General features: G+C 74.0%; 116 protein-coding genes, 1 tRNA gene, 1 pseudogene and 2 riboswitches (2 of these 120 running past the window's edge). Of the genes and pseudogenes, 57 read left to right on the forward strand and 61 right to left on the reverse strand.

The features are described 5' to 3' along the window. The 11 genes from H7X46_RS18880 to H7X46_RS18930 form a co-directional block, all read left to right on the forward strand. Window positions 1–620, forward strand: partial view of a methane monooxygenase gene (locus H7X46_RS18880; protein ID WP_186362760.1) — the 3' end only. The gene continues 1,018 nt to the left of window position 1, outside the view; only the last 620 of its 1,638 coding nucleotides appear in the window; the start codon falls outside the window, past its left edge; it ends in the stop codon at window positions 618–620. An 88-nt stretch (window positions 621–708) separates the two neighbouring features. Next, a complete protein-coding gene (locus tag H7X46_RS18885) occupies window positions 709–1,758 on the forward strand; it encodes an FAD-binding oxidoreductase (RefSeq protein WP_186360665.1) in 1,050 nt (349 codons plus the stop codon). Further along, window positions 1,755–2,945: a toluene hydroxylase gene (locus H7X46_RS18890; RefSeq protein WP_186360666.1), complete on the forward strand. Its 1,191-nt coding sequence runs from the start codon at window positions 1,755–1,757 to the stop codon at window positions 2,943–2,945. The genes H7X46_RS18885 and H7X46_RS18890 overlap by 4 nt, the downstream gene beginning before the upstream one ends. Further along, on the forward strand, window positions 2,942–3,313 hold the full coding sequence (gene mimD, locus H7X46_RS18895; protein ID WP_370588850.1) for a propane 2-monooxygenase effector subunit MimD: 372 nt from the start codon (window positions 2,942–2,944) through the stop codon (window positions 3,311–3,313). Before H7X46_RS18890 ends, mimD begins: the two co-directional genes overlap by 4 nt. Before the next feature lie 112 nt (window positions 3,314–3,425). Further along, window positions 3,426–5,114, forward strand: coding sequence for a chaperonin GroEL (gene groL / locus H7X46_RS18900; RefSeq protein WP_186360667.1), 1,689 nt, complete (start codon window positions 3,426–3,428; stop codon window positions 5,112–5,114). A 30-nt stretch (window positions 5,115–5,144) separates the two neighbouring features. After that, window positions 5,145–6,173 (forward strand): NAD(P)-dependent alcohol dehydrogenase, encoded by a 1,029-nt coding sequence (locus H7X46_RS18905; protein WP_186360668.1) that lies wholly within the window; start codon window positions 5,145–5,147, stop codon window positions 6,171–6,173. A gap of 31 nt (window positions 6,174–6,204) precedes the next feature. After that, entirely contained in the window at window positions 6,205–7,254 is a 1,050-nt protein-coding gene (locus H7X46_RS18910) for an amidohydrolase family protein (protein ID WP_186360669.1), read from the forward strand. Next, entirely contained in the window at window positions 7,251–7,964 is a 714-nt protein-coding gene (locus H7X46_RS18915) for an iron-sulfur cluster assembly protein (protein ID WP_370588851.1), read from the forward strand. Before H7X46_RS18910 ends, H7X46_RS18915 begins: the two co-directional genes overlap by 4 nt. Continuing rightward, window positions 7,961–8,200 (forward strand): iron dependent repressor, metal binding and dimerization domain protein, encoded by a 240-nt coding sequence (locus H7X46_RS18920; protein ID WP_186360670.1) that lies wholly within the window; start codon window positions 7,961–7,963, stop codon window positions 8,198–8,200. Before H7X46_RS18915 ends, H7X46_RS18920 begins: the two co-directional genes overlap by 4 nt. Beyond that, window positions 8,197–8,433 (forward strand): hypothetical protein, encoded by a 237-nt coding sequence (locus H7X46_RS18925; RefSeq protein ID WP_186360671.1) that lies wholly within the window; start codon window positions 8,197–8,199, stop codon window positions 8,431–8,433. Before H7X46_RS18920 ends, H7X46_RS18925 begins: the two co-directional genes overlap by 4 nt. A gap of 4 nt (window positions 8,434–8,437) precedes the next feature. Next, window positions 8,438–9,076: a hypothetical protein gene (locus tag H7X46_RS18930; protein WP_370588852.1), complete on the forward strand. Its 639-nt coding sequence runs from the start codon at window positions 8,438–8,440 to the stop codon at window positions 9,074–9,076. Between the two features lie 69 nt (window positions 9,077–9,145). Here the strand turns inward: H7X46_RS18930 and H7X46_RS18935 are convergent, their stop codons facing one another. Genes H7X46_RS18935 through H7X46_RS18950 form a run of 4 tightly spaced genes read right to left on the reverse strand, consistent with a single transcriptional unit; the run spans window position 9,146 to window position 12,388 of the window. Next, window positions 9,146–9,580, reverse strand: coding sequence for an SRPBCC family protein (locus tag H7X46_RS18935; RefSeq protein ID WP_186360672.1), 435 nt, complete (start codon window positions 9,578–9,580; stop codon window positions 9,146–9,148). Between the two features lie 20 nt (window positions 9,581–9,600). Continuing rightward, on the reverse strand, window positions 9,601–10,365 hold the full coding sequence (locus tag H7X46_RS18940) for a hypothetical protein (protein WP_186360673.1): 765 nt from the start codon (window positions 10,363–10,365) through the stop codon (window positions 9,601–9,603). After that, on the reverse strand, window positions 10,362–11,195 hold the full coding sequence (locus H7X46_RS18945) for a phosphoenolpyruvate hydrolase family protein (RefSeq protein WP_186360674.1): 834 nt from the start codon (window positions 11,193–11,195) through the stop codon (window positions 10,362–10,364). Before H7X46_RS18945 ends, H7X46_RS18940 begins: the two co-directional genes overlap by 4 nt. Beyond that, window positions 11,192–12,388, reverse strand: coding sequence for a Tm-1-like ATP-binding domain-containing protein (locus tag H7X46_RS18950; protein ID WP_186360675.1), 1,197 nt, complete (start codon window positions 12,386–12,388; stop codon window positions 11,192–11,194). The genes H7X46_RS18945 and H7X46_RS18950 overlap by 4 nt, the downstream gene beginning before the upstream one ends. A gap of 126 nt (window positions 12,389–12,514) precedes the next feature. Between H7X46_RS18950 and H7X46_RS18955 the strand changes: the two genes are divergently transcribed. After that, the gene (locus H7X46_RS18955) at window positions 12,515–13,693 is read left to right on the forward strand and encodes a hypothetical protein (protein WP_186360676.1); all 1,179 of its coding nucleotides are present in this window, start codon (window positions 12,515–12,517) and stop codon (window positions 13,691–13,693) included. Window positions 13,694–13,832: 139 nt separating this feature from the next. Here H7X46_RS18955 and H7X46_RS18960 read toward each other — a convergent pair whose 3' ends face one another. Beyond that, complete coding sequence (locus H7X46_RS18960; RefSeq protein WP_186360677.1) at window positions 13,833–14,933, reverse strand: DoxX family protein; 1,101 nt, start codon at window positions 14,931–14,933, stop codon at window positions 13,833–13,835. A 111-nt stretch (window positions 14,934–15,044) separates the two neighbouring features. Between H7X46_RS18960 and H7X46_RS18965 the strand changes: the two genes are divergently transcribed. Next, entirely contained in the window at window positions 15,045–16,013 is a 969-nt protein-coding gene (locus tag H7X46_RS18965; RefSeq protein WP_186360678.1) for an ROK family protein, read from the forward strand. A gap of 910 nt (window positions 16,014–16,923) precedes the next feature. After that, window positions 16,924–18,630 (forward strand): alkaline phosphatase D family protein, encoded by a 1,707-nt coding sequence (locus H7X46_RS18970; protein WP_186360679.1) that lies wholly within the window; start codon window positions 16,924–16,926, stop codon window positions 18,628–18,630. A gap of 17 nt (window positions 18,631–18,647) precedes the next feature. Here the strand turns inward: H7X46_RS18970 and H7X46_RS18975 are convergent, their stop codons facing one another. Further along, entirely contained in the window at window positions 18,648–19,430 is a 783-nt protein-coding gene (locus H7X46_RS18975) for a maleylpyruvate isomerase family mycothiol-dependent enzyme (RefSeq protein WP_186360680.1), read from the reverse strand. 131 nt (window positions 19,431–19,561) lie between these two features. On the opposite strand from H7X46_RS18975, the gene H7X46_RS18980 reads away from it, so the two are divergent. Then, a complete protein-coding gene (locus H7X46_RS18980; protein WP_186360681.1) occupies window positions 19,562–19,882 on the forward strand; it encodes a hypothetical protein in 321 nt (106 codons plus the stop codon). Window positions 19,883–20,017: 135 nt separating this feature from the next. Further along, window positions 20,018–23,296, forward strand: a complete 3,279-nt coding sequence (gene icmF, locus H7X46_RS18985; RefSeq protein ID WP_186360682.1) for a fused isobutyryl-CoA mutase/GTPase IcmF — start codon at window positions 20,018–20,020, stop codon at window positions 23,294–23,296. Window positions 23,297–23,572: 276 nt separating this feature from the next. On the opposite strand, the gene H7X46_RS18990 is transcribed toward icmF, so the two are convergent. Both H7X46_RS18990 and H7X46_RS18995 read right to left on the reverse strand, forming a co-directional pair. After that, a complete protein-coding gene (locus H7X46_RS18990) occupies window positions 23,573–24,922 on the reverse strand; it encodes an alpha/beta fold hydrolase (protein ID WP_370588853.1) in 1,350 nt (449 codons plus the stop codon). Between the two features lie 86 nt (window positions 24,923–25,008). Further along, window positions 25,009–26,241, reverse strand: a complete 1,233-nt coding sequence (locus H7X46_RS18995; protein WP_186360683.1) for an MFS transporter — start codon at window positions 26,239–26,241, stop codon at window positions 25,009–25,011. Window positions 26,242–26,308: 67 nt separating this feature from the next. Between H7X46_RS18995 and H7X46_RS19000 the strand changes: the two genes are divergently transcribed. Next, window positions 26,309–27,229 (forward strand): LysR family transcriptional regulator, encoded by a 921-nt coding sequence (locus H7X46_RS19000; protein ID WP_186360684.1) that lies wholly within the window; start codon window positions 26,309–26,311, stop codon window positions 27,227–27,229. Further along, window positions 27,226–27,978, forward strand: a complete 753-nt coding sequence (locus H7X46_RS19005; RefSeq protein WP_186362765.1) for a helical backbone metal receptor — start codon at window positions 27,226–27,228, stop codon at window positions 27,976–27,978. Before H7X46_RS19000 ends, H7X46_RS19005 begins: the two co-directional genes overlap by 4 nt. Window positions 27,979–28,091: 113 nt before the next feature. Here the strand turns inward: H7X46_RS19005 and H7X46_RS19010 are convergent, their stop codons facing one another. Together H7X46_RS19010 and H7X46_RS19015 are read right to left on the reverse strand one after the other, a co-directional pair. Beyond that, on the reverse strand, window positions 28,092–29,651 hold the full coding sequence (locus tag H7X46_RS19010) for a GMC family oxidoreductase (protein ID WP_186360685.1): 1,560 nt from the start codon (window positions 29,649–29,651) through the stop codon (window positions 28,092–28,094). Continuing rightward, window positions 29,648–31,135, reverse strand: a complete 1,488-nt coding sequence (locus H7X46_RS19015) for an aldehyde dehydrogenase family protein (protein WP_186360686.1) — start codon at window positions 31,133–31,135, stop codon at window positions 29,648–29,650. The genes H7X46_RS19010 and H7X46_RS19015 overlap by 4 nt, the downstream gene beginning before the upstream one ends. Before the next feature lie 122 nt (window positions 31,136–31,257). On the opposite strand from H7X46_RS19015, the gene H7X46_RS19020 reads away from it, so the two are divergent. Next, on the forward strand, window positions 31,258–32,016 hold the full coding sequence (locus tag H7X46_RS19020) for an IclR family transcriptional regulator (protein ID WP_186360687.1): 759 nt from the start codon (window positions 31,258–31,260) through the stop codon (window positions 32,014–32,016). Here the strand turns inward: H7X46_RS19020 and H7X46_RS19025 are convergent. Next, window positions 32,013–32,453, reverse strand: coding sequence for an SRPBCC family protein (locus tag H7X46_RS19025; protein ID WP_186360688.1), 441 nt, complete (start codon window positions 32,451–32,453; stop codon window positions 32,013–32,015). The two genes, H7X46_RS19020 and H7X46_RS19025, sit on opposite strands and share 4 nt — an antisense overlap. 238 nt (window positions 32,454–32,691) lie before the next feature. On the opposite strand from H7X46_RS19025, the gene H7X46_RS19030 reads away from it, so the two are divergent. The 3 genes from H7X46_RS19030 to H7X46_RS19040 all read left to right on the forward strand — a co-directional run bounded on the left by H7X46_RS19030 (window position 32,692) and on the right by H7X46_RS19040 (window position 35,426). Then, a complete protein-coding gene (locus H7X46_RS19030) occupies window positions 32,692–33,012 on the forward strand; it encodes a hypothetical protein (protein ID WP_186360689.1) in 321 nt (106 codons plus the stop codon). 7 nt (window positions 33,013–33,019) lie between these two features. Then, the gene (locus H7X46_RS30800) at window positions 33,020–34,630 is read left to right on the forward strand and encodes an alpha/beta hydrolase (RefSeq protein ID WP_186360690.1); all 1,611 of its coding nucleotides are present in this window, start codon (window positions 33,020–33,022) and stop codon (window positions 34,628–34,630) included. A gap of 151 nt (window positions 34,631–34,781) precedes the next feature. After that, a complete protein-coding gene (locus H7X46_RS19040; RefSeq protein ID WP_186360691.1) occupies window positions 34,782–35,426 on the forward strand; it encodes a TetR/AcrR family transcriptional regulator in 645 nt (214 codons plus the stop codon). A gap of 75 nt (window positions 35,427–35,501) precedes the next feature. Here H7X46_RS19040 and H7X46_RS19045 read toward each other — a convergent pair whose 3' ends face one another. From H7X46_RS19045 to H7X46_RS19070, 6 genes are all read right to left on the reverse strand, one after another. Then, the gene (locus tag H7X46_RS19045) at window positions 35,502–35,705 is read right to left on the reverse strand and encodes a cold-shock protein (RefSeq protein ID WP_186360692.1); all 204 of its coding nucleotides are present in this window, start codon (window positions 35,703–35,705) and stop codon (window positions 35,502–35,504) included. Between the two features lie 137 nt (window positions 35,706–35,842). Beyond that, a complete protein-coding gene (locus tag H7X46_RS19050; RefSeq protein ID WP_186360693.1) occupies window positions 35,843–37,501 on the reverse strand; it encodes a sigma-54-dependent Fis family transcriptional regulator in 1,659 nt (552 codons plus the stop codon). Between the two features lie 92 nt (window positions 37,502–37,593). After that, window positions 37,594–38,763 (reverse strand): LLM class flavin-dependent oxidoreductase, encoded by a 1,170-nt coding sequence (locus H7X46_RS19055; protein WP_186360694.1) that lies wholly within the window; start codon window positions 38,761–38,763, stop codon window positions 37,594–37,596. Window positions 38,764–38,856: 93 nt separating this feature from the next. Beyond that, a complete protein-coding gene (locus H7X46_RS19060) occupies window positions 38,857–40,110 on the reverse strand; it encodes an alpha-hydroxy-acid oxidizing protein (RefSeq protein ID WP_186362766.1) in 1,254 nt (417 codons plus the stop codon). Window positions 40,111–40,233: 123 nt separating this feature from the next. Further along, window positions 40,234–40,944 carry a TetR/AcrR family transcriptional regulator gene (locus H7X46_RS19065; RefSeq protein WP_186360695.1) on the reverse strand — a complete coding sequence of 237 codons (711 nt, stop codon included), beginning with the start codon at window positions 40,942–40,944 and terminating at the stop codon, window positions 40,234–40,236. A gap of 43 nt (window positions 40,945–40,987) precedes the next feature. Beyond that, window positions 40,988–41,743: an SDR family oxidoreductase gene (locus H7X46_RS19070; RefSeq protein ID WP_186360696.1), complete on the reverse strand. Its 756-nt coding sequence runs from the start codon at window positions 41,741–41,743 to the stop codon at window positions 40,988–40,990. A gap of 264 nt (window positions 41,744–42,007) precedes the next feature. Between H7X46_RS19070 and hutH the strand changes: the two genes are divergently transcribed. Beyond that, complete coding sequence (gene hutH / locus H7X46_RS19075; RefSeq protein ID WP_186360697.1) at window positions 42,008–43,558, forward strand: histidine ammonia-lyase; 1,551 nt, start codon at window positions 42,008–42,010, stop codon at window positions 43,556–43,558. A 41-nt stretch (window positions 43,559–43,599) separates the two neighbouring features. Then, entirely contained in the window at window positions 43,600–43,947 is a 348-nt protein-coding gene (locus tag H7X46_RS19080) for a TfoX/Sxy family protein (RefSeq protein ID WP_186360698.1), read from the forward strand. 1 nt (window position 43,948) lies between these two features. Here H7X46_RS19080 and H7X46_RS19085 read toward each other — a convergent pair whose 3' ends face one another. From H7X46_RS19085 to H7X46_RS19095, 3 genes are all read right to left on the reverse strand, one after another. Continuing rightward, entirely contained in the window at window positions 43,949–45,016 is a 1,068-nt protein-coding gene (locus H7X46_RS19085) for an isopenicillin N synthase family dioxygenase (RefSeq protein WP_370588854.1), read from the reverse strand. A gap of 141 nt (window positions 45,017–45,157) precedes the next feature. Beyond that, the gene (locus H7X46_RS19090; RefSeq protein WP_186360699.1) at window positions 45,158–45,781 is read right to left on the reverse strand and encodes a DUF305 domain-containing protein; all 624 of its coding nucleotides are present in this window, start codon (window positions 45,779–45,781) and stop codon (window positions 45,158–45,160) included. Window positions 45,782–45,847: 66 nt separating this feature from the next. Then, window positions 45,848–46,291: a DUF6153 family protein gene (locus tag H7X46_RS19095; protein WP_186360700.1), complete on the reverse strand. Its 444-nt coding sequence runs from the start codon at window positions 46,289–46,291 to the stop codon at window positions 45,848–45,850. Between the two features lie 351 nt (window positions 46,292–46,642). Here H7X46_RS19095 and H7X46_RS19100 point away from each other — a divergent pair, with 351 nt between their 5' ends. Then, window positions 46,643–47,158 (forward strand): DinB family protein, encoded by a 516-nt coding sequence (locus tag H7X46_RS19100; RefSeq protein ID WP_186360701.1) that lies wholly within the window; start codon window positions 46,643–46,645, stop codon window positions 47,156–47,158. 61 nt (window positions 47,159–47,219) lie between these two features. Here the strand turns inward: H7X46_RS19100 and H7X46_RS19105 are convergent, their stop codons facing one another. Beyond that, window positions 47,220–47,837: a helix-turn-helix transcriptional regulator gene (locus H7X46_RS19105; protein WP_186360702.1), complete on the reverse strand. Its 618-nt coding sequence runs from the start codon at window positions 47,835–47,837 to the stop codon at window positions 47,220–47,222. Window positions 47,838–47,901: 64 nt separating this feature from the next. Here H7X46_RS19105 and H7X46_RS19110 point away from each other — a divergent pair, with 64 nt between their 5' ends. Then, entirely contained in the window at window positions 47,902–48,312 is a 411-nt protein-coding gene (locus H7X46_RS19110) for a VOC family protein (protein ID WP_186360703.1), read from the forward strand. A gap of 12 nt (window positions 48,313–48,324) precedes the next feature. Next, a complete protein-coding gene (locus tag H7X46_RS19115; RefSeq protein ID WP_186360704.1) occupies window positions 48,325–48,534 on the forward strand; it encodes a hypothetical protein in 210 nt (69 codons plus the stop codon). A gap of 35 nt (window positions 48,535–48,569) precedes the next feature. Here the strand turns inward: H7X46_RS19115 and H7X46_RS30805 are convergent, their stop codons facing one another. Together H7X46_RS30805 and H7X46_RS19125 are read right to left on the reverse strand one after the other, a co-directional pair. Continuing rightward, window positions 48,570–49,520 (reverse strand): DMT family transporter, encoded by a 951-nt coding sequence (locus H7X46_RS30805; protein ID WP_186360705.1) that lies wholly within the window; start codon window positions 49,518–49,520, stop codon window positions 48,570–48,572. Continuing rightward, complete coding sequence (locus H7X46_RS19125) at window positions 49,517–50,083, reverse strand: TetR/AcrR family transcriptional regulator (RefSeq protein WP_186360706.1); 567 nt, start codon at window positions 50,081–50,083, stop codon at window positions 49,517–49,519. Before H7X46_RS19125 ends, H7X46_RS30805 begins: the two co-directional genes overlap by 4 nt. A gap of 383 nt (window positions 50,084–50,466) precedes the next feature. Between H7X46_RS19125 and H7X46_RS19130 the strand changes: the two genes are divergently transcribed. Together H7X46_RS19130 and H7X46_RS19135 are read left to right on the forward strand one after the other, a co-directional pair. Next, the gene (locus H7X46_RS19130; RefSeq protein ID WP_186360707.1) at window positions 50,467–51,285 is read left to right on the forward strand and encodes a hypothetical protein; all 819 of its coding nucleotides are present in this window, start codon (window positions 50,467–50,469) and stop codon (window positions 51,283–51,285) included. A 4-nt stretch (window positions 51,286–51,289) separates the two neighbouring features. Beyond that, window positions 51,290–51,733, forward strand: coding sequence for a hypothetical protein (locus H7X46_RS19135; protein ID WP_186360708.1), 444 nt, complete (start codon window positions 51,290–51,292; stop codon window positions 51,731–51,733). Window positions 51,734–52,053: 320 nt separating this feature from the next. Here H7X46_RS19135 and H7X46_RS19140 read toward each other — a convergent pair. Beyond that, a tRNA-Asn gene (locus tag H7X46_RS19140) sits at window positions 52,054–52,125 on the reverse strand. Window positions 52,126–52,292: 167 nt separating this feature from the next. On the opposite strand from H7X46_RS19140, the gene H7X46_RS19145 reads away from it, so the two are divergent. Next, window positions 52,293–52,493, forward strand: coding sequence for a hypothetical protein (locus H7X46_RS19145; RefSeq protein ID WP_186360709.1), 201 nt, complete (start codon window positions 52,293–52,295; stop codon window positions 52,491–52,493). Between the two features lie 29 nt (window positions 52,494–52,522). Here the strand turns inward: H7X46_RS19145 and H7X46_RS19150 are convergent, their stop codons facing one another. The 5 genes from H7X46_RS19150 to H7X46_RS19170 all read right to left on the reverse strand — a co-directional run bounded on the left by H7X46_RS19150 (window position 52,523) and on the right by H7X46_RS19170 (window position 56,964). Then, window positions 52,523–53,290, reverse strand: coding sequence for a trans-aconitate 2-methyltransferase (locus tag H7X46_RS19150; RefSeq protein ID WP_186360710.1), 768 nt, complete (start codon window positions 53,288–53,290; stop codon window positions 52,523–52,525). Window positions 53,291–53,296: 6 nt separating this feature from the next. Then, window positions 53,297–53,815 carry a hypothetical protein gene (locus tag H7X46_RS19155; RefSeq protein ID WP_186360711.1) on the reverse strand — a complete coding sequence of 173 codons (519 nt, stop codon included), beginning with the start codon at window positions 53,813–53,815 and terminating at the stop codon, window positions 53,297–53,299. Further along, window positions 53,812–55,677: a DNA primase gene (dnaG, locus tag H7X46_RS19160; RefSeq protein ID WP_186360712.1), complete on the reverse strand. Its 1,866-nt coding sequence runs from the start codon at window positions 55,675–55,677 to the stop codon at window positions 53,812–53,814. The genes H7X46_RS19155 and dnaG overlap by 4 nt, the downstream gene beginning before the upstream one ends. A gap of 24 nt (window positions 55,678–55,701) precedes the next feature. After that, entirely contained in the window at window positions 55,702–56,631 is a 930-nt protein-coding gene (locus H7X46_RS19165; protein ID WP_186360713.1) for a DMT family transporter, read from the reverse strand. 87 nt (window positions 56,632–56,718) lie between these two features. After that, window positions 56,719–56,964 carry a hypothetical protein gene (locus H7X46_RS19170; RefSeq protein WP_186360714.1) on the reverse strand — a complete coding sequence of 82 codons (246 nt, stop codon included), beginning with the start codon at window positions 56,962–56,964 and terminating at the stop codon, window positions 56,719–56,721. Window positions 56,965–57,186: 222 nt separating this feature from the next. Here H7X46_RS19170 and H7X46_RS19175 point away from each other — a divergent pair, with 222 nt between their 5' ends. From H7X46_RS19175 to sigJ, 5 genes are all read left to right on the forward strand, one after another. After that, a complete protein-coding gene (locus H7X46_RS19175) occupies window positions 57,187–57,582 on the forward strand; it encodes a helix-turn-helix domain-containing protein (RefSeq protein WP_370588855.1) in 396 nt (131 codons plus the stop codon). Window positions 57,583–57,625: 43 nt separating this feature from the next. Then, window positions 57,626–57,940: a hypothetical protein gene (locus tag H7X46_RS19180; protein WP_186360715.1), complete on the forward strand. Its 315-nt coding sequence runs from the start codon at window positions 57,626–57,628 to the stop codon at window positions 57,938–57,940. A gap of 105 nt (window positions 57,941–58,045) precedes the next feature. Continuing rightward, a complete protein-coding gene (locus H7X46_RS19185; protein WP_186360716.1) occupies window positions 58,046–58,486 on the forward strand; it encodes an Hsp20/alpha crystallin family protein in 441 nt (146 codons plus the stop codon). 102 nt (window positions 58,487–58,588) lie between these two features. Continuing rightward, a complete protein-coding gene (locus H7X46_RS19190; RefSeq protein WP_186360717.1) occupies window positions 58,589–58,930 on the forward strand; it encodes a hypothetical protein in 342 nt (113 codons plus the stop codon). Between the two features lie 123 nt (window positions 58,931–59,053). After that, a complete protein-coding gene (sigJ, locus tag H7X46_RS19195; protein ID WP_186360718.1) occupies window positions 59,054–59,923 on the forward strand; it encodes an RNA polymerase sigma factor SigJ in 870 nt (289 codons plus the stop codon). Here sigJ and H7X46_RS19200 read toward each other — a convergent pair. Then, window positions 59,887–60,474, reverse strand: coding sequence for a carboxymuconolactone decarboxylase family protein (locus H7X46_RS19200; protein ID WP_186360719.1), 588 nt, complete (start codon window positions 60,472–60,474; stop codon window positions 59,887–59,889). The genes sigJ and H7X46_RS19200 overlap by 37 nt on opposite strands. 157 nt (window positions 60,475–60,631) lie before the next feature. Here H7X46_RS19200 and H7X46_RS19205 point away from each other — a divergent pair, with 157 nt between their 5' ends. Next, a complete protein-coding gene (locus tag H7X46_RS19205) occupies window positions 60,632–61,402 on the forward strand; it encodes an HNH endonuclease family protein (RefSeq protein ID WP_370588856.1) in 771 nt (256 codons plus the stop codon). On the opposite strand, the gene H7X46_RS19210 is transcribed toward H7X46_RS19205, so the two are convergent. The 3 genes from H7X46_RS19210 to H7X46_RS19220 form a co-directional block, all read right to left on the reverse strand. Continuing rightward, window positions 61,389–62,699, reverse strand: coding sequence for a deoxyguanosinetriphosphate triphosphohydrolase (locus H7X46_RS19210; protein ID WP_186360721.1), 1,311 nt, complete (start codon window positions 62,697–62,699; stop codon window positions 61,389–61,391). The two genes, H7X46_RS19205 and H7X46_RS19210, sit on opposite strands and share 14 nt — an antisense overlap. 5 nt (window positions 62,700–62,704) lie before the next feature. Then, window positions 62,705–63,289, reverse strand: a complete 585-nt coding sequence (locus tag H7X46_RS19215) for a YdcF family protein (RefSeq protein WP_255426706.1) — start codon at window positions 63,287–63,289, stop codon at window positions 62,705–62,707. Window positions 63,290–63,414: 125 nt separating this feature from the next. After that, window positions 63,415–64,443 carry an XdhC family protein gene (locus tag H7X46_RS19220; RefSeq protein ID WP_370588857.1) on the reverse strand — a complete coding sequence of 343 codons (1,029 nt, stop codon included), beginning with the start codon at window positions 64,441–64,443 and terminating at the stop codon, window positions 63,415–63,417. A gap of 260 nt (window positions 64,444–64,703) precedes the next feature. On the opposite strand from H7X46_RS19220, the gene H7X46_RS30810 reads away from it, so the two are divergent. The 3 genes from H7X46_RS30810 to H7X46_RS19235 all read left to right on the forward strand — a co-directional run bounded on the left by H7X46_RS30810 (window position 64,704) and on the right by H7X46_RS19235 (window position 67,365). Continuing rightward, window positions 64,704–66,089: a hemolysin family protein gene (locus H7X46_RS30810; protein ID WP_186360723.1), complete on the forward strand. Its 1,386-nt coding sequence runs from the start codon at window positions 64,704–64,706 to the stop codon at window positions 66,087–66,089. After that, window positions 66,086–67,075: a CNNM domain-containing protein gene (locus H7X46_RS19230; RefSeq protein ID WP_186360724.1), complete on the forward strand. Its 990-nt coding sequence runs from the start codon at window positions 66,086–66,088 to the stop codon at window positions 67,073–67,075. Before H7X46_RS30810 ends, H7X46_RS19230 begins: the two co-directional genes overlap by 4 nt. 89 nt (window positions 67,076–67,164) lie before the next feature. Next, the gene (locus H7X46_RS19235; protein WP_186360725.1) at window positions 67,165–67,365 is read left to right on the forward strand and encodes a hypothetical protein; all 201 of its coding nucleotides are present in this window, start codon (window positions 67,165–67,167) and stop codon (window positions 67,363–67,365) included. A gap of 13 nt (window positions 67,366–67,378) precedes the next feature. Here H7X46_RS19235 and H7X46_RS19240 read toward each other — a convergent pair whose 3' ends face one another. After that, entirely contained in the window at window positions 67,379–68,785 is a 1,407-nt protein-coding gene (locus H7X46_RS19240; RefSeq protein ID WP_186360726.1) for a glycine--tRNA ligase, read from the reverse strand. A gap of 712 nt (window positions 68,786–69,497) precedes the next feature. Continuing rightward, complete coding sequence (locus H7X46_RS19245) at window positions 69,498–69,830, reverse strand: antibiotic biosynthesis monooxygenase (protein ID WP_186360727.1); 333 nt, start codon at window positions 69,828–69,830, stop codon at window positions 69,498–69,500. A gap of 104 nt (window positions 69,831–69,934) precedes the next feature. Here H7X46_RS19245 and H7X46_RS19250 point away from each other — a divergent pair, with 104 nt between their 5' ends. Together H7X46_RS19250 and H7X46_RS19255 are read left to right on the forward strand one after the other, a co-directional pair. Then, window positions 69,935–70,300 (forward strand): helix-turn-helix transcriptional regulator, encoded by a 366-nt coding sequence (locus H7X46_RS19250; RefSeq protein ID WP_186360728.1) that lies wholly within the window; start codon window positions 69,935–69,937, stop codon window positions 70,298–70,300. Beyond that, window positions 70,297–70,746 carry a Fur family transcriptional regulator gene (locus tag H7X46_RS19255; RefSeq protein ID WP_370588858.1) on the forward strand — a complete coding sequence of 150 codons (450 nt, stop codon included), beginning with the start codon at window positions 70,297–70,299 and terminating at the stop codon, window positions 70,744–70,746. Before H7X46_RS19250 ends, H7X46_RS19255 begins: the two co-directional genes overlap by 4 nt. Window position 70,747: 1 nt before the next feature. Here H7X46_RS19255 and H7X46_RS19260 read toward each other — a convergent pair whose 3' ends face one another. The 14 genes from H7X46_RS19260 to hemW all read right to left on the reverse strand — a co-directional run bounded on the left by H7X46_RS19260 (window position 70,748) and on the right by hemW (window position 84,858). Next, window positions 70,748–72,127: an aminotransferase class V-fold PLP-dependent enzyme gene (locus H7X46_RS19260; protein ID WP_186360729.1), complete on the reverse strand. Its 1,380-nt coding sequence runs from the start codon at window positions 72,125–72,127 to the stop codon at window positions 70,748–70,750. 47 nt (window positions 72,128–72,174) lie between these two features. Next, a riboswitch (SAM riboswitch) is annotated at window positions 72,175–72,289 on the reverse strand. Window positions 72,290–72,405: 116 nt separating this feature from the next. Next, window positions 72,406–72,822: a hypothetical protein gene (locus H7X46_RS19265; RefSeq protein WP_370588859.1), complete on the reverse strand. Its 417-nt coding sequence runs from the start codon at window positions 72,820–72,822 to the stop codon at window positions 72,406–72,408. After that, window positions 72,819–73,724 carry an isoprenyl transferase gene (locus H7X46_RS19270; protein WP_370588860.1) on the reverse strand — a complete coding sequence of 302 codons (906 nt, stop codon included), beginning with the start codon at window positions 73,722–73,724 and terminating at the stop codon, window positions 72,819–72,821. The genes H7X46_RS19265 and H7X46_RS19270 overlap by 4 nt, the downstream gene beginning before the upstream one ends. Before the next feature lie 51 nt (window positions 73,725–73,775). Further along, window positions 73,776–74,153, reverse strand: coding sequence for a hypothetical protein (locus H7X46_RS19275; protein ID WP_186360730.1), 378 nt, complete (start codon window positions 74,151–74,153; stop codon window positions 73,776–73,778). Window positions 74,154–74,155: 2 nt separating this feature from the next. Continuing rightward, a complete protein-coding gene (recO, locus tag H7X46_RS19280; RefSeq protein WP_186360731.1) occupies window positions 74,156–74,965 on the reverse strand; it encodes a DNA repair protein RecO in 810 nt (269 codons plus the stop codon). A gap of 20 nt (window positions 74,966–74,985) precedes the next feature. Next, window positions 74,986–75,903 (reverse strand): GTPase Era, encoded by a 918-nt coding sequence (era, locus tag H7X46_RS19285; protein ID WP_370588861.1) that lies wholly within the window; start codon window positions 75,901–75,903, stop codon window positions 74,986–74,988. Further along, a complete protein-coding gene (gene lhgO / locus H7X46_RS19290) occupies window positions 75,900–77,153 on the reverse strand; it encodes an L-2-hydroxyglutarate oxidase (protein WP_186360732.1) in 1,254 nt (417 codons plus the stop codon). Before lhgO ends, era begins: the two co-directional genes overlap by 4 nt. A gap of 71 nt (window positions 77,154–77,224) precedes the next feature. After that, window positions 77,225–78,631: a hemolysin family protein gene (locus tag H7X46_RS19295; RefSeq protein ID WP_186360733.1), complete on the reverse strand. Its 1,407-nt coding sequence runs from the start codon at window positions 78,629–78,631 to the stop codon at window positions 77,225–77,227. A 28-nt stretch (window positions 78,632–78,659) separates the two neighbouring features. Further along, window positions 78,660–79,205: an rRNA maturation RNase YbeY gene (gene ybeY, locus H7X46_RS19300; protein ID WP_186360734.1), complete on the reverse strand. Its 546-nt coding sequence runs from the start codon at window positions 79,203–79,205 to the stop codon at window positions 78,660–78,662. A 67-nt stretch (window positions 79,206–79,272) separates the two neighbouring features. Beyond that, entirely contained in the window at window positions 79,273–80,349 is a 1,077-nt protein-coding gene (locus H7X46_RS19305; protein WP_255426709.1) for a PhoH family protein, read from the reverse strand. Between the two features lie 107 nt (window positions 80,350–80,456). After that, the gene (locus H7X46_RS19310; protein WP_186360736.1) at window positions 80,457–81,230 is read right to left on the reverse strand and encodes a 16S rRNA (uracil(1498)-N(3))-methyltransferase; all 774 of its coding nucleotides are present in this window, start codon (window positions 81,228–81,230) and stop codon (window positions 80,457–80,459) included. A gap of 37 nt (window positions 81,231–81,267) precedes the next feature. Next, entirely contained in the window at window positions 81,268–82,437 is a 1,170-nt protein-coding gene (dnaJ, locus tag H7X46_RS19315) for a molecular chaperone DnaJ (RefSeq protein ID WP_186360737.1), read from the reverse strand. Window positions 82,438–82,529: 92 nt separating this feature from the next. Then, window positions 82,530–83,549 (reverse strand): heat-inducible transcriptional repressor HrcA, encoded by a 1,020-nt coding sequence (gene hrcA, locus H7X46_RS19320; RefSeq protein ID WP_186360738.1) that lies wholly within the window; start codon window positions 83,547–83,549, stop codon window positions 82,530–82,532. Window positions 83,550–83,661: 112 nt separating this feature from the next. Continuing rightward, window positions 83,662–84,858 (reverse strand): radical SAM family heme chaperone HemW, encoded by a 1,197-nt coding sequence (gene hemW, locus H7X46_RS19325; protein ID WP_186362773.1) that lies wholly within the window; start codon window positions 84,856–84,858, stop codon window positions 83,662–83,664. Window positions 84,859–85,153: 295 nt separating this feature from the next. Here hemW and H7X46_RS19330 point away from each other — a divergent pair, with 295 nt between their 5' ends. From H7X46_RS19330 to H7X46_RS19380, 11 genes are all read left to right on the forward strand, one after another. Further along, window positions 85,154–86,821: a nitrite/sulfite reductase gene (locus tag H7X46_RS19330; RefSeq protein ID WP_186360739.1), complete on the forward strand. Its 1,668-nt coding sequence runs from the start codon at window positions 85,154–85,156 to the stop codon at window positions 86,819–86,821. Then, window positions 86,818–86,994, forward strand: a complete 177-nt coding sequence (locus H7X46_RS19335) for an Insertion element protein (RefSeq protein ID WP_186360740.1) — start codon at window positions 86,818–86,820, stop codon at window positions 86,992–86,994. Before H7X46_RS19330 ends, H7X46_RS19335 begins: the two co-directional genes overlap by 4 nt. Further along, complete coding sequence (locus tag H7X46_RS19340; RefSeq protein ID WP_186360741.1) at window positions 86,991–87,695, forward strand: phosphoadenylyl-sulfate reductase; 705 nt, start codon at window positions 86,991–86,993, stop codon at window positions 87,693–87,695. Before H7X46_RS19335 ends, H7X46_RS19340 begins: the two co-directional genes overlap by 4 nt. 28 nt (window positions 87,696–87,723) lie before the next feature. After that, on the forward strand, window positions 87,724–88,638 hold the full coding sequence (gene cysD, locus H7X46_RS19345) for a sulfate adenylyltransferase subunit CysD (RefSeq protein WP_186360742.1): 915 nt from the start codon (window positions 87,724–87,726) through the stop codon (window positions 88,636–88,638). Next, window positions 88,638–89,954 carry a sulfate adenylyltransferase subunit 1 gene (locus tag H7X46_RS19350; RefSeq protein WP_186360743.1) on the forward strand — a complete coding sequence of 439 codons (1,317 nt, stop codon included), beginning with the start codon at window positions 88,638–88,640 and terminating at the stop codon, window positions 89,952–89,954. Before cysD ends, H7X46_RS19350 begins: the two co-directional genes overlap by 1 nt. 1,301 nt (window positions 89,955–91,255) lie before the next feature. Continuing rightward, window positions 91,256–91,408: a hypothetical protein gene (locus tag H7X46_RS19355; RefSeq protein WP_186363005.1), complete on the forward strand. Its 153-nt coding sequence runs from the start codon at window positions 91,256–91,258 to the stop codon at window positions 91,406–91,408. Window positions 91,409–91,540: 132 nt separating this feature from the next. Continuing rightward, on the forward strand, window positions 91,541–92,443 hold the full coding sequence (locus H7X46_RS19360) for a sulfite exporter TauE/SafE family protein (RefSeq protein ID WP_186360744.1): 903 nt from the start codon (window positions 91,541–91,543) through the stop codon (window positions 92,441–92,443). Window positions 92,444–92,607: 164 nt separating this feature from the next. After that, complete coding sequence (locus H7X46_RS19365; RefSeq protein WP_186360745.1) at window positions 92,608–93,516, forward strand: sulfite exporter TauE/SafE family protein; 909 nt, start codon at window positions 92,608–92,610, stop codon at window positions 93,514–93,516. A gap of 266 nt (window positions 93,517–93,782) precedes the next feature. Continuing rightward, on the forward strand, window positions 93,783–94,043 hold the full coding sequence (locus tag H7X46_RS19370) for a hypothetical protein (RefSeq protein ID WP_186360746.1): 261 nt from the start codon (window positions 93,783–93,785) through the stop codon (window positions 94,041–94,043). Between the two features lie 19 nt (window positions 94,044–94,062). Further along, window positions 94,063–94,857: an enoyl-CoA hydratase family protein gene (locus H7X46_RS19375; RefSeq protein ID WP_186360747.1), complete on the forward strand. Its 795-nt coding sequence runs from the start codon at window positions 94,063–94,065 to the stop codon at window positions 94,855–94,857. Window positions 94,858–94,881: 24 nt separating this feature from the next. Further along, the gene (locus tag H7X46_RS19380) at window positions 94,882–95,733 is read left to right on the forward strand and encodes an NAD-dependent protein deacetylase (RefSeq protein ID WP_186360748.1); all 852 of its coding nucleotides are present in this window, start codon (window positions 94,882–94,884) and stop codon (window positions 95,731–95,733) included. A 1-nt stretch (window position 95,734) separates the two neighbouring features. On the opposite strand, the gene H7X46_RS19385 is transcribed toward H7X46_RS19380, so the two are convergent. Beyond that, window positions 95,735–95,911, reverse strand: a complete 177-nt coding sequence (locus tag H7X46_RS19385; protein WP_186360749.1) for a hypothetical protein — start codon at window positions 95,909–95,911, stop codon at window positions 95,735–95,737. 44 nt (window positions 95,912–95,955) lie between these two features. On the opposite strand from H7X46_RS19385, the gene H7X46_RS19390 reads away from it, so the two are divergent. Both H7X46_RS19390 and H7X46_RS19395 read left to right on the forward strand, forming a co-directional pair. Continuing rightward, entirely contained in the window at window positions 95,956–96,921 is a 966-nt protein-coding gene (locus H7X46_RS19390) for a zinc-binding dehydrogenase (protein WP_186360750.1), read from the forward strand. A 212-nt stretch (window positions 96,922–97,133) separates the two neighbouring features. Next, window positions 97,134–97,601 carry a MarR family transcriptional regulator gene (locus H7X46_RS19395; protein ID WP_186360751.1) on the forward strand — a complete coding sequence of 156 codons (468 nt, stop codon included), beginning with the start codon at window positions 97,134–97,136 and terminating at the stop codon, window positions 97,599–97,601. A 59-nt stretch (window positions 97,602–97,660) separates the two neighbouring features. Here the strand turns inward: H7X46_RS19395 and lepA are convergent, their stop codons facing one another. After that, window positions 97,661–99,523, reverse strand: a complete 1,863-nt coding sequence (lepA, locus tag H7X46_RS19400; protein ID WP_186360752.1) for a translation elongation factor 4 — start codon at window positions 99,521–99,523, stop codon at window positions 97,661–97,663. A 103-nt stretch (window positions 99,524–99,626) separates the two neighbouring features. After that, window positions 99,627–100,133 (reverse strand): large conductance mechanosensitive channel protein MscL, encoded by a 507-nt coding sequence (gene mscL, locus H7X46_RS19405; RefSeq protein WP_222131363.1) that lies wholly within the window; start codon window positions 100,131–100,133, stop codon window positions 99,627–99,629. 265 nt (window positions 100,134–100,398) lie between these two features. Between mscL and rpsT the strand changes: the two genes are divergently transcribed. Beyond that, window positions 100,399–100,662: a 30S ribosomal protein S20 gene (gene rpsT, locus H7X46_RS19410; protein ID WP_186360753.1), complete on the forward strand. Its 264-nt coding sequence runs from the start codon at window positions 100,399–100,401 to the stop codon at window positions 100,660–100,662. A gap of 69 nt (window positions 100,663–100,731) precedes the next feature. Here rpsT and holA read toward each other — a convergent pair whose 3' ends face one another. Further along, window positions 100,732–101,718 carry a DNA polymerase III subunit delta gene (gene holA, locus H7X46_RS19415; RefSeq protein WP_186360754.1) on the reverse strand — a complete coding sequence of 329 codons (987 nt, stop codon included), beginning with the start codon at window positions 101,716–101,718 and terminating at the stop codon, window positions 100,732–100,734. A gap of 130 nt (window positions 101,719–101,848) precedes the next feature. Beyond that, window positions 101,849–102,003: riboswitch (SAM riboswitch) on the forward strand. Window positions 102,004–102,009: 6 nt separating this feature from the next. Between holA and thrC the strand changes: the two genes are divergently transcribed. Beyond that, window positions 102,010–103,275, forward strand: a complete 1,266-nt coding sequence (gene thrC / locus H7X46_RS19420) for a threonine synthase (protein WP_186360755.1) — start codon at window positions 102,010–102,012, stop codon at window positions 103,273–103,275. 1,020 nt (window positions 103,276–104,295) lie between these two features. Here thrC and H7X46_RS29890 read toward each other — a convergent pair. The 7 genes and pseudogenes from H7X46_RS29890 to rsfS all read right to left on the reverse strand — a co-directional run. Next, a pseudogene (locus H7X46_RS29890) lies at window positions 104,296–105,747 on the reverse strand (ComEC/Rec2 family competence protein); the annotation flags it as partial. After that, window positions 105,744–106,865, reverse strand: a complete 1,122-nt coding sequence (locus H7X46_RS19430; protein ID WP_186360756.1) for a helix-hairpin-helix domain-containing protein — start codon at window positions 106,863–106,865, stop codon at window positions 105,744–105,746. The pseudogene H7X46_RS29890 and the gene H7X46_RS19430, both read right to left, overlap by 4 nt. A gap of 127 nt (window positions 106,866–106,992) precedes the next feature. Beyond that, window positions 106,993–107,853 carry a DegV family protein gene (locus H7X46_RS19435; RefSeq protein WP_186360757.1) on the reverse strand — a complete coding sequence of 287 codons (861 nt, stop codon included), beginning with the start codon at window positions 107,851–107,853 and terminating at the stop codon, window positions 106,993–106,995. A gap of 9 nt (window positions 107,854–107,862) precedes the next feature. After that, window positions 107,863–109,320: an FGGY family carbohydrate kinase gene (locus H7X46_RS19440; protein ID WP_186360758.1), complete on the reverse strand. Its 1,458-nt coding sequence runs from the start codon at window positions 109,318–109,320 to the stop codon at window positions 107,863–107,865. Further along, complete coding sequence (gene octT / locus H7X46_RS19445) at window positions 109,317–110,060, reverse strand: diglucosylglycerate octanoyltransferase (RefSeq protein ID WP_186360759.1); 744 nt, start codon at window positions 110,058–110,060, stop codon at window positions 109,317–109,319. The genes H7X46_RS19440 and octT overlap by 4 nt, the downstream gene beginning before the upstream one ends. Continuing rightward, a complete protein-coding gene (locus tag H7X46_RS19450; protein ID WP_186360760.1) occupies window positions 110,053–110,673 on the reverse strand; it encodes a histidine phosphatase family protein in 621 nt (206 codons plus the stop codon). The genes octT and H7X46_RS19450 overlap by 8 nt, the downstream gene beginning before the upstream one ends. Next, window positions 110,670–111,053, reverse strand: coding sequence for a ribosome silencing factor (rsfS, locus tag H7X46_RS19455; RefSeq protein ID WP_186360761.1), 384 nt, complete (start codon window positions 111,051–111,053; stop codon window positions 110,670–110,672). The genes H7X46_RS19450 and rsfS overlap by 4 nt, the downstream gene beginning before the upstream one ends. Window positions 111,054–111,203: 150 nt before the next feature. Between rsfS and H7X46_RS19460 the strand changes: the two genes are divergently transcribed. Then, complete coding sequence (locus H7X46_RS19460) at window positions 111,204–112,046, forward strand: MaoC family dehydratase (protein ID WP_186360762.1); 843 nt, start codon at window positions 111,204–111,206, stop codon at window positions 112,044–112,046. A 28-nt stretch (window positions 112,047–112,074) separates the two neighbouring features. On the opposite strand, the gene H7X46_RS19465 is transcribed toward H7X46_RS19460, so the two are convergent. After that, on the reverse strand, window positions 112,075–112,696 hold the 3' portion of the coding sequence (locus tag H7X46_RS19465) for a class I SAM-dependent methyltransferase (protein ID WP_186360763.1). The gene runs 122 nt beyond the window's last position; 622 of the gene's 744 nt are visible here — the last part of the coding sequence; the start codon falls outside the window, past its right edge; the stop codon is at window positions 112,075–112,077.

Raw genomic sequence — 112,696 nt, forward strand, 5'->3', positions numbered from 1 at the left:
CCAACTACTGGCGGATCGACGGCATGACCGACGAGGACTTCGAGTGGTTCGAGCACAAGTACCCGGGCTGGTACGACCGGTACGGCAAGTGGTGGGAGAACTACAGCCGCCTCGCCACGCCGAACGGGCACCACGCGATCGTCGCCGAGGACGTGGACTACGTGTACCCGCACCGGTGCTGGACCTGCATGGTGCCCTGCCTCGTGCGTGAGGACATGGTCATGGACCAGGTGGACGGGCAGTGGCGCACCTACTGCCACGAGATGTGCCGCTGGACCGACACGGTGGCCTTCCGGCCGACCTACGAGGGCCGCGAGACCCCGAACATGGGCCGCCTCATCGGGCACCGCGAGTGGGAGACGCTCTACCACGGCTGGAACTGGGCCGACGTCGTGAAGGACATGGGCTTCGTCCGCGACGACGGCAGGACGATGACCGCGCAGCCGCATCTGGACCTCGACCCGAAGAAGATGTGGACGCTCGACCACATGCGCCGGATGCCGCCGCTGCAGAGCCCGAACGTGGTCCTGAACGAGATGAGCGACGCCGAGCGCCAGGCGTTCGCCGCCGACTACGTCCGACAGGGACCGGCCGGGCGCCCGGCCCCGACTGACGCCTGAGCGCGGGTCAGGCGAGGGGGAGGGCCGGCCTCACCGGTCCTCCCCCGCCGGAACCCGTCCCCGCCCCGCCTCGAGAGCTGGAGACCCCGTGGGTGAGAAGCACGTCGTCCGGTTCGAACCGGTCGGCATCGAGATCGAGGTCGACTCCGACCAGACGATCCTGCGCGCCGCAGCCGAGCAGGGCGTCCAACTCATGCACGGCTGCAAGGAAGGCCAGTGTTCGGCGTGCAAGTCCTTCGTCCTGGAGGGCGAGGACATCGAGCTGGACAGCTACTCGACGTTCGCGCTCCCGGACTACGAGAAGGAGGAGGGGCAGACGCTGCTCTGCCGGGCGCACGCCTACGAGGACCTGACGATCGAGCTCCTCAACTACGACGAGGAGATCATCCGTTCCGGGCTGCCGCTGCGGACCGGCACCGTCGAGATCGTCGCGATCGAACCGGTGACCCACGACATGCGGCACCTGGTCGTCCGGCTCGTCGAGCCCGAGGAGATCAAGTTCTTCCCGGGCCAGTACATGGACTTCCAGGTACCCGGCACCGAGGAGACCCGTTCGTTCTCGATGGCGAACACGCCCAACCGGGAGGGCGACCTCGAGTTCGTCGTCAAGGTCTATCCCGGCGGGCTGTTCTCCGAGCATCTCGATACCCGGCTGCAGGTGGGTGACCGGTTGGCGGTGGAGGCGCCGTTCGGCACCTTCACCCTCCGCGAGAACCGCACCTCGGACCTGGTGTTCGTCGGCGGCGGCGCCGGGATGGCGCCGATGCTCGGGCTCCTGCGGTCGATGGCCGAGCGCGGGATCGAACGCAAGGTCACCTTCTACTACGGCGCGCGGGCCCGGCGGGACCTGTGCTTCGAGAAGGAGCTGGCGGCGCTGGCGGAGCAGTTGCCGGGCTTCACCTACGTCCCGGCGCTGTCCGAGCCCTCCGCCGACGACGACTGGGCGGGCGAGACCGGCCTGATCACCGAGGTCCTCGCCCGGCGCGAGTCCACGTTGGCCGGGAAGGACGCCTACGTCTGCGGCCCCCCGCCGATGGTCGACGCCGCGATCGTGGAGCTGACCCGGCTCGGATGCGCCGACAACCACATCTTCTACGACAGGTTCACCACCACCGGTGAGCCGGAGGAGCGTCCATGACCACCACCGAACGTCCCGAACGGAGCGTCCCGAAGCCCGTCTTCACCGACGCCGAAGCCGGGGCGCGCGAGTTCCCCGACTCCGGCGCGAGCGCCCGGCGCTACAACTACTTCACGCCGGCCAAGCGCAAGCAGACCCACTACGAGGACGTCACCGTCGAGGTGCAGCCCGACCCGCGGCACTACCTGACGCAGGGCTGGATCTACGGCTTCGCCGACGGCGAGGGCGGCTACCCGCTGCACTGGACCAAGCTGAAGGCCTGGGGCGTCGACAAGCCCGAGCCGGTCCGCGGGGTCGGCACGGGTGGGATGTCGCCGGACTTCACCTGGCCCGCGCACGGCTGGCACGAGTTCCGCGACCCCAACGAGGAGTGGGAGCAGAGCCTCTACCGGTACAACGCCAACGTCGTCCGGCAGCTCACACAGAACGTCGACAACGCGCGCCACTCCAAGGCGTTCGGCCAGTGGACGGCGAACTGGGTGCGGTTCGTCGAGCGCAACGTCGGCGCCTGGATGCACATCGAGCACATCCTCGGGCTGTACGTGTTCGCCGCGAACGAGCGCTCGGCGCCCACGAACATGCACAACACCGCCCTCGCCGCCAACAGCACGCGCAAGATCCGGTTCGCCCAGGACCTGGCGCTCTACAACCTCACGCTGACCGAGGAGATCTCCGGCTTCGACGGCTCGGCCCACGTCGAGGCGTGGAACGCCGACGCCGAGTGGCAGGGCGCGCGCAAGATGTGCGAGGCCCTGACCGCGGTCGAGGACGACTGGGGTGAGGCGGTCTTCGCGGCGAACGTCGTGTTCGAGCCGCTGGTCGGCGAGCTGTTCCGCAGCAACCTCGTGATGCAGTCCGCGGCCGGCAACGGGGACTTCGTCACGCCGACGGTCATGGGCGCCGGTGAGTACGACTACGCCCAGCGTGACCTGCGCTGGACGACCGCCTGCTTCGCCCCGCTGACCCAGGACCGCGAGTTCGCCGACCACAACAAGGGCCTCATGCAGGGCTGGCTGTCGCGCTGGGTGGCCCAGGCGCTCGAGGCGGCGCGCCAGATGCAGCCGCTGTGGTCACAGCCCGACGCGAAGCCCCCGCGCTTCGAGGACAGCCTCGACAAGGCCAAGAACAGGTTCGCCGGGATCTGCCGCGATCTCGGTCTCGACACCCCTGAGGAGCTGAAGCAGTGACCGCGTTCAAGACCTCCGCGAGCCCGTTCCGGTCGGACAACACCGCCTCGAACATGTGCGGCTTCACGCTGATGAACAACCAGGTGGGCGCCGTGATCGCGAACGTGCTGTCGCGGCTGGACAACGTCGACGTCGCCCACCTGCCGTCGATGATCCGCGTCGACGGCCACGGCCGGTTCGACGTCCTCTACGCCGACCTGGACGAGGAGGCAGGCGAGGAAGAGGGCTGGTTCGACGCGGCCGAGCTCGAGGAGAACATGTCGACCCACTACGGGCGCATGGTCCACCTCGACGACCGCACGATCATGTTCGCCAACCCGGAGGACGCCGCCGAGCACCTCGACTTCGACCTGAAGCCGGTCGAGTAACGGCCGTGAGTGGATACGAGTGCTCCCGCACTCGTATCCACTCACGACCCCTCCGTTGATCCGCCCCCGCGCAGCAGACCGACGTTTCCGAGATTTCCAGGAGGACCGCACGATGGCGAAGGAACTGCGATTCGGTGCCGACGGCAGACGATTGCTCCAGGCCGGCGTCGACCAGCTGGCCGAAGCCGTGAAGAGCACGCTCGGGCCGAAGGGCCGCAACGTCATCCTGGAGAAGATCACCGGCTCGCCCGAGGTCACCAACGACGGCGTGACGATCGCCCGGGAGATCCACCTGCGCGACCCCTTCGAGAACATGGGCGCGCAGCTGGTCAAGGAAGCGGCCGTCAAGACCAACGACACCGTCGGCGACGGCACGACCACCGCCACCGTCCTGGCGCAGGCGATCGTGCGGGAGGGGATGAAGGCCATCGCGGCGGGTGGCAACCCCGTCCTCGTCAAGCGGGGCATCGACCTCGCGGTGGGCACGCTCGTGCAGCGGCTCGGCGCGGCGGCGCACCCCGTCTCGACCGAGCAGGACTACTCCCGGGTGGCCGCGATCTCGGCGAACGACGACGAGGCGATCGGCCACGCCGTCGCGAAGGCGCTGCACACCGTCGGCGACGACGGGGTCGTCACGGTCGAGGACTCACCGACGCTGGGGCTGTCGGTGTCGTTCGTCGAGGACTTCGAGTTCGACAACGGCTACGTCACGCCCTACATGGTGACCGACCCCGGCACGCTCGAGGCGGTCGTCGACGACCCCTACATCCTGTTCTCCGCCGAGAAGATCAAGGACGTCCAGTCCCTGATGCCGGTGCTCGACGCGATCATGCGCGGCGACCGGCGGCCGCTGGTGGTCATCGCCGAGACCGTCGAGGGCACGGCGCTGCAAATGCTGGTGCACAACCACGTCAACCGCACCTTCCAGGCGGTGGCGATCAAGGCACCGGGCTTCGGCGAGAAGCGCATCCACCTGCTGGAGGACATGGCGGCGCTGTGCGGCGGGAAGGTGCACAGCAAGAGCTCGTCGTTCGCGTTGGAGCAGGTCACCCTCGAACACCTCGGCCGGGCCTCGCAGGTGCGGGTCACCGGCGACAGCACGACGATCATCGGCGGTGGCGGTGACCGGGACGCACTCGAGCTGCGGCTCACCCAGCTGCGGGCCGAGCTCGCCCGGGCCACGCTCGGCAGCGACGAGGACTTCCTGTCCGACCGCATCGCCCGGCTCTCCGGCAAGGCCGCGATCATCGGTGTGGGCGCTCCGACCAACGCCGAGGCGAAAGAGGTCCGCCACCGGGTCGACGACTCGCTGCAGGCGACCCGCGCGGCCATCGCCGAGGGCATCGTCGCCGGGGGCGGCGCCGCCCTGTTGCACGCCGAGCCTGCGCTCGACGTCCTCGACGTCGACGGCGACTACCGCATCGGCGTGGAGATCGTGCGCCAGGCGCTGACCGAGCCGGTGCACCTTATCGCCTCGAACGCAGGCTACGACGGCGACGACGTGGTCAAGCAGGTCACCGAGATGAACGTCGACGAGGGATTCGACGCGCTGGAGGGCCGCTTCGGGAACATGGTCGAGATGGGGATCATCGACCCGCTGCGGGTCGTGCGCTCCGCACTCCAGAACGGGGCCTCGGTGGCCGGCCTCGTCCTCACCACCAACTCGCTGGTGGCCGAGGAGGTCACGCCCTGGAACAAGTCCCTGATGACCGAGTTCGGGCAGCTCGACGACGGCATCCCGCAGCCCTCACCCGACTCCAGCACCCCCCAGTCGCTCGGGCTCGGCCCGTCGGTCGGCTGACCCGTCCCGCGAACCGAGGAGGTCCTTCCCGTGAAAGCCGTCCGCGTGCACGACTACCACGCCGACCCGAAGATCGACGACATCCCCGAGCCGCGGCTGCAGGGCCCGCTCGACGTGATCGTCAAGATCGGCGGCGCCGGCGTGTGCCGCACCGACCTGCACATCCTCGAAGGCCAGTGGGCCGGGGCGATGAACCCGCAGCTGCCCTACGTCATCGGACACGAGAACGCCGGCTGGGTCCACGCCGTCGGCGACGGCGTCACCAACGTCGCCGTCGGCGACACCGTCATCCTGCACCCCCAGCCCTCCTGCGGACTGTGCCTGGCCTGCCGCCGCGGCAAGGACATGCAGTGCGGGAACGCGTTCTTCCCCGGCCTGAGCGACAACGACGGCGGCATGGCCGAGTACCTGCGCACCACGGCCCGGGCCTGCGTCAAGCTCAACCCCGACACCGACCCCGCCGACGTCGCTGCGCTCGCCGACGCCGGGATCACCGCCTACCACGCCGTGCGCAAGGCGGTCCCCGTGCTCTGGCCCGGCACCACCGCCGTCGTCCAGGGTGCAGGCGGGCTCGGCCACATCGGCATCCAATGCCTGGCCGCGCTCACCGCCACCCGCATCGTCGTGGTCGACAAGAACCCCGAGGCGCTGGATCTGGCGAAACAGATCGGCGCCGACGAGACCGTCGTGGCCGACGGCACCCACGTCGATGCCGTCAAGGACCTCACCGGCGGCGACGGCGCCACCGTCGTGTTCGACTTCGTCGCCGAACAGGGCGCCGAGAACGACGCCTGGGCCATGACCGCCCCCGACGGCTACCAGTACGTCATCGGCTACGGCGGCGACTTCTCCGCACCCACCCTGGAATTCGTGGCCAACGAGAAGAACGTCATCGGCAACATCGTCGGCACCTACACCGACCTCGCCGAGCTCATGGTGCTCGCCCAGGCCGGGAAGGTCACCCTCCACACCAGGCAGTACCCCCTCGATGCCGCGCTCGACGCGCTGCACGACCTCGACGCCGGCCGGGTGCGCGGCCGGGCGATCCTCGTTCCCTGACGGCTGTTCCTGACGCGAAAGGGCCCACCACATGTACTCCAAGGACGGCGAGAACTACTTCATCGTCGACAGCCACATCCATTTCTGGGACGGCAGTCCTTCCAACCAGCGCAACCGCTACGGGGAGGGCTTCACGAACTGCTTCTTCGACTACCACCGCAACCTCTCCCCCGAGGAGTACGTGTGGTCGTTGGAGAAGTTCGGCCGCTACACCGAGCAGGACCTCATGACCGACCTGTTCCAGGACGGGTACGTCGACACGGCCATCTTCCAGCCGACCTACCTCACCGACTTCTACGTCAACGGTTTCAACACCACCGAGCGCAACGGCGCGCTGGTCGAGAAGCACCCGGACAAGCTGATCGTCAACGGTGCGTTCGACCCGCGTGACGGCGAGGGCGGGCTGGAGGCGCTCGAGCGGCTGCACGAGCGGTGGAACCTCAAGGGGGTGAAGCTCTACACCGCCGAGTGGAAGGGCGAGTCGAAGGGCTGGAAGCTGTCGGACCCGTGGGCGTACCGGTACCTGGAGAAGTGCCAGGAGCTGGGCATCCGCAACATCCACGTGCACAAGGGCCCGACGATCTACCCGCTCAACCGCGACGCGTTCGACGTGGCCGACGTCGACGACGTGGCCACCGCGTTCCCGGAGCTGCGGTTCATCATCGAGCACGTCGGGCTGCCGCGGCTGGAGGACTTCTGCTGGATCGCCACGCAGGAGCCCAACGTCTACGGCGGGCTGGCGGTCGCGATGCCGTTCATCCACTCGCGGCCGCGCTACTTCGCCCAGATCATCGGCGAGCTGCTCTACTGGCTCGACGACAATCGGCTCACGTTCGCCAGCGACTACGCGATCTGGCACCCGAAGTGGCTCGTGGAGCAGTTCGTCGACTTCCAGATCCCCGAGGACATGCAGTCCGAGTACGGGGTGCTCACCACCGACGTCAAGAAGAAGATCCTCGGGCTGAACGCGGCGCGCCTCTACGACCTCGAGGTGCCCGCCGGGTGCGGCCTGTCCGTGCCCGCCGAGCCGGTGGCGGGCGAGACCGTCGGTGCGGGGCCCGTCCCCGTGGCGGGGCAGTGACGACCCACGCTCCGGCACGCATCGACCTGGCGCCCGCCGTGTGGCGGGCGCTGGGGTCGGTGCGTGATCCGGAGCTGGACGAGTCGATCACCGACCTGCGGTTCGTGCAGGAGTGCGCCGTGGCCGGGGACGAGGTCATCGTCGTGCTGCGGCTGCCGACGTACTTCTGCGCCCCGAACTTCGCCTACCTGATGGTGGCCGACGCCGCCGACGCCGTGCGTGCGGTGCCCGGCGTGCGCACCGCGCGTGTCACGCTGGCCGACCACTTCGCCTCCGACGAGATCAACGCGGGGGTGGCCGCGGGCGACGGGTTCTCCGCGTCGTTCCCCGGCCTCGCCGACCCGGACGCCGTCGACCTGGCCGACCTGCGCCTGAGGTTCCAGCGCAAGGCGCACGCGGCCGCGCAGGAGCTGGTGGCAGACGGCCTGCTGCGGGGCGGGCGCACGCTCGACGACCTGCTCGCGACGACGCTCGCCGACCTGGAGGAAACCGCCGCGCTCGCGCGGCTGCAGCGCCGCCGGGCCGACCTCGGGCTGCCGGCGGATCCGTCGGCGCCGCTGCTGCTCGAGACCGACGGGACGCCGATGCGGGCCGACGGACTCCCGCTGAAGCTGCGGCTCGCGCGCACCACCCGGGTGAGCATCGAGGGCAACGGGATCTTCTGCCGCGGCCTCCTCGCCACCCGCTACGGGGAACGGGCGGTCTCGTGAGCGCCGTGCACACCGCCGTGCCGACCGCAGGACATCTCGCGTGCAGATACCTGCTCGTCGAGCTCTTCCTCGTCCGCGTGCTCGACCTGACCTCGCAGGAGGCACGCGCCGAGGCGGACGCGCTGCAGCACGCGGTCTCCGAGCGGGTGCTCGACCGCATCGACACGCTGCTCGGCCGGCCGGAGCGCGACGTCCGCGGCGAGGCGATACCACGACCGGAGGCGAGGTGGCCGTGAGCGAGACGTACAACCCGTGGACGGTGGTGAACCTCGTGTTCCACCACCTCGCCGCGGAGGGGCTGCACCCGGTGCTCGGGGAGACCGGCGACCCCGCCACACCGGCAGCCGCGTTGCTGCGTGCCCTCGGCATCGAGCCGGGGCGCGACGACGAGGGCCCGGCGGCGCCGTCGGTGCAGGCCGAGCTCGCGGAGCTGCGGGCGCGGATGTTCCCCGGCCAGGACAGGGAGTGAACCCGTGACGACCCGACCGCGGAGCGGTGACCAGACCGCGCCGGACACCGCCGCGCCCGATGCGGCGGTGTCGCCGACCCAGGTGCGCCGGCTCGACCTGCCGAGCGCCGGCGAGCTCGCCGGGCTCGCCGCCGTGTTCGAGGACCTGCAGTACGTGCTGCGCTGCTGCGAGCACCTCGTCGCCGCGCTCGGCCGGCCCCCCGAGCCCGACGCCGCGCTGGTGGAGGCGCTGTGGACGGGCGCGGTGGTCGCGTACGTGCGCTGCTTCTCGCCGCGCGGGGCGGTCCTCACGGACGCCGACCTCGACGGCCTCGAGCACGCGGACGAGCTCCGGCGGGTGCACGGGATGCTGCCGCAGCTGCGCGACCACCTCGCTTCCCGGCACGTGAACCCGCGCGAAACGTTCACGATCGGTGCGGCGCAGGCGAACGACGGCACGCCCACCGGGGTCGCGGTCGTGGCCGGCCGGCGCCCGCTGGTCGACGACGCCACGGTGCGCACGCTGGGGCGGCTCGCGTACCACCTCGCGGAGCGGGTGGACGCGCGGATGCAGGAGCGCCAGCAGCAGGTGCTCGGCGACGCCGCGGCGCTCTCGCCCGCGGAGCTGGCCCGCTTGCCGCTGGTGCACCTGACCACCGGCTGAGCCGCCCGATCCGAGGGCATCACCACCGGCACGGCCCGGGGCCGTCGTGACCGGCACGGCAGGAGGGAATCAGGTGTAGCGCCCGGCCAGCCCGGCCAGACCGGTCGCGAAGACGCCGTTCGCGAACAGCTCGACCAGGTTCCCCTCGGCGGCGGCGTCGGCGTCGAACTCCACCCACCACTCGGCGAAGGTGTGACCGACGGCCGTGATGGGAGCGAGCCGGATCGTGGACAGGTAGCGGCGCACCGGGAACGGTGACTCGATGATCTCGTAGGTGAGAGTGTGCCCGCGGTCGTCGAGGGCCAGCAGGTCCTCGACGACGACGCCGCCGTCACCGAGGACGAGCCGCCGCCGCGCCCCGATGTCGGTGGGGGTCGCGCCCCGGGTCAGCTCGCACGCCTCGATCCCGGGGTGCCAGCGGTGGATGGCACCGAAGTCGCGGACGTGCGGCCACACCTCGGCCAGCGGCGCCGGGATCACGGCGCTGGAGTACGGACGGGGCATCGGGTCTCCTCCTCGACGGGTCAGGCCGGTCCGGAACGCAGGTGCGGGGCCTGCGCCGCAAGCTGGTCGAGCTGGGCGTGCACGGCCTCGAAGCGCGTCTCGGCCCGCAGATCCAGCGCGATCGACGCCGCGTGCTCGGTGGTGCCGTGGAACGCGGCCCGGGCCTCCTCGAGGCGGGCCCCGACCGATCGGGCGGCCTCGCCGCCCGGCGCGCCGGCCTCCACGCTCGCGCCGAGCCGCGCCAGCCGCAGCGCCTCCGCGAGCTCTGCGTCGAGGCTGCGGCCGATGTCGCGCAGCCAGTCCTTCGCGGGCCCATCGGGCACGGCGCGGACCACGCCGTGGAACGCGGTGACCGACTCGACGCAGCCCTGGTAGGCGTGGGCCCACCAGGAGCCGGGTGCCAGCCCGTCCGGGAGGGGCTGCGGGGCGTCCGCGACCGCCTGCTGCATCGCGCCGCGCTCCTCGGGGCTCGCCGACCGCAGGTAGGCGCGCGCGAGGAACTGGGCCGGCAGCCCCACGAACAGGACCGACGGCACCGCGCAGAAGAGCACCCCGGCGATCGCCCCGCCGATGGAGCGCCCGATCAGTTCGCCGGCCGGGTACAGCCCGATCTCCGAGATGCCCATCGCGACCCCGAGCAGGAGTCCGGCCGCCACTCCAATCAGCAGGAACACCAGCCAGCCGTGCGAGGCCAGCGCGTGCGACACGCGGCCGCCGCGCACCGCCATCCGCCGGCGCCAGTCGCCTCCGGGCGGCGGGTGGGCGGCGTGCTTCGCGGCCATCATCGCTCCAGGGTGTTCTTGAAGGCGCGGGTCTGTTCGGTCAGCGCCCGCTCGGTCGGCAGCCGTTCCATCGAGGAGGCCCCGTAGAACCCGTGGCAGACCCGCGCCTTCCGCAGCACGTACGCGGCGTCCTCCGGCATCGCGATCGGGCCCCCGTGGCACAGCACGAGCACGTCGTCGCGCACCTCGAGCGCGGCCGCGGCCCACTCGTCGACGAGCTCCACGCAGTCGTCCAGGCTCTTCGCGGTCTCGGCGCCGATCGCGCCACCGGTGGTCAGTCCCATGTGGCACACGACGACGTCCGCACCGGCCAGGGCCATCGCGTGGGCGTCCGCCGCGGAGAACACGTACGGCGTCGTGAGCAGTTCCTTCGCCCGGGCGGCGGCGATCAGGTCGACCTCCAGGCCGTACCCCATCCCGGTCTCCTCCAGGTTCGCCCGGAAGACGCCGTCGATCAGCCCGACGGTCGGGAAGTTCTGGATGCCGGCGAACCCGAGCGCGGCGAGCTCGTCGAGGAACCGGTCGGTCAGCAGGAACGGGTCGGTGCCGTTGACCCCGGCCAGCACCGGCGTCCGGCGCACCACCGGGAGCACCTCGGCGGCCATCTCGACGACGATCTCGTTCGCGTTGCCGTACGCCAGCAGGCCGGCCAGGGAGCCGCGGCCGGCCATCCGGTAGCGGCCCGAGTTGTAGACGACGATGAGGTCGATCCCGCCCGCTTCCTCGCACTTGGCCGACAGGCCGGTCCCGGCGCCGCCGCCGACGATCGGCTCGCCGCGGGCCGCCATCTCGGCGAAGCGTTCCATCAGCTCGGCGCGGGTGAACCGCCTCATGCCCGTACCTCCCGGAATGCGGCCAGCACCGCGTCGGCGAACTCGGGGTCGTTCACGTGGTGCGGCACCCGCCGCACGCGGTCCGGATCGGACACCCCGGACTCGATCGCGGCGAACAGCGCGGCGTCCGCCTCGGGATCGTGGAACGCCTGCCCGGGCGCGTCCAGTGCGGACACCCCACCGAGCGGGAGCAGGAACAGCCACCGTCCGGTGAAGGTGTTCAGCTTGCCCGCCAGCCACTGCCCGATCGCACGGTTCTCGTCCACCGTGGTCCGCATGAGCGTGACGTTCGGGTTGTGCTCGTAGATCAGCCGCTCGGCGAACCGCTCCGGCAGCGTCGCCACGGCGCCGAAGTTGACCATGTCGAGCGCGCCGCAGGACCCGACGTAGGGCACCCCCGTCCGGGCGACGGCGTCGAGGCGGTCCTCGCCGGCCGCCATCACCCCGCCGACGAGCAGGTCCGCGACCTCGGTCGTGGTCAGGTCGAGCACGGTGTCGACCAGGTGCGAGTCGACCAGCTTCTCCATCGACGCCCCGCCGGAGCCGGTGGCGTGGAAGACCAGCGCGTCCACCTCGTCGCCGAGGCGCTCGCGCACCGCGGTGACGCACGGGGTCGTCACGCCGAACATCGTCACGCCGACGGCGGGCAGGTCGGCGCCGGCGGGCGGGTCGGGCGCGGTCACCGCCGCCGCGAGCATGTGCGCGGCGTTGCCGAGCACCCTCCGCGAGATCCGGTTCAGCCCGGCGACGTCGGTGACCGCGTACAGCATCGCGATGTCGCTCGCGCCGACGTAGGGCGCGGTGTCACCGGAGGCGACGGTGGACACCATCAGCTTCGGCACGCCCACCGGGAGGTCCCGCATCGCGGGCGTCACCAGCGCCGTCCCGCCGGAGCCGCCCAGGCCGAGCACGCCGCCGACGTCGTCGCAGCCGGCCAGGAACGCCCGCAGCGCGTCCGCCATCGCACGCACGGCGGTGCCGCGGTCCCCGGTGAACACCGCACCGGCGCCGTCCGGGTGGTGCGCGGCGACCTCGGACGCCGCGACGTCGGCGCCCGGAGCCGCCCGGGCGGGGTCCTGGGTGGACACGTCCACCCGGCACACCCGGGCTCCCGCCGCGTCCACCAGGTCGGCGACGAACGCGAGCTCGGCCCCCTTGGTGTCGTACGTGCCGATCACGTATGCGGTCCCCACACGGGAGTTCTACCGGTCCCGGCCGCCCCGGGGCGAGGGCCGAGACCGGAACGACGCAGGGCACTATGGGGTCACGGCTCCCTCATCGGGCTCGTGACCTGCGGCCCCTGACGTCGTTGGAGAGACATGCTCGGTCACCCGGACGACCCTCGCGGCATCGTGCTCCCGCTGGACGGGCGACCCGCCGGGACGGAGACCGCCACGCCGGAACGCAACGGCGGCCCGCGTCCCGTTCACCACGGCGTCCCGCCCGGCCCGGCCCTGCTGCTCAGCTGGCGCCCGGCGCCCGGACCGGCCGGCGACGGCGAGGACCGGGCCTGGGGCTCGACGCTGTCGGCGTCGAGCGAGCTGGCCCGGCGGCTCGCCCGCCCGGGCAGCACCCGCGGCCCCGAACGCGGCCTGACCTTCCGGCTCGCGCTCCCCGAGGCGTTCGGGGCGGAGTCGCTGCTGCGGATGGCGGGCGCCGACCACGGTCCCGGCCACGCGGGCCCGTCGGCCCTGCTGCCGGTGGGGACGCCGGGCGGCGGCCCGGCCCCGGGCGCGGGCCTCGGGCTGCTCGCGCTCACCGTGGCCGCGGAGATCGCCACCACCGGCACCCAGGCCCGGGTGCTGGACGAGCTGACGACCGCGGTCGGCGACCTCGCACCGTCCTGCGGGATGCGGCTGGACTCGCGGCTCCGCGCGGCCGAGGAGTCGCTGCGCGCCGCCCAGACCGAGCTGCTGGAACACGGGGCGATCACGGCGGGCACCGGGCTGGACACGGCGGTGGCGAACCTGTCCGTGCTGCGCCACCAGACGCATGCGTGGATCTCCGGGTGGGAGCGGGTCGTGGCGGCCGCCGACCGCACCGGCACGCCCGGTGTCATCCTGCGCGAGCAGCTCGGTGAGGTCGGCAAGCTGGGCTGGGCCGGTTTCCCCGGTGCCGTGCACGGCGCCTACCAGGCGCTCGTCCTCGACGCCCGCCGGATCCTGCTCACCGCGGCCGACCACCTGCTGCGCTCGTCGAACCGGCCGCTCCCGGCGCTGCGGCCGCTGATCGAGTCCGACCTCAACGGCCGGGCCGCGGACCTCGCGCGGCTGCACCGGCTCGCCACGCAGCTCTCGGTGCTGCCGCTGACCGTGCGGAAGCGCTCCGGCGGCATGATGCCGAACCTGATCGGCGAGCAGGCGGCCGCGAACGCCCGCACCCAGGCGCTGTTCACCCGGATGGCGAACGCCCTGCGGCCGCCGTCGTGGTCCGGGCAGATCGTGGTCGAGGTGCGGTCCCTGGACTCCGGCGAGCTGCAGGTCCTGCGCCCGGTCTGACCGACGCCGTCACACCCGCCTCACCGGCCTCTGGAGTCCCACCGACGACGCACTCATGGTCCGAAAGCCCCGTGGCACGGGACTTTCGGACCATGAGTGCGAACGCCGGGGGCCGACGGGAACGCCGGGCGACCGGAGCTCAGCGAGCGGCGGCCTTGGCGCGCTTGCGGGCGTCCTTGGCGGCGCTCTTGGCGTGGGCCGCGGTGTCGGCACCGGCGGCGGCCGCGCGGTCGGCCAGGTCCGAGCCGAGCTTGGCGGCCTGCGCCTGCGCCTGCCCGGCGAGGGTGGCGAGCCGGTCGGCGTACTCGGGGGCGCGCTTCTCGGCCCGGGCGGCGGCCTGCCGTGCCTGCTTCTCCCAGCGGGCCCGGCGCTTCTCCGCCTCCTTGAGCCACTTGTCGCCGGTCTTCCCGGCGGCCTTGCGGTAGTGGGCGCCGCGCCGGTCGACGGCCTTCTCCAGCTTCGCGCCGTGCTTCTCGGCGGCCTTCGCGAGCTTGGCGCCCTTCTTCTCGGCCGCCTGCGCCCGCTTCTCGGCCCGCTTCGCGGCGCGCTCGGCGGCGACCGACAGCTGCTCGGACCAGGTCGACGCCCGCTCCGATGCGACCTCGCCGAGGTGCGCGGCCTGCTCGGACGCGCGCCCGCTCCATTCGGTGGCCCGCTCCCGCACGACCGGGCCGTACTCCTCGACGGCGCCGTGCAGCTTCTCCCGGCCACCGGCCGCGGCAGCCGCGATCGAGGTGCCCGCCCCCGCGATGCCGGCGGCGAGATGCGCGCCGGACTCCGAGTCGGACGACGACAGCCTGGCCTGCGCCCGCTCGGCCAGCTTGCGGGCCCGGTAGGCGTTCGACGGCTTGCCGTGGGTGTCGGCGGCCGCGATCAGCAGCCCGCCCAGCAGGCCCACGTTCTTCAGGAAGTGGATCTGCTGGTTGGTCCGCTGCTGCGGGTCGGTCTCCTCCCAGAAGCGGTGCCCGGCGAGCGTCGTCGGGATGATCGACGCCGCGAGCGCGGTGGAGGCGAGGCGGGGGCACTTGCCCACGGCCAGCAACGTGCCGGCGGCGACCTTCACCCCGGCGTCGATCTTGACCAGGGTCTCGGCGTCCGGGCGTCGCTCCAGCGGCGCGTTGTCGACCACCTTGCCGATCACCGGCTCCGCCTGGTCGAGCACGGCCTTGGCGGCCTGCGCGTGCCCCTCGGGCTGGCGGAACGCGGTGACGCCACCGTAGATGAACGTGGCCGCGAGCATGGGCCGGGCAACTCGTCGCAAGACTGGCATGGAGGCATCCTTCCCCTCCGGCGGCATCCGCAAACCCCCCCGTGGCGTGACAGGACACCGCGCGGTCGTAATCATGCCCTGGTGACGAACGGACGGCGGGCGATCGGGCTCGACATCGGAGGAACGAAGGTCGCCGGAGCGATCGTGGGTGAGGACGGCACCGTCCACGCGGAACGGCGGCGCCACACCCCCGGAACCTCCGACGCGGGCACCATGAACGACCTCCTCCGGGAGATGGTCGAGGAGCTCCGCGCGGACGAGGCCGGTACCGGGGTCAGCGCGATCGGTGTGGGGGCGGCCGGTGCGGTGGAGTGGCCGGCCGGGCGGATCCGCTGGGCGCCCAACAACAACTACGAGAACTGGGACGTCCGCGGCGTCCTGGAGTCGGCGACCGGGCTGCCCACCGTCGTCGACAACGACGGCAACGTCGCCGGGTTCGCCGAGGCCCGGCTCGGTGAGGTCCGCAACGACGACATGGTGCTGCTGACCGTCGGCACCGGCATCGGCGCCGGGATCGTGCTCGGCGGGAAGATCTACCGCGGCACGCACGGGCTCGGTGCCGAGGTCGGGCACATGAACGTCAACCCGGAGGGGCCGCGGTGCGGCTGCGGGAACTACGGCTGCCTGGAGTCGATGGCCTCCGGCACCGCGCTGACCCGGATGGGACGCAGCGCCGCCGCCCACGACCCCGACGGCATGATCGCCGGCCTGGCGCGCGAGGCGGGCGGCGAGGTCACCGGCCAGCACGTGACGATGGCGGCGATCGCCGGGGACAAGACCGCGCAGTCGCTGTTCCAGCGGCTCGGCCGCGCTCTCGGCATCGGGATCGCCAGCATCAACGCGATCTTCGAGTTCGAGGTCGTCCTCATCGGCGGCGGGCTGGTCGACGCCGGTGACCTGCTCCTCGAACCGGCCCGGCGGGCCGCGCGCGAGTTCCACTACGGACCGCCGGACGTCCGGCCGATCCCCCCGGTGGTCCCGGCGTCCCACCGTGGCGACGCCGGCAAGATCGGCGCGGCCCTGCTGGCGCTCGAGGAGACCCGGAGCTGAGACGCGCCCGTCGGCCGTCCGGAGTCGCCGCGCACGACGGCGGGCGCGGCCCGCGCACGTGACACGCACGGCTCGTGTGACCCGGATGGCACGCTCCTGGCGCTCGGCCGGCGCCGCGCGGTCGATCAGCACGGTCGCGCCCTCGGACGGGGCGGAAACGCGCTGATCGGCCGGTGGCTCGCTGTCGGTCTGCACGGTCGCGCCCCCGACCGGGCAAGAACGTGCTGATCGACCGGTGGCCCGCCGTCGACCAGCACGAACACGCCCTACCGAGGACGAGAACGCGCTGATCGACCGCCAGCCCACCATCGACCAGCACGAACACGCCCCACCGAGGACCAGAACGCGCTGATCGACACCCGCGCCGCCGTCGATCAGCACGAACGCGCCGACCGACGGGCGGAAACGCGCTGATCGGCCGGTGGCTCGCTCTCGACCAGCACGGTCGCGCCCCCGACAGGGCAAGAACGCGCCACCCGACACCCGCAGCACCGTCGATCAGCACGTTCCTCGCCCTGCAGAGGCCGGAACGTGCTGATCGACGGGCGCCGTACGGGGGCGGGCAGTGTCGATCAGCGCGTTCTCGCCGTCGAGCGGGCGGAAGGGTGCAGATCGCCCATCCCCGCGGGGCCGACCCGTGGCTCCCTCGGGCGGTGCCGCGCCCGTGGGATGCTGTCGCACCCCGTGGGTCCGTGCCGCACCGGTCGCGGAGGCGCAGCAGGTAGAAGTGCAGCACGCGCGAGAGGTCCGCGCCCGGCCCTCGTCCCCCACCATGGGACACCGTCTCCCGACACCAGCACCGCACACCGTGGCGTGGCCGTCCCGGAGACGCCCGTCCGGTGGCACCGGCTCACCGAGGGGTGCCCGACGGTCCACGTCCACCCCGGGTGGGGCGACTACGCTCGAACGGGTGGGCCTTCAGCTCGGACCGGTGCTGCGGCACGTCGACGACCGCTCGGCACTGGTGTGGGTCCAGACCGAGCAGGCCTGCCGGGTTGAGGTGCTCGGCTGCGCCGCGGACACGTTCGAGGTGGCCGGGCTGCACTACGCGATCGTCGTCGTCACCGGGCTGGAACCGGACACCCGGTACCCGTACGAGGTGCACCTGGACGGCGAGCGGGTCTGGCCCCGGCCCGGCTCGCCGTTCCCGCCGAGCGTGATCGCGACCCGCGGGCCGTCCACCGAGCGGCACCAGCGGATCGTCTTCGGGTCGTGCCGGTACGTGAAGCTGGCCGACCCGCGCCGGGCGCGGCGTTACGGGCTCGACGCCCTCGACTCGTACGCGACCCGGATGGTCGCGCAGCCGCCCGAGGAGTGGCCGACCGTGCTGCTGCTGCTCGGCGACCAGGTCTACGCCGACGAGCTCACCCCCTACACCCGGCGCCGGATCGCCCGGCGGGGTGGGCGGCACCCCGACTGGCCGGACGACGAGATCGTCGGGTTCACCGAGTACTCCGGGCTGTACCGGGACAGCTGGTCCGACCCCGAGGTGCGGTGGATGATGTCGACCGTCCCCACCGCGATGATCTTCGACGACCACGACGTGCGGGACGACTGGAACACCTCCGGCGCCTGGCGGGAGCGGATCGCGCGGGAGCCGTGGTGGCGCGACCGGGTCCGGGGTGGACTCGTGTCGTACTGGGTGTACCAGCACCTGGGCAACCTCTCCCCGGCCGAGCTCGCGGCGGACCCGGACTGGCGGGCCGTCCGGGACCACGACGGTGACACCTGGTCGCTGCTCGCCGAGCGGGCCGACCGGTGGGACGCCGAGACGGGCGACGGGCCGCACCGGCACAAGGGCGTGCGGTTCACGTTCTGCTGGGAACTCGGGCACAGCCGGCTGGTCGTGATCGACTCCCGCAACGGCCGGATCGTCGAGTCGGAGCCGCGCAAGATCGTGTCCGACGCCGAGTTCGACTGGATCTCCCGGCGGGCGCTGGCACCGGGCGCGCTCGACCACCTGGTACTGGGGACATCGGTGCCGTGGCTGCTGCCCCAGGTCGTCTCGGACGTCCAGGCCGCGGTGGAGAAGGCCGGCTACCGGCACGGCCGGCGCGGCCGGTGGGCGGAGTTCCTCCGCCAGGAGGCCGACCTGGAGCACTGGCCGGCGTTCGGGCACTCGTTCGCGCGGCTGGCCGACGTGGTCCGGGCGGCGTGCCGTCCGCGCGACGGGGACCCGGCGCCGGCGACCGTGTCGGTGCTGTCCGGCGACGTCCACCACTCGTACGCCGCGGTCGCCGACGTCCACGACCGGCGCTCCGGTGACGGGCCCGGCGGCACCCGGGTGCACCAGCTGACGTGCTCGCCGGTGCACAACGTCGTGCCGGGGTTCATGAAGGTGCTGTTCCGGGTCACCTGGTCACGCTGGATCGCCCGGGCCAGCAACCGGTGGGCCCGCGACCACGGCACCGACCGGGCGGGCGTCAGCTGGCAGCGCACCGCGGGGCCGCTGTTCGGCAACATGATCGCGACGCTGGAGCTGGACGGCCGGCGGGCGACCGTCCGGTTCGAACGCCCGCGAACGGCGTCCACCCTGGACACCGCGGCCGAGGTCGAGCTGACCCCGGGAGCCCAGGCGGTGCCGGCGCCGCCGGCGGCGGTCGCGCCCGAGCGATGAGTCCCGGCGGCTCTGCGTCAGAACCCGGTGCGGGACAGCCAGGTACGCCAGACCTCCGGATCACCGAGGACCTGCAGCCGGTCGTCGTCGGCGTCGATCCGGCGCAGGACTCCCTGCAGCAGGTCGGCCGCGGAGCCGCGGACGGCGGCGTCGCCCTTGCCGTGCCCGTGCTCCCACACGACCCGGCCGCCGTCGGACCGGATCATCCACTCGCCGGCCACGCCGAGCACGTCGTCGGTCGCGTGCAGGTGCAGCGTGGCGCCCTCGGCCAGCGGGGGCTCGTCCCCGGCCGGGCGGGCCGCCAGCAGGCCCAGCCACTCGGAGACGCCGTCGGCCGCCAGCTCCGGGGCGATCTCGAACGGGACGCCGAGCGCGATGGCCACGTCCGCCCGGTGCACGGCCGCCTCGTGCAGGCGGCGCCGTACCCACCACGCGGACGGCTTCGGCCCGGTGAACGTCCACACCGGGGCGTCCGGGCCGGCGGCCGCGACCGCGTCGAGCAGCGCGGTGGCGCCGTCCCGCAGCCACTGCGCCGCCACGTCGGGGCCACCGGCCGGGGGCTTCCCGCCGGCGACCTCGCGCGGGTCCAGCATCTCGGTCGCCCCGGACGCGACCATCTGGGCGGCCCAGAGGTGCCCGCGGCCGACGTGGCGCTGCAGTTGCCGCAGCGACCAGCCCGGACAGGTCGGCACCGCGGTCTCCGGGTCGGCCGGTTCGATCAGCGCGGCGAGCCGGTCGGTCTCCGAGATCAGGGCGCCCGCGTACGGGTCGACCGCGCGGCGGTCCGGTGACGCGGACATGAACTCCGCCTTCCGTTTCGCGAATTCGGGCTTCCGAGTCCGGCGAGTCGCGCATGACGATCTTGCCGGTCGGGTAGGTATAGATCATGCCGCCTCACCGCGACTGGACGCGACGGGGAGCCGGTCGTGCGTTGCTGTACTGGCCGCTGGTGGCGTTCGTCCTGGTCGCGGCGTTTCCCGACCGCACGGTGCCGGTCGTGGCCGTGTCGGGGATCGCGCTGGTCGCGGTCGGGTTGATCGGCGATGCCATCGGGAAGTTCTGGCGGGCGTGGAAGCTGGCGGAGGCCCGCGCGTCCGGTCTCGCCGGCGCCGCGACGGGCGGTCGCGCCCGGGAGGCCTGGCCCACCGGCCGGCACGCCCGCCGCGCCGGGAGCGGCACCGAGGCCCCGCGGACCGCTGCGGAACGGCCCCGCGAGGTCGCCGGGATGTCCGCCCGGCGCGACGCCGCATAGGCCCGGCGCGACGCCGCACAGGGCGGTTCCGCGCCGCACTGTGATGCGCGTCAGATTTCTTGTACGTCCAATACTAGGATGTCAAACTAAATCACGCCGGGACAACGCCGTCACGCCCGGCGGGAGGAGCGGGTCATGGCCGACAGCGGTACCAGCGGAACGGGCACCGAGCTGCACGTCCCCACCCACCCGGTCCGGTTCGTGACCGCAGCGAGCCTGTTCGACGGGCACGACGCGGCGATCAACATCATGCGGCGGATCCTGCAGCGCCAGGGTGCCGAAGTGATCCACCTGGGGCACAACCGCTCGGTGGACGAGGTGGTGACCGCGGCCATCCAGGAGGACGTCCAGGGTGTCGCGATCTCCTCCTACCAGGGCGGCCACGTCGAGTACTTCTCCTACCTGGTCGAGCTGCTGCGCGAGCGCGGCGCAGGCCACGTGAAGGTCTACGGCGGGGGCGGCGGCGTGATCGTCCCCGAGGAGATCGAGCTGCTGCACGCGCGCGGCGTCTCCCGCATCTTCTCCCCCGAGGACGGCCAGCGGCTCGGCCTCCCCGGAATGATCAACCTGATGATCCGCGAGTGCGACACCGACCTCGCGGAGGTGCCGCCGCCGTCGGCGTCGATCGAGGGCTACGCAAGCTCCGCGTTCACCGACGGGCTGTTCACCGGTGAGCCGGCCACGCTCGCCCGCACGCTGACCCTGGCCGAGTCCGGGCGCCTCCCGGCCGAGGTGCGGGAGCGGATCTCCGGCTCGGAACGGCAGGTCCCGGTGCTCGGCATCACCGGCACCGGCGGCTCCGGCAAGTCCTCGCTGACCGACGAGCTGGTGCGCCGCTTCCGGCTCGACCAGGAGGACAAGCTGCGGATCGCCGTACTGGCCGTCGACCCGACCCGCCGCCGCGGCGGCGGCGCGCTGCTCGGCGACCGGATCCGGATGAACGCGCTCTCCGGTGACCGGGTGTTCTTCCGCTCGATGGCAACCCGCGGCAGCGACGGCGGTTCGCTGCCCGAACGGCTCGGCGACGCGATCTCGGTGCTCAAGGCGGCCGGGTTCGACCTGGTGCTCGTCGAGACGCCCGGCATCGGCCAGGGCGACGCCGGCATCGTGCCGTTCGTCGACCACTCGCTGTACGTGATGACGCCCGAGTTCGGTGCCGCGTCCCAGCTCGAGAAGATCGACATGCTGGACTTCGCCGACGTCGTCGCCATCAACAAGTTCGAGCGCCGCGGCGCCGAGGACGCCCGCCGCGACGTCGGCCGCCAGCTGGTGCGCAACCGCGAGGAGTTCGGCGCGAGCTGGGAGGACATGCCGGTCTACGGCACGTCCGCGGCCACCTTCAACGACGACGGCGTCACCGCGCTGTACCAGCACCTGCGGGACATGCTCGCCGAGGACGGCCTCGCCGTGGCCGAGGGAAGGCTGCCGCGGGTGGAGACCAAGACGTCGTCGGACTACGCCGCCGTCATCCCGCCGGAGCGGGTGCGCTACCTGGCCGAGATCGCCGAGACCGTCCGCGGCTACCACGCCGACACCGAGCAGCACGCGCAGGCCGCGCGGACCGCGCAGCACCTGCGGACCGCCCGCGAGCTCGTCGGCGGCACCGACGTGGAGACCGCGCTCGCCGACGCGGAGCGGCAGGTCCCGGCCGAGTCGGCCGAGCTGCTGGCGCAGTGGCCGGGCCGGGTCGAGGACTACTCCGGCGACGAGTACGTCTACACCGTGCGGGGCAAGGAGTTCCACACCCAGCTGACCCGCGAGACCCTGTCCGGCAACAAGGTCCGCCGGGTGTCGCTGCCCCGGTTCGACGACGACGCACAGCTGCTGCGCTTCCTGCGCAAGGAGAACCTGCCCGGCTACTTCCCCTTCACCGCGGGCGTGTTCCCGTTCAAGCGGGAGGGCGAGGACCCGGCCCGCATGTTCGCCGGCGAGGGCGACGCGTTCCGCACCAACCGCCGGTTCAAGTACCTGTCCCAGGACTCCGACGCCAAGCGGCTGTCCACGGCGTTCGACTCGGTGACCCTCTACGGGCACGACCCGGACACCCGGCCCGACATCTACGGCAAGGTCGGCACGTCGGGCGTCTCGATCGCCACGCTCGACGACATGAAGGCCCTCTACGACGGCTTCGACCTGTGCTCGCCGACCACGTCGGTGTCGATGACCATCAACGGCCCGGCGCCGACGATCCTGGCGTACTTCCTCAACACCGCGATCGACCAGCAGGTGGACCGGTTCCGCGAGGAGGAGGGCCGGGAACCGGACACGGGCGAGCGCGAGGAGCTCACCGCCTACGCGCTGGCGAACGTGCGCGGCACGGTGCAGGCCGACATCCTCAAGGAGGACCAGGGCCAGAACACCTGCATCTTCTCCACCGAGTTCTCGCTGCGGATGATGGCCGACATCCAGGAGTGGTTCATCGACCACCAGGTGCGGAACTTCTACTCGGTCTCGATCTCCGGCTACCACATCGCCGAGGCCGGGGCGAACCCGATCTCGCAGCTGGCGTTCACGCTCGCGAACGGCTTCACCTTCGTCGAGAGCTACCTGGCGCGCGGGATGGACGTCGACGACTTCGCGCCGAACCTGTCGTTCTTCTTCTCCAACGGGATGGACGCCGAGTACACCGTGCTCGGCCGGGTCGCCCGGCGCATCTGGGCGGTCGCGATGCGGGCCCGCTACGGGGCGAACGAGCGCTCCCAGAAGCTCAAGTACCACGTCCAGACCTCGGGCCGTTCCCTGCACGCGCAGGAGATGAACTTCAACGACATCCGCACCACGCTGCAGGCACTCTGCGCGCTCTACGACAACGCGAACTCGCTGCACACCAACGCCTACGACGAGGCGATCACCACGCCGTCGCAGGAGTCGGTGCGGCGGGCGATGGCCATCCAGATGATCATCAACAAGGAGTGGGGCCTGTCGATGAACGAGAACCCGCTGCAGGGTTCGTTCGTCGTCGAGGAGCTGACCGACCTCGTCGAGGAGGCGGTGCTGCGCGAGTTCGAGTCGATCGCCGAGCGTGGCGGCGTGCTGGGGGCGATGGAGACCGGCTACCAGCGCGGCAAGATCCAGGACGAGTCGATGCTCTACGAGCACCGCAAGCACTCGGGCGAGCTGCCGATCATCGGCGTCAACACCTTCCTCAAGCCGGGTGGCGACGAGGAGGAGCCGCAGGAGGTCGAGCTGGCGCGGGCCACCGAGGAGGAGAAGAAGTCGCAGCTGCGCCGGCTGGAGGACTTCCAGTCCCGGCACCGCAGCGAGGCGGAGCAGGCGCTGCGCCGGCTGCAGGACGTGGCGACCGGGGACGGCAACGTGTTCGACGAGCTGATGCGTGCGGCCCGGGTGTGCTCGCTGGGCCAGCTCACGAACGCGTTCTTCGAGGTCGGCGGGCAGTACCGGCGCAACATGTGACGGCGGTACCGCCCGTCCGGACCGGAGGGGTCAGCGGCGCGTCCTGGAGCGGCGGCGCCCGCGGTTCCAGCCGCCGAAGATGCCGATGACCTCGACGAACGACTCGGCGGCCTTGGACAGCTTGCGACCGGCCTTCTTCATCGGTGTCCTCCCGGGGATGCGTGCTGTTTGGGGGCTTCGCCCACCGTCTCAGAGGCCGGTCGCGGGATTGGCGAGGGGGCATTGCGCCGTCACGGTGACGACCCGCGCCTCGATGCTTCCGAGCCGGACGGGTTGTCACCTGATCGTCGTAGCGGGGCCCGGCGTGTCCGGTGGACGTGAGCCGTCCGGAGCAGCGCGGTGCGGCCCGTCCGGCCCCGACGCGTCCGTTGAGGGGCACCTGGGGCCCGGGAGCAGGGTGTCGACCCGGATGGCGGCCGCGAGCAGCGGCCCGAGCAGCCAGGACGCCCCGCGCCGTGGCAGGGCCGTCAGCCGCGGCGCGAGACCCGGCAGGGCGGCGTGTCCGCCGGCCTCCACGACGTGCGCCACGTTCAGCGCGGCGACCGGGTGGGTGTCCAGGGCGCTGTGGCCGAGCCCGTCCAGCCCGACCAGCACGCCGTCCGGGGCCAGGCCGGCGATCCGTGCGGCGACCGGGCGCGGGGTGCGCAGGTCCCGCTCCCCCGAGACGACGGCGACCGGCCAGGTGAAGCGCGGCAGCTCGACGGCCAGGTCGTACGGCGGGACCCGCCGGTCGCCGGTGACCGCCGGGGCCCGCGCGAAGATCCGTTGCGGGTCGAGGACGCCGCCGTCCGGCTCGGCCGCGTAGCCCATCTCGACCTGGCCGATCGGGCGAACGAGGTCCGGTTCGTAGACCATCGGCCGGCCGGCTCCCGCGACCTCGGCCCGGCCGATCCGGGCGATCCGGCTCCAGGCGCGGCCGCCGGCCCCGCGGCGGCGCGCGGCGAGCAACCGCTCGAGGGGAACCGGGCCGGCGAACTCCGCGACGTGCTGGACGACCTCGGTCAGCTCCCGCGGGTCGGCACCCGCGGCGGCGAGCGCGCGCACGTGCTCCGCGCACCGCCGCACCGCCGGGTCGGCCGACCGGCCCTCCCAGTAGCGGGCACGCAGGTGCGCGCGGACCTCCGCGACGTCGCCGCGGTCCAGGCACGGTGAGTCCAGCACCATCGCGGCCACCCGGTCGGGATGCCGGGCCCCGAACACCTGGGCGAGGTAGGAGCCGTAGGAGGTGCCGTACACGACGGCGCGCCGCACGCCGTTCGCGTCCAGCACCGCGGCCAGGTCGTCCGCGGCCGCGGTCGTGGTCACGTCCCCGGCCCGCAGGTCCGCGCCGGCGGTGTCGCGGCGGGAGAGCCCGATCCCGCGGTGCTCGACCATGATCAGGTCGAGGCCGCGGCGCGCGGCGGCCGTCCGCAGGCCCCGGTAGGGCAGCACCGACGCGAGTCCGGGCCCGCCGGGGATCGCGACGATCGGGGTCCGGTCCCCGCCGCGCGCCCGCACCCAGGCGAGTGGGAGCGTGCGGCCGCCGTCGAGCGGCCGTTCGACGATGCCGCCGTGCTGTGCCACCACCGCCCGGGCCAGGCGCTCCCAGGCCGAGCCGGCCCGCCCGTCCGCGCCACCGTCCGGCACGACGCACCTCCCCACCTCGTGTCCACCGTGTACACGAACGGCCCGCCACGCGTGTTCGGCGTCCACGCGGCACCGTCACACCCGCCTCATGCCGGGGCCGGGACGCGCCGCAGCACGAGCGCCAGCGCGAGGGCCCCGGCGAGCAGCACGCTGACATAGCCGGCGACACCGGGCCAGCCACCGTGGTCGTAGGCGATCCCGCCGGCCGCTCCCCCGGCGCTCGACCCGGCGTAGTAGCCGACCAGGTACAGCGACGACGCCTGCGCCGGCACCGCCCCGGGCAGCAACGCCGACCGGCGCCCGACCCAGCTGCTGGCCACCGAGTGCGCCCCGAAGAACCCCACGGTCACCAGCAGCAGCCCGGCCAGGACGCTCCCGAGCACGTCCGGCACCGTCACCCACACCCCGCCCAGTGCGACCAGGGTGGCCACCCACAGCACGGGGCGGCGCCCGAACCGGTCCCCCAGCCGTCCGGCCCGGGTCGAGGCCCAGCTGCCGGCCAGGTAGCCGAGGAACACCAGCCCGACGAGCGTCCCGGGCAGCCCGAAGGGCGGGGCGAGCAGCCGGAACCCCAGATAGTTGTACACCGTCACGAACGCGCCCATCAGCAGGAACGCCATCCCGAACAGGCACAGCAGGCCCGGGTCGGCCAGGTGCCGGCGCAGCGGGTCGCCGAGGTCGCGCAGCCGGGTCCGGGCCGGGGCCTGCGCGGTCGGAGGCGGTAGGAGCAGCCGGAACGCGACCGTCGCCCCGACGGACACGGCGCCGACCGCGGCGAGCCCGGCCCGCCAGCCGCCGAGCTCGGCGACCCAGGACGCGACCAGGCGCCCGGACAGCCCGCCGAGGGTGTTGCCGGCGATCAGCAGCCCGACCGCGCCACCGAGGTGCCGGGGCACGACCTCGTGTGTAAGGTGCGCCATCGACAGCGCCGGGAGCGCGGCCAGCGTGATCCCCTGCAGCCCGCGGATCACGACGAGTGCGGCGAAGCTGGGCGCGAGCGGGGCGAGCAGCGCCAGCACCGCGGACGCGGCCAGCGCCCACGTCATCACCCGGGTGCGCCCCCAGGCCTCGGTGACCGCGGACAGCGGGAGGACCGCCAGGGCGAGGGTCCCGGTCGTCGCGGAGAGCACCAGGCTCGCCGCCGACGAACCGATGCCGAACTCGGCCGACAGCCGCGGCAGGAGCCCCTGCACGCTGTAGACCAGAACGAACGTGGCCATCCCCGACAGCCACAGCGCGGCGCCGAGCCGCCGGAACCCCGGGGTGCCGCGCTCGTGCCCGGGCTGCGCGGCGGGAACCGGACGCTCGCTCGTTGTCATCGCACACGACCGTAGGCTCCCCAGGGACATGCGTCCAATGCATGTGTTGACAAGATAAGGTGCACAAGTGCATGAGTCGCTGGCGCCCGCCCTGCACCGCTTCGTCGCCGTCGCCCGGACCGGGCACCTCACCCGGGCCGCCGAGCAGATCGGCGTCCCGCAGCCCACGCTCTCCCGGGCCGTCGCGCGGCTCGAGGACGAGCTGGGTGTCGCGCTGTTCCACCGGGTCGGGCGCGGACTGCGGCTCACCGCGGCCGGCCGGACGCTGCTGCCGCGAGCCGAGGCCGCGCTCGCCGAGCTGGCCACCGCCGCCGCCGAGCTCGCAGGGGACGCCGACCCGGCGACCGGGCGGGTCGCGTTCGGCTTCCTCGGCACCCTGGGACCCGAGGTGGTGCCACGGATCCTGCGCGGGTTCCGGGCGGCGCACCCGCGGGTCCGGATCGAGCTGGTGCAGAGCCGGCACGCGGACCTTCTGGACAGGGTCCGGGACGGGGCCGTGGACCTCGCGCTCACCTCGCCGATGCCCGACGAACCGGGCCTCGCCGCGACCGCGCTGGCCGAGGAGGAGCTGCGGCTCGTGGTCCCGGCCGGCCACCGGCTGGCCACGCGGTCCGGGGTGGACCTCGCCGAGGTCGCCGACGAGCCCTTCCTGCTCTTCGCCCGCGGGTACGGGCTGCACGGCACCGTCGAGGCGTGGTGCGCGCAGGCCGGGTTCCGGCCGCACCGGGCGTTCGAGGGCGGTGAGACGGCGACCCTGCGCGGGCTGGCCGGTGCCGGGCTCGGGGTCGCGCTGCTCCCGCTCGGCCCGGACGCCCCGGGTGTCGTGCAGCTGCCGGTGCGCTCGCCGCGCACCGTGCGGACCCTGGGCATGGTGCACGCCGCGGGCGACCGCCCGACACCGCCGGTCCGTGACCTGCGGGCGTTCGTCGCCGAGCACGGCCCACGGCTGCTGGCACACGGGTTACCGTCGGCGCCGTGGAACGCATGATCGACGACGAGGGCCGCGAGGTTCCGGTCCCGGACCGGGTGGCGCGGGTGGTCTCGCTGGTGCCCTCGCTGACCGAGGCCGTCGAGGTGACCGCCCCCGGCCTGCTCGTCGGGGTGACCGACTGGTGCACCCACCCGCCCGGCCTGTCCGTCGAACGCGTGCGCGGCACCAAGAACCCGGACGTCGAGCGGGTCGTCGCGCTCGGCCCGGACCTGGTGCTCGCCAACCAGGAGGAGAACCGGCGGCCCGACCTCGACGCGCTGCGCGAGGCGGGCCTGGCCGTGTACGTGACCGACATCCGCGACGTCGACGGCGGTCTCGACTCGCTGCGCCGCCTCCTCACCGCGTGCCGCCTGCCCGAACCGGAGTGGTTGCGGGAGGCGCGCAGGCTGTGGGACGCGATCGCGCCCGCGTCACCGCGGCGGCGGGCGGTCGTGCCGATCTGGCGCAGGCCGTGGATGGCGGTCGGCTCGGACACCTTCACCGGCGCCGTCCTGGACCGGCTCGGCGTCGACAACGTGCTGGCGGGCTCCCCGGAGCGCTACCCCCGGATCGACCCGGACGACCTGCCCGAGCACGACCTCGTGGTGCTGCCCGACGAGCCGTACGCCTTCACCGCCGACGACGGCCCCGAGGCCTTCGCCGCGCCGTCCGCGCTGGTCAGCGGGCGGCTGCTGACCTGGTACGGCCCGAGCCTGGTCGAGGCGGCCCGGGAGCTCCCGGCGGCACTGGGGATCGCCCCGCACTGACCCCGCCCTGCCCCACGACCGCCCGGCCCCGCGACCGCCCGGCCCCGCGTGCCACTCATGGAGCTTGAGTCCCGTGGCACAGGACCAAGGCTCCATGAGTGTGTCCGGGGGACTCAGGCGCGCTGCGCCTCCTTCAGCAGGTCCGAGCACTTCTCCCCGATCATCATCGTGGTGATGTTCGGGTTGATCGCCGGCAGGAACGGCATCGCCGACCCGTCCGCGACCCGGAGGTTCTGCACGCCCCGCACCCGCAGCTGCGGGTCGAGGACGGCCATCGGGTCGTCGTCGGTCCCCATCTTCGCGGTGCACGCCGGGTGGTACACGGTGTTGTGGGTCTTGGTGATGTAGTCGGCCAGCTCGTCGTCGGTGACGGCGTCCGGGCCGGGGGCCAGCTCCGCGGCGATCCACTCCTTGAGCACCGGCTGCTCGGCGATCTTCCGGGCGAGCCGGATGCCGGCCGTCATCACCCGCATGTCGTGGCCCTCGGGGTCGGTGAAGTAGCGCGGGTCGACGCGGGCCCGGTCGCGGAAGTCGCGGGTCCGCAGCCGCACGGTGCCCCGGGACCGGCCGCGGGTGACGTTCGGCGTCAGGCAGAACCCGTTGTCGGTCGTGGGGTAGCCCCAGCGCACCGTGTTCATGTCGAACGGCACCGAGCCGTAGTGCATCATCAGGTCCGGCCGGTCCAGGCCGTCCTCCGTGCGGTGGAAGATCCCGATCTCCCACCACTGGGTGGACTCGGTGACCATCGGCCTCGCCGCGTCCCAGAAGACGAGGCCCTCGACGTGGTCGTCCAGGTTGGACCCGACCCCGGGCAGGTCGGAGCGGACGTCGATGCCGAACTCGCGCAGGTGCTCGGCCGGCCCGATGCCGGAGAGCATGAGCAGCTTCGGGGTGTCGATCGCGCCCGCCGAGAGGATCACCTCGCGGTCGGCGTGGACCTGCTCGCGGGTCGGGAGGATCCCGCGCTGGTACTCGACGCCCGTCGCCCGGGTGCCGTCGAACAGCACCCGGGAGGCCCAGCAGCCGGTCCACACCTCCAGGTTCGGCCGGGAGTCCAGGATCGGGTGCAGGTAGGACACCGAGGCCGAGGCCCGGGTCCCGTCCGGGAACGAGTTGATCTGGAAGTAGCCCGCGCCGTCGGTGACGGTGCGGCCCTCGTTGAACCGGACGGTCGGCAGTCCGACCTCGGCCGCCGCCTCCAGCACGGCGTTGCCGCACGGGTCGCGCGGCGGGATCTGCATGAGGTTGACCGGGCCGGAGCGGCCGTGGCCCTCCCACTCCCCGTCGTTGGTCTCCAGGCGCGCGATCAGCGGCCAGCACTCGTCGGCGGACCAGCCGGTCAGGCCCATCGACGCCCACTCGTCCAGGTCCTCGCGCGGCGTCCAGAACGCGATGCAGGAGTTGTGCGAGGAGCAGCCGCCGAGCACCTTGGCCCTGGCGTGCCGCATGTGCGAGTTGCCGCGCTCCTGCGGCTCGATCAGGTAGTCCCAGTCGTAGCCGGAGTCGAGCAGGTTCATCCAGTCGGCGAGCCTGAGGATGTTGGGATCGTCGACGTCCGACGGGCCGGCCTCCAGCAGCAGCACCCGGATCGACGGGTCCTCGGACAGCCGGGCCGCGACCGCGCACCCGGCCGAGCCTCCCCCCACGACGAGGTAGTCGAAACGGTCGGTCATGCCTTCTCCCCCTCCGTGCCCCCGGCGAACCAGCGCTGCGGCTCGGGCGCGGTGTTGTGCCAGACGTGCTTGATCTCCTGGTACTCCGCCAGCCCGGTGGGCCCGAGCTCGCGTCCGTTGCCGGAGCGGCCCATGCCGCCCCACTCCGCACCCGGGAAGTACGGGTGGAAGTCGTTGATCCACACGGTGCCGTGGCGCAGCGCGTTCGCGACCCGGTTGGCGCGCCGCATGTCCTGGGTGAACACCGCGCCGGCCAGGCCGTACTCGGTGTCGTTGCCGAGCCGGATCGCCTCGTCCTCGGTGGTGAACCGCTCGACGGTGAGGATCGGGCCGAACGTCTCCTCGGTGATCAGGCGCGAGCCGGGTGCGAGGTCGGTGATCACGGTCGGCAGGTAGAAGAAGCCCTTCGCGAGCTCCGGGTCGTCCGGGCGGGCGCCGCCGCAGCGGATGTTCGCGCCCTCGGCGCGGGCGGAGGCGACGAAGTCCTCGATCTTGGCCAGGTGCGCGGCGGAGACCAGCGGGCCGACCTCGACGCCGTCGTCCAGGCCGTTGCCCAGCCGGATCAGCTGCGCGCGGCGGACGATCTCGTCGACGACGGCGTCCGCGACCGAGTCCTCGATGATCAGCCGGGCGCCCGCCGAGCAGACCTGCCCGGAGTGCAGGAACACCGCGAGCATCGCGTAGTCGACGGCGAGCTCGAAGTCGGTGTCGGCGAACACGATGTTGGGGTTCTTGCCGCCGAGCTCGACGGCCGTGCGCTTCACGGTCTCCGCGGACGCGCGGATGATCGCCCGGCCGGTGCCGAGCCCGCCGGTGAACGAGACCATGTCGACGTCACCGTGCTCGGTGAGCGGCGCGCCGACCGACGGCCCGTCGCCGAGGACGATGTTGACGACGCCGGCCGGGATCCCGGCCTCCGCGCACAGCTCGACGAGCTTGATCGACGTCAGCGGGGTGACCTCGCTGGGTTTGATCACCATGGTGTTGCCGGCGGCGACCGCGGGCGCGACCTTCCACGACAGCTGCAGCAGCGGGTAGTTCCACGGCGTGATGAGCGCGCAGACGCCGACCGGCTCGTGCACGATCCGGGACACCACGGTGTCGCTGCCGGTGTCGACGACGCGTCCGGCGTCCTTGCCGGCCAGCCCGGCGTAGTAGCGGAAGACGGCGGTGACGTCGTCGACGTCCTGCCGGCCCTCGGCGATCGTCTTGCCGGTGTCGAGGGTCTCGGTCCGGGCGATCTCCTCCTTGTCCCGCACGAGCAGGTCGGCGATCCGGCCCAGGATCGCGCCCCGCTCGCCGGCGGAGGTCTGCCGCCACGGCCCCGAGTCGAAGGCCCGGCGCGCCGCGGCGACGGCCCGGTCGACGTCGTCTCGGCCCGCCTGGTCGACCTCGGTGACGACCGAGGCGTCGAAGGGGTTGATCACCGGCGCGGTTCCCGCGGATCCGGTGGTCCAGGATCCGTCGATGTAGAGACTCGGCACCTGGGGAAGCGTTCACCCGCGCGCGGACGAGCGCAAGCACACCCACCAAATGATCATGCTCACGGGGTGCGAGCGGGTGACGCACCACCCGGAGGAGCAAGCCGGCACGATATGGTTGCGCTATGGGCAACCCGGTGCGAACCCGTGAATCGGGGGTGCAGTCGGTCGACCGCGCGATCACCGTTCTGGAACTCATCGCCGGCCGCGGTGAGGCGGGGGTGAGCGAGCTCGCCACGGCCCTCGACGTCCACAAGTCGACGGCGTTCCGCCTCCTCGGTGCGCTGGAGGAGCACGGCCTCGTCGAGCAGATCGGCGACCGCGGGAAGTACCGGCTCGGTTTCGGGCTGATCCCGCTCGCCGGACGGGTCGCGGAGCGCCTGGAGGTCACCACGCAGGGCCGTCCGGTCTGCGAGGAGCTGGCGGCACGGCTCGGCGAGACCGTCAACATCGCGATCCCGGACCAGGGTTTCGCCGTGAACGTCGACCAGGCCCGCGGGCCCGCGATGGTCACCACCTACAACTGGCTCGGCCGGATCACGCCGATGCGCAGCACGTCCAGCGGGAAGGTCCTGCTCGCGGCCGCGGTCGCCGAGGACCCGGACGCCCTGCCCGACGACCTCGGCCCGCGGGAGCGGAAGGCGCTCGCCGACGAGCTCGCGAAGGTCGCCGAGCGCGGGTACGCGTGGTCGCTCGAGGAGTACGAGACCGGCCTCAACGCCGTCGCCGCCCCGGTGCGCGACCACGGCGGCACGGTCATCGCGGCGCTGTCGGTGTCCGGGCCCGCCTACCGGCTGCCCGCCGAGCGGGTCGAGGAGGTCACCCCGGACGTCGTCGCCGCCGGCCGGGAGGTCAGCCGCCGGATGGGGTACTGGGAACCCTAGGGCAGCCGGTCGAGCACCGGCGGCAAGGTGCGCTCGACCTCGTCGCCGACCCGCTCGAACTCGCGACGCAGTAACGGCGCCGCGAGCTTCAGCAGGCCCTTGAACCGCAGGTCGGCCCGGTAGGTCACGGTGCTGCCGCCGTCCTCGAGGGGCTCGACGACGAAGTCGTCGGTCGCGGTCACCGTGCTGTTCTCCCCCACGAACAGCAACCGCGAGCCGGTGCGGTCGACGAGGGTGTAGGTCAGCTCGGACTCCCGGCCGTGGAACACCGAGACGTTGTGCCAGGTGGAGCCGACCTCGATCGGGCCACCGTCGTCGGACCTGGTGCAGGACCGTGTCCCGGGGTCCCAGATCTCGCTGTGCCCGAAGTCGGCCAGGTAGCCGAGCACGGACTCGGCAGGGGCGGACACCGTCATCACCCGCTGGACGCCGACCACGACGCTCCTCTCACCCCGACCCGGACGGCGAGGATGGTCTCACGGGCACCGTCCCTGTACGCCGTGTGGTGCCGCGATCCGGCGCCGTGATCGCGTTCGTGATCCGGATCCGACGATCCGCCACGGCCGCGGGTCGCCCGGCGCACACTCCGGGCTGCCCCGGCGAGGCCGGTGCGGCGCCGGCGACCCGGCGGGGCGCCGGAAACCCGGGATCGCCGGACCGATGGGAGGAACAGCGGTGGACGAGCGGTACGGAAGCGGGCCGCCCGGGGTGGTCCGGGTCGATCCGGACGCACTGGCCCGGGCGGCGGACCGGTTCGCGGACCTCGCCGGCGCGCTCGGTGCCGACGCCGCGGCGGTCCCGGCCGGGGTACCGGACGCCGGGTTCGCGTCCGGCCCGGCGGCCGCGGCGCTCGACGCCGACCTGGTCGCCGGGATCCGGGCCCGGGCGCGGCGGGCGGTGGCGATCGGGGACGGGCTGCGGGCCGCGGCCACGGCATGGCGGACCGCCGACGACGCCGCCGCGGCCTCGATGGCGGCGTCACCCGTGGACCGCTGAGCGCCCCGTGCCCACGCTCGCCGAGCTGCTCGCCGCCGACCCCGGGTCCTGGCTGCGCCGGGCCGCGGCCGGGGACGCGCTGGCGCGGACACTGCGCGCCCGTGCCGACGACCTCGACCGACCGGGCGGCACGGCACCACCTGCCGGCTGGCAGGGCGCCGACGCCGACCGGGCCCGCGCCGCCCGCGACGAGCTGTGCCGCAGGCTGCGGGCCGACGCCGGCACGGCCGCGCAGGCGGCCGAGGTGCTCGGCCGGCACGCCGGGGAGGTGCTCGCGGCCCAGCACCGGGTGGTCGTCGCCGCGCTCGCCGTGCCGCCGCTGCTCGACCTCGACCTCGACACGGGCCGGATCGGGCTCGCGTTCCCGGCCGGGGCGGTGGGACGGCTGCTGCCGGCGCCGGCGCTCGGGGCGCTCACCGGGCTCCTCGCGGTGCACGCGGCCCGCCTCGGCGCCGCGGTGCAGGCGGCGGTCGCCGAGGCTGCCCGGTCCGACGCCGTCGCCACCGCCGCGCTCGGGACCCTGCGGCCCGTCCCGGAACCGGGGACCGGCGCGCCGGTCGTCCCCACGGTGCCGGACGGTCCCCGGGCGGCCCGTTCCTGGTGGGCGGGCATGTCCGAGGACGAGCGGGAGCGGCTGACCCGCACCCGCCCGGATCTCGTCGGCGGCACCGACGGGCTGCCGCTCGCGGCCCGCGACCGCGCCAACCGGCTCCGGCTCGACGCCGAGCGCGGCCGGCTGCGCGGGCTCGCCGCCCGCGGTCACGGCGATCCGGCCCGCACGGCGGCCGCGTTGGCCGGGCTCGACGCGGTCGACCGGCGGCTGGCGGCCGGGGACGCCCTGCTGCTCGACGTCGGCGCCGGTGCCGGCGCAGGGCGCGTGGTGCTGGCCGTCGGTGATCCGGAGCGGGCGGCACACGTCGTCACGCACGTTCCGGGGACGGGCGCCGGGTGGGGCTCGGTCCCGGAGGACCTGCGCCGGGTCGAGGCCACCCGGGACGCCGCCCGGGCCGCCGCGCCCGGTGCCGGGGTCGCGGCCGTGCTGTGGACCGGCTACGACGCCCCCACCGGGCTGCTCGCCGCCGCCGACGACGGGTACGCCCGGCGGGCCGCCGCCGACCTGCGGCGCTTCCAGGACGGCCTGCGCGCCGGGCACGACGGCCCGGTGCACCTGACGGTCGTCGGGCACTCGTACGGCTCGACCGTCACCGGCCGCGCCGCGGGCCCGGGGATCGCCGCGGACGACGTCGTGTTCGTCGGCAGCCCGGGCGCCGGTGTGCGCGGGGCCGGCGAGCTCGGCGTCCCGGCGGATCGGGTGTGGGCCACGACCGCCCGCCACGACCCGATCTCCCGCGCCCCGGGCAGCGAGGTGTTCGGCACCTCGCGCGGGTGGGAGCCGACCGGGCTCGTGCACGGGCCCGACCCGGCCACACCGCCGTTCGGCGGGCGGGTGTTCGCCTCCGCCCCCGGCCACCCGGCACCGCAGCCGGACGACCCGGCGACGCCGACCGACGAGTCGGCGTTCGCCGCCGCGCACGGCGCCTACTGGGATCCCGGCTCGCCGAGCCTGAACATGCTGGGCCGCATCGTCTCCGGCACCGTGAACGATAACACTCAGTGATCACAAGACCACTTCGCGACACGCTCGCCCGGCCGTCCGGACGCGCAGGCCACCGCCCACGGAACCAGCGATGGCGCAGGTCACAGATAGTCGTCAGATCGTCAGCAACTACCCTCCCCCCTACCCGGGCACGGGCAGTAGCATGCGCCCCGTGACCGACACCGAGAGCAAACCGACGCGGCGTACCGGGCGCCCCCCGCTCACCGACCGGGCGACGTTGCTCGCGGCCGCGCGCGAGCTCGGCTTCTCCGATCTGACCGTCGGAGCCGTGACCGCCAGGGTCGGCGTCAAGTACTCGACGTTCTACCGGCACTTCCCCAGCCTCGACGCGCTCGTCGCCGCCCTGGTGGACGACGTCGTGACCGACGACGTCTTCCCCGCCACCGAGGGCCGCTGGCAGGAAGAGCTCCTGGCGTTCGCCACCGCGATCTTCGACGTGATGACCGCCCACCCCGGACTCGCACACGCGCTGGTCCGGCTGCCGGACGCCCCCGAGGCGCTGCTGACCGCGTACCGGCGGCTCACCGACCGGCTCCTCGAGGCCGGCTTCAGCGCGGAGGACGCCGTGCTGGGCGCGGGCACGGCCATGCACCTCGGCATGCAGCCGTGGCTGAGCTCGGACGGGGAGACCGCCGGCGACCTGCGCCGTCGCGACCAGGTGCTCGCCGCGGCACAGCCGTTCGACCCGCGGGTCCGCACCGTGCTGCGCGAGCAGGTCGACGACCCGCCCCGCAGCTGGACCCTGCGCCGGGTCGAGCTCGTCGTCGCGGGCCTGGAGGCCCGCCTGCACGCCTGACCGCCACCGACGCGGGAACGCCCGGGGTGCTGCGAGCACCCCGGGCGTTCCCGCGTCGGTCGGACGATCAGACGGTCAGGAGGGCACGACCTGGTCGGCCTGCGGCCCCTTCTGGCCCTGCGTGACCTCGAAGGTCACGGTCTGCCCCTCGTCGAGGCTGCGGTATCCGGAGGTCTGGATCGCGCTGAAGTGGACGAACAGGTCCTGCCCGCCTCCGTCCGGCGTGATGAACCCGTACCCCTTCTCCGCGTTGAACCACTTGACGGTTCCCTGTGGCATCCGGATGTCTCCTCGTGTATTGCCGGTACCTACGTCGCGGAGCCTAGCCGCCCCGGCACCCGTTGGGGATGTCACAGCCGCATCCTCGTCCGGCGCGTCGTCCGGATCCGTCCGATTGATCCCGATCTCGTGGGTGTTCAGATGCGGTAGCTGCGGATCTTGGAGTAGAGCGCGGTGCGGGAGATGCCGAGCTCGCGTGCGGCGGTGGACTTGTTGCCCCCGTGTGCCTGCAGCGTGGTCTCGATGACCTGGGCCTCGGCCCGTTCGAGCGGGGTCAGGGTGCGCCGGGTCGCGGCGGCACGGACGTCGGCGGGCAGCGCCGCCGCCGTCACCACCGGGCCGGTCGCGTCCGCGGCGGCGTCGGCGACCACCCGGGTGAGCTCGGCGAGGTTGCCCGGCCAGCGGTGACGCCGCAGCACCGCGAGCGCGTCCGGGGCGAACGCGAGCCCGCCGCCCCGGTCCCGGAGCACCGCCCGGGCGAACCGGACGACGTCGTCGGGCCGGCTGCGCAGGGCCGGCAGCGTGACCGTGGCGGCGCCGAGGGCGTCGCAGAGTACCGGGACGGACGGGCCCGGGGACCCACCGTCGGGGACGGTGGCGGTGAGCCCGAGCGGTGGCCGCGCCGCCGGTCCGGTGAGGACGGCGGCGACGGTGCGCGCCGCGGCCGGGTCCAGCAGCTCCACGTGCCGCAGCACCAGCGGGCTGCCGTCGCGCACGGCGTCCCGGAGCCGACCCGTCCACGCCGCGGCCCCGTCCACGCCGTGCGTCGCGGCGTCCAGCACGGTGGACGGGCCGAGCGCGTCCGCCAGCACGGTGGCCTTGCCGGTGCCGGCCTCGCCGCGCACGAGCACCGGACCGGCCGCGGCGAGGTCGGCGGCCCGGGTGGTCGCCGCCGACCAGGGATCGGCCGCGGGCGCGCGGCGCACGGCGGGGGCCGTGGCCGCCGGCCCGCTGACCGTGAGCAGCGCGCCCGCGGTCGTCCCGGCGGCACGGACCAGCTCGACCCGCGCGGTGAGGTCGTCGGGCAGGCCGATCGTCGTACCGTCCGTCCGGCAGGAACGCACCTCGTCCCACAGGTCCAGCCGGTCGAGCCCGAGGCCGCCCGCCGCCGCATTGGTGATCAACACGCCGTCCCCGACGACGGCGATCGGCCCGCCGGACCGGCGCTGGGCGTCGAGGAAGGCATCGAGCAGCCGCCGTTCCCGCAGGGTCGCGTGCTCCAGCAGTGCCGCGTGGATCTCCTCGACCAGCTTGCGCACGACGACGGTGAGCAGCGAGCTGGTGTCGGCCACCCGGCAGGTGACGTTGACGGCGCCGACCGTGCGGCGGGTGACCGGGTGCCGGACGGGCGCGGCGACGCAGGTGACGTCGTGGAAGCGCTGCACGTAGTGCTCGTCCCCGCGGACGACCGCGAGCGTGCCGGTCTCCAGCGAGGTGCCGAGGCCGTTGGTGCCGACGAACTCCTCGTCGAAGCAGAAACCCTCGATCACCGACAGGTCGTCGAGGGTGTCGCGCAGCATCGGCTCGGAGACCCAGCGCCAGATGACGCTGCCGCGCTCGTCGGCCAGCGCGAGGCAGGAACTGTCGCCGACGAGCAGGTCCGCCATCCCGCTCATGATCGGGACGGCGACGCGGGCGAACGCGGTGTCGAGCTCGGTCTCGACGTAGGGCACGTCGACGTGCTCGGGGTCCACGCCGCTGATCCGGGAGCGCCGCCAGGACGTCAGCACGTCACCGCGCAGGTCACGCGGTTCCTCACCGGCCTGGAAGCGCTCCCAGGGGCTCCTGGTCGTCATCGACCCACCTCCCGCCACATCCTGACCGCAGCGGTGGCCGGCCCGCCAGGGCGGATCCTCCTCGGCGGCGAGGATCCGGCCCCGGCGCAGGATCAGGCCCCGGCCGACTTCTCCCGTTCGTAGCGCTTGGTCATCTCCTCGACGGCGTCGAGCTGGGTCTTGGCGTGCGCGTCCCGGGCCGACGACGCCCGCTCCTTCGCGGCGAGGGTGCCGGCGGCCTGCCCCTGGAACTCGGGCATCACGTACTGCGCGATCAGCTCCAGGGACCGCTTCGTCGCCGCGGGGTTGGCCCACTCGTGGCCGAGCAGCAGGAACGCACCGAACCCGCCGGACTGGTCGACGAGCCGCTGCACCTGGGCCCGCGCGTCGTCGACGGTGCCGATCGCCCCGACCCCTGCCTCGTTGATGAAGTCGATCATCTCCTTGACGTCGCCGCCCTCGACCGCCATCTGCGGGAACGCCGCCACCTTCTGGAAGTACCGGAACCAGTGCTCGATGCCGTACTCCACGTCCCGGTAGGCCTGCTCGCGGGTCTCGGCGACGTGCATCAGCCCGACCAGCCGCCACGAGCTGCGGTCGGGGGCGGGCCGGCCGTGGTGCGCGGCGCGCTCCTCGACGACGTTCCAGTGGTGGGCCAGCGCGTCGAACCCGTCCTGGGTGAGCGTGGCCCCGATCGAGAGCAGCCCGACCCCGTGCTGCCCGGCCATCCGCGGCCCGGTCGGCGAGGCGACCGCCGCCACGGCGACGTCGAAGCACGGGTCGCTGTAGGGCGCGAGCTGCAGCTGCGCGTCGATCAGCGTGTGCGTGCGGGTCTCGGCGTTGACCACCTCACCGCGGAGCAGCCGCATGATGATGTCGAGGTTCACCTCGAGCAGCTCGCGGGTGTCGGTCGGGTTCAACCCGATCATCGCCGAGTCCGTCGGCAGCGAGCCGGGCCCGCAGCCCAGCATCGTCCGGCCCCGGGTCAGGTGGTCCAGCATCACCATCCGGTCGGCCACCCACAGTGGATTGTGGTACGCGATCGAGGTGACGCCGGTGCCGAAGCGCATGTGCCGGGTCCGCTCCGCCGCCGCGGCGATGAAGATCTCCGGCGAAGCGATGATCTCCGATCCCGCGGAGTGGTGCTCGCCGATCCAGGCCTCGTCGTACCCGAGCCGGTCCATGTGTTCCATCAGCTCGAGGTCGCGCTGCAGGGCCAGGGTCGGGTTCTGGCCCGGCTTGTGGAACGGGGCGAGGAAGGTGCCGAAGCGGAGTCGGGTCACGGGGGTCCCTCCTGGGCGCGCTGAAGTCCGGAGCGCCAGCATGACCCGCGTCACGTCCGCGGAGGTGTGCGGAAAGTGGACAGCGGCCCGGTCTCAGCGTTCGCGCAGCTCGATCCCGGCCGGAAACCGGGCCCCCGCGAGCCCGCAGACGAGGTCGAGCTCGGCGACGACGTTCTGCACGACCTGCGCGACACCGCGGGCGCCGTCGAGGGCGAGCCCGTGCACGTACGGCCGCCCGAGCAGGACCGCCCGGGCACCGAGCCGGACCGCGGTCGCGACGTCCGCGCCGGTCCGCACCCCGCTGTCGAGCAGCACCGCCAGCCGGTCCCCCACCGCCTCGACGACGCCGGGCAGGGCGTCCAGCGACGCCACGGCGTGGTCGACCTGCCGGCCGCCGTGGTTGGAGACGACGACGCCGTCGGCCCCGGCGTCGGCGGCCCGGCGGGCGTCGTCGGGGTGCAGCACACCCTTGACGACGATCGGCAGCCGGGTCCGCTCCCGCAGGCCCGCCAGGTCGCCCCAGGACAGCTGCGGCCGGGAGTAGACCCGCAGGAACGTCTCGACCGCGGCCCGCGGGACCGGGGAGCGCAGGTTCTCCAGGAACCCGCCCGGTGCGTTGCGGGTGATCTCGAGCAGCGTCCGCACCGCCTGCGGCGTGACCCTCGGGGGCGGCCCGGTGCGGGGCCGGGCGAGGGTCTCGTCGACCAGGCGCCGGAACACCGGGTCCGAGGTGTACTGGGCGATGCCGATGCCGCGGGCGAACGGCAGGTGCCCGAGGTCGAGGTCCTGCGGGCGCCAGCCGAGCATCGTCGTGTCGAGGGTGACGACGACGGCCTCGCACCCGGCCGCCTCGGCCCGGGCGAGGAAGCTGTCCACCAGTTCGTCCGAGGTGGACCAGTAGAGCTGGAACCAGGCCGGCCCGGCGGCCGCGGCGACCTCCTCCATCGGCGCGCCGGCCTGGTTGGAGATCACCATCGGGACGCCGGTCGCCGCGGCCGCCCGGGCCACCGCGGTGTCGGCGCCGCGCCGGACCAGGTCGAGGGCGCCGATCGGGGCGAGCAGCAACGGGGCGGGCAGCCGTCGCCCGAACAGCTCGACGGACAGGTCCCGCTCGGCGACGTCGCGCAGGATCCGCGGCACGATCTCCCTGCGGGCGAACGCCTCCCGGTTCGCACGCAGCGTCGTCCCGGCTCCCGCTCCCCCGGTCACGTAGGCGTCCGCGCGGCGGCTCAGCGCGCGCCGGCCGCGGCGTTCCAGCTCGTCCGGGCCGGTGGGGACGCGTGGGCGGGCGCCGGCCACGCCGTCCCGGTAGATCCGCTCCTGCCGGGCCCGGCCCGGTGCCGTCATCGCCACCCGCACCACCCTACGGCCGCGCCACCGGCCCGGGGCCGCGCCTCGCGGACGCTCACCGTTCCCGGCGATGCTCACGCGATCCGGAGAGCGCAGCCGCGTCGCGCGAGCGGCGGGAGATCAGCAATGCGCGGGGCGGGTGAGCGCGGCGAGCCACTTCTTGAGCAGCACCGTCTCCGGCGCGCCGAGGACCGGGTTGTCGTCGGGCAGGCCGGAGAGCAGGGCGGCGGCCGCCTCCGCCACGCCCGGCCCGTCGTCGTCACGGGAGCGGCCGGCCCGCCCGGTGATCGCGTCCAGGGTCGCCTCCCGCACGTCCGCGGAGAGGCCGGGATCGGGCTCGGCGACGATGATCTGCCGGAGCGTGACCCCGATGTTGGCCGCCAGGACGTGTGCGGCGGCCCGCTCCGGGGTGACGACGAGCCGGCCGCGCCGCCCGGCCTCGCGGGTGAGCCCGAGCAGGATCTCGGCGGGCCGGTCCTGCGCCTTCGGCCGCCGGCCGGGGGTGACCTGCCCGTACATCAGCGCGTAGAACCCCGGATGGGCGAGGCCGAAGGCGACGTGGGCGTCCCAGCCCGCCCGGATGTCCTGGATCGGGTCGCCGCTGCTCTCGTGGGCCTCCTTCGCGGCCAGGTACCGGTCGAAGCCGTGCTCGACGACGGCCTCGACCAGCCCTTCCTTGCTCCCGAAGAAGTGGTACAGCGTCGGCAGCCGGACGCCGGCCGCGTCGCAGACGGCGCGCAGCGACACCGTCTCCCCCGGCGAGGCCGCGATGAGGTCCGCGGCGGCCCGGAGCAGACGGTCACGGGTGGTACCGGAGTCCTGGTCGACCACGCGATCACCGTAGCCGTGCGGCGACGGTGCCCGGCCGTGCCGGTCAGCGGGTGGTGTAACCGCCGTTGGCGAAGATCGTCTGGCCGGTGATCCACCAGCCCTCGGTGGCCAGGAACCGCACGATCGGGGCGATGTCCTCGATCCGGGTGAGCTGGTTCCCCATCGCCATCGACTTGTGGAACTCGACCCGCTCGGGCGTCTCCTGCGGGTAGAAGAACGGGGTGTCCATCGGCCCGGGACCGATCGCGGTGACCGAGATCCCGCGGTCGGCGAACTCCTTGGCCGCGGCCCGCGTGAAGTGCTCGACCGGCGACTTGCCCCCGGCGTAGGTGGAGTAGCCGTCGGTGAACGCGGCCAGCAGCGAGGTGACGATGGTGATCACTTTGCCGCCGTCGGCGAGCGAGCGACCGGCCTCCTTGAGGAAGAAGTAGGCCGCCTTGGAGTTGATGTCGAACATCGCGTCGTACTCGTCCTCGGTGGTCTCCACGATCGGCTTGCGGAGCACCTTGCCGACGGTGTTGACGGCGACGTCGATCGGCCCGAGCGTGCCCGCGGCCTCGGCGAACAGGGTCTCGACGTTCGCCGGGACGGTCAGGTCGCCGGCGAGCAGGACGCCCTCGCGCCCCTCGGCCTCGATCGCCTTGAGGGTCTGCTCGGCGTCGGGCCGCGAGGACTCGGAGTTGTAGTGGACGGCGACGTTGGCGCCGGCCTGGGCCACCTGCCGGCTGATCAGGCCGCCGAGGTTCTTCCCCCCGCCGGTCACGAGAACGTTCTTGCCCTGCAGCGTGTGCGCGGTCATCCCGGAACTCCAGTAGATCGTTGGTATAGCGTGCTGTATCAACGCTACAGACGTCTCCGGTCGAACGCGACCTCGGGCGGGCTCAGAGACGGACCGGGAGCCGGGTGAGCCCGTGGATCAGCGTGCTCACCGGGGGTCCCGCTCGACGAGGCGCGGACGGCCGTCGCCGGGGAGCTCTCGAATCCGAGACGGATCCGCGCCGCGTCCGTTGGGTGGGGATCGGCGCGAGGGTAGAGATGCGGGCATGACTGGTGGAACGACATCGTGACGACCGGCTGCGACGCCCGCACCGGCACCGTCGAGATCGGCCCCGGCCCGGTCACCGCCGCACAGGTGGTGGCGGTCGCCCGCGGCGGCGCCGGGGTGCGGCTCACCGACGGCGCGCTGGCGGCGATCGCCCGGGGCCGCGAGACCGTCGAACGCCTGGCCCGGGCCGAGGACCCGTACTACGGCATCTCGACCGGCTTCGGTGCGCTCGCCACCCGGCACATCCCGGCCGAGCGGCGGGCCGCGCTGCAGCTGAGCCTGGTCCGCAGCCACGCCGCCGGGTCCGGGCCGGAGGTCGAGCGCGAGGTCGTCCGCGCGTTGATGCTGCTGCGGCTCTCCACCCTGGCCACCGGGCACACCGGGGTGCGCGCCGGGACCGCGCTCGCCTACGCCGCCCTGCTCGACCACGGCCTCACCCCGGTGGTGCACGAGTTCGGCAGCCTCGGCTGCTCGGGCGACCTGGCGCCGCTGGCGCACTGCGCGCTCGCGCTGATCGGCGAGGGCCAGGTGCGCGACGCGTCCGGCCGGCTCCGCGACGCCGGGCCCGCGCTCGCCGAGGCCGGGCTGGCACCGGTGACGCTGGCCGAGAAGGAGGGGCTGGGGCTCATCAACGGCACCGACGGGATGCTCGGCATGCTGGTCCTCGCCGGGCACGACCTGCACGGGCTGCTGCGGGTCGCCGACGTCGCCGCGGCGATGAGCGTGGAGGCCCTGCTCGGCACCGACCGGGTGTTCGCCGAGGACCTGCAGGCCATGCGCCCGCACCCGGGCCAGGCCCGGTCGGCGGCGAACCTGCGCGCCCTGCTCGACGGGTCGGAGATCGTCGCCAGCCACCGCGGCCCCGACTGCACCCGCGTGCAGGACGCCTACTCGCTGCGCTGCGCACCCCAGGTCCACGGCGCGGCCCGGGACACGCTCGCGCACACCGACCTCGTCGCCGGCCGGGAGCTCGCCGCGGCGATCGACAACCCGGTCGTCGCCCCGGACGGCCGGGTCGCGTCGAACGGCAACTTCCACGGGGCGCCGGTCGGGTACGCGCTGGACTTCCTCGCCGTCCCGGTGGCCGACGTGGCCTCGATGTCGGAGCGGCGGACCGACCGGATGCTCGACACCGGCCGCAGCTCCGGGCTCCCGCCGTTCCTGGCCGACGACCCGGGCGTCGACTCCGGGTACATGATCGCCCAGTACACGCAGGCGGGGATCGTCGCCGAGCTGCGGCGGCTGGCCGTGCCCGCCTCGGTCGACTCCATCCCGTCCAGCGCGATGCAGGAGGACCACGTCTCGATGGGCTGGTCGGCCGGCCGCAAGCTGCGGCGGGCACTCGACGGGCTGGCCCGGGTGCTGGCGGTCGAGGTGCTCACCGCGGCCCGGGCGCTGGACCTGCGCGCGCCGCTGTCCCCCGCCCCGCGGACGCGCGCCGTGCGCGACCTCGTCCGGTCCCGCGTGCCGGGGCCGGGTCCGGACCGGCACCTGGCGCCGGAGATCGATGCGGTACTGGAGCTCGTCCGGTCTGGGGCGGTCGTCGAGGCGGCCGGGCCGCTGGAGTGAGCGATAAGCTCGCCGTCCGGGTCGAGGCACAGGGGGACGACATGACCGCACCGCAATCCGCTCTGGTCGCCCGCCTGCGTGACCTCCTCGCGGGCGAGCCGTCGACCCGCGAGGTGGCGATGTTCGGCGGCCGCGCCTTCATGGTCGACGAGAAGATGGTCGTCAGCGCCCTGAAGGACGGCGACCTGCTGGTCCGCGTCCCCGCGGCCCGGCACGACGAGCTGCTCGCCCGCCCCGGAGCGGAGCAGGCCGAGATGGGTGCCGGCCGGTCCATGGGGCCGGGCTGGATCTCGGTGTCCGCCCGGGCCGTCGGCACCGCGGACGGCCTGTCCTTCTGGCTCGACGTCGCGCTGGCCCACAACCGGGCCGCGGCACGGGGCCGACGCTGAGTCACCCCGTCGGCGCGTCGGCGCCCACGAGGTCGGCGTGGTGCACGGCGGCGACGTCGGGGTGGGCGCGCAGGCGGGCCTTGAGGAGGTTGTCGCCGAAGGTCCCGGAGATGACGTTGTCCGGGTCGGTCGTGACTCCGCGGGCCCGGCTCGCCAGGCCGGCGGGGAGCTCGATGCGCGGAACCGTGGAGTCCAGTGCCGGGTTGAAGAAGAACGGGATCGACATCCGTACCTCGTCCGGCGGCGGCGAGACGACCCGGTGGACGGTGGCCTTGAGGTAGCCGTTCGTGGCGTACTCCATCAGCTCGCCGATGTTGACGACGAAGGCGCCGGGGACGGCAGGCGCGTCGATCCAGGTCGCGTCGTGCTCGATCTGCAGGCCGCCCTTGCCCGCCTCGATCATCAGCAGGGTCAGGATCCCGGGATCCTTGTGGGCCCCGACGCCCTGCCCGCGGTCCTCCCGGCCCGGGTAGCGGACCAGCTTGATCAGGGTCGACGGGCGGTTCCCGAACATGCCGTCGAACACCTCCGCCGGGCTGCCCAGGGCGACCGCCCAGGCCCGCATCAGGCGCATCGCCACCTCCGAGCAGCGACGCTCCCAGTCCAGGAACACCCGTCGCAGGTCCGGCTGCGCCGCGGGCCAGAGGTTCGGCCCCTCCAGCCGCATGTAGGCAGGCGCCGCCGGGTCGTCGCAGGTGGCCCGCTCGGCGGCGATGTCGATCTGCTCGCGCCAGTCGACGCGTCCCTGGGTGAGCTCGCCGCCCGTCCGGGTGTAGCCGCGGAAGTGCGGGCTGCGCAGCATCTCGACCTGGAGCTTGTCGGCGTCCGGGAGCGCGAAGAAGCGTTCGGCCTCGGCGAACGCGCCCCGGACGACGTCGTCGGGGATGCCGTGGCCGACGAGGTAGAAGAACCCGGTCTCGTGGGTGGCGGCACGGAGCGCGTCGCGGAACCGGGCCGCGGTGCCCGGGTCACGGTCGAGCTCGGAGAGGTCGAGGACCGGCAGCGCGGTCGTCGTGTTCACGTCAGCCAGGTCCTCGGCCATGTCCGCCCGCCGTCTCGGTCGCAGCACGATCACTCCGGGCCGAACCTACCGCGGCGAACCGGCCGGACCCACCCACCGCCGCCCGCACCGGGCCGGACCGCCGATCTCCCCGGCCGCGCCGGCGGTGGTGCGGGCGACCGTACGGCGCCGGCCCGGTGCGGCCGGTTCTCATCCGAGGAGTTCGCGCATCTCGGTGATCTCCGCCTGCTGGGCGTCGACGACCTGCCGGGCCAGGGCCTTCGCCTCGGCGTTGGTCCCGTCGGCGAGCTCGGCCCGTGCCATCTGCACGGCACCCTCGTGATGCCGGATCATCATCTCGAGGAACATGCGGTCGAAGCCGGCGCCGCGGGCCTGCTCGAGCCCGCGTAGCTGCTCGTCGGTCATCATCCCGGCCATACCTCGGTGGCCGGCGCCGTGGGCGGTGCCGTGGCCCGTGCTCCCGTGGTCCATCCCCGGCATGCCGCCGGACTCGGGGGCTCCCCAGGCGGCGAGGAAGCCACGCATCCGCGCGATCTCCGGGGCCTGGGCCCGCCCGATCGCGGTCGCGAGCCGGCGGACGTCGTCGCTCCCGGCGCGGTCGGCGGCCAGCTCCGCCATCTCCACGGCCTGCTGGTGGTGCGGGATCATGCCCTGTGCGAAGGCGATGTCGGCCTGGTTGTGCGCGGGCGCGGCGGCGCTGGTGGGTACGGGCGCCGGACCCGCGCTGCCGGCGGGTTCCCCACCACCGCAGGCGGTCAGGACGAGGGCAGCAGTGAGCGTCGTGGCGGCCACCGCCACGTTCTGGATCTTCATGTGGTTCGTGCTCCTGTGTCGGAACGTGTTCGGACCGGTCCGGCGCCGGGAAGCGCCGGGGGCCGATCACGTCCGCAGCACGCAGAGCTGGGCGAGTCGTCGCGGGACGGGCGGTGGTCGCGCCGCGGGGATGCCGCGACCCCGGTGCCGGGCCGGGGCGGCCGAGCTCGGGAGCGCGAGCCGGCCGAGGAAGAGCCACGCCGAGACCAGCGCGAGCCCGGCGGCGGCCAGCACCGCCAGGCACAGGTGCAGCAGGTGAGCGGCATCGTGATCGCCGTGGCCGGCCGGCGGCTGCTCATGGCCGGTCGTGACCGGGGACGCCGTGACCGGCCGGTCGGGCCGGTGAGCCCCGTGGTCGGTGGACCGGTGAACCGCGTGCCCGGCCGCGGTGTGGCCGGGATCCGCCGGTGGCGACGGCGCCGCCGGGGCGATGAGCGCGTGCATCCCGATGAGGCCGAGCAGGACGGGCAGCACCAGAAGTACCAGCCGCAGTCCGTGTCGCCCGTTCATCGAGCGGCCACCCTACCGGTGGTGCGGTGAGCGTCGCGCCCGCCGCCTCCCGGTGGGTCGGCCTTGCGCTCCACCGCGGAGCCCGGTCCCGCGAGCGAAGCCCGTCGACACGCTCGTCGGCCGGTGGCAAGCTGGGCACCGGCCGCCTTCTTCCGGCCCGGCCGTCGCGCCCACCGCGTCTTGGCGTGCGGCGCCTTCTCCTCGAGCCGACCCCGCTGTCCCGGCGAGCTCCTCGGCCCACCCGTCGCGAACCGGTGTCGCCGTCCGATCGGCCGGTAGCGACGAGCGACCCGGCGCATGACCGGCACGCCCTCCACCACACCCGGCCCCACCCGAAAGGAACGATGCCGCATGAAGGTTCCGAACTCCGTCACCGACGGCCGCGAGCGCCGACTGCTCGAGTACGTGCTCGACCACGCCCGCGCCGAGTTGATCGACACGGTGGCCGGCCTGTCCGAACAGGAGTGCAGGCGTCGGTTGGTTCCGTCGCTGACCACGCCGATCGGACTGATCAAGCACGCCGCGTTCGCCGAGCGGAAGTGGTTCCAGCACATCCTCGCCGGGCTACCGGAGTCGGAGTGCGACGGAGACATGGTCGGCGAAGCGAGCTTCGTCGTCCGGGACGACGAGACGCTCACCGACGTCATCGCCGAGTTCGCACGCGCCGGCGACCGCGCACGAACGATCGCTGCGGGCATCGACCTCGACGAGACCCGGGACGACCCCGTCCTCGGCCCGGTCAGCCTGCGCTGGGTCCTTCTTCTCATGATCCAGGAGTTCGCCCGCCACGCCGGCCACGGCGACATCCTCTCGGAGCAGCTCCACGACACCCGCCCGACCGCCCCGGACATGCGCGGGTGCCGATGACGCCGATCCGACGGCTGCCGGCCCGTGTCCGGCACTCGTCGTGGTGCCTGGCGGTCGCGGCTCACGGATGCCCGGGCCACCGGCCGGGTTCGAAGGCCCCCTCGGGCACCGCGGCTCCGCCCTCGAGGTCGTCCCACCCGGTGACCGCGTGCTCGACCCATTCCGCCCAGCGGGCGACGAGCTCGGCGTACTCGAGGAGGAACTTGCCGGTCAGCGCGATCACCGGAAGCCGGTCGGGGAACGGTCCACCGGTTTCTGCGTAGTCGCGAGCCTGCGCCCGGGCGACGTCGCGGCGGGCGTCGGCCTCGGCCCGGATGGCCGCGAGGGTCTCGACGAGCTGCGCGCGGCTGCCGTGGTCGGCGAAGGCGACCTGCAGCATCGCCTCGAACTCCAACCGCGGGCCGGCCGTGGGCTCGTCCAGCCAGTCCCGCAGTGCCGCTCGGCCGGCAGCGGTGATGGTGTAGACGGTGCGCGACCTTCGGCCCTGGTGCTCACGGTGAGTGGCGGCCAGGCCGTCCCGGGCGAGCTTCTTGCACTCGGCATAGACGAGGCTCTGTGCCTTCGGCCAGTACCAGGCCACGCTCCGGTTCATCTGCTGGGCCAGCTCGTAGGCGCTCCAGGGACGCACCCCGAGCAGGGACAGCACGGCGTACGAGGTCGAGGTCCGGGCATCGCTCACCCGCTTGAAAATACTCCTCTCAGGAGTATCGTATGGCTACGACACTCCTGAGAGGAGTATTCCGATGGTGGAACATCCGGAGTTGTCGGGCTGGTCGCATGTATCGCTGTCGGTCACCGACCGCGACCGCAGCGCCACGTTCTACGCCGACGTGTTCGGTTTCGAGCGGTTCGAGTCGATCGCCGACGAGCGGTTCGACGAGTACGTGCTGCTGCACCGGCCCAGCGGGATGGTGCTGTGCCTCCAGCAGCACCACGCCAACGCCGGCGAGCAGGCCGACCCTGCCCGCACCGGTGCCGACCACGTGGCCTTCCGGGTCGCCACCAGGGCCGACCTCGACGTGTGGGCGGCGGTGCTCGACGAGCTCGGTATCGCGTACAGCTCACCCGTCGACAAGCAGTACGGAGCCGTGCTCTGCCTGCGCGACCCCGACGATTTCCAGCTCGAGCTGTTCTGGCGCGAGCACCACCCCTAGTGAGGAACAGCCATGTCCAGCAACGTCGACGTCGTGAAGTCGGTCTACGCCGCGTTCGCCCGCAGGGACATCCCCGCGGTCCTCGCCGCGTTCGACCGGGACATCTCCTGGCAGACCCCGGCCACCCTGCCCTGGTCGGCCGGTGCGTATCACGGCCCGGAGGGAGTGGGGATCGTGGACACCGCCACCGTCCGCGACTCTTTCACCGCGGTGCACGCCTGACCCGGCCGTCGCATCGGCTACGACGTCGGCCTCCCCTACGCATTGCCCACCGCTTCCTCCCGGGGCTCCCACGAGCGCACGGCGTCACCGGCATCCCCCTGCGTCGCGGGCGCGAGAGCGAGGACCAGGAGCGAGGCACCGATGCCGGCGGTGCCTGCCCACCCGATGGCCGACAGGCGTTCCCCGACGACGAGCACGGCCAGTACGGCCGCCACGGCGGGCTCGGCGAGGGTGAGCGTCGTCGCGGTGCTCGCACCCACACGTGTGAGGCCGAACCCGAACAGCAGGTAACCGAGGAACATGGGCACGAGCGCCATGTACGCGCCGACCGCGAAGGGCTGCGGCGCGGCGAGCAGGGGCGCGCCGGTCAGCACGAGCACGGGCATCAGCGCCGCGCCGCCCAGCCCGAAGACCGCGCCCATCGCGGCCCCGCGCCCGACCCCGCGGCCCATGAGGCGGTGGGCACTCCAGGAGAACAGGGCGTACGTCGCTCCGGCGACCAGCCCGAGCCCTACACCGGCGACCGCGCGGAGCGCGTCGGCCGGCGCGTCGTGCATCGTCGCGGCGCACAGCACCGCGCTGCCGGCGATCCCCAGCACCGCCGCGAGCAGCCACCAGGCGCTGAGCCTGCGTCGGTCGATCACCCGTTCCAGGGCACCGGAGGCGATCGGGGCGGACCCGAGCGAGACGACCGTGCCGACGGCGACCCCGGCCAGGTGCATCGAGCTGTAGAACGCCAGCGGGTAGACCGCCACGGCCGCGGCTCCGGCGATCACTGTCCCGCGCTGCGACACCAGCCCGGCCCTCCCCCGCCGGAGAGCCGGGACGGCGACGACCGCCTGCAGGACACCGCCGATGCCCAGGGCCGCCGCCCCCATCGCCAGCGGGCCGACCCCCGGCGCGAACGTGGCCGCGGTCCCGGTGGTGCCCCACAGGAACGCGGTGACGAGGACGGCGACGATCCCGGCGAACGATCCCTGCCTCACCGGGCGGCCAGCATCCGCGAGGCGATGGCACGGGCGCGCTCAAGCCGCTCCGGGGTGCCCTCCAGGCCCGCCCGGGCGACGGCCCCTTCGAGCAGGAAGCTCAGGTGCTCGGCCAGGTCGCGCGCGTGGTCCGCGCCGGTCAGAGCCTCGAGACCCTCGACCAGGATCCGCTCCACATCCTCCTTGTGGGCGCGCACCGCCTCGCGGGCCGGGCTGCCGGCGGGGAACTCCGCCGCGGCGTTGAGCAACCCGCAGCCGCGGAACCCCCTGGCGTAGGCGCCGTTCGCGTGGTCGATGTAGGCGTCGAACACCGCTAGCACCCGGTCGACGGCCGTGGACGCGTGCGCCGCGCGGGCCCGGTGCAGGCCGAGCCACTCCTCGTGACGGGCGTCGATGTAGGCGCCGACGAGGTCTGCCTTGGACGAGAAGTTGTTGTAGAGGCTCTTCTTCGCGACCTCGGCCTCAGCCGTGATCGTGTCGATCCCCGTCGCGTTCACGCCGTCGTCGTAGAACCGCCGCGCCGCGGCCGCGAGCAGCCGCTCACGGGCTGATGCCTGTTTCACGTCGGACCTCCCCCAGCTAGCTAGTAGGTAGACCAGTCTACCTACTCACTGCCGGTCCCGGTAGTTCGAGAGCCGGGCGGAGGCGTTCAGCGCACCAGCGCCCGGGCACGACGGCTCCCGTCAGTCCGTCCCCGGAGCCCGGGCTCCTCCAGGTAACGCCGTACGCACTCACGGCGACTGAGATCGCTGAGTGACGGGGAGGCCGGTGATCGGACGACATGGTGGACAGCGATCCGACCCACGACGAGCCGGCCCACGACACAGCGGACACGACCACGGTCGGGCCTCGAGGTCCACGTACCGGCCCGATTCCGGCGACGCCGACCCGTGGCCAACTCGTATCCGGCCGGCTCGCCCGTAGCCTGACGGTCCTCGCACAGACCGTGACCCTGTCCACAGTGCTGATCACCGTCGTCACGGTCGCCCGGCTGCTCATCGTGAGCAACTACCAGGTGCCGACCGCGTCGGCGGTCGCGCAGACCCTCGGACCGGTCTCGACGCTCACCGGCAGTGTCCTCCCGGTCTTCGGCGCCGTCCTTCCGCTCTGCGCGATGGTGCTGGTCGCGTTGACCGCGGTTGCCCCGTTCCTGCTCGGGTTCGCCGCGACGGCACGCTTGATGTTCGCCGCGACCCTCACCGCCCTCGCCACGATGACGGTCAGCCCGACCGCGATCACGATGGAGGAGGCGATCCGGAACCTGCAGGCGACAGGTGGTGTCGTGCTGACCGTGCTCGCCTGGGGCGACTATCTGCCCGTTGGACTCGCCGCCTCAGTGATCTTCTTCGTCGGGTTGGCCCGAAGCGAAACCGTTGCCGGGTTCAGCTTCGCACGCTATCTGGCGTTGGCGGCGATAGGGACGACAGTCGTCTCGGTGTTCGCACTGGTCGCCTACGACGCCTATCCACCCGCCGTCCGGGCCGGCGACATTCCTCAGGCGCTGGGCAGAATGTGGTTGCCCGCGGAGCAGATCACGGTGACCGGCGGGCCGGTACGGGTCGGATACGTGCTGTCGAGCACGGAGGTCTGGACGACGATCCTCTGGGAGGACGACCGCACCATCGGGCTGGTGCCGTCCGACCACGTGACCGCCCGGTCGGTCTGTCGGCTCGGCCCCGCCGACGAGCTCCCACTGATCTCTCGCGCGGAAAGGCCGCCCTCCATCGCCCCGTGCCTGCCGACACCGGCTGTCCCCGTGCGGTGATGTGATGGCGCGTACCCGGCAGGTGAACGCGGCAGACGGCCGCAGGTGGGTGGTTCGGCAGCGGATCGAGTGGACCACGCCCGCTATCGGGGACGACTTCGAGCACGACGTCGACGGGGGCCGGGGCGCCGTCGTCCCGGTTCTGTCGGCAGTGGTCCTGTTCTGGACGCTCTTGATCGTCTGGGCGCCGGACGGCGTGCATGTTCCCTGGTGGCTGTGGCTCTTCGCCGTGGTCGGAATCGGGTTCTTCCCGCTGCGCTGGCTCAACCACCGTCCGTACACGATCGTCGCGGAGACAGCAGGAAGCCATGAATACCCTGCCGAGCTCTGGACCGGGATGGTGCGCGGAAGGTCGGCAGCCCGCGAGGAGGTTCGGATCGTCATCCGGTCGCTTCAGGGCCGGGCTACGCCTGGTCACGCGGACAGCCCGATACAGCCGGTCCGTTGACCGGCACCTCCGGCTCGTCCGTGTCCGGGGCCGGGACAGCAGGACGCCCCCGGCACCGCACCTGTGGAGGGCGCGCCGGGGGTCGGATCCGAGGGGTGGTACCCGGTCGGGTTGCTGGTGTGTGACTTCTGGATGGACGACCCCTTCTCGATCCGGCACCTCGCCCGTGGCTCGAACCGAGTAGTCGGGGCAGCGACTTGGGCCGAGGGAGTTCTGGAGGTGTTCGGCGACGACCCGACCCCCTGAATCCATTTCTGGGGGTTTCCTGGGGGCCGATCTTGGTCGAGACGCTCAGACGAGGCTCTGACCTGGGGAATGTGCTCCTCCGACTGGACTCGAACCAGTAACCGCCCGATTAACAGTCGGGTGCTCTGCCATTGAGCTACGGAGGACCGTTCTCGCCGCCCGGGCCCTCGCCCGGCGACACGAAGAACTCTACAGCACCCTCCGGAGCAGTCTCGCCACCCCCCGTTCGGACGCCGTTCCCGCTGGTCGCGCCCGGATCCGGGTGCCGGACGGCCGCCCGGTACGGTCGCCGGGGAGACGGGAGGTGAGGGGAATGGTCAGGTTCCTCGTGGGGGTGGCCGTCGGGTACGTCCTCGGCACGAAGGCCGGACACGAGCGGTACGAGCAGCTGCTCCACGCCTACCACCGGGCCGTGGACCATCCCGCGGTGCAGGGTGCGGCGGGTGTCGCGCAGGCCGGCGTGGAGAACGTGATCGGCAAGGTGCGCGGCGACCGCGGCCCCGGTCGCGGCTGAGCGAGCCCCGGGCAGGTGCGGCGCCGGGCTCAGCGCTTCCGTGCGACGGCGAAGATCCGGCGGAACGGGAACCAGGTGGTGCCGTCGGCGCTCGGTGGGTAGGCCGCGCGCAGCCGCGGGGCGAGCTCGTCGAGGAACGCCTGGTGGGCGTCGTCGTCGAGGGCGTCCCGCACGGGCCGCAGGGTGGTGCCGGAGATCCAGCGCAGGACCGGGTCGTCGCCCGCCAGCCGTTGCAGGTAGGTGGTCTCCCAGGCGTCCACCTCGGCACCGGCGGCGGTGAGCAGGTCCGCGTAGCCGCGCGGGTCGAGCACGGCCTCCGCGTCGCGCAGCCGGACGCGGCCCCGCCACCGTGGCCGGGCCGCGACCTCGCGGGCGAGGACGTGCGAGGGCGCGTCGAAGTTGCCGGGCACCTGCAGCGCCAGCCACGCACCGGGGGCGAGCGACGCCGTCCAGCGCCGCAGCACCTCGTGGTGCTCGGGCACCCAGTGCAGCACCGCGTTCGTGACGAGCACGCCGGTGTCCGGCGGCGGCGTCCAGTCGCGGACGTCGACCCGCGCAGCGACCACCCCGGCCTCCCGGGCGGCGGCCACCATGTCCGGTGACGAGTCGAAGGCCTCGATCGTCGCGTCCGGCCATCGCCGGGCCAGCAGGCCGGTGAGATGCCCGGGGCCGCAGCCGGCGTCCACGATCCGCGGCAGCGCCGGGTCCGGGCTGCCGATCCGCCCGACGAGGTCGAGGAAGGGCCGGGCGCGGTGGTCGCCGAACGCCCGGTACAGGTCCGGGTCCCAGCTGGTCACGCGCCGTCAGCCCGTACCGGGGAGCCGCGCGGCGATGCCCTCCGCCAGCCGGCGGACGGCGACCGGGTCGGTGCCGGTGTCCGGCCGGACCTGGACGACCAGGCCGTCGCGGCCGGGCACCTTGCGCTGGAGCACCCAGGCCCCGCCTCCCGGGAGCTCGCGCCGGTGCCGTGTCTTGATCGACTGTGTGACCCGCTCCTGGACCGCCTGCGGCACCTTGCCCGGGCTGGGCAGCCGGAACCGGCGCGGCCGGGCGTCGGCGAGCAGATCGGTGCCGGGGCCGACCTGCTCGGCGACGGTCGGCGTCACCACCAGGGAGGTCTTGTCCCAGGTCGCCTTGCCGATCTCGTGCCAGCCGATCCGGCGCTCCTCCGACGGCGGCCACACCCCCCAGGACGTCACGACCAGCGTCCCGCCGCCGGCCACCGTGGCCGTCGCGACGACGGCCTCGGACGCGTCCAGGTTCCCGGCGACCGCGTCCGGCACCGGTTCCCGGCCGAACAGCCGCGACCACAGCCGGTTCACGACGCCACCCCGGACGCCTGCTCCCGCAGCTGGATCTTGTACTGCTCGAGCGGGACCAGGACACCGAACAGGTCGTTGTACTCCTCCGGGTCGGTGGCCATGTTGGTCCGCTGCAGCTGGGACTTGAGGTCGGCGATCTCGCGCTCGACCAGGCCCAGCCGGACCCCGGCGAGGACGCCGTTGACGTAGCGGACCTCGTCGGTGTTCCGCTTGGGCAGCTCCAGGTCCTCCACGGCCAGCTCGCTGACCAGGCGTTTCACGTCCTCGGTCGCGACCTGGGCGACGACGGCGTCGAGCCACTCCGGGCCCTCCAGCCCGGCTTGGACCCCGCCCGCACCCATGATCGCCCGGTGCACGGCGGCGAACTGCGGGTGGGTGAACCCGGCCTCGGGCAGCTCGTCGAACCCGGGCCCGACGACGCCGGGGATCTGCAGCGCCGCCTTCAGCGCCTCCCGCTGCAGGTGCAGCTGCGCGTCCCCGCGCTTCGGCGCCGGGGCGGCCGCGCGCCGCCGGGACCGGCCCTCGACCGGCGCCCCCGCGGTCTCCCGCACCCGGCGCACGACGACGGCGATGTCGTCCCAGCCGACCCAGCCGGCGAGCCGGCGGGCGTACTCGTCGCGCAGGTCCTCCCGCTTGATCCGGGCGACCAGCGGCACCGTCCGCTGCAGCGCGGCGACCCGGCCCTCGGCCGAGTTGAGGTCGTGCTCGCGCAGCTCGGCCCGGATCGCGAACTCGAACAGCGGCTCGCGGCGGGCGACCAGGTCGCGCACCGCGGTGTCGCCGTGGTTGCGGCGCAGGTCGCAGGGGTCCTGCCCGTCCGGGGCGACCGCGACGAACGTCTGCGCGGCGATGCTCTGATCACCCTCGAACGCCTTCTTCGCGGCGTTCTGGCCGGCCTCGTCGCCGTCGAAGGTGTAGATGACCTCGCCGCGGTCGAACGAGTCGTCGCCGATCAGCCGGCGGATCACCGAGATGTGTTCCGCCCCGAACGCCGTCCCGCAGGACGCCACGGCGGTCGGCACGCCGGCGAGGTGCATCGCCATCACGTCGGTGTAGCCCTCGACGACGACGACCTGCCGCGACTTCGCGATCTCCCGTTTGGCCAGGTCCAGGCCGAACAGCACGTGCGTCTTGCGGTAGACCGGCGTCTCGGAGGTGTTGAGGTACTTGGCCTCGATCCCGTCGTCGTCGAACAGGCGGCGCGCGCCGAACCCGACGACGTCGCCGCCGAGGTCCCGGATCGGCCACAGCAGCCGCCGGTGGAACCGGTCGATCGCGCCGCGCCTGCCCTCCTTCGAGACCCCGGACTTGATCAGCTCGTCGAGCTGGTAGCCCTGCCCGAGCAGGTGCTTGGTGACCGTGTCCCAGCCGGCGGGGGCGTAGCCGCAGCCGAACTTCTCGGCCGCCGCGTCGTCGAACCCGCGCTCGGCGAGGAACTGCATCGCGGCCCGGCCGGCGGGCGTCCGCAGCTGCTCGGCGTAGAACTCGGCGGCCTTCCGGTTGATCTCGAGCAGGCGGCTGCGGGTGCCGCGGTCGCGCTGCACCGACGACCCACCGCCCTCGTAGGTCAGCCGGACCCCGCACCGGTCGGCGAGCCGCTCCACGGCCTCGGGGAAGCCGATGACCTCCATCTTCATGACGAAGTCGATGACGCTGCCGTGCTCGCCGCAGCCGAAGCAGTGGAACGTGCCGTGCGAGGGGCGGACGGTGAACGACGCGGTCTTCTCGTCGTGGAACGGGCACAGGCCCTTCAGCGACCCGGCGCCGGCGCGGCGGAGCGCGACGTACTCCTCGACGATCTCCTCGATGCGCGTGCGGTTGCGGACCTCGGCGATGTCTGCGTCCCGGATCCGTCCTGCCACGGGCCCGATTCTAGGCCTGCCTCCTCAGCCCGGGGGCGCGGTCCCGGCGACGGCGGAACCGGGCTCCGCGACCCGACGGCGCCGGGCACCCGGAAACCGTCCGATCCCGACGAACATGCCGACCAGCGCGATCACCAGACCCAGCACGGCCTGCGGGGTCAGCGGCTCGCCGAGCACCGGGACCGCGCACAGCGCGGTCGTCGCCGGGACCAGGTTGAGCAGCGCCGACACGAACACCGTGGAGCGCCGGCGCAGCAGCAGGAACATCACGACGAACGCGCCGGCGGAGTTGACCACCCCCAGCCAGCCGACCGCGAGCCAGCCGTCCACGCCGGACGGCAGCGGGTCCACCCCGAGGAACGGCCAGGCGGCCAGGGTGGCGACCAGCGATGTCGCCATCTGGACGGCGACGCTCGTGACCACGGGCGTCCGGTCGTTGAACCGCTTCTGGTAGAGCGTGCCCGCGCTCAGCGACAGCATCCCCAGCACCGGGAAGACGACCGCGGCGCCGACCCCGCCACCGAGGTCGTCGGCCAGCACGACGTAGACGCCGGTCGCCCCGATCAGCAGGCCGACCGCGGGTGCGATGCCGATCCGGGTCGCGAGCAACAGCGGGGTCAGGAGGCCGACCAGCAGCGGCGCCATCCCGAGCACCAGGCTGGACAGCCCGGCCGGCACTCCCGACGCGAGCCCGGTGTAGACGAAGCTGAACTGGCCGACCTGCAGGAGCAGCGCGGTCACCGCGAGATGCAGCCAGGCCCGGCCCCGCGGCGGTGCCGGCCGCAGCACGGCGGCGGCAGCGAGCATCACCGCCAGGGCGATCACGAACCGCCACAGCAGCACCGCGGGGACGGCGAGGTGGCCGGTCGCGATCTTGCCGGCGATGAAGCCGGAGGCCCAGAGCGGGACGAACACCACGGCCAGCACCGGGACGAGCCATCGCGAGGAGACCACAGGCCCACTCAACGCATTGCTAATGAGATCGGCAAGCCGCCGGCGCGGGCCACTCTCCCCCGGCTACGGGTCCGCCGGTTGCCGCGGTCAGGCGCCGCCGAGCCGCCGGCCGGCCGGTGCTCGTTGCGGACGCCCGGCCGTCCACTGGTCGTAGACGGTCATCGCCGCGCCCAGCAGCGGCAGCGCGAGCAACGCCCCCACCGCCCACACGATGTCGTAGGTGCGGCCGACCCAGTCGACCAGCACCGATCCGGCCAGGACCGCACACAGGGCCGCGATCCCGCCCACGGCCACGAGCAGCCCCCGGAACACCGCACGCAGCAGCCTGATCATCGCCTTCCGCTTCCTCGTGTCGCTCCAATACCTGTAGTTGACAGCACAGTATTCTACACACGCCGATCTCAGGAGTGATCGACACCCGTGCGGGCGCCCGGGCGAACCGTTCGCCGTTCGCCCCGGCGCCACGGCCGGTGCGGAGCCGTTGACGGGAGGGAACCTGTAGTCGACAATGCAGAAATCAGGCCCCGAGTCGCCGGCCCGGCGACACGCGGTGACATGAGAGGGGGCGACCTGATGGGACTGGACCGGCTCGACGATCCCGACTACCCGGCCATGGCCATGGGGCAGGCCGCGCACCTGCTCGACGTGGAACCCGCGTTCCTGCGCAGCCTGGACAACGCCGGGGTGGTGAACCCGCACCGGTCCGCCGGCGGGCACCGCCGGTACTCGCGCCGCCAGCTCGAGCACGCGGCGCGGCTGCGGGAGCTGCTCGACGACGGCCACTCGCTCGAGTCGGCGTCCTGGATCGACCAGCTCCGCACCGACCTGGCCGACAGCCAGTCCCGGCTCACCGCCGCGTACGCCGAGGTCGAGCGCCTGAAACGCGAGCTCGACGACCGAGCCGAGCACTGCCCGACCGGCCACGAGCAGGACGGGACGGCCGGCGGCTGACACCGTCCGCGCCGCCCGTCCACGGCCCCGACGAGGACGCGACGTGAACACCGACACGATCGACCCCCACACGTTCAGCAGCACCGTCAGCACCGACGGGACCGGCACGATCGCCGCCCCCGCACCGGACACCGGCGACGACCCGGCAGCACGCTCCTGCACCGAGGCGATCCGCCGCCTGACCGCCGAGCACGCGCCCCGGATCGCCGCGGGGCAGCTGACCGCGCGCGACATCGCCGCCGCCGTCGAGTGCAGCTGGGACGACCTGCGCCGGGCGGGCGCTCCTCCGGCCTGCCTGGCCGAGTTCCTCGAACGCCTGGCCAGGGTCCGGCTCGCCGAGCTGGCAAGTTCCTCTTGACAAGAGGAAAACTACAGCACACACTACAGATATCCGAGCTTCACGAAAGGACATGAGACAGCGGCCCGACCTCCCGGATCGGCCGCTGGGAAGGGGTGGTTCGTCATGCTGATGCGGACTGATCCGTTCCGCGCACTCGACCGGCTCGCCGCGCAGGCGTTCGAGAACGCCGGGACCTGGTCGCGTCCGGCCGCCATGCCGATGGACGCCTGGCGTCACGGTGACGAGTTCCTGGTCGAGTTCGACCTGCCCGGCATCGACCCGGACGCGGTCGAGCTGTCGGTGGAGCGCAACACGCTCACGGTCAGGGCCGAGCGCAGGCCGACCGCGACCGAGGACGGCATCGAGTGGGTCGCGTCCGAGCGGGCGTACGGCGTGTACTCGCGTCAGCTGTTCCTCGGCGAGAACCTCGACACCGACAACATCCGCGCCTCCTACGACGCCGGGGTGCTGCGCATCCGGATCCCGGTCGCCGAGGCGGCCAAGCCGCGCACGATCGCCGTCGAGTCGGGTCAGTCCTCCGATCGGGCCCAGATCAAGGCCTGATCCGACCGGCCGGTCGGCACCGGCTCCGGCCCCCGGGGCCGGTGCGGACCCGCAGCCCTCCCCCGCGCGAGCGGGTGAGGATTCCGCAGGGAGGTGGTAGGGATGGCCACCGGACCCGCACCGACGCCGATCTCCGCGGCACCCGCCGGACCGGCCCGGGTTCGCCCGGACAGCCGTCCCGGTGGCGCCGTCGACGCGGTCGGGGCCCTGGTGGACGCTGTGTTCGACGAGGAGTTCGCCGCCGTGGTCGCCGCCTCCGGGCCGTGGCCGCCCGGATGCGGACGGCCGGTGCGGCTGCGCCCCCGCGCCCGTGTCCGTGTCGGCGCGCCGACGGACCGGCCGGACCCACCGTCCGGCGCCCGCGGCCACCGCACCGCGGGCGCCCCGGCCGGCGCCGCACGGCACCGGTTCCGCCCCGCCCAGCGTTCACCTCCGGCCGGCTGACACCTCCGGGTGGCCGCCGCCGTCCTCGGACTCCGCGACCCCGGCCCGGGAAGCCGGGCATCCTGCCGTCGTGCGCGGACCCGAGGACCGCGGTGGCCACCGGGGAGGTCGTACGGTGCTCGCGTGCCCGATCCCGCCCCCGATGTCGTGACGGCCTTCCGGGAGCACCGCGCCCACCTGGTCGCCGTCGGCTACCGGATGACCGGGAGCCTCGCCGACTCCGAGGACGCCGTGCAGGAGGCCTGGCTGCGCCTGTCCCGGACCGGCATTTCGGAGATCCGGGACCTGCGCGCCTGGCTGACGACGACCGTCGCCCGGCTCTGCCTGGACCGGCTGCGGTCCGCGGCCGTACGCCGCGAACAGCACGTGGGGCCGTGGCTGCCCGAACCCGTCGTCGGCGGTGCCGACCCGGCGCTGGACGCCGTGCTGCAGGCCGACGACGTCCGGATGGCGGCGATGCTCGTCCTCGAGCGGCTCACCCCGCCGCAGCGGGTGGCCTTCGTCCTGCACGAGGCACTCGACCTGCCCTTCACCGAGATCGCCGACGTGCTCGGCTGCACCGAGGCAGCGGCACGCCAGCACGCCTCGCGGGCCCGCCGGGTGATCGCCGACTCCCCCGGCCCGCCACCGGCCCCGAGCACCGAGGCGGCGGAGGTCCTGGAACGCTTCGCCGCCGCCCTGGCCACCGGCGACGCCGGCGCGGTGGCCGCGACCCTGCACCCGGAGGTCGTCTTCGTCTCCGACGGCGGCGGTGTCGTCCGCGCCGCACGCCGCCCGGTGTCCGGCGCGGACAAGGTGGCCCGGCTGCTGGTCGGGCTGGCCCGCAAGGAGGGCGTGCTCGACGGCGCCCCGGCACTGGTCAACGGAGACCCCGGGTGGATCGTGCCCGGTGGCGACGGCGCCCGTCCCGCGGTGGTCACCGCCGTGGCCGTACGGGACGGGCTGGTCGCCGGGATCTACGGGGTCCTCGACCCGTCCAAGCTGCGGCCCTGAGGCACCGCGCACGCGGCGTCGAACCCCTGGTCGGTGATGCCGAGTGCGTGGTTGCCCCGCGCCCGCATGTTCTCCACCGCGATCATCTGGGTGAGCTCCACCAGCCCCGCCCGGCCGAACTCGCGCTCGAGCACGGCGACCTGGTCGTCGGTGACGGTCATGGGCTGCGCGGTCATCGCGTCGGCGTAGGCGATCGCGAGCCGCTCGGCCGGGCTGAACAACGGGCTGGTGGCGTACTCGTCGATGTGCGCGAGCCGGTCCACGTCGAGGCCCGACAGCCGCTGCAGCATGGTGCCGAAGTCGACGCACCACGAGCAGCCGACGACGGTCGCGGTCCGGTAGACGGCGATCTCCCGGACGGTCGCGGGCAGCACCGTCGCCGCCCGCTCCCAGCCCAGCTCGCTCACCAGCGCGGCCCAGAAGAGCTTCCGGTGGTGGCGGGCGACGGCGAACGGCTCGGGGACCGAGCCGAACCGGCGGCGGGCGAGCCGGTAGACGAGGCGGCCGACGACGCCGGCCTCGGCGTCGGGGACGGCGGGAATGCGGGGCACGATGTCCTCCCGGGGTCGTGGTGTGCGCGTCATGGTGAGGACGGGACGGCCCGGCGGGTCGTGACACCACCGCCGGGTGACCCCGGTCACGTCCACCGCGGTCCGGCGGGCGGCGTGTCCGCTGTGGATCCGACGGCGGGTCGGCGAGCATCTGCCGGTGCGCGTTCGTGGGATGAGGGTCGCCGCGGTGCTGGCGGCGGTGCTGGTGCTGGCCGGGTGCGGGAGCCCCGGATCGTTCACGGACGTGCTGGACGCGGCCGTGGTCGACGCGGGGGTGGTCGCCCCCGCGTCCCCGGGCACCGGGCGGGACGGAGCGGCCGGGAACGCCGCGGCCACGCTGGCGACACTGCCGGTGAAGGGCCGCGCGCCGAAGACCGGCTACTCCCGCGAGGAGTTCGGCCGCCGCTGGGCCGACATCGACCGCGACGGCTGCGACCAGCGCAACCAGGTCCTCGCCCGGGACATGGACCGGGAGACGTTCAAGGCGGGCACGCACGACTGCGTCGTGCTGACCGGGACCCTGCGCGACGCCTACACCGGGACGACGATCGCCTTCACCCGCGGGCAGGGCAGCAGCGAGCGGGTGCAGATCGACCACGTCGTCGCGCTGTCGGACGCCTGGCAGAAGGGCGCCCGCCGGCTCGACCCGGCGACCCGGGAGCGGATCGGGAACGACCCGCTGAACCTGATCGCCGTCGACGGCCCCACGAACGGGCGCAAGGGCGACGGTGACGCCGCCACCTGGCTCCCGCCCGAGACCGGCTACCGGTGCGCCTACGTGGCCCGGCAGGTCGCGGTGAAGGCCAAGTACGGGCTGTGGGTGACCGCCGCCGAGCGGGAGGCGATCGACCGGGTCCTGCGCGGCTGCCCCGGCCGGTCCGTGCCGGGCGACGCCGATGCCGCCCGGCCCGCCGTCACCCTGCGCTGACCCGGCACAGCCGCGCGTGCCACGCGACCGCCTGCGGGTCGGTGAGCAGCGCGACCTGATCGATCACCACGCGCAGCCGGGCCCGGTCGTCCCCGGCGGCGGCCCAGTCCTCGCCGCGGGCCGGGTCGAGCACGTCCGGGCCGCGCGCGGTCAGCGCCGCGACCAGCTCGTGCAGCAGCTCGCGCTGCCGGGCCTGCATCGCCAGCCGCTGCGGGTCGCTCATCACGTAGCGGGTCGCGAGCGCCTTGAGCAGCACCACCTCGGCCTCGGCGGTGGGCGGCACGACGAGGTTCGCGCGGTGCCGGGCCAGCGGCGCGTCGCCGTAGGCGTCGAGGGTCGCGTCGGTCGCGGCGAGGGCGAACCGGCCGACCAGCTCGGAGGTCATCCGCTTCATCGCGACCAGGTCGTCGCCGGCGGCTGTGCGGACGTCGAACCCGCGCACCGCCCGGACCACCGGCAACGCGTCCAGCCGGGCCGCCGCCTCCGCGCACGCGGCCGCGTCGGCACCGAACCCGGCCGCGGCCTCGCCGGCGAGCGCCTCCCGCTCGGCCCGCGACGACAGCACAGCGAGATCCATCCGGCCGGCCAGCACCGCGTCCTCGACGTCGTGCACCGAGTAGGCCACGTCGTCGGCCCAGTCCATGACCTGCGCCTCCATCGAGCGGACGCCGGGCCGCGCGCCCACCCGCACCCACCCCAGGGCGGGCTCGTCGTCGGCGTAGGCCCCGAACTTCCGCTCCGCGCCGCGACGCGGCCACGGGTACTTGGTGGACGCGTCCAGGGTCGCCCGGGTGAGGTTGAGCCCGCCGGGGATCCGGCCGTCCCCGGACCGGGCCTTCGGTTCGAGCCGGGTCAGGATCCGCAGGGTCTGCGCGTTGCCCTCGAAGCCGCCGCACGCCGCACCGGCCTCGTCGAGGGCGCGCTCGCCGTTGTGCCCGAACGGCGGGTGGCCGATGTCGTGCGCGAGACCGGCCGCGTCGACGACGTCCGGGTCGAGACCCAGCTCCTCGGCGATCCCCCGGCCGATCTGCGCGACCTCCAGCGAGTGGGTGAGCCGGGTCCGCGGGATGCCGGTGACCTCCGCGCCCTCCCCCGGCCCGACGACCTGGGTCTTCCCGGCCAGCCGGCGCAGCGCCGCCGAGTGCAGCACCCGGGCCCGGTCCCGGGAGAACGGGCTGCGCCGCTCCACCCGGCCGCGCTCCCCCAGCCCGGAGCCCTTCGGGGGTTCGGGCTGGCGCCGCTCGGCGTCCGCCGAGGTGTAGCCGGCGTCGGAGGGGGCCGCGAGGGTCGTGGACACGGCGCTCAGCCCAGCCCGCTGCTCGCGGTGTCGACCGACGCATGGGTCAGCTCGTAGAACAGCAGCGCCCCGGTCTCCCGGTAGATGTAGCGGAACTGCGTCTCCCGGGTCTGCACGATCGGCCCGCTGCGGGTCGGCGACGTCCACGCCTCCAGCCCGGCGTCCCGGGCCATCGTGCGGGCCCGCAGGCTGTGCCACGGATCGGAGACGAGCAGCGCCGACTCCCAGCCCTGCTCGCGCGCGCTCGCCGCGACCGCCTCCAGGCTGCGGAGCGTGTCGGCGCCCTCCGGCACCGCCTCCACCGCGGTGCTCGGCACGCCCTGCTCGATCAGCCACTCCCGGCTGGCCTCCGCCTCGGTGTAGCGGTCCCCGGTCTGCCCGCCGCCGACCGTCACGATCCGCGGGGCGATCCCGTCGCGCCACAGCTGCTCGGCGTGCTTGAGCCGGGCGGCGAGCACCGCGCTCGGCTGGCCGTTGTACTGCGCCGCCCCGAGCACGACCACGGCGTCGACCGGCCGCTGGTCGTCGACCCGGGCGACCTGCCACACCCGCAGCGCGGTGACGCCGACGACCGCGACGATCATGACCATGGCGCCGACCAGCAGCCGGGCGCCCCAGGTCAGGCCCTTGCGCACGGGTCCCCGGCCGGGGGCGGGCGCCGGGCGCACCGGGGCCGGGGCGGGGCTGCCGAGCCCGCGGCGCGACGAGGGTGCGCTCATCCGCCGATCCGCCCACCGGACGCGGTCAGCGCCGACGCCGACCGGCCGGCCCGCAGCGCGATCACCTGCGCCACGATCGACACCGCCGTCTCCGCGGGGGTGCGGGCGCCCAGGTCCAGCCCGACCGGGCCGTGGATCCGGGCCAGCTGCTCCTCGGTCAGGCCCGCCGCCAGCAGCCGTTCGCGCCGGGCGGCCTGGGTGCGGCGGGAGCCGAGCGCGCCGAGGAACCCGCGGCCGTGCGCGAGGCCCTCGACCAGGATCAGGTCGAACGCCGGGTCGTGGTCGAGCAGGACCAGCACGTCGGCGTCGGTGAACGCGGCGACGGCGGCGCGGGCGTCGTCCAGGGTGGTGACGGTGCGCGCGGACCAGCCGAGCAGCCCGGCTTGCGCGTGCAGGGCGGCACCGAGCGCGCCCTCGCCGACGACGAGCATCGCGGGCACCGGCACCCACAGGTCCACCAGCACCCCGGTCCCGGCGGCGTCGACCCGCTCGGTGGCGGTGGCGCCGCGGCGCAGCAGCGCCCGGGCCGCGTCCACCGCAGCGGCGGTAACCGCCGGGTCGCCGAGGTCGCCGCGGGTCTCGGACAGGTCGGCTCCGGTCAGGACGACGGCGGCGCCGCCGTCCTCGGTCGAGAGCAGGGCCGCGGGCCGGGACGCCTCCAGGGCGTCGCCGAGCGCACCGGCGAGCTCCGCGGCGAGCGGATGCCCGACGAGGGTCGCCCCGCCGGCGCAGGCCAGCCCGGCGGCCAGCGCGGACGGCTCCGCGACCTGTGCCTCCCGGACGGCGGCGGTCCCCGCGGCGGCCTCGGCCGCCAGCGGGCGCGCGGTGTCGTCGAGCGCGCCCCGGTAGAGCAGGCCGCACACCTCGCCGTCGGCGGCGGCGAGCATCTGGCCGGACTCGACCGAGCCGAACCCGTGCCGGTCGAGGACCCGGACCACGCCGACGTCCCGGCCGCCACCGGCCCAGCGCCGCAGGGCCAGGCCCAGCTCGCGTCGCGGGTCGGCCGCCTCTCCCGTGGTGCTCACGGTCGCCAGGGTAGCGACGGGGAGCACCGGACGGCCGTCCCCGGGGCGGCCCGCCGCCGAGCCCGCGGGACGGGTGGGGGCGGGGAACCGTACGATTCCGGCAGGCGTTGAGGTGTCGTACCCGGCATACCTCGAAGTGAAGGAGTCATGGACCCCAGCGACAGTCCCGGCGCCGTCCGGTTCGTTCCCGGACGGCGACCCCGTTCCGCCCGCATGCCCCTCCGCGCCGGCGGACCCGGTGACCCGGCGGTGCCGCACCGGTGATCGGCACGATCCTCGACGTCGCGCTCGGCGTACTCGTCATCCTCGCGATCACCGCGCTGACCGGCTACTTCGTCGCCCAGGAGTTCGGCTACATGGCCGTCGACCGCTCGCGGTTGAAGGCCCGCGCGGCCGACGGAGACACCGGTGCCGTGCGCGCACTCGGCATCACCCGGCGCACCTCGTTCATGCTCTCCGGGGCCCAGCTCGGCATCACCGTCACCGGCCTGCTCGTCGGCTACGTCGCCGAGCCCCTGGTCGGCGAGGGGATCGGCGAGCTCCTCGGCGTGGTGAACGTGCCGACCGGTGTCGGTGTCGCGATCGGCACCGTGTTCGCGCTGCTGCTGTCCACCGTCGTCCAGATGGTGTTCGGCGAGCTGTTCCCGAAGAACCTCGCGATCGCCCGCCCCGAGCCGGTGGCGCGCAGGCTCGCCCTGTCCACCACGATCTACCTGGCGGCCTTCGGCTGGATCGTCACCGTCTTCGATGCCGCCTCCAACCTGCTGCTGCGGGCGCTGCGGATCGAGCCGGTGCACGACGTCGAGCACTCGGCGACCCCGCGCGACCTCGAGGCGATCATCGACGACTCGAAGGACTCCGGGGACCTCGATCCGGAGCTCGCCGTGCTCCTCGACCGGGCGGTGGACTTCACCGACCGCACCGCGCGGGCCGCGATGATCCCCCGGCCCCGGGTGTCGTGGGTCCGCGACGACGCGACCGTGGAGAGCCTGATCGGCCAGATGGCCGTCCAGCACTCCCGCTACCCCGTCCTCGGCGCGCCTCCGGAGGCCTCCGACCCGGAGAACACGCTCGAGCTGGTCGGTGTCGTCTGCCTGAAGGACGTGCTGGACCTGTCCGCGCGGCTCGGCGGCCGGTCCTTCCACGACGTGCGGGTCGCCGAGCTCATGCGGGCGCCGGTGCTGGTGCCGTCGTCGCTGCCGCTGCCCCAGGTGCTCGCCCGGCTGCGCGCCGAGGGCGAGGAGCTGGCCTGCGTGCTCGACGAGTACGGCGGGCTGGCCGGCGTCATCACCGTCGAGGACGTCGCCGAGGAGCTGGTCGGCGAGATCACCGACGAGCACGACCAGGCCGGGACCGACCGGGCCACCGCGGCCGGCGACGGCTGGGTCGTCCCCGGCGACCGGCACGTCGACGAGGTCGGCAGGCTCATCGACGCCGACCTCCCGGAGGGCGACTACCAGACCGTCGGCGGCCTGGTCATGGCCGAGCTGCAGCGGCTCCCCGACGCCGGGGACGCCGTCGTGGTCACCATCCCGGCCGACAACCCGGACGACGACGACCGGGCGCTGCGCCTGACCGTGCGGGAGGTCGCCCGGCGCGTCCCCTCGTCGGTGCACATCGTCTGGACCGCATCGGAGCCCGCATGAGCGTCATCTCGATCATCGTGTCGATCGCACTGGTCGGGGCGAGCGCGTTCTTCGTGGCCGTCGAGTTCGCGCTCGTCGCCGCCCGGAACTACCGGCTGGAGGAGGCCGCGCAGGACTCCGCGGCGGCCCGTGCCGCGCTCCGCAGTGCGCGCGACCTGTCGCTGCTGCTGGCCGGCTCCCAGCTGGGCATCACGCTGTGCACGCTGGGCCTCGGCGCGGTCGCGAAACCCGCCGTCGACCACGCTCTGCAGCCGGTCCTGACGGGCTGGGGGCTGGCCTCGGGCGTCGCCACGGTCGTGTCGTTCGTCCTGTCGCTGGTCGTGGTCACCTTCGTCCACCTGGTCGTCGGCGAGATGGCGCCGAAGTCCTGGGCGATCTCGCACCCGGAGCGGTCGGCCATCATGCTGGCGCTGCCGATGCGCGGGTTCATGGTGCTGACCCGGCCGCTGCTGGTGGCGCTGAACGGGCTGGCGAACCGCTGCCTGCGCGCCGTCGGCGTCGAACCGGTGGACGAGATGGTCTCCGGGCGCAACGCCGACGACCTGCGCCAGCTCGTCGACCACTCGGCGCGCACCGGCGCGCTCGACCAGGAGCGGCGCGACCAGCTCGTCACCGCCCTGGAGCTCGAACGCACCCCGGTGCGGGAGCTGGCCCACGAGCCGTCCGGTGTCCGGGCCGACGACGACGTCACGGCCGTCCAGGACACCGCCCGCCGGACCGGGCACCTGCGGTTGATCGTCCGCGACGGCGATACGCCGATCGGGTACGTGCACGTCCGCGACACCCTCACCCGCGACCCGGGCACCCGGGCCCGGGACCTCATGCGGCCGGTGCTCGCCCTGCCCGCCGACACCCCGTACCACGCCGCGGTCAACACGATGCGCGACCAGCGCGCGCACCTGGCGCTGGTGCAGGACGGCGGCCGGCTGATCGGCATCGTCACCCTGTCCGACCTGGTGGAGCGGCTGCTCCCCGAGCCGGCGTAGGCCGTCCCCCGGACCGGGCACACCGGCTGCGCCCGGTCCGGGATCGTCCTAGCCTGGGCCGGTTCGTACGTCCCGTGGGAGGGCCCACCATGACCGCACCGTCGCTCCGTCCGGCCGAGCTGGACGACACCGCGCTGGCGAAGGTGAAGCAGCTCGAGGACCGGATCGGCAAGCCGCTCGTGGCCTACCGTGCGGAGTCGCCGTACGCGGACCTCACCGAGGAGCAGCTCGCCGAGGTGCGCCGCGCCGAGTCCGAGCTGGGCGTCCAGCTGCTGGCCTTCCGGCCGTGATCCCCGCGGCGGCTCAGCAGCCGATCAGGCGCGCCGCCAGGTAGGACTCGACCTGGTCCAGGGCGATCCGCTCCTGGGCCATGCTGTCCCGCTCGCGGATCGTCACGGCCTGGTCGGTGAGCGTGTCGAAGTCGACCGTGATGCAGAACGGCGTGCCGATCTCGTCCTGGCGCCGGTAACGGCGGCCGATCGCGCCGGCGTCGTCGAACTCGACGTTCCAGTTCCGCCGCAGCTGCGTGGCCAGGTCCTTCGCCTTCGGCGACAGGTCGGCGTTGCGCGACAGCGGCAGCACCGCGGCCTTCACCGGGGCCAGCCTGCGGTCCAGCCGCAGCACGGTCCGCTTGTCCACGCCGCCCTTCGCGTTCGGCGCCTCGTCCTCGGTGTAGGCCTCGATGAGGAACGCCATCATCGACCGGCCGACGCCCGCCGCCGGCTCGATCACGTACGGCCGGTAGCGGGTGTCGGTGGCCTGGTCGTAGAACGACAGGTCGACGCCCGAGTGGTTCGAGTGCGTGGTGAGGTCGAAGTCGGTGCGGTTCGCGATGCCCTCGAGCTCGCCCCACTCCTGCCCGGTGAAGTTGAACCGGTACTCGATGTCGACGGTGCGCTTCGAGTAGTGGGACAGCTTCTCCTTCGGGTGCTCGTAGTGCCGCAGGTTCGCCGGGTCGATACCGAGGTCGGTGTACCAGCGGGTGCGCTCGTCGATCCAGTACTGGTGCAGCTCCTCGTCGCTGCCCGGCTCGACGAAGTACTCCATCTCCATCTGCTCGAACTCGCGGGTCCGGAAGATGAAGTTGCCCGGGGTGATCTCGTTGCGGAAGCTCTTGCCGATCTGGCCGATGCCGAACGGCGGCTTCTTCCGGGACGTGGTCTGCACGTTGAGGAAGTTCACGAAGATGCCCTGCGCGGTCTCCGGGCGCAGGTAGTGCAGGCCCTCCTCGGACTCCACCGGGCCGAGGAAGGTCTTCAGCATCATGTTGAACTCGCGCGGATCGGTGTACTGGCCGCGGGTACCGCAGTTCGGGCACGGCACCTCGGAGAGGTCGTTCGGGTCGGCCTGCTCCGGGTCGCGGCCCTTGCGCTCGGCGAACTCCTCGGCCAGCTGGTCGGCGCGGAAGCGCTTGTGACACGAGGTGCACTCGACCAGCGGGTCGGTGAACGCGTTGACGTGGCCGGAGGCGACCCAGGTCTGCCGGGGCAGGATGACCGACGAGTCCAGGCCGACGACGTCCTCCCGGCCGGTGACCATCGCGCGCCACCACTGCCGCTTGATGTTGTCCTTCAGCTCGACGCCCAGCGGGCCGTAGTCCCACGCCGACCGGGTACCGCCGTAGATCTCGCCGGAGGCGAAGACGAATCCGCGCCGCTTCGTCAGCGCGACGATGGTCTCGATCTTGGCGGAGGTCGGCTTGCTGGCCACAGCGGTACTCCAGGACGTGGTTCGGGCTCTCCCACCGGCGGAGGTGCCCAGGTGGGCGTCCCAGGTTACCGACCCGCCACGACGGCACCTCCCCCGCCCGCACCGCGCCCGACCCTGCGGGCGCCCGTGCCGTCCACGGCCGGCCCGGTGACGCCCGCTCCGAACAGCGCGGCCGCGGTGCTCGCCGCCCCGGCCCGACATCGACGCGCCCCCGTCCCCGAGACGCACGGATTCGCCCCCGATGGGGCCAGAACGTGCCGATCGACCGAACCCGGACGATCGACATGCACGCTCCCGCCCCGGAGAGGGCCGAACCGTGCTGATCGCCCCAACCCCGGCGCCCGAGACGCACGCTCCCGCCCCGAACGGGGCCAGAACGTGCTGATCGACCCGGCCTCGGTGCTCGAGACGCACACTTCCGCCCCGGGCGGGGCCGGAACGTGCTGATCGGTGACGCGGCCCCGATCGAGGCGCCCTCGTCGTCCCGGACGGCGCGGTGCCACTGCCACCCGGTAGCTCGGCGCCCGGCGCGGACAGGGCGCCCGGCGAGCCGACAGGGCACCGCCGCGTCGACCGGGCGCCCGACGAGCCGACTCGGCAGCCGTGACCAGGGCCGAGCCCCGCGAACGAGCCAGCGACCACCGCCGAGCACGCCACCGGACGAGCCACGCCGCTCGCGCCTCGACGTCCGTCCGACCACGGGCGCGATTGCTCAGGGCGTGAGCAGGCTGGGGTGGTGCTCGGGCCGCCCGCCCGGGGCCACCGTCAGGCGGGTCTCGTGGGTCGACTCCGTGGTCGTGTCGGCCTCGGCGAGGAGCGGGTGGACGTGCTCGCGCACCTCGAACGGGCCCAGGGCGCGGCGGTAGGCGTCGACCGAGTCGAACCGGACGACCAGCACCCACTGCGCGGCGTCCTCGATCGCGCAGCCCAGCTCGCCTCCGCGGCAGCCCGGCTGCGCGGCCAGGAGCTCCAGCGCGCGGGCGGCCCGCCCGGTGAACTCCGGCACGCGGGACGGGGACACGGTGAACCGGCAGACCAGCAGCACGGCGCGACGATAACGAACACGCCTACCATGACGGGTGCGGCCGGCACGGCTCGAGACGGTGCCGGGGGTGTGGCCGCCGCCCCCGGGGACGGGACGGTCACGACATGTCAGCCGCGGCGGAGACCCGTGCCCCCGACGACCGCGCCGGGGACCACCCTCCGGCGCCCGCACCCGGCCCGGTCCGCGACCAGCGCACCCTGGCCGCGGCCGGTGACCTGCTGCGCGCGCTGGCGGCGCCGGTCCGGATCGCGATCGTGCTGCAGCTCCTGGAACACTCCCGCTGCGTGCACGACCTGGTCGACGCGCTCGGCGTCACCCAGCCGCTGATCAGCCAGCACCTGCGGGTGCTGAAGGCGGCCGGGGTCGTCGAGGGCGAGCGCAAGGGCCGCGAGGTGCGGTACTCGCTGGTGGACGACCATCTCGCCCACATCGTGGTGGACGCCGTGGCACACGTGGAGGAGGAGACGTGACCGATCAGGCGGTGCAGGACGGACCGGCGCGGTCCACGGCCGGGCCGCGCGGGATCCGGGCGACCCGGCAGCGGGCCGCCGTGACCGCGCTGCTCGACCGGATCGAGGACTTCCGCTCGGCCCAGGAGATCCACGAGGAGCTCCGCCGGGCGGGGGAGGGCATCGGGCTCACCACGGTCTACCGAACCCTGCAGACCCTCGCCGACGGCGGCGAGGTCGACGTGCTGCGCACGGCGTCCGGCGAGGCCGTCTACCGGCGGTGCGAGACCGAGCACCACCACCATCACCTGGTGTGCCGGCGGTGCGGCGCCGCCGTCGAGATCGAGGGGCCCGCCGTCGAGTCGTGGGCCCAGTCGGTCGCCGACCAGCACGGCTACACCGACCTGTCGCACACCTGCGAGATCTTCGGGCTGTGCGGGAACTGCACCGCGGCCCGGGACGCCTGACTCAGCGGTCGCAGCCCGCGGGACCTGCGGTCTCCCCCAGCCCGAACGGGTCCGCCGGGCGCGGGTCGGGGGTGGGTGACCACCGCCCGCCGACGATCGCGTACGTCCACTCCGGACCACGCCGGACCAGCCGGTTCAGCGCGGTGACCAGCCGGTCGACGTCGTCGGCGGTGGTGCGCAGGCCCAGGCTGACCCGGACCGCGTCCCGCCCGCCGGTGAGCCGCTCCAGCAGCGGGTGCGCGCAGAACCGGCCGTCGCGCACCCCGATGCCGTGCTCGGCCGACAGCGCCGCCGCGACCAGCCCGGACGGCAGGTCGTCGAGGACGAACGACACGGTCGCGGTCCGGTCGGCGGCCTCGCCGGGGTCGGTGGCGAAGCAGGACAGGACCCGCAGCCCGGGCACGCGCGCCAGACCGGCGTGCAGCCGGGCCGCCAGCTCCCGCTCGTGCGCGGGCACGACGTCGTCGACGATCGGGTCGAGCGCCCGGCACGCGGCGCCCAGCGCGGCCGCGCCCAGCACGTTCGGCGTGCCGCCCTCGTGCCGCTGCGGCGCGGGCAGCCACGCCGTCCCGGCGCGCCCGTCCTCGACGGTCACCGCGCGGACCGCGCCGCCGCCTGCCACGTGCGGCTCCGCGGCGTCCAGCCAGTCCCGGCGCCCGACGAGGGCGCCGGCGCCGTACGGCGCGTAGAGCTTGTGCCCGGACAGCGCGACGTAGTTGGCTCCCCACCCGGCGAGGTCGACGCGGCGGTGCGGGGCGAGCTGCGCGGCGTCCACGCACACCCGGGCGCCCGCGGCGTGCGCGATCTCCACGATCCGCGCGACCGGCAGCAGCTCCCCGGTCACGTTGGACGCCCCGGTCACCGCGACCAGGGCCGCGTCCGGCCGGGCGGCCAGCTCGGCGCGCAGCGCGTCCAGGGTCGCGGTGATCGTCCGGGCGGCGCGGACGACCCGGTGCTCGCCGTCGCGCCAGGCCAGCAGCGTCGCGTGGTGCTCCAGGTCCAGGGTGACGACCGGGCCCGGCACCGCCCGGGCGAGCAGGCCGAGCGCGTCGGTGGTGTTGCGGGTGAACACGACGCAGTCGTCCGGCCGGGCCCGGACGAAGCGGGCGACGTCGGCCCGGGCGCTCTCCACCAGCGACGTGCAGACCCGGGAGGTCCAGCCGGCGCCACGGTGCACGCTGCCGTAGTACGGCAACACCTCGGCGACGTGCGCGGCGACGGCCTCCAGCGCCGGCGCCGACGCCGCGGAGTCGAGGTCGCAGTAGCGGACCCGGGTGCCGTCGACGAGCGGGACGGTCAGCTCGGCACCCACCACGCGCGGCAGCGCGGTGGCACGGGCGGCGGTGGTGCGGACGGCGTCCTGCAGCAGGACAGCGGTCATGATCCGGCCTCCGGATCTCAGGGATCCGGCGCGCTCGCTACGGCCCGGATCCGCGCTTGCCGGCCGCGGGTGTCGCGGCGGCCCGGTCATCACCCGGGGCACCCCACCGCGGAGGAGGGTTGCCGGCCAGCAAGCCGGGGCTTCACGCTGGCACTCGTGACCTTCGGGCGAAGACGCTAGCACGACCCGGCCGCCGCCCCGGCGAGGTCTGCGTCACAGATCGTCCCGGTCCCGTGCGGGAGGAGCTGGAAGCGGTGAGCGTCAGCGACCGCCGTGCATCAGCCGTCCACCAGCTCCGCGCGCATGCTCGACGCCGACGACACCACGAGCATCAGCAGCGTCCCCATCGGCTGCTCGTCCAGCCCGCTGGCCGGGAACGCGTAGCGCAGCGTCACGTCCCAGCCACGCTCGCCGCGCACCACCCGCGGGGTGCCGAACAGGCCCTCGCCGACGCCGAGCCCGACCCGGTGCGGGACGTCGTGGCCCGGGTCGTCGGCGACCGGCAGGTCCCACGCGACCACGCAGGTGATGTTGAGGACCGGCAGGCCTTCCTCCAGCTCGGTGCCCTGGACCACGCACAGCACGCCGCCGTGGGCGAAGGTGAGCGCCCCGTCGTCGTCGACCTGGACGTCGTGGAAGCGCTCCAGCGCACCGCGCGCGGTATCCAGCATCCCGGCGATCACGTCGGTGGTCACGAGCTGACCCCCGCAGCGCCGGTGTCCATGCCTGCGCTCCGCTCGGTATCGATGCTCGCTCCGCCTGCGCTCCGCTCGGTATCGACGCTCGCTCCGCCTGCGCTCCGCTCGGTATCGATGCTCGCTCCGCCTGCGCTCCGCTCGGAAGCCCCACCGAACCGCCGGTCCCGCCGCGCGTAGATCTCGATGGCCTGCCAGATGTGCCGGCGGTCGAAGTCCGGGAACAGCGTGTCCAGGAAGACCATCTCGGCGTAGGCGCTCTGCCAGAGCAGGAAGTTCGACGTCCGCTGCTCCCCGGACGACCGCACGAACAGGTCGACGTCGGGCATGTCCGGCTCGTCGAGGTGGCGGGCCAGCATCCGCTCGTCGATCCGGTCGGGGTTGATCCGGCCCTCGGCGGCCAGCCGGGCGATCTGGCGGACCGAGTCGACGATCTCGGCCCGGCCGCCGTAGTTCACGCACATGGTCAGGTTGAGGACGTCGTTGTGCTTCGTCTTCTCCTCGGCGACCTCGAGCTCCTTGATCACCGAACGCCAGAGCCGCGGACGCCGGCCGGCCCACCGGACCCGCACGCCCATCGCGTGCATCTCGTCCACCCGGCGGCGGATGACGTCGCGGTTGAAGCCCATCAGGAACCGGACCTCGTCCGGGCTGCGCCGCCAGTTCTCGGTGGAGAACGCGTACGCCGACAGCCACTGCACGCCGACGTCGATGCAGCCGCGGGCGACGTCCATCAGGGACGCCTCGCCCCGCTTGTGGCCCTCCGTGCGGGGCAGCCCGCGGGCGTTGGCCCAGCGGCCGTTGCCGTCCATCACGAGGGCGATGTGACGCGGCACCAGCTCCGGCGGGACGGCCGGCGGCCGCGCGCCGGACGGGTGCGGCGGGGGTGGCTGGAACGGCACGTCCTCACCCTACGTCCGCGCCCGCCCCGCACCGTGCGCGAGGGTCCGCGCTCAGATCCGGAAGCGCTCGTCGGGCTCCTCCCGCTCCGGCCAGGCCGGCACGTCCGGGTCCTCGAGGCGTGCGATCGTCTCCCGCAGCGACCGCATGCCGCGGTGCCCCTGCACCCGGTCGGCCTCGGAGATCGGGTCGGACTCCTCCGGGCGGATCACCGGGAGCATCGGGATGGCCGGCCACTCGCCGTTCTCGGTGCGGGCCCGGACCTGGCGTATGGCGCGGGTCGGGCCGTCGGGCGGGGACTCGGGGAGCACCTCGGTCCGCACCGGGATCTGCTGGGTGGGCGGGACCGGGATCTGCTCGGTGGGGGCGGGGAGCCTGCGGGTGGGCTCGGTCCGGCCGCCACCGTCGCGCGGGGTGTGAGGTCGGTTCACGACTACCTCTCCGTCGACGGGCTGGGGGTCCCCTCGATCACGGGATCGTAACGAGCCCCCGCCGCGGCCCGCCGGGCGGAGCGGCGGTCCACGAGCGGCAGCGAGCGCAGCTGCCGCTCCAGGTGCCACTGCAGGTGCGCCGCCACCAGCCCGCTGGCCTCGCGGCGGGTCGGCGCGCCGGACGCGTCCGCGGTGGCCCAGTCGCCGTGCAGCAGGGCCTCCAGCAGCGCGACCGTCTCGGCGGCCGGGGTGACCGAGCCGGGCGGCCGGCACCGCGGGCACACCATCCCGCCCCCGGCGACGGTGAACGCCCGGTGCGGCCCCGGGGTCGCGCAGCGGGCGCAGTCCGACAGCGACGGCGCCCACCCGGCGTGGCTCATCGCCCGCAGCAGGAACGCGTCGAGCACCAGCGCCGGCTCGCGGACGCCGTCGGCCAGCGCCCGGGTCGCGCCCAGCAGCAGCAGGTACACCCGCAGCGCCGGCTCCCCCTCCTCGGACACCAGCCGGTCGGCGGTCTCCAGGATCGCGCAACCGCACGAGTAGGCCGACCAGTCGGCGACGACGGCGGGCGCGAACGCGTCGACGGTCTGGGCCTGGGTGACGACGTCGAGCGTGCGGCCGGTGTAGCACTGGACGTCGACGTGGTTGAACGGCTCCAGCCGCGCACCCCACCGCGACCGGGTCCGTCGGACGCCCTTGGCCACCACCCGGATCTTGCCGCGCTGCTTGGTCAGCAGCGTGATGATCCGGTCGGCCTCGCCGAGCTTCTGCACGCGCAGCACCATGCCGGTGTCGCGGTAGAGCTGGGCCATCCACCCAGCCTAGAACGTCCTCAGAAGCCCAGCTTGCGCAGCTGCTTGGGGTCCCGCTGCCAGTTCTCCGCGATCTTCACGTGCAGGTCGAGGTACACCCGGGTGCCCAGCAGCTTCTCGATCTGCCGGCGGGCGTCCGACCCGACCTGCTTGAGCCGCGCGCCGCCGCGGCCGATCACGATGCCCTTCTGCGACGTCCGCTCGACGAAGATGATCGCGTGGATCTCGAGGAGGTTCTCCTTCTCGATCATCTCCTCGACGACGACGGCGATCGAGTGCGGCAGCTCGTCCCGCACGCCCTCCAGCGCCGCCTCGCGGACGAGCTCGGCGATCAGGGTCTCCTCGGGCTCGTCGGTGAGGTCGCCGTCCGGGTAGAGCTGCGGGCCCTCCGGCAGCTGCGCGACCAGCAGGTCCGCCAGCAGCGCCACCTGGAACCCGGACCGCGCCGAGGTCGGCACGACCTCGGTGAAGTCCATCAGCGCGGCGACCTCGGCGAGCCGCTCGGCCACCTGCTCCGGCCGCGCGAGGTCGGTCTTGGTGACGACCGCGATCACCGGGGTGTGCGCGGCGACCTTGCGCAGCTCGTCGGCGATGAACCGGTCGCCCCGGCCGACCTTCTCGTCGGCCGGCACGCAGAACCCGACGACGTCGACCTCGGCCCACGTCTCCCGGACCAGGTCGTTGAGCCGGGACCCGAGCAGGGTACGCGGCCGGTGCAGCCCGGGGGTGTCGACCAGCACGATCTGCGCGTCGTCGCGGTGCACGATGCCGCGGATCGCGTGCCGCGTGGTCTGCGGCCGCGACGACGTGATCGCGATCTTCTGGCCGACCAGGGCGTTGGTCAGGGTGGACTTGCCGGCGTTGGGCCGCCCGACGAAGCAGGCGAACCCGGACCGGAAGCCGTCGGGGTCGTGCCCGCCCACCCCGGTGCCGGTCACGCCGCGCCCAGCCGGCCCAGGATCTCGCGCCCGATCGGCAGCGCCGCGGTCGCCGCCGGGGACGGCGCGTTGAGCACGTGCAGGATCGAGCCGGCCCGGCCCGCGCCGTCCGGGCCCGGCTGGTCGAGGAACAGGAAGTCGTCGACCAGGGTGCCGTCGGCCTTCACCGCCTGGGCGCGGACGCCCGCGCCGGCCGGGTGCAGGTCCTCGGCCCGCACGTCGGGCAGCATCCGCTGGATCTGGCGGACCATGGCCTTGCGCGACAGCGAGCGCTGCACCTCGCCGATGCCGTAGCGCCAGTGCCGCTGGGCGACCTTGAGCATGCCCGGGTAGGTGAGGGTCCCGAGCAGCTCCTTCGGCTTGATCGTCCTCCAGTCGTAGCCTTCGCGGGCCATCGCCAGGACGGCGTTCGGGCCGGCGTGCACGTGGCCGTCGATGCCGCGGGTGGCGTGCACCCCGAGGAACGGGAACGCCGGGTCCGGCACCGGGTAGATCAGCCCGCGGACCAGCGACGCGGCCCGTTCGGAGAACCCGGAGTACTCGCCGCGGAACGGGATGATCCGCACGCCGGGGTCGGCGCCGGCGAGCCGGGCGAGCTCGTCGCAGCGCAGCCCGCCGCAGACCACGACCCGGGTGCCGAGCAGGTCACCGGCGTCGGTGCGCACGACCACGTCCGAGGGCCGCCGGGCGAACCCGGTGACGCTGCGGCCCAGGTGCACCTCGCCGCCGTCCTTCTCGACCAGCTCGCCGAGCTTCTCGGCGATCGCGCGGTAGTCGCAGATGCCGGTCGAGGGCACCCACAGCGCGGCGAGGCCGCGGACGTCCGGCTCGTACTCGGCGATGCCGTGCTCGTCGAGCCGGTGGTTCTCGACGCCGTTGGCGGTGCCGCGGCGGGCCAGCTCGTCGAGCCGGGGCAGCTCCTCCGGCTCGGTCGCGACGACGAGCTTGCCGCACACCTGGTGCGGCAGGTCGTGCTCGCGGCAGAACGCGACGGTCTCGGCGCACCCGGCCACCGCGAGGCGGGCCTTGTAGCCGCCCGGCGCGTAGTAGAGGCCCGAGTGGATGACGTTGGAGTTGTTGCCCGTCTGGTGGTTCGCCAGCCGCGGCTCCCGCTCGACGACGGCGACGCTCAGCCCGTTCGCCGTCGCGGCGTACGCGGTGGCCAGCCCGACGATCCCGCCGCCGACGACCACGAGGTCGTAGGACGGTGTCGCGGGCAGTCCCCCGGCGGGACGGTCACTTCCTGCCATCGGTCATCCTCCTCCGGCCCCGTGCCCGGGACCGTTCTCCAGCTCGTCGTGCTCCCGCGGGGAGCGGTGGGTCAGCTTCGTTCGGCGCGGGCGTGCTCGGTGGCGTCGTCCGCGGACGGGTCGGGCGCCGCGCCGGCCGCATCGTCGGTGCCGTCGGTCTCGGCCGGCTGCAGCGGACTGACCAGCACCGACGTGATCCGGATGCGGCCGCGCGCGTCCTTGCCGCCCTCGCCCTGCAGCCGCAGCAGGTCGTCGAGGTCGGCGGTCGCGCCGGGCAGGGGGACCTTCCCGAGCCGCTGGGCCAGCAGGCCGCCGACCGTGTCGACGTCCGCGGACTCCAGCGCCTCGCGCAGGTCGTCCTCCCGCGGGGTGTCGCGGAAGCGGCCGGCGAACAGCTCCTGCAGGTCCTCCACGGGCAGCCGCGCCGCGACCCGGAACGCCCCGTCCGGCGCCTCGACGACCTCGGGGACCTCCTCGGTGTCGTACTCGTCGGTGATCTCACCGACGATCTCCTCGAGGATGTCCTCGATCGTCACCACCCCGGCGGTGCCGCCGTACTCGTCGACGACGACGGCCATGTGGTTGCGGCTGCGCTGCATCTCGCGCATCAGCTCGTCGCTGCGCTTGGAGTCCGGCACGAACGCCGCCGGCCGGATGATCTCCAGCAGCGACTTCGGGGGCGCGCCGCGGAACTGGGTGTCGTCCCGGGCCCGGACCAGATCCTTGAGGTAGGCGATGCCGATGACGTCGTCGATGCCCTCGCCGAGCACCGGGATCCGCGAGTAGCCGCTCTTGAGCGCCAGCCGCAGCACCTTGTCCACCGGGGTGTCCCGCTCGGCCCAGATCACGTCCGGCCGCGGCACCATGATCTCCCGGACCGGGGTCTCGCCCAGCTCGAACACCGAGTGGATCATCTTGCGCTCGCCCTCGTCGACGACCCCGCGATTGCTGGCCATGTCGACGAGCTCACGCAGCTCGACCTCGGTGGAGAACGGGCCGTCCCGGAACCCGGGGCCGGGGGTGATCGCGTTGCCGAGCAGGATCAGCAGCTTCGACAGCGGCGACAGCACGGTGCCCAGTGCCCGGACCGGCCCGGCCAGCGCCAGCCCGATCCGGTACGGGTGCTGGCGGCCCAGCGTGCGCGGGCCGACCCCGATCAGCACGTAGCTGGCCAGCACCATGATCACACCGGTCAGCGTGAGCCCGATCCAGGGTGCGGAGAACGCCGGCGCGAGCGCCACCGCCAGCAGGATCACGGCGACGGTCTCGCAGGTCACCCGCAGCAGCATCAGCAGGTTGACGTGCCGCGGCCGGTCCGCGACGACCGCGGCGAGCGCCCGGCCACCGGCGCGCCCGGCCCGCACGACCGCGTCCACCCGGGCCCGCGAGATCGACATCAGGGCCGAGTCGGCGGCGGCGAAGATCCCGGCGACCAGGACGAGCAGGACCGTGGAGACGATCAGCCAGGTGGTGCTCACGTCTCCTCCGCGCGATCCGGGTGCGACGTCACCGGCCGGGTTCCTCCTCGAAGCCGGCGGCTCCGAGCAGGCGGTCGTCACTGCGCCGCTGGGCATCCCGGGCGCGGGCCCGGGCCCGGTCCTCGCGCCAGCGCACCAGCAGGCGGTTCTGCAGCGCGAACATCTCGCGCTCGTCCTCGGGCTCCAGGTGGTCGTAGCCGAGCAGGTGCAGGATGCCGTGCACGGTCAGCAGGTGGAGCTCGTCGGCCAGGGTGTGCCCGGCCTTGCGGGCCTGGTCGCGGGCGAACGCCGGGCAGAGGACGACGTCGCCCAGCAGGGCCGGGCCCAGGTCGGGGGCGTCGGGGCGCCGCCCGTCCTCGGCGAGCGAGTCCATCGGGAACGCCATGACGTCGGTGGGGCCGGGCTCGTCCATCCAGCGGACGTGCAGCTCCTCCATCGCGTCCAGCGGGATGGCCGTGATCGCCAGCTCCGCAGCCGGGTTCACCTTCATCGCGTCCAGCGCGTACCGGGCGACCGACCCGATCTGTGCCTCGTCGATCGCGATCCCGGACTCGTTGACGACCTCGATGCTCACCCGTCGCCGCCGTCCTGCCTGTCTCGTTCGGTCTGGTCGCGGACCAGCGTAGACGGGGGCACCGACCTCAGCGGCGGCGCCCGCCCTGCCGGGCCTGCGGACCGTTGCGCGGCGCACCGGTACCGGCGTTCATCGCCGCGCGGCGATTGGCGACGGCGTCGAACCGGGCGTAGGCGTCCACGATGTCAGTGACCAGCCGGTGCCGGACGACGTCGGCGCTGTCGAGCTCGGCGAAGTGCACGTCGTCGACGCCGTCCAGGATCTCCTGCACGACGGCGAGCCCGGACCGGGAGTTGCCGGGCAGGTCGACCTGGGTGATGTCACCGGTCACCACGATCTTCGAACCGAAGCCGAGCCGGGTGAGGAACATCTTCATCTGCTCGGGCGTCGTGTTCTGCGCCTCGTCGAGGATGATGAACGCGTCGTTGAGCGTCCGTCCCCGCATGTAGGCCAGCGGCGCGACCTCGATCGTCCCGGCCGCCATCAGCTTCGGGATCGTCTCCGGGTCGATCATGTCGTGCAGCGCGTCGTACAGCGGCCGCAGGTACGGGTCGATCTTCTCGAACAGCGTGCCCGGCAGGTAGCCGAGCCGCTCCCCCGCCTCGACCGCCGGGCGGGTCAGGATGATCCGGGTGACCTGCTTGGCCTGCAGCGCCTGGACGGCCTTGGCCATCGCCAGGTAGGTCTTGCCGGTACCGGCCGGGCCGATCCCGAACACGATCGTGTGCGCGTCGATGGAGTCGACGTAGCGCTTCTGGTTGAGCGTCTTGGGCCGGATGGTCTTGCCGCGCCGGGACAGGATGTCGAGGCTCAGCACCTCGGCCGGGGACTCGCCGAGGCGGCCGGCCTCGGCCGTGCCCTCCGCCGAGAGCATCTGCACGGTGCGCCGCACCGTGTCCGCGCCGACCAGCTGACCGCGGCCGGCCAGGGTGATGAGCTCGGCGAAGACGCGCTCGGCGAACGCGACCTCCGCCGGGTCCCCGGAGAGCGTCAGCTCGTTGCCGCGCACGTGCACGTCGGCGCTGAGCTCGTCCTCGGCGGCGCGCAGGCTCTCGTCACGGGAGCCGAGCAGGGCGAGCAGGGCGGTGTCCGGCACTGCCATCGTCGACCGGACGGTCCCGCCCGGATCTGCGTCGGACCGCAGGTCGGTCCGGGTTTCGGAGCCGGGTTCGGTGCCGGTCAAGACTGTGTTCGCCTACCTCAGGGTCGGAAATGCCGGGCGTCGGCATGGTACCCGTGCAACACCGCGGCTCACCCGTCGATTCCGGCCGCGCGCGTCCAGCGGCCGGTGCGCACGGCGAGGGCGCCGAGCGCCACGCAGGCCGCGGTCGAGGCACGCAGCACCTCCGGGCCCATCCGCACGGGGACCGCGCCGGCCTCGGTGAGCAGGCCGAGCTCGTGGTCGTCGACGCCGCCCTCCGGGCCGACCGCGAGCAGCACCTCACCGGCGTCCGGGAGGCCGACCTCGGCGAGCCCGGGCTCCGCGGACTCGTGCAGGACCAGCGCCCGGTCGGCGCCGGCGACGCGCCGGGCGAGCTGGGCCGTGGTCACCGGCTCGCCGACCTCGGGCTGCCACGGGCGGCGGGCCTGCTTGGCGGCCTCGCGGACCGTCGAGCGCCACCGGGCGAGCGCCTTGGCGCCGCGCGGGCCGTCGTCCCAGCGGGCCACGCAGCGCGCCGCCTTCCAGGGCAGGAACCCGTCGGCGCCGGCCTCGGTCGCGGTCTCGACGGCCAGCTCGCCGCGATCGCCCTTGACCAGCGCCTGCGCGACGACGACCCGCACCGCGGGCGGGGGCACGCGGGTGACCGCGGTCAGCCGGACCGACAGCGCGTCCCGGCCGGCGACGGCGACCGCCTCCGCGTGCGCGAGCCCACCCCGGCCGTCGGAGAGCACCAGGGCCTCGCCCGGCCGGAGCCGGCGCACGGTCGCGGCGTGCCGCCCCTCCGGGCCGTCCAGCAGCGTCTCGCCGCCGGGCGCGGGCAGCGTCGCGACGTCGTCGACCAGGAACAGCGGGGCGGTGGTCACGACGGCAGAAGCGCGCGTCTCCGGCGGGACGCGGTCGTCACCGCCCGCCCCAGGTGTCGCGGATCCGGGAGAACAGGCCGTGCCCGTTGCGGGCCCCGCCGACCAGGTCCGGCTGCTCCTCGCCGCGCAGCCGCGCGAGCTGGCGCAGCAGCTCGGTCTGCTCCTTGTCCAGCTTCGTCGGCACGGTCACCTCGATGTGCACGAGCAGGTCGCCGTGGCCGTCGACCCGGCCGGTCGAGCGCAGCCGGGGCATGCCCTTGCCACGCAGCGTGCGGACGGTGCCGTTCTGGGTGCCGGGCTCGATGTCGAACTCCTGCACGGTGCCGTCGAGCAGGGTCAGCGGCAGGGTGGTGCCCAGCGCGGCGGCCGTCATCGGCAGCGGCAGCGTGCAGTGCAGGTCGGAGCCGTCCCGGGTGAAGACCTCGTGCGGGGCCTCCTCGACCTCGACGTAGAGGTCACCGGCCGGGCCGCCGCCCGCGCCGACCTCGCCCTGCCCGGCGAGCCGCACCCGCATGCCCTCGGCGACGCCGGCCGGGATCTTCACGGACACGGTGCGGCGGGAGCGGACCCGTCCGTCGCCGGCGCACTGCCGGCAGGGGTCCGGGATGACCTCGCCGAACCCGCGGCAGGCCGGGCACGGGCGGGCCGTGACGACCTGGCCGAGGAACGACCGCTGCACGCTCTGGATCTCACCGGACCCGCCGCAGGTGTCGCAGGCGGCCGGGTGGGTGCCCTCCGCGCACCCGGATCCCTGGCACTGGGTGCACAGCACGGCGGTGTCCACGGTGAGGTCGCGGTGCACGCCGGCGGCGCACTCCTCCAGCGTCAGCTCCATCCGGATCAGCGCGTCGGCGCCGGGCTGCACCCGGCTGCGGGGGCCGCGCCCCCGCCCGCCGCCGGGGCCCGCCCCGCCGAAGAAGGCGTCCATGATGTCGCTGAAGCCGCCGAACCCGGCGAACGGGTCGCCGGCTCCGCCGCCCCCGCCGCGCGGGTCCAGCGGGTCCCCGCCGAGATCCACGATCCGGCGCTTCTCCGGGTCGGTCAGCACCTCGTAGGCCGCGCTGACCTCGCGGAAGCGTTCCTGGGCGCCGGCGTCCGGGTTGACGTCCGGATGCAGCTCGCGGGCGAGCTTGCGGTACGCCCGCTTGATCTCCGCAGCGTCGGCGCCGCGTTCGACGCCCAGGATCCCGTAGTAGTCGCGTGCCACCTGGCTTCTCGTCCTCTAGGTCCATCGACGCACCACTGCCCGTGGCGCGGGTGTTCGGTTCAGTGTCGGCTCATCGTCGGCTCAGCGGCTTCCTAGCGCCCGGTCAGGATCTCACCCACGTATCGGGCGACCGCATGCACCGCCGAGATGGTGCCCGGGTAGTCCATCCGGGTCGGTCCGACGACCCCCATTCCCCCGAGGGGTGTACCGGACCCGTACCCGACCGTGACGACGGATGCCGTCCGCAGGTCCTCGGCCTCGTTCTCCTCGCCGATCCGCACGGTGACCAGGCCGGACTCCTGGGACGCGGCGAGCAGCCGCATCACGACCACCTGCTCCTCCAGCGCCTCGAGCACCTGGCGCAGCGAGCCGGGGAAGTCGGCGTGGCTGCGGGTGAGGTTCGCGGTGCCGCCGAGCACCATCCGCTCCTCGGGGTGCTCGACCAGGGTCTCGATCAGCACGGTCGCGACCTGGGTCAGCGCCCCGCGCAGGTCGTCCGGGCCGGTCTCGGGCAGCTCGGCGACGGCGGCGGACGCCTCGGCGAGCTTCCGCCCGTTCAGCGCGCCGCCCAGGACGTCCCGCAGCCGGACGACGTCGGCCTCGTCGAGCACGTCGCCGAGGTCCACCACCCGCTGGTCCACCCGGCCGGTGTCGGTGATCAGCACGAGCATGAGCCGGGCCGGGGTCAGCTGCACGACCTCCAGGTGCCGCACCGTGGAGCGGGTCAGCGTCGGGTACTGGACGACGGCCACCTGCCGGGTCAGCTGCGCCAGCAGCCGCACCGAGCGGCGCAGCACGTCATCGAGGTCGACCGCGCCCTCCAGGAAGGTCTGCACCGCCCGCCTCTCCGCCGCCGACAGCGGTTTGACCTGCGAGATCCGGTCCACGAACTGGCGGTAGCCCTTGTCGGTGGGGATCCGGCCGGCGCTGGTGTGCGGCTGGGCGATGAGCCCGTCCTCCTCCAGCACGGCCATGTCGTTGCGCACTGTCGCGCTCGACACGCCGAGGTTGTGCCGGTCGACGAGCGCCTTCGACCCGACCGGCTCCTGGGTGGCCACGTAGTCGGCGACGATGGCCCGCAGCACCGCGAACCGGCGCTCGTCGGCGTTCATCTCCGCTGTACCTCCCCGGCGCGTCGGACTCACCTGGCGTGTCCCTCCCAGTCTATGCGCCGTGCCCGCCCGGCGGCCGGGTCGCGCGGGCCGCGCCAGGGGGTGGCGGGCGTCAGCGGGGCGCGCCGACCGGCTCGTCCTCGGCGAGGAGGAGATCGGTCACCACCCGGTCGGCCAGCAGCCGGCCCCGGCCGGTCAGCACCGCGCGGCCGGCGGCGTGCGCGCCGGCCTCGAGCAGCCCCTCGGCGACGGCGCGGCCCGCGGCGGCCCGCCCGCCGCCGTCCAGCAGGTCCAGCGGCATCCCGTCGGCCAGCCGCAGCCGCAGCATGACCCGCTCGGTGTGCTGCTGGGCGGCGGTCAGCTCCTCGCGCCCCGCCTCGGGGGACGCGTCCGCGGCGAGCAGGCCGGCCCAGCGGGCCGGGTGCTTGACGTTCCACCAGCGGCTCCCGGCCAGGTGCGAGTGCGCGCCCGGGCCGACGCCCCACCAGTCGCCGTCGCGCCAGTAGCCCAGGTTGTGCCGGCACTCGGCGCCGGGCGACGACCAGTTGGACACCTCGTACCAGCGCAGCCCGGCCTCGTGCAGGCGCCGGTCGAGGATCTCGTAGCGGGCGGCGGCCACGTCGTCGTCCGGGGCGGGCAGCTCGCCGCGGCGCACGCGGCGGGCCAGCGCGGTGCCGTCCTCGACGATCAGGGAGTACGCCGAGACGTGGTCGACACCGGCCTCGAGCACGGCGTCCGCGGAGCGGCGGAGGTCGTCGTCGGTCTCCCCCGGCGTCGCGTAGATGAGGTCCAGGTTGACGTGGCCGAACCCGGCCGCCCGGGCCTCGCGGGCGGCCGCCACCGCGCGGCCGGGCGTGTGGGTGCGGTCGAGGACGGCGAGGACGTGCGGGGCCGCGGACTGCATGCCGAGCGAGACGCGGGTGTAGCCGCCGGCCCGCAGGCGCTCGAAGAACGCCGGCGAGGTCGACTCGGGGTTGGACTCGGTGGTCACCTCGCAGTCCGGCGCGACGGGGAGCTCGGACCGGATCGCGGCCAGCACCGCGGACAGCCGGTCGGCCCCGAGCAGCGACGGCGTCCCGCCGCCGACGAACACGGTGTCCACCGTGCGGTCGCCGACCGTCCGCGCGGCCAGCGCGATCTCCTTCCGGGCGGCTGCCAGCCAGCCGTCCGGCGACGCGGCGTCGCCCGCGAGCTCGGAGGCGGTGTAGGTGTTGAAGTCGCAGTAGCCGCACCGGGTGGCGCAGAACGGCACGTGGACGTAGATCCCGAAGGCCGGAGGTACGGCTGTCACGTCCGCCGAGTGTGCCAGCGTCCGGGGGAACCGGGGGCCGGCACCGGTGAACGTCCGGACCTTCGTGACCCCGATCCCAGTATCCGAGCCGGTCTTTGGCTCCCGTCCGGACACCGTGCGAAGCTGGTCGGCGTGCACGCGCTCCGTCTCCGCCTCGTGGCCCGCCGCCACGTGGACCTGAACCGGACCCGCAGCGCGCTCTGTCGCCGTCGTCGCTGACCGACCGGCCTGTACCTCCTTCTCCGGGCCGCGGTCCGCCCTGCCCGGGGCCGGACCGTGTCCTGGTCCCGACCTCTCCCGGAGCACCCACCACATGGCGCCCTCGAAGACTGCCCCCGGCCGTGTACGCGGCCAGGGCCAGTGGAAGCTCGGCCACCGCGAGCCGCTGAACCCCAACGAGCGGTTCAAGAAGGACGACAACCCGCTCAACGTCCGGGCCCGCATCGAGAACGTGTACTCCACGCGCGGGTTCGGCTCGATCGACCCCCAGGACCTGCGCGGCCGGATGCGCTGGTGGGGCCTGTACACCCAGCGCCGGCCCGGTATCGACGGCGGCCGCACCGCCGCGCTCGAGCCCGAGGAGCTCGAGGACGAGTACTTCATGATGCGCGTCCGCCTCGACGGCGGCGCCGTCTCCGTCGCGCAGCTCCGCGCGCTCGGCGAGGTCTCGCAGACCTACGCCCGCGACACCGCCGACGTCACCGATCGGGAGAACATCCAGTACCACTGGATCCGCATCGAGGACGTCCCCGCGATCTGGGACAAGCTCGAGGGTCTGGGCATGCAGACCACCGAGGCGTGCGGGGACTGCCCGCGCGTCGTGCTCGGTTCGCCGGTCGCCGGTGTCGCCGACGCCGAGGTGGTCGACCCCACCCCGGCGATCGACGAGATCGTCCGCCGCTACATCGGGGACCCGGAGCTCTCGAACCTGCCCCGCAAGTTCAAGACCGCGATCTCCTGGCAGCAGGACGTCGCGCACGAGGTCAACGACGTCTCGTTCGTCGGTGTCGAGCACCCCGAGCACGGCCCCGGGTTCGACCTGTGGGTCGGCGGCGGGCTGTCCACCAACCCGAAGCTCGCGCAGCGGCTGGGCGTGTGGGTCCCGCTCGACGAGGTGCCCGAGGTGTGGCTCGCCGTCACCCGGGTCTTCCGGGACTACGGCTACCGCAGGCTGCGCAACCGCGCCCGGATCAAGTTCCTCATCGCCGACTGGGGCCCCGAGAAGTTCCGCCAGGTGATGGAGGACGAGTACCTGGGCCGGAAGATGATCGACGGCCCGGCCCCGGAGATCCCCGAGCGCCCGATCGACCACGTGGGCGTGTTCCGGCAGAAGGACGGCCGGAACTACGTCGGCGTCGCCCCGCCGTCCGGCCGGGTCTCGGGCACCACGCTGGTCGCCGTCGCGGACGCCGCCGAGCGCGCCGGGTCGGACCGGATCCGGTTCACCCCGTACCAGAAGATCGTCGTGCTGGACGTGGCCGACGACAAGCTGGACGGCCTCATCGAGGACCTCAACAAGCTCGGCCTGCCCGCGGAGCCCTCGACCTGGCGCCGGTCCACGATGGCCTGCACCGGCATCGAGTTCTGCAAGCTCGCGATCGTCGAGACCAAGGAGCGCGCGATCCGGCTGGTCGAGGACCTCGAGAAGCGACTCGCCGACATCGTCCCGGACGTGCCGATCTCGCTGCACCTCAACGGCTGCCCGAATGCCTGCGCCCGCACCCAGGTCGCCGACATCGGCCTGAAGGGCCAGATCGTGCTCGACGCCGACGGCAACCAGGTCGAGGGCTTCCAGGTGCACCTCGGCGGCGGGCTCGGCCTCGACTCGGGGTTCGGCCGCAAGCTGCGCGGGCTCAAGGTCACCAGCGCCGAGCTGGGCGAGTACGTCGAGCGGGTCGTGCGGCGGTTCGCCGAGCAGCGCACCGAGGGCGAGCGGTTCGCCCAGTGGGTGCTGCGTGCCGACGAGGCGGACCTGAAATGAGCGAGCGCGCCGCGCCGTTCTACTGCCCGTACTGCGGCGAGGAGGACATCCGGCCGGCCGAACGGTCCGAACGGGTCCCCGGCGCCGCGTGGTGGTGCGCCGGCTGCCTGCGGACGTTCGTCGTGACGTTCGTCGGGATCGGCGTCCCCGAGACCTCCGGAGCGGAATCATGAGCGTTGCCCTCGAGACCGACCTGCGCGCCACGGCCGAGCGCGGTGCGGCGGAGCTGGGCCCGGACGCGACCGCCGAGCAGCTGCTCGCGTGGGCCGCGGAGACCTTCGGCGACCGGCTGATCGTCGCGTCCAACATGCAGGACGCCGTGCTGGTCGACCTGGCCTACCGGGCGAAGCCGGACGTCGAGATCCTCTTCCTGGAGACCGGCTACCACTTCGCCGAGACGATCGGAACCCGGGACGCGGTCGACGCCGTCTACCCCGAGCTGACGATCGTCAACGCGGCCGCCGAGCAGACCGTCGCCGAGCAGGACGCCGAGTACGGCAAGGATCTGTTCGCCCGCGAGCCGGACCGTTGCTGCGCGCTGCGCAAGGTCGTCCCGCTGCAGCGGACCCTGTCCGGCTACGACGCGTGGGTGACCGGCGTGCGCCGGGTGGAGGCCCCGACCCGGGCGAACACCCCGCTGATCACCTACGACGACAAGTTCGGCCTGGTCAAGATCAACCCGATCGCGGCCTGGAGCGACGAGGACATGCACGCCTACATCGCCGAGCACGGGATCCTGGTGAACCCGCTCGTCGACGCCGGCTACCCGAGCATCGGCTGCGCGCCCTGCACCGCGAAGCCCCAGCCCGGCGAGGATCCGCGTTCCGGCCGCTGGGCCGGGCGGGCCAAGACCGAGTGCGGGCTGCACGCATGACCGCGCCGACCCCCACGAAGGAGCACCCGTGACCGCGCCCGCGCAGTCCCCTGCGCTCGACGCCCTCGACGCGCTCGAGTCGGAGGCGATCCACGTCTTCCGCGAGGTCGCCGGCGAGTTCGACCGCCCGGTGATCCTGTTCTCCGGCGGCAAGGACTCCACCCTGCTGGTGCACCTGGCCGTCAAGGCGTTCGCCCCGGCCCCGGTGCCGTTCCCGCTGCTGCACGTCGACACCGGGCACAACTACCCCGAGGTCATCGAGTTCCGGGACTCCCTCGCCGCCCGGCTGAACCTTCGGCTCGAGGTGGCCCGGGTCGAGGACTACCTGGCCGACGGCCGGCTGGTCGAGCGCGCCGACGGCACCCGCAACCCGCTGCAGACCCAGCCCCTGCTGGACGCGATCGCCGAGCACCGCTTCGACGCCGTGTTCGGCGGCGGGCGCCGCGACGAGGAGCGCGCCCGGGCCAAGGAACGCATCATGAGCCTGCGCGACGCGTTCGGCCGCTGGGACCCGCGCAAGCAGCGCCCGGAGCTGTGGAACCTCTACAACGGACGGCACGCGCCCGGCGAGCACGTCCGCGTGTTCCCGATCTCGAACTGGACCGAGCTGGACGTCTGGCGCTACATCAAGCGCGAGAACATCGAGCTGCCGTCGATCTACTACGCGCACGAGCGCGAGGTCTTCCGCCGCGACGGCATGTGGCTGGCCGAGGGCCCGTGGGGCGGCCCGCGCGACGGGGAGACCCTCGAGCGGAGGTCCGTGCGGTACCGGACCGTCGGCGACGGCTCGTGCACCGGCGCCGTCGAGTCGACGGCGTCCACCCTGGACGAGGTGATCGCCGAGGTGACCGCGTCCCGGCTCACCGAGCGCGGCGCCACCCGGGCCGACGACCGGCTGTCCGAGGCCGCCATGGAGGACCGCAAGAAGGAGGGCTACTTCTGATGGTCGACTCGGCCCAGCCCCGCGACCTCCTGCGGTTCGCCACCGCAGGTTCCGTGGACGACGGCAAGTCCACACTGGTCGGCAGGCTGCTCTACGACACCAAGTCGGTGCTCGCCGACCAGATCGAGGCCGTCGAGCGCGCCTCGGTCGACAAGGGCATGACCACGCCCGACCTGTCGCTGCTCGTCGACGGCCTGCGCGCCGAGCGCGAGCAGGGCATCACCATCGACGTCGCCTACCGCTACTTCGGCACGCCGTCCCGGGAGTTCGTCCTCGCCGACACCCCCGGGCACGTGCAGTACACCCGTAACACCGTCACCGGCGCCTCCACGGCCGAGCTCGCGGTGCTGCTGGTCGACGCCCGCAACGGCGTCGTCGCGCAGACCCGGCGGCACGCCGCGGTGCTGTCGCTGCTGCGGGTGCCGCGGCTGGTCCTCGCGATCAACAAGATCGACCTCATCGACTACGACGAGGCCAAGATCGCCGGCATCGGCAAGGAGTTCGTCGAGCTGACCCGCTCGCTGGGCTTCGCCGACGACGCCGTCCAGGTCATCCCGGTCTCGGCGCTGGTCGGCGACAACGTCGCCACCCGCAGCGACGAGACCCCCTGGTACGAGGGCCCGACCCTGCTCGAGCACCTCGAGTCGGTGCCGGTCGAGGGGCCGGACGCCGAGGCGCCGTTCCGGCTGCCGGTGCAGTACGTGATCCGCCCGCGGGCCGCCGCCGGCGCGGCGGGGGACGACCTGCACGACTACCGGGGCTACGCCGGCCAGGTCGCGTCCGGCACCGTGCGGCCCGGGGACGAGGTCGTCGTCCTCCCGGAGGGGCACCGCACCACGGTCTCCGAGGTCCGCACGGCCGACGGTCCGCTCGACGGTGCCGGGGCCGGGCTCAGCGTCACCGTACTGCTGGCCGACGACATCGACGCCCCGCGCGGCGCGATGATCGCCGCCGCGGCCGACCCGCCGGAGGTCACCTCCGAGCTCGACGCGACCCTGTGCTGGCTTCACGAGAAGCCGCTGGCGCCCGGGGCGCGGCTGCTGCTCAAGCACGGCACCCGCACCACCCAAGTGATCGTCGGTGCGCTGACCTCCCGGCTGGACACCGAGACGGTGTCCTACATCGACGCCCCGGACGAGCTGGCGATCAACGACATCGGACGGGTGTCGCTGCGGGTCGCGGACCCGTTGCCGGTCGACCCGTACGCCCGGATCCGGACGACCGGTGGGTTCGTGCTCATCGACCCGCCGACCGGCAACACGCTCGCGGCCGGGCTGGTCGGGGATCCGCTCGCATCCGTGCCCGCCGCGATCTGACCGTCGCGGACGACCACCGTGCGGCCCCGCCTCCCGGTTCGGGAGGCGGGGCCGCGCGTCGTACGGGGGTGCGACACGTGACAGCCGGCACGCGGCTCGCGTCTCGCGGCAACCGGCACGCGGCTCGCAGCACGCGACAGCCGGCACGCCGGCACGCCGGCACGCGAGACGCGCGCCACTCGAACGCGCGGCACGCGCACGCGGCACGCGAAAGGCGGGAACGCGGCACAGGCGCGCCAGGGCGACGCGGCCGGACCGTGGCGTGCCCGGCCCTCGCCGAGAGGCAGCCCACGGTTCGCCGAAGATCGACAATTCGCGCTCAGGTGCATCTCGGCGGGGTTGCCGGGCGGGCGTGGCCCTCGCTCGGGTCGCTCATGGCCCGACCTGCAGTCGATCAGCACCGTCCCGCCGCTCCGAGGGCCGGACCGCGCATCTCGCCGCCACCGGTCCCACTCGATGAGCACGGTCATGCCCCATCGAGGGCCGAACCGCGCCTCTCGCCACGGCCGACCCCGTCGATCAGCACGAACCCGCCCCTCCGAGGGCCGGGCCGTGCCTCTCGCCGCCGCCGGTCCGGTCGATCAGCACGAACCCGCCCCCGGCGGGGCGCCAACGTGCAACTCACCGGAACGACTCCGGTCGATCAACACGAACGCGCCCCACCGAAGGCCGAACCGCGCATCTCGCCGCCGCCACACCCGTCGATCAACACGAACCCGCCCCGGCCAGGGCCGGATCGTGCATCTCGCCGCCGCCGGTACCGCCGGTCCCGGTCGATCAGCACGAACGCGCCCCGGGCGAGGCGCCAACGTGCGCCTCACCGGAGCCCCCGTCGATCAACTCGATCTCGCCCCATCGAGGGCCGAACCGTGCATCTCGCCGCCACACCCGTCGATCGGCACACCGGAGGCGGCATCGTGTCCCTTGCCGGGGCCCGACCGGTCGACGCCCACCGTTGTGCCCCGGCGCAGGCCGAATCGCGCGTCTCACCGCAGCCGACCCCGTCGGTCGCCTTCGTGTCCTCCCTGGCGGTGAGCAGAGACGGGCGAGCGGCGGCACCGCCGACCTCCGCCGCGGACGGGCGACAGGCGGCCGACGTGCGCGGTGCGGCCGGCACCGTCGCCCACCCCGGAGTGGCCTCGGCCACGATGCCCGGTCCGTGGGCGTTCCGGGCCGTTCGGAGCAACCCTGTTCGCCCAGGTCACGGCACTGCCGGAGCAACGTGTCCGGACACCTCCGCGATCGTCCCGCCCGCCGGACGACGACTTGTCGTGCCCGGATCCGCAGCTCACCATTGAGGGGTGACCGCGACCGAGACGACCGCCGACCGGACCGCCGTGTCCGGCCGCTCGGCGTCGGACCCGGCGGTCTCCTGGCACCTCGTGGCGCACCTCGAGCGGTTCTGGCCGTCGCGGCGCATGCACGCGTTCGACGAGTTCTGTCGCGCCTGCTGACGCACTCCCGCTGACGTCCAGCGGCACCGTCCCGCCGCCCGCCCCCGCACGCCCGGGCCGCTCCCCTGCGGTCATCGGGTGGATCGCGCACGCCCGCGTCCCGACGCCCGTGCACGCCCAGGAAGCAGGATCATGTTCGACCCCTCCCTCGCTCTCGCCGGACTGCTCGTCGGGTTCCTCGTCGGGCTCACCGGCATGGGCGGTGGTGCCCTGCTGACGCCGCTGCTGGTCCTGGTCTTCAAGGTCAGCCCGCTGACGGCGATCTCGTCCGATCTCCTCACCTCGCTCGTCATGAAGCCGGTCGGGGCGGCCGTGCACGCGCGGCGCCGCACCGTCCACTGGCGACTCACCGGCTGGCTGGTGCTGGGTGGCGTCCCGGCCGGGTTCCTCGGCGCGGTGATCGTCGGGATGCTGGGCAAGGGGGTCGGGGTGGAGGACCGGCTGAAGGTCGTCATCGGGATCGCGCTGGTCGCATCGGTTCTGACCACGCTGTTCCGGCAGGTGATGGACCGGCGTGCCCGCCGCGACAACGCGGTCGACCACGACGTGCCGATCGACGTCCGCCCGGTGCGGACGGTCCTGATCGGTGTGGTGGGCGGCCTCGCGGTCGGGATGACGTCGGTCGGTGCGGGTTCGCTGATCATCGCGATGCTGCTGCTGGCCTACCCGCAGCTGCACCCGTCGCGGCTGGTCGGGACGGACATCGTGCAGGCCATCCCGCTCGTCGCCGCCGCGACCCTGGGCCACCTGTTCTTCGGTGACGTGCAGGTCGGGCTGGCGGTGGCACTGCTGGCCGGTGCGCTGCCGGGGGTCTGGCTCGGTGCCGTCGCCTCGTCGGCCGGCTCCGGACGCCTGATCAAGCCGGTGGTCACCGCGGTGCTGCTCGCCTCGGCGCTGGCGTTGCTGGGCGTCGGCCAGGCCGGCGTGCTGATCGGGACCGCGATCGCCGTCGTCGTCACCGTCGCGCTGCTTCCGCGCCGGCAGCAGCCCGCGACGCCCGCCGAGCCGGACCGCCGCCTCGACCCGGTCAGCTGAGCGAGGCCCGCCGATCGACATCCCGCACCGCGCGCGGCCCGCCGAGCGACACCCCGGCACCCCGCGCGGCCCGCCGAGCACCACCCCGGCACCGCGCGCCCGCCGAGCGAACCTCGGCCGGCACCGCACGGCTCGCCGGCCCCATCACGAGAGGTAACTCCCACGTGCGCACACTCATCGTCTTCGCGCTGGTCGGGCTCGCCGCCCAGCTGGTCGACGGCGCCCTCGGCATGGCCTACGGCGTCACGTCCACGTCCCTGCTCCTGGTGACCGGCATCAACCCGGCCACCGCCAGTGCCTCGGTGCACCTGGCCGAGGTGGGCACGACGATCGCGTCCGGCGCCGCCCACTGGCGGTTCGGCAACGTCGACTGGAAGCTCGTCGCCAAGCTGGGCGTGCCCGGTGCGATCGGCGCGTTCCTGGGTGCGACCGTCCTGTCCGCGCTGTCCACCGAGGACGCCGCCCCGTACATGTCCGGGATCCTGCTGGCGCTGGGCGTCTACATCCTGCTGCGCTTCTCGGTCCGGCCGCCGAAGGTCGCGACCGCACGGAGGTCCCCGCACGGTGCGGCGTTCCTGTCCCCGCTCGGCCTGGTCGCCGGGTTCGTCGACGCCTCGGGAGGCGGCGGCTGGGGCCCGGTCTCCACCCCGGCGCTGCTGGGTGCGGGGCGGACCGCGCCGCGGACCGTCATCGGCTCGGTCGACACCTCGGAGTTCCTGGTCGCGGTGGCCGCCAGCGTCGGCTTCCTGGTCGGGCTCGGCCACGAGGTCCTCGACCCGTTCACCGTCGGCGGGCTGCTGCTCGGCGGCGTGGTCGCGGCACCGCTCGCGGCGTGGCTGGTCACCAGGCTCCCGGCACCGGTACTGGGCACCGCGGTCGGCGGCATCATCATCCTCACCAACGCCCGGACCATCCTGCGGGCGCTGGACGTCGCGGCCCCGACGACGATCGCGACCTACCTCGTGATCGTCGCCGGCTGGGTGGCCGCGCTGTCGGTCGCCGTGGCGCGCGTGCGCCGCAGCCGCGTCGAGGGTGCGGCCGTTCCCGAGGAGGCCGGCGCCACCACGTCCTGACCCCAGCCTCGTCAGCAGGCGGCTCGAGGAGCTCCGGCCCGGCGCCGGTGCTCCTCGAGCCGGTTCGGGGGACGTCCGCTCACCCGTCCGGCGCGACGTCACCCTCCGCACCCGCGATGATCACGACCGGTCACCGACAGGTCGCGCCCGGTCACCGTGTCTTCCGTCGCAACCGGGTTCTACAGCGCGTAAAACTCGACCATGACGGGTACAACGGAGGGCGAAGCACGATCACGCCCCCGACACGTTCAACGGAGAACGTCGACATGACCGCAGAGCTGACCCGTCCCTTCGACGGCGCATCGGCGGCCTCCGACCCACCCGCTCCCGAGCCGGTGCCGGAGGCGACCGCACCGCGCACGGCCGTGGACCGGCTGCTGGACTCCCTCGACGACCTCGTCCGCCGGCACCGCGCGCTGGCCGCACACGACGGCGGCTGCGCCGGGCTGCACGCCGAGCTGATCGCCGCCGAGCTCGACCAGCACCTCGCCGTCCTGCGCACGCTCCCCCGCCAGCAACGGAGCTGAGGGATCTAGGGTTCTCCGCGTGGCTTTCACCGCTGACACGCCCCGCGCCGAGCTCGTCCACCTCGACGTCGCCGCCGGCGTCGCGACGATCACTTTGGACTCCCCGCACAACCGCAACGCGCTCTCCGCGCAGCTGCGCCGGGAGCTGCTCGCACACCTCGACGCCGCGATCGCCGACGACGCGGTACGGGTGATCGTCCTGTCCCACACCGGCACCGTGTTCTGTGCCGGCATGGACCTGAAGGAGTCGAAGGGCGCGGACGCGCAGCAGCAGGGCGTGACCGAGGTGCCGAGGATCCTGGCGACGCTGTGGGAGTCGCCGAAGCCGGTCGTCGCCCGGCTGGCCGGCCCGGCCCGCGCAGGCGGCATCGGCCTGGTCGCCGCGTGCGACGTCGCGGTCGCCGCCGAGAACGCCACGTTCGCCTTCTCCGAGGTCCGGATCGGGGTGGTCCCCGCGGTCATCTCGGTCACGGTGCTGCCGCGCCTGTCCGCCCGCGCGGCACACGAGCTGTTCCTCACCGGCGAGACGTTCGACGCCCACCGCGCCGCCCGGATCGGACTGATCAACAGCGCGGTGCCGGCCGACGACCTGGACGACGAGGTCACCCGCTACACGCGCATGCTGCGGCTCGGCGCGCCCGGCGCCCTGGCCGGGGCGAAGCAGATGCTCCGCCGCGAGCGTCCCGCGACGATGGCCGACGACTTCGCGGCGATGAACGCGCTGTCGGCGTCGTACTTCGCCTCCGAGGAGGGGCAGGAGGGCATCCGGGCCTTCGCGGAGAAGCGGACGCCGTCCTGGGTGCCGCAGGACTGATCCGACCGCACCTATCCTGGTGCCATGACCTCCCCCGCCCGCGGCGTCACCACCGACCCGGGCGCGGCCTTCGAGCTCCTCGCCGGACGCCGGCTGGTCGCCCTCACCGGCGCGGGCCTGTCCACCGACTCCGGGATCCCCGACTACCGGGGCCCGGGGTCGCGGCCGCGGAACCCGATGACCTACGACGAGTTCGTGTCCGGCGAGCGCGCCCGGCGGCGGTACTGGGCGCGCAGCCACGTCGGCTGGGCCCGGATGCGCCGCGCCGACCCGAACCCCGGGCACCGGGCGCTGGCCGCGCTCGAGGCCGCCGGGATCGTCGAGGGGCTCATCACCCAGAACGTCGACGGCCTGCACGCCGCCGCCGGGCACCGTGCGGTGATCGACCTGCACGGCCGGATCGACGAGGTCGTCTGCCTGGGCTGCGGCCGGGTCTCCGCGCGCGAGGAGCTGGCGGCCCGGCTGACGGCGTTGAACCCCGGGTTCACCGAGGCCCACAGCGCGGAGGTCGAGACCGCCCCGGACGGTGACGCCGCCGTCGAGATCACCGACGGGTTCCGGGTCGCACCCTGCACGCGCTGCGGCGGGTCGCTGAAACCGCACGTGGTGTTCTTCGGGGAGAACGTGCCGAAGGAGCGGGTGTCCCGCTGCTACGCGCTCGTGGGGTCGCTGACCCCGCACGACGGCGCGCTGCTGGTCGCGGGGTCGTCCCTGACCGTCATGTCCGGGCTGCGGTTCGTCCGTGCGGCCCGCGGGGCCGGGGTGCCGGTGGTGATCGTGAACCGGGGCGCCACCCGCGGTGACGTGCTGGCCGACGTCCGGGTGGACGCGGGCTGCTCGGAGGTGCTGGGGGCGCTGGCCGCCCTGCCGGTCTGACTCAGGGGTCGCGCCGGTCGGGTGCCCGGTCGAACCGCTGCGTGGCCCGGTCGATGCCGATGGCGAGCAGCGCGCACAGCGGCAGCACCACCACGGTCACGAAGACGACCTGGAACACGAACGGCAGCTGGGTCAGCCACAGCTCGAACGCGTCCCAGGCGTTGATGATCGTGCGCACACTCCACACGGTAGCCCCCGCACCGAGGCGTTAGGTTCGGGCCCATGTTCGCTGTGTACGCCAAGGAGCCCAACGCCGACGCTCCACTCGAGTCCCTGGTCGTGGGCGAGCGGCCCGATCCGGAGGTCCCCGAGGGCTGGGTCTCCGTGAACGTCTCGGCCGCCAGCCTCAACATGCACGACCTCTGGACGCTGCGCGGCGTCGGGATCAAACCCGACCAGTTCCCGATGATCCTGGGCTGCGACGGCGCAGGAACCCTCGACGACGGCACCGAGGTCGTCCTCTACCCGATCATCGGCGACCCGGACTGGCGCGGGGACGAGACGCTCGACCCGAAGCGCACCCTGCTCACCGAGCGCCACCAGGGCACGATGGCCGACCGGGTGATCGTGCCGGCCCGCAACGCGATCCCGGCGCCGAAGGGGCTCACCCCCTCCCAGGGAGCCGTGCTCGGTACGGCGTGGCTGACGGCGTACCGGATGCTGTTCACGAAGTCCGGGCTCGTGCCCGGGCAGACCGTGCTCGTCCAGGGCGCCTCGGGCGGGGTCTCGACGGCGCTGGTCCAGCTCGCCCGTGCCGCCGGGTTCCAGGTGTGGGTCACCGGGCGCGACGAGGAGAAGCGCGCCCTGGCCGAGCGGCTCGGCGCGCACGCGACGTTCGAGTCCGGCGCGAAGCTGCCGGGCAAGGTCGACGCCGTCATGGAGTCGGTCGGCGAGGCCACCTGGAAGCACTCGATGCGCGCGCTCCGGCCGGGTGGCCGGATCGTCATCTGCGGCTCGACGTCGGGCCCGAACCCGCCGGCGGACCTGCAGCGGCTGTTCTTCCTGCAGTTCGAGGTCCTCGGCTCGACCATGGGCACCCGCGAGGAGCTGGCCAACCTCATGCAGTTCGTCGCGACGGCCGGGATCGAGCCGGAGATCGGGACCGAGCTGCCGATGACGTCCGCGCCCGAGGCGTTCGAGGCCATGTCGGACGGACGGACCGCCGGGAAGATCGTCCTCACCCGGTGAGGTGTACGGCGGTGATCGTGTCGCACCCCCGAGGTGTTACGTGATCCGGGTGTGATGCAGTCGTGATGCACCCGGATGGCGGTCCCCGCCATATATCAGTGCTGGTCGGGAACCGTGTTCCTCACCGCAGTGTGACGACCGCCGGGCGCGCGGACCCGGTTTCCGCAGGAGACTGTCGGATTTCGGGCGAATGACAAGTACAGTGCGTCATCGTGACCGAGCCTTTCAGTCGACGGGCGTCGGGGACGGCCACCATGGCCGCCCCGGCGCCTGGAGCCGCGGGTGTCGTCGAGTTCCTGGACCGGGTCGACCACGCCGTGGCCACAGCCCTGTCCACCAACCCGTCCGCGACCGACGTCAGCCGTGACGGCTGGCGGGTCCTGCTGATGCTCGCCCGCGGCACCGGCCGCAGCATGGGCGAGATCGCGGGCCACACGTCGCTGCCCGCCCCGACGGCCACCCGCATCGTCGACCGCCTCGTCGAGAAGAAGCTGGCCTACCGGTCGGCGGACCCGCTCGACCGGCGCCGGGTGCTGGTGCACCTGTCGGCCGAGGGCCGGACCGTCGTCGAGTCGGTCTGCCAGCGGGTGCAGCGCATCCTCTCCCCGCGCCGCAGCCCCGCTTCCCGGGCCGCCGCCTGCGACACGATCCCCGGGCCCCGCGCGGGCTCCCCCGTGTAGAGCTCCCCGTCCCCACGACCCATCGGGCCCGACTCCGCCACGGAGCCGGGCCCGTTCCACTACTTCTTGGGCTTCTCGGTGGCCTGGCCCCCACCGGTGGACAGCGCGGCGACGAAGGCCTCCTGCGGGACGTCGACCCGGCCGATCGTCTTCATCCGCTTCTTGCCCTCCTTCTGCTTCTCCAGCAGCTTGCGCTTGCGGGAGATGTCCCCGCCGTAGCACTTGGCGAGGACGTCCTTGCGGATCGCCCGGATGGTCTCCCGCGCGATGATCCGGGAGCCGACGGCCGCCTGGATCGGGATCTCGTACTGCTGGCGCGGGATGAGCTCGCGCAGCTTCGTCGCCATCGAGGTGCCGTAGGCGTAGGCGGACTCCTTGTGCACGATCGCGGAGAACGCGTCCACCGGCTCGCCCTGCAGCAGGATGTCGACCTTCACCAGGTCGGCGGCCTGCTCGCCGGCCTCCTCGTAGTCCAGCGAGGCGTACCCGCGGGTGCGGGACTTCAGCGCGTCGAAGAAATCGAAGATGATCTCGCCGAGCGGCATGGTGTAGCGCAGCTCGACCCGGGACTCGGACAGGTAGTCCATGCCCCCGAGCTGGCCGCGCCGGCTCTGGCACAGCTCCATGATCGTGCCGACGAACTCGGAGGGCGCCAGGATCGTGATCTTGGTGATCGGCTCCCGGACCTCGGCGATCTTGCCTTCCGGCCAGTCGCTCGGGTTGGTGACCTCGAGCTGCTCGCCGTCGTCGGTGGTGACCTGGTAGACGACGTTGGGCGCGGTCGAGATCAGGTCCAGGCCGTACTCGCGCTCGAGGCGGTCCCGGGTGATCTCCAGGTGCAGCAGGCCCAGGAAGCCGCAGCGGAAGCCGAAGCCCAGCGCGGCCGAGGTCTCCGGCTCGTAGGTGAGCGCGGCGTCGTTGAGCTGGAGCTTGTCCAGCGCGTCGCGCAGGTCCGGGTACTGGGAGCCGTCGATCGGGTAGAGCCCCGAGTAGACCATCGGCTGCGGCTCGCGGTACCCGGTCAGCGGGTGCTCGGCGCCGTGGCGCTTGGTGGTGACGGTGTCGCCCACCTTCGACTGGCGGACGTCCTTCACGCCGGTGATGAGGTAACCGACCTCGCCCACCCCGAGCCCCTCGGACGGCTTGGGCTCCGGCGAGACGATGCCGATCTCGAGCAGCTCGTGCTCGGCGCCGGTGGACATCATCTTGATCTTCTCGCGCGGGGTGAGCTTGCCGTCGACCACGCGGACGTAGGTCACGACGCCCCGGTAGGTGTCGTAGACCGAGTCGAAGATCATCGCGCGAGCGGGGGCGTCGGCCTCGCCGACCGGGGGCGGGACCTGCGCGACGACGGCGTCCAGCACTGCCTCGACGCCCTCGCCGGTCTTGGCGCTGCAGCGCAGGACGTCACCCAGGTCGCAGCCGGTGATGTGCGCGATCTCGGCGGCGTAGCGCTCCGGGTCCGCGGCCGGCAGGTCGATCTTGTTGAGGACCGGAATGATGTGCAGGTCCTTCTCCATGGCCAGGTACAGGTTGGCCAGGGTCTGCGCCTCGATGCCCTGCGCCGCGTCGACGAGCAGGATCGCGCCCTCGCACGCCTCCAGGGCCCGGGACACCTCGTAGGTGAAGTCGACGTGGCCGGGGGTGTCGATGAGGTGCAGCACGTGGTCGGTGGCGACGCCATCGGCATTCTTCGCGTTCCACGGCAGGCGCACGTTCTGCGCCTTGATCGTGATGCCGCGCTCGCGCTCGATGTCCATCCGGTCCAGGTACTGGGCCCGGTAGTCGCGTGCCTGCAGCACGCCCGTCACCTGCAGCATCCGGTCGGCCAGGGTCGACTTGCCGTGGTCGATGTGGGCGATGATGCAGAAGTTCCGGATGCGCTCCGGCGGGGTGAACGTGCGGTCGGCGTACGTCGTCACTCGGCTGTACTCGGCTTTCGGGTGTGCGGCGGGTCCGCCCCATCGTCCCATGTCGTGACGGGACGGGGGCGCCGGTCCCGGCGGGCGCGGGACCGGCGCGGCCTCACCCGTCGCCGCGCGACTCGGTCGCGGCCCGGCGCGCGGCCAGCAGCTCGGCGGTCTCCTCGTCGACCAGCTCCGGCTCCACGTCCGCGGTGCAGTACTTGCACTTCAGCGCGTCGACCGGCACGAACTCCTTGCAGTACGGGCACTCCCGCGAGCCCTGGGCGCGGAAGTTCCCGAGGCCGACCCGCTTCATCAGCTTGACCATGCCGAACAGCACCAGTGCCAGCAGCAGGAAGTTGACCAGCCCGGTGAGGAAGGCCCCGTAGCGGATCTCCGAGTCGTTGAGCGTGACGGTCAGCGCGGAGAAGTCCGGCTGGCCGAACACCGCCGCGACCAGCTGCATGATGACGTCGCCCGCCAGGCTCTCGACCAGCGCGGAGAACGCCGCGCCGATGATGAAGCCGAGTGCCAGGTCGAACATGTTCCCGCTGAGCGCGAAGGCCTTGAACTCGGTCCAGGCAGCTTTCACGGTCGCCTCCTCGTCGTCCGGCCGGCGTATGCGCATCCGGCCAAGTGGGTGCCGGAACGGTAGCCGAGCCGGGTCGCCGGCTCGTCACGGTCGTGTAGCGTGCCGCGCACGGCCGCGACGTCCCGTGACGCCGGTCGGCACGCGAGACCCCGCCGCCGGGGCCGGCCGGTCCCGCTGGTAGCCTCGATCGCTGAGCGCTCGGCGTGCTCGCCCGGAACGGTACGTCCGTTCGGTGCCGCCGGAGCGGACCGGACTCGAGCAGACCAGCCGAACTCAGCAGGCAGGAAGACCAGAGGCAGACGTGGCCAACATCAAGTCGCAGATCAAGCGTGTCAAGACCAACGAGAAGCGCCGGCAGCGCAACAAGTCGGTGAAGTCCTCGGTCAAGACCGCCATCCGCCACTTCCGCGAGGCCGCGGACCAGGGCGCGGAGAACACCGCCGAGCTGCAGCGCAAGGCGGCCCGGGCCCTGGACAAGGCGGCCAGCAAGGGCGTCATCCACAAGAACCAGGCCGCGAACCGCAAGTCGGCCATGGCCAAGCGCCTCAACAAGATCGGCGCCTGAGCCCGCACGGTTCACCGCACGACGGCGCCGCCCCGCCCGGGGCGGCGCCGTCGTCGTGTGTGCGCCCGGTCAGCGGGCGCCGCGGGCGTCGACGACGGCGAGCACGGCCCGCTCCAGCGCGTACTCCGGGTCGGCGGCGACGCCCTTGACGTCGGCGTTCACCTGGGCGGTCGCCGCGATCGCGACGGCGAGCTGCTCCGGGCGCCACTGCCGGACCACGCCCTGCGCCTTGCGGATCTTCCACGGGGGCATGCCGAGCTCGCCCGCCATCCGGTTCGGGTCGCCGCGCCCGGCCGAGCCCACCTTGGCGAGCGTGCGCACCGAGTCGGCCAGCGCGTCGGCGATGAGCACGTGCGGCACGCCGAGCACGAGCGCCCACCGCAGCGCCTCCAGCGCCCCCCGGCGGTCGCCGGCGACGGCGGCGTCCGCCACGGCGAACCCGGACGACTCGGCCCGGCCGCGGTGGTAGCGGCGCACCCCGGCCTCGTCGATCCTTCCTCCGGTGTCGGCGACGAGCTGGCCGGCCGCCGACGCGAGCTCGCGCAGGTCCGAGCCGACGGCCTCGACCAGCACCGCCAGCGCGCCCGGGGTGATGCTGCCGCCGTGCCGCCGGACCTCGGCGTGCACGAAGTCGGAGCGCTCGTCGGCCCGGGTGATCCGGTTGCAGGTCGTGACGTGCGCGCCGGCCTTCTTCATCAGGTCCAGCAGCGCCTTGCCCTTGGCACCGCCCGCGTGCTGGGTGACCAGGACGATGCCCTCGGCCGGGTCCCGCGCGTAGTCGGCGATCGCGGCGATCATGTCCTTGGTCGCCTCCTGGGCGTGCGTGAGCACGATCACGCGGCCCTCCGCGAACAGCGACGGGCTCAGGTGCCCGGCCAGCTCGCCGGGCGCGACCTCGGAGGTGCGGAAGCGGCGCAGCTCCACCTCGGGATCCTGGTCGCGAACGCGCCGGACCAGGTCCGACACGACCCGCTCGGCCAGGAACTCCTCCTCGCCGACGACCAGCTGCAGCGGGGCGGGCGGCTCGGCGGCACGGCTCCTGCTCACGCCTCCCATCGTGGCCCACGCCCCCGACAACCGGTGAGCCGCGTCCCGATCGGGCCGGATCGGCTGGCCAGCCACATACCGCGTCGCGTAACGTCTCCGTCGATCCGCGCTGATCTTGGCCGGGTCCACAACCGCATATGGCTCATCCAGAGGGGCAGAGGGAACGGCCCGTTGAAGCCCCGGCAACCGGCGTCGAGCGACGATCCGCCCACACCTGCGCATCCCCGCGCGGTGAGGACGTCGACGAACACGGTGCCAATTCCGACCCGCCGACCCCGGCGGGACAGATGAGGAGATCTCGTGACTCTCACTGCTGCGCCCGAATCCACCGCCTACGACCTGGGCTCCGCGCGTGCCCTGTCCTGTCGGGAGTGCGGTCACCAGGTACCGCTGGCGGCGGAGTTCGCCTGCCCGCAGTGTTTCGGGCCGCTGGAGGTGGCCTACGACTTCCCGGCGGTGACCCGGGCCGCGATCGAGGCCGGCCCCAAGTCGATCTGGCGCTACAAGGACCTGCTGCCGGTCCCGTCCACCGTGCACGAGTACCCGAACACCGAGCCCGGCCTGACCCGGCTCATCGAGGCCGACAACCTCGCGCGGGCCCTCGGCGTCCGCAAGGTGTGGGTCAAGGACGACACCGGCAACCCCACCCACTCGTTCAAGGACCGCGTGGTCGCGGTGGCCCTGGCCGCCGCCCGCGAGCTCGGCTTCTCGGTGCTCTGCTGCCCGTCGACCGGCAACCTGGCCAACGCCGTCGCGGCCGCCGCCGCGCGCGCCGGCTGGGACTCGGTCGTGCTGATCCCGTCCTCGCTGGAGCAGCCCAAGATCGTCACCACCGCGGTGTACGGCGGCACGCTGCTCGCGGTGGACGGCAACTACGACGACGTGAACCGCCTCGCCACCGAGCTCGCCGCCGAGCACGAGGAGTGGGCGTTCGTGAACGTCAACGTCCGCCCGTACTACGCCGAGGGTTCCAAGACGCTCGGCTTCGAGGTCGCCGAGCAGCTCGGCTGGCGGCTGCCGGAGCAGGTCGTGGTCCCGGTCGCGTCCGGCTCCCAGCTCACCAAGATCGACAAGGGGTTCACCGAGCTCGGGAAGCTCGGCCTGGTCGAGCCGACCCCGTACACCGTGTTCGGTGCCCAGGCCACCGGCTGCTCGCCCGTCGCGTCGGCGTTCGAGGCCGGCCACGACGTGATCCAGCCGCAGAAGCCGGACACGATCGCCCGGTCGCTGGCGATCGGCAACCCGGCCGACGGCCCGTACGTCCTGGACTCGGTGCGCCGCACCGGCGGCTCGGTCGGGCACGTGTCCGACGAGGAGGTCGTCGCCGGCATCCGGCTGCTCGCCGAGACCGAGGGCGTGTTCGCCGAGACCGCCGGCGGGGTCACGGTGGCGACCACGAAGAAGCTGCTCGAGGCCGGCAAGCTGGACCCGGACGCCGAGACCGTCCTGATGATCACCGGTGACGGCCTGAAGACCCTGGACGCGGTGTCCGGCCAGGTCGGTCCGACGGCGACCGTGCCGGCCACCAGCGCCGCCGTCCGCGAGGCGCTGGCGCAGCGGGGCTGAGCCGCTCCGGAGCCACCGCCCGCCGCGCCGGGCGGCGGCCCCGCGCCACCCGGTCCCGCGCCCGCGCCGCCCCGGCGCGGGCCGCGGGTCGCCGCGGGAGACGAGGGTCAGCCCGCCGGGGTCGTCCCCGGTGACCGCGACGTCCCCGGCCCGGTCGGTGCGGCCGACGACGACTCCGGCCCGCAGGAGCCGGTCCACGAGCTCGGGGTTCGGGTGCCGGTAGGTGTTGCCGTTGCCGACGCTGATCAGCGCGGCCCGCGGCCGGACGGCGTCGAGCAGCCGGGGCACCACCTTGCGCGAGCCGTGGTGGGGCATCTTGAGGACGTCGGCCCGCAGGTCACTGCCCGAGGCGAGCAGGTCGTCCTGGGCCGCGAGCTCGACGTCCCCGGTGAGCAGGACCGTGCCGGCCGGGGTCCGGGCGCGCATGACCAGCGAACCGTCGTTGACCGCGGTGCCGTCCTCGCCGTCGACCGACGGCGGCGGGTGCGGCGGGCCGAGCACGTCCAGCCGCAGGCCCGGCCAGCCGAGCACGGCGCCGCGTGCGAGCCCCACGACCGGTGCACGGGCCGCGCCCGCGATCCGGGTGATCTCCCGCAGCGCGGACACCGGATCGCGGACCGGTCCCACGGCGACCCCACCCGCCGCCCGGCCGCGCAGCGCCCCGGCGAGGCCGCCGTGATGGTCGGCGTGGAAGTGGGTGATCACCACGAGCTCCAGCACCCGGACGCCGAGCCGGTCCAGGCAGGCGTCGACCGCGTCGTCGGTCGGACCGGTGTCGACCAGGACGGCGTGCCCGGCGGTCCCGGTGGCGAGCACGAGCGCGTCGCCCTGACCGACGTCGCAGGCGACCACCCGCCACCCGGCGGGTGGCCAGCCGGGGGCCGCGAACCGGGTCGGGACCAGCACGACCAGCAGGCCGACCGCCAGCGCGACGAGCAGCGCCCGCAGCCGCGGCAGCCGGCCCATCGCGAGCAGCCCGAGCAGCAGCGCCGCCAGCAGGAGCGCCCCACCGGTCCCGGCCGGCCACGGCACGGTCGCACCGGGCACGGCTGCGGCCCGGTCCCCGACCAGCACCAGCCAGTGCACGAACGGCCCGGCGAGCCGGGCACAGCACCAGGCCGCGTCCGGCGCGAGCGGGGACAGCACCGCGCCGAGCACACCCAGGACGGTCGCCGGGGCCACCGCCGGGGCGGCGAGCAGGTTCGCCACCACGCTCACCAGGCCGACATGCCCGTTCAACCCGGCGATCAGCGGTGCCGTCGCGAGCGCCGCCGCCACCGGCACGACCAGTGCCTCGGCCGGCCCGGTGGGCACCCCCCTCGCCTTGAGCGCCGCCGTCCAGCCGGGTCCGAGCAGGACCAGCGCACCGGTCGCGACGACCGACAGGGCGAACCCGGCGTCCACGGCGAGCGCCGGGTCGTACAGCAGCAGGCCGAGCACGGCGGCGGCCAGCGCGGGCACCGCGGACCGGGCCCGCCCGGCCGCGAGTGCGAGCAGCACCACGGCGCCCATGACCGCGGCCCGCAGCACCGACGGGGAGGGGCGGGCGAGCACGACGAACCCGATCAGTGCGAGCAGCGCCGCCGCGGCGGCGATCCGGGGGTCGGCGCGGAACGCGCGCAACAGGAGCAGGACCGCTCCGGTGACGATCGCGACGTTGGCCCCGCTGACGGCGACGAGGTGCGCGAGCCCGGCCGTGCGGAAGTCCTGCTCGGTCTCGGCGAGCTGGGCCCGGGTGTCACCGATCGCCAACCCCGGCAGGAGCCCGGCCGGTGCCTCGGCCAGCGCGGAGCGGGCCGCGTCCCGCAGCCCGTCGCGCAGCGATCCCGCTACGGTCTGCCACCACGGCGGCGAGGTGACGTCCTGCGGTGCGCCGCGCACGCGAAGCACCGCGACGGTGAGGTCGGGGCGCTGCGGCGGCGCGAGCAGGCCGGCGGCGGACACCTCCTGCCCGGGGAGCAGACCGGCCCACGCCTCGGCCGGTGCCAGCAGCAGGACCTTCCCGCCGGTCGTGTACCGGGTGTCCCCCGTCGTGGCCGCGACCAGCTCGGCCGGGACCAGCACGGTCGCCCGGGCCGCACCGGACTCGTCCCCGCCGCCGCGGGTGCGCAGCACCCGCGGGTCGTCGGTGAGCACCACCCGGATCTCCGCGGCGGCACCCCGGTCGGCCGGTGCCCGCAGCGGGTGCCCGGCGACCGCGGACGCGTGCCCGGTCACCAGCACCGCCGCCACCACGGCGCAGCCCCCGGCCGCCACGAGCGTCGACGCCGGCGCCGCGGCCCGGGCGCTGATCCGGGACCGCAGCAGCGCCGTGAGCACCGCGGTCGCCGCCAGCAGTGCGGCCGTGATCCCGCCGGCCGGTCCGCCGACGAGCCCGGCCAGCAGCGCGGCCCAGGTGGCGAGCGCGACCGGGACGAGCCGCAGGTCGGGCGGGGCGGGACGGTCGTCGTCCTCGTCGTCGCGGGCAGTCATACCGTCACCAGGGGCTGGAGCCGCGCGAACCGGCGTTCGCCGATGCCCTCGATCTCGCGCAGCTGCTCCACCCGGCTGAAGCGCCCGTTCGCCGTGCGCCAGTCGATGATCTTGGTGGCGGTGACCGGACCGACCCCGGGCAGCGCGTCGAGCTCCGCTGCGGTCGCGCTGTTGAGATCGACCTTGCCGCCGGTCGCCGGCCCGCCGGAGGCCGCGCCGCCACCGCTGCCGGTGCCGCTGCTGCCGGCCGCCGGGCCCGGCTCGGTGCCGGAGGCCGGTTCCCCGCCCGGTGCCGGGAGCACCGGGGCGGCGTCCGGGGCGGGCGGGACGCCGATCGCGATCTGCTCACCGTCACCGACCCGGCGCGCCAGGTTGAGCACCGCGAGATCGACCCCGGGCAGCGCCCCGCCGGCCGCACCGACGGCGTCGGCGACCCGCGCGCCGTCCGGGACCCGGACCAGCCCCGGCCGGGCGACCTTCCCGACGACGCTGACCACGAGCGGGCCCGTCGTCACCGGGGCCGCGGCCACCGGGTCGCCCGGCGCCGGCCCGCCGGCGGGCGACGGCCCCGCGGGGGCGGGCGCGGCCGTGACCGGCGGCAGCCCGGCCACCGGTTGCGCCGTCGGCCGGTTCGCCCACACGCCGACGCCCGCGACCACCGCGCCGACCAGCACCACCGCGACCAGCGCCAGCGCACCGGGGCGCCCCGGATCGACCCGGGCGCCGGCCAGCGACGGCGGCAGCCACCGCAGGGCGATCCGGCGTGCCCAGGACGGGCGGCCGCCGTGCGAGAGGTCGTCGCCGATCCCCGGCGCCGCGCGACCCGGCCCCGTGCGACCGCCACCGACCCCGTCGTGGCCATCCGGCCGCAGGACATCCGGACCGGTCCGACCGGCGGTGGCATCGTCTCCGGCGGCCGGCCACGGCGCGGCCGGACCGGTGCCGCGGCCACCCCGGGAACGGACCCCGGCGCCGCCCGGGACCGGAGGCGGTGGCAGCGGCACCGTCGGCGGGTCCAGCCGGCCGGGCGGCGGGGCCGGGCGCACCGGCACCACGACGCGCCCGTCCAGCCCGGCGAGCCGCCGGGCCGCGTCCCGGGTGCCGTCGGTCCTGGTCATGGCGTCGACGGTAGGGACGGACCGGCCCGCGGTCCCCGGCGATCCGCGCGCCTGTGGACGTACCGGCCGGTTGGGGACAGCCGGGCCGGCGGACGCTGCCGCGGCCCGGAACCGTCGGTGGAGTGTGCTACGAACCGGCGGGGACCACCACGACCCCGACCAGTCCCGGCCCGGCGTGTGCCCCGATCACGGCCCCGACCTCGGAGACGTGCAGCTCCGCGGCGTCGGGCAGCTGTTCCCGCAGCCGGTCGGCGATGTCCTCGGCCCGCTCCTCGGCCCCCAGGTGGTGCACGGCCAGCCGGGTGCCCGGCCCGCCGGACGCCGCGAGCGCCAGCGCGACCAGCCGATCCGTGGCCCGTGCCGCCGTCCGCACCTTCTCCAGCGGCGCGATCCGGCCCTCGGACAGATGCAGCACCGGCTTGATCGCCAGCGCCCCGCCGACCAGCGCGGACGCCGCCCCGATCCGCCCGCCGCGGCGCAGCCGTTCCAGGTCCTGGACGGCGAACAGCACCCGGCAGCGGGCCGCCACGGCGGCCGCGGCGGCAGCCGCCGTCGCCCCGTCCGCCCCGCTCTCGGTGACGTCGCAGGCGGTCAGCACCGCGAACCCGAGGCCCATGGCGATCGTCCGGGAGTCGACGACCCGGATCCGGTCCGGCGCGACCTCCTGCGCCGCGGCCCGGGCGGCCTCCCAGGTGCCGGACAGCTCCCCGGACAGGTGCACCGACACGATCTCCTCCGCGCCCGCGGCGAGGATCTCCCGGTAGGCCGCCGCGAACGACGCCGGGGCAGGCCGGGACGTCTGCACCAGCAGGTTGCGGTCGGCGAGCGCGGTGATCAGCTCCGCCGGGCTGACGTCCACGCCGTCCCGCGCGGTCCGCTCCCCGAGCCGCACCTCCAGCGGGACGACGTGCACACCGTGCTTGTCCGCCGCCCCCGGCGGGAGGTAGGCGGTGGAGTCGGTGACCACGGCGACCGGCGAGCTGGGCACGCCGGGACCCTACCCGTGCGGACGGGCCCGGAAGAGTGGCGCCAGCGCCTGCTGGGCGGCCCGGTAGCGCCCGTGCGCGTCGTCGAGCCGGCCGCGCACCCGCGGGTCGGGGACGAACTCGCGCTCCACCCGCACCATGCGGGCCACCAGCTCGCCCACGGAGTGCCCGGCGCCGGTCGCGAGGCCGGCGAGCAGCGCGGCTCCGAGCACCCCGGCGTCGCGCTCGGCGGTGCGGCGCAGCGGGCGGTCCAGGACGTCGGCCTTCACCTGGCACCACAGGTCGCTGCCGGCGCCGCCGCCGCACACGGCCAGCGCCGCCGCCGGGCGCCCCGCCGCGTCCTCCAGCGGCCCGAGGACGTGCCGCGCGGCGTGCGCGACGCCCTCCAGCACGGCCCGGGAGAGCTCGGCACGGCCGGTGCCGAACGTCGCACCCAGCCAGTGCCCGCGCAGCTCGGGATCCCACAGCGGTGCCCGCTCCCCCGCCAGCTGCGGCAGGAACAGCACGCCACCGGAGCCCGGGGCCGCGGTCGCGGCCAGCCCGAGCAGGTCCTCCACCCCGGCGCCGAGCGTGGCGGCGGCCCAGGTCAGGGCATCGCCGCCGGCCTGGGTGGGGCCTGCGTGCACGTGCAGGCCGCGCCAGGGCGGGAAGCTCACGACACCCGGCGCGCCACCGCCGGGCTCGGCGGCCATCGCGAGGACCTCCGAGGTCCCGGCGACGTCGATGGCGTCCCCGGCTGCGGCGATCCCGCCGCCGAGCAGCGCGGACCAGGCGTCCATGGTCCCCACGGCGACCGGCAGCCCGGCCGGGAGCCCGCCGGCGCCGGTGGTCTCGCCGGCGACCGCCGCCGGGTCGGCCAGCGGCGGCAGCAGGTCCCGCAGGCCGGGGACGAGCAGGTCGAGCCACTCCGGGTAGGTGCCGTCCGGGCCGACCAGCCCGACCGCCGACAGCGGGTCGGTGACGGCGGCGCCGGTCAGCCGGTGCAGCAGCCAGTCCTTGGGCGCGAGCAGCCGCCCGGTGCGTTCCCACACCTCGGGCCGGTGCCGGGCGAGCCACGCCGCGCGGGCGGCCGGGTGCGAGGCGTCGACGGTGCCGAGCCCGCCCCGCACCCGATCCCGGTCCTGCGGGGACAGCCCGTCGGTGAGGGTCGTGGCGACGGTGGCGCACCGGCCGTCCTGCCAGGTGATCGCCGGGTGCAGCGGCTCGCCCGCGACGTCGGTGACCAGGTGGGTGTTGACCTGCGAGCACACTCCGGCGGCGGCGAGGTCGCGGAGCGCCCCGGCGGCCGCGAGCTCCGCCACCGCGCCGGTCAGCCCGGCCCACCAGTCGGCGGGGTCCTGCTCGGCGTGCCCGGAAGCCGGCCGGTGGGTGGTGTGCCGGCGGGTCGCGGCGGCGACACGGGTGCCGTCCGGGGCGAACACCGCGACCTTCACCGAGGTCGTCCCGAGGTCGATGCCGAGCAGGTTCACGACGCGGCCCCGGGCCGGGCGAGCAGCGGTTCCAGCCGCTCGGCCAGCGCGTCGCCGACGGTTCGGTGCCCGGCCCAGCCCCAGTGCATGCCGTCCGGGTTGCCGTGCCCGCCGAGCACGTGGCCGGCGACGAGCGCGGGCACGTCCAGCAGCACGACGTCCGCCGCGGCAGCCGCCCAGGCCCGGATCGCCGCGTCGGTGGCGGCACGGTGCGGGTGGGCGAACCCGTAGTCCGCGGCCCGGTGCACCGACGGCAGCAGCGCCACGACGGGCAGCCCCGGCCGCAACGCGTGGATGCCGGCCCGGCACTGCTCCAGGTAGGCCACGGTGAGCCGGGACGGCAGGGTGGCCGGGCCACCGCCGGGGAGCCGGGCCTGTGCCTTGGACAGCACCGGCTGCGCCCGCCGGTACCCGGCCCGCACCGCCCGGCGCAGCGGTGCCGGCCGCAGCACCGGGATCAGCTCGCGCAGCGCGGTCGGCAGTGGCGAGGGCAGGGTGTCCATCCCGGACACGCCGAGCACGACCGCGTCCACCCGGGGCAGGGCCGCCCACACGCGGGGGTCGCCGGTGAGCGCCGACCAGGCGTGCCGCGCGGTCCAGCCGGCCCGGGCGACCAGCTCGGTGGTCCCGCCGAGCCGGGCCGCGGCGACGTTCGGCCAGAGCCGCGGCTCGTCGGCCGGGCAAGGGCGTTCGGGCCCGTGGAAGGCCAGCGAGTCGCCGAGGACCAGCAGGTCAGGCACCGATGTTGTACCCCGAGAGCCGCCAGCGCGGGTGGTCGTCGCGGCGGGCGACGATGGCCCACTTCGCGTTGCCCATCCCCCCGATCACCGGCCACGCCGACTCGGGGAGCGCGAGCAGGCCGCACACCATGCCGGCGATCATCCCGCCGTGCGCGACGAGCAGCACCGAGCGGTACTCGGGGTCGTCGGCGTACTCGGCGTCCAGCTCCTCGACGACCGGCAGTGCGCGCTTGACGACGTCCACACGGGACTCGCCGCCGGGCGGAGTCCACCGCGGGTCGGAGCGCCATGCCGCGATCGCGCCGGGCTGCTCGACCTCGATCTCGGCGACCGTGCGGCCCTGCCAGCTCCCGAGGTGGGTCTCGCGCAGGCGCTTGTCCACCGACAGCGGCAGCCCGGTCGCCTCGGCTACGGCGGACGCGGTGTCGTAGGCGCGGGTCAGGTCCGACGTGATGATCCGGTCGAACCGGGCCCCGGCGAGCAGCGGCGCCGCCGCGGCGGCCTGGGCGCGCCCCTCGTCGGTCAGCATCGTGTCCAGGTGGCCCTGCATCCGGTGGCCCGCGTTGAACTCGGTCTGGCCGTGCCGGAGCAGGGTGACGCGGCGCAGCGTCATTCGTCGTCCCCGGCCGGGGGCTGGCTGGCCGGCACCTCGATGGCCGGGCAGTCCTTCCACAGCCGGTCCAGACCGTAGAACCCGCGCTGGTCGGTGTGCATCACGTGCACGACGATGTCGGTGAAGTCGAGCAGCACCCAGCCGTTGTCGGCGTCACCCTCGCGCCGGGTCGGCTTGCTGCCGCGCTCCCGCAGCTTCTCCTCGACCGCCTCCACGATCGCCTGGACCTGGCGGTCGTTCTGCGCGGATGCCAGCATGAAGCAGTCGGTGATCACCAGCTGGTCGGACACGTCGAGAGCGACGATGTCGACGGCCTTCTTGTCCGCCGCGGCGGCGGCCGCCACCTTCGTCAACTCGATCGCGTCGGGTGATGCCGTCACTGCGCCTCACGTCTCCCGGTGTCCGTTCGCTTCGGACGACGGACTCGTCCGACCGCCGTACAGTGTGTCAGCCGCACCGCAGGGACTTGGGCGGCGGGCACCCCCCGGGTAGGTTCGACGATCACGGCGGACCGTCGAAGGAGACTCCCCATGGCCCTGGCCCCCGCTCTCGAGGGCACGCAGTGCGAGCCGGTCAACGTCGCGTGGGCGAGGGACGACGTGCTCCTCTACGCCGTCGCGGTCGGCGCGGGCGGCGAGGACCCGACGTCCGAGCTCGCGCTGACCACGGAGAACACCGAAGGCGTGCGGACGGCGGTGCTGCCCTCCTTCGCGGAGATCATCACCCGGCACGCGCGGGTCGATCTCGGCGACATCGACCGCGCGCGGCTGGTGCACGCCGAGCAGTCGTTCCGGCTGCCCGGCCCGCTCCCGGTGGAGGGACGGGCCCGGGTGACCTCCACCGTCACCGACGTGCTCGACAAGGGGTCCGGGGCACTCGTGCGCATCGAGGCCGAGGCCGTCGACGCCGAGACCGGGGCGCCACTCGCGTCCACGGTCCGGGCGCTGTTCATCGGCGGCGAGGGCGGCTTCGGCGGGCCGCGCGGGCCGTCCGCCGCCCCGTCCGCCCCCGACCGGGCGCCCGACCACGAGGTGACCTACCGGACCTCCCCCGGCCAGGCGTTGCTCTACCGGCTCACCGGGGACCGCAACCCGCTGCACTCGGACCCGGTGTTCGCGGCGAAGGGTGGCTTCGACCGGCCGGTCCTGCACGGCATGTGCACCTACGGGTTCACCACCCGGGCACTGGTCGCGACCGTGTGCGACGGCGATCCGGCCGGGCTCGTGGCGATGGACGCCCGCTTCACGAAGCCGGTGCTGCCCGGCCAGGCGCTGACCGTCTCGATCTGGCGGGACGGCTCGTCGGTCGCGTTCCGGACGGAGGCCGACGGAGTGGTCGTGCTCGACCGGGGGACGGCCGAGCTGGCCGGCTGAAGCGGGCGGGCAGGACCGGCTGAGCCGGTCAGCCGCGGCGCGGGCGCAGCACGTAGGCGGTGTAGCCGTACTCCCGGCCGAACTCCTCGCGCACCGCGATCTCGCGGCCCACCTCGTCCAGCACGGCCGGGTCGACGCCGTCCTCCCGCAGGAGCGCGATCCGGCCGGCCAGCGGGCGGTAGTAGGCGTCCCAGTCGGAGTCCGGCAGCAGGTAGACCGCCTGCACGGTGTACCCGGCGCCCTGTGCGGCGGCGACGTTCTCGGCCGTGGTGCGCATCGCCGGGTAGGCGGAATCCCAGAACGCCCGGGCGCCCGGTGACGGGTCGGTCGTCGTCCACTCCGCCTCGGTGAGCACGAGCGCGCCGCCGGGGGCCAGCAGGCGCCGCCAGGACTCCAGCGCCGCGTCGAACCCCATGATGTAGGCGGCCCCCTCGGACCAGACCAGATCGGCCTCCCCGGCGGGCAGCGGCAGGTCGTCCATCGACGCCACGGTCGGCCGGACGCGCTCGCCCAGCCCGGACGTCGCGGCGCGGGCCTGCAGCCGCCGCAGGTACGGCTCGTGCCGGTCGACGGCGATGACCTCGCCGCCGGTCGCGGCGGCCAGCGGCAGCGTCGCCGGCCCGGTGCCGCAGCCGATGTCGACGATCCGG

Source organism: Pseudonocardia sp. C8 (genome assembly GCF_014267175.1).
Lineage (GTDB): Bacteria > Actinomycetota > Actinomycetes > Mycobacteriales > Pseudonocardiaceae > Pseudonocardia.

Bases quoted from the DNA above. Each gene is read 5' to 3' on its own strand.
- H7X46_RS18890 (WP_186360666.1), top strand. From the start codon at position 1,755: ATGACCACCACCGAACGTCCCGAACGGAGCGTCCCGAAGCCCGTCTTC.
- groL (WP_186360667.1), top strand. From the start codon at position 3,426: ATGGCGAAGGAACTGCGATTCGGTGCCGACGGCAGACGATTGCTCCAG.
- H7X46_RS18910 (WP_186360669.1), top strand. From the start codon at position 6,205: ATGTACTCCAAGGACGGCGAGAACTACTTCATCGTCGACAGCCACATC.
- H7X46_RS18935 (WP_186360672.1), bottom strand. From the start codon at position 9,580: ATGCCCCGTCCGTACTCCAGCGCCGTGATCCCGGCGCCGCTGGCCGAG.
- H7X46_RS18940 (WP_186360673.1), bottom strand. From the start codon at position 10,365: ATGATGGCCGCGAAGCACGCCGCCCACCCGCCGCCCGGAGGCGACTGG.
- H7X46_RS18945 (WP_186360674.1), bottom strand. From the start codon at position 11,195: ATGAGGCGGTTCACCCGCGCCGAGCTGATGGAACGCTTCGCCGAGATG.
- H7X46_RS18955 (WP_186360676.1), top strand. From the start codon at position 12,515: ATGCTCGGTCACCCGGACGACCCTCGCGGCATCGTGCTCCCGCTGGAC.
- H7X46_RS18960 (WP_186360677.1), bottom strand. From the start codon at position 14,933: ATGCTCGCGGCCACGTTCATCTACGGTGGCGTCACCGCGTTCCGCCAG.
- H7X46_RS18975 (WP_186360680.1), bottom strand. From the start codon at position 19,430: ATGTCCGCGTCACCGGACCGCCGCGCGGTCGACCCGTACGCGGGCGCC.
- icmF (WP_186360682.1), top strand. From the start codon at position 20,018: ATGGCCGACAGCGGTACCAGCGGAACGGGCACCGAGCTGCACGTCCCC.
- H7X46_RS18995 (WP_186360683.1), bottom strand. From the start codon at position 26,241: ATGACAACGAGCGAGCGTCCGGTTCCCGCCGCGCAGCCCGGGCACGAG.
- H7X46_RS19005 (WP_186362765.1), top strand. From the start codon at position 27,226: ATGATCGACGACGAGGGCCGCGAGGTTCCGGTCCCGGACCGGGTGGCG.
- H7X46_RS19010 (WP_186360685.1), bottom strand. From the start codon at position 29,651: ATGACCGACCGTTTCGACTACCTCGTCGTGGGGGGAGGCTCGGCCGGG.
- H7X46_RS19020 (WP_186360687.1), top strand. From the start codon at position 31,258: ATGGGCAACCCGGTGCGAACCCGTGAATCGGGGGTGCAGTCGGTCGAC.
- H7X46_RS19045 (WP_186360692.1), bottom strand. From the start codon at position 35,705: ATGCCACAGGGAACCGTCAAGTGGTTCAACGCGGAGAAGGGGTACGGG.
- H7X46_RS19050 (WP_186360693.1), bottom strand. From the start codon at position 37,501: ATGACGACCAGGAGCCCCTGGGAGCGCTTCCAGGCCGGTGAGGAACCG.
- H7X46_RS19060 (WP_186362766.1), bottom strand. From the start codon at position 40,110: ATGACGGCACCGGGCCGGGCCCGGCAGGAGCGGATCTACCGGGACGGC.
- H7X46_RS19070 (WP_186360696.1), bottom strand. From the start codon at position 41,743: ATGACCGCGCACACGCTGCAGGGCAAGAACGTTCTCGTGACCGGCGGG.
- H7X46_RS19080 (WP_186360698.1), top strand. From the start codon at position 43,600: ATGACCGCACCGCAATCCGCTCTGGTCGCCCGCCTGCGTGACCTCCTC.
- H7X46_RS19090 (WP_186360699.1), bottom strand. From the start codon at position 45,781: ATGAAGATCCAGAACGTGGCGGTGGCCGCCACGACGCTCACTGCTGCC.
- H7X46_RS19095 (WP_186360700.1), bottom strand. From the start codon at position 46,291: ATGAACGGGCGACACGGACTGCGGCTGGTACTTCTGGTGCTGCCCGTC.
- H7X46_RS19100 (WP_186360701.1), top strand. From the start codon at position 46,643: ATGAAGGTTCCGAACTCCGTCACCGACGGCCGCGAGCGCCGACTGCTC.
- H7X46_RS19110 (WP_186360703.1), top strand. From the start codon at position 47,902: ATGGTGGAACATCCGGAGTTGTCGGGCTGGTCGCATGTATCGCTGTCG.
- H7X46_RS19115 (WP_186360704.1), top strand. From the start codon at position 48,325: ATGTCCAGCAACGTCGACGTCGTGAAGTCGGTCTACGCCGCGTTCGCC.
- H7X46_RS19135 (WP_186360708.1), top strand. From the start codon at position 51,290: ATGGCGCGTACCCGGCAGGTGAACGCGGCAGACGGCCGCAGGTGGGTG.
- H7X46_RS19145 (WP_186360709.1), top strand. From the start codon at position 52,293: ATGGTCAGGTTCCTCGTGGGGGTGGCCGTCGGGTACGTCCTCGGCACG.
- H7X46_RS19170 (WP_186360714.1), bottom strand. From the start codon at position 56,964: ATGATCAGGCTGCTGCGTGCGGTGTTCCGGGGGCTGCTCGTGGCCGTG.
- H7X46_RS19175 (WP_370588855.1), top strand. From the start codon at position 57,187: ATGAGAGGGGGCGACCTGATGGGACTGGACCGGCTCGACGATCCCGAC.
- H7X46_RS19185 (WP_186360716.1), top strand. From the start codon at position 58,046: ATGCTGATGCGGACTGATCCGTTCCGCGCACTCGACCGGCTCGCCGCG.
- H7X46_RS19190 (WP_186360717.1), top strand. From the start codon at position 58,589: ATGGCCACCGGACCCGCACCGACGCCGATCTCCGCGGCACCCGCCGGA.
- H7X46_RS19215 (WP_255426706.1), bottom strand. From the start codon at position 63,289: ATGGTCATGATCGTCGCGGTCGTCGGCGTCACCGCGCTGCGGGTGTGG.
- H7X46_RS19230 (WP_186360724.1), top strand. From the start codon at position 66,086: ATGAGCGTCATCTCGATCATCGTGTCGATCGCACTGGTCGGGGCGAGC.
- H7X46_RS19235 (WP_186360725.1), top strand. From the start codon at position 67,165: ATGACCGCACCGTCGCTCCGTCCGGCCGAGCTGGACGACACCGCGCTG.
- H7X46_RS19250 (WP_186360728.1), top strand. From the start codon at position 69,935: ATGTCAGCCGCGGCGGAGACCCGTGCCCCCGACGACCGCGCCGGGGAC.
- H7X46_RS19260 (WP_186360729.1), bottom strand. From the start codon at position 72,127: ATGACCGCTGTCCTGCTGCAGGACGCCGTCCGCACCACCGCCGCCCGT.
- recO (WP_186360731.1), bottom strand. From the start codon at position 74,965: ATGGCCCAGCTCTACCGCGACACCGGCATGGTGCTGCGCGTGCAGAAG.
- lhgO (WP_186360732.1), bottom strand. From the start codon at position 77,153: ATGGCAGGAAGTGACCGTCCCGCCGGGGGACTGCCCGCGACACCGTCC.
- hrcA (WP_186360738.1), bottom strand. From the start codon at position 83,549: ATGAACGCCGACGAGCGCCGGTTCGCGGTGCTGCGGGCCATCGTCGCC.
- H7X46_RS19330 (WP_186360739.1), top strand. From the start codon at position 85,154: ATGGCGCCCTCGAAGACTGCCCCCGGCCGTGTACGCGGCCAGGGCCAG.
- H7X46_RS19335 (WP_186360740.1), top strand. From the start codon at position 86,818: ATGAGCGAGCGCGCCGCGCCGTTCTACTGCCCGTACTGCGGCGAGGAG.
- H7X46_RS19340 (WP_186360741.1), top strand. From the start codon at position 86,991: ATGAGCGTTGCCCTCGAGACCGACCTGCGCGCCACGGCCGAGCGCGGT.
- H7X46_RS19350 (WP_186360743.1), top strand. From the start codon at position 88,638: ATGGTCGACTCGGCCCAGCCCCGCGACCTCCTGCGGTTCGCCACCGCA.
- H7X46_RS19360 (WP_186360744.1), top strand. From the start codon at position 91,541: ATGTTCGACCCCTCCCTCGCTCTCGCCGGACTGCTCGTCGGGTTCCTC.
- H7X46_RS19370 (WP_186360746.1), top strand. From the start codon at position 93,783: ATGACCGCAGAGCTGACCCGTCCCTTCGACGGCGCATCGGCGGCCTCC.
- H7X46_RS19380 (WP_186360748.1), top strand. From the start codon at position 94,882: ATGACCTCCCCCGCCCGCGGCGTCACCACCGACCCGGGCGCGGCCTTC.
- H7X46_RS19390 (WP_186360750.1), top strand. From the start codon at position 95,956: ATGTTCGCTGTGTACGCCAAGGAGCCCAACGCCGACGCTCCACTCGAG.
- mscL (WP_222131363.1), bottom strand. From the start codon at position 100,133: ATGCGCATACGCCGGCCGGACGACGAGGAGGCGACCGTGAAAGCTGCC.
- holA (WP_186360754.1), bottom strand. From the start codon at position 101,718: ATGGGAGGCGTGAGCAGGAGCCGTGCCGCCGAGCCGCCCGCCCCGCTG.
- H7X46_RS19430 (WP_186360756.1), bottom strand. From the start codon at position 106,865: ATGACCAGGACCGACGGCACCCGGGACGCGGCCCGGCGGCTCGCCGGG.
- H7X46_RS19450 (WP_186360760.1), bottom strand. From the start codon at position 110,673: ATGACGCTGCGCCGCGTCACCCTGCTCCGGCACGGCCAGACCGAGTTC.
- H7X46_RS19460 (WP_186360762.1), top strand. From the start codon at position 111,204: ATGGCCCTGGCCCCCGCTCTCGAGGGCACGCAGTGCGAGCCGGTCAAC.